86 protein-coding genes and 1 pseudogene (2 of these 87 running past the window's edge) are annotated in these 115343 nt (G+C 40.9%); 45 read left to right on the top strand and 42 right to left on the bottom strand.

The features are described from left to right. The 3 genes from IQ244_RS02375 to IQ244_RS02365 form a co-directional block, all read left to right on the top strand. Positions 1 to 667 carry the 3' portion of a Uma2 family endonuclease gene (locus tag IQ244_RS02375; protein WP_193889462.1) on the top strand. 23 nt of this gene lie to the left of the window's left edge, so 667 of the gene's 690 nt are visible here — the last part of the coding sequence; its start codon lies beyond the left edge, outside the window; its stop codon occupies positions 665 to 667. Positions 668 to 733: 66 nt separating this feature from the next. After that, positions 734 to 1846 (top strand): serine/threonine protein kinase, encoded by a 1113-nt coding sequence (locus IQ244_RS02370; RefSeq protein ID WP_228058687.1) that lies wholly within the window; start codon positions 734 to 736, stop codon positions 1844 to 1846. 773 nt (positions 1847 to 2619) lie between these two features. Next, positions 2620 to 2916 (top strand): hypothetical protein, encoded by a 297-nt coding sequence (locus tag IQ244_RS02365; RefSeq protein ID WP_193889461.1) that lies wholly within the window; start codon positions 2620 to 2622, stop codon positions 2914 to 2916. Between the two features lie 158 nt (positions 2917 to 3074). Here the strand turns inward: IQ244_RS02365 and IQ244_RS02360 are convergent, their stop codons facing one another. After that, positions 3075 to 5681, bottom strand: coding sequence for a M1 family metallopeptidase (locus IQ244_RS02360; protein WP_193889460.1), 2607 nt, complete (start codon positions 5679 to 5681; stop codon positions 3075 to 3077). Between the two features lie 442 nt (positions 5682 to 6123). On the opposite strand from IQ244_RS02360, the gene IQ244_RS02355 reads away from it, so the two are divergent. Beyond that, positions 6124 to 7812: a DUF3352 domain-containing protein gene (locus tag IQ244_RS02355; protein ID WP_193889459.1), complete on the top strand. Its 1689-nt coding sequence runs from the start codon at positions 6124 to 6126 to the stop codon at positions 7810 to 7812. Between the two features lie 70 nt (positions 7813 to 7882). Here IQ244_RS02355 and IQ244_RS02350 read toward each other — a convergent pair whose 3' ends face one another. Beyond that, entirely contained in the window at positions 7883 to 10060 is a 2178-nt protein-coding gene (locus tag IQ244_RS02350) for an ATP-binding protein (protein ID WP_193889458.1), read from the bottom strand. Positions 10061 to 10278: 218 nt separating this feature from the next. On the opposite strand from IQ244_RS02350, the gene IQ244_RS02345 reads away from it, so the two are divergent. The 6 genes from IQ244_RS02345 (at position 10279) to IQ244_RS02320 (ending at position 16340) form a co-directional block, all read left to right on the top strand. Further along, entirely contained in the window at positions 10279 to 10605 is a 327-nt protein-coding gene (locus IQ244_RS02345) for a YkvA family protein (RefSeq protein WP_193889457.1), read from the top strand. 242 nt (positions 10606 to 10847) lie between these two features. Next, positions 10848 to 11534 (top strand): two-component system response regulator RppA, encoded by a 687-nt coding sequence (gene rppA / locus IQ244_RS02340; protein ID WP_193889456.1) that lies wholly within the window; start codon positions 10848 to 10850, stop codon positions 11532 to 11534. Between the two features lie 11 nt (positions 11535 to 11545). Then, positions 11546 to 12823, top strand: coding sequence for a sensor histidine kinase (locus IQ244_RS02335; protein ID WP_193889455.1), 1278 nt, complete (start codon positions 11546 to 11548; stop codon positions 12821 to 12823). 115 nt (positions 12824 to 12938) lie between these two features. Next, a complete protein-coding gene (locus tag IQ244_RS02330) occupies positions 12939 to 14294 on the top strand; it encodes an APC family permease (protein WP_193889454.1) in 1356 nt (451 codons plus the stop codon). A 95-nt stretch (positions 14295 to 14389) separates the two neighbouring features. Continuing rightward, positions 14390 to 15028, top strand: coding sequence for an SAM-dependent methyltransferase (locus tag IQ244_RS02325; protein ID WP_193889453.1), 639 nt, complete (start codon positions 14390 to 14392; stop codon positions 15026 to 15028). A 205-nt stretch (positions 15029 to 15233) separates the two neighbouring features. After that, entirely contained in the window at positions 15234 to 16340 is a 1107-nt protein-coding gene (locus IQ244_RS02320; protein WP_193889452.1) for a methyltransferase domain-containing protein, read from the top strand. Between the two features lie 35 nt (positions 16341 to 16375). On the opposite strand, the gene IQ244_RS02315 is transcribed toward IQ244_RS02320, so the two are convergent. After that, positions 16376 to 17038 carry a glycosyltransferase family 2 protein gene (locus IQ244_RS02315; protein ID WP_193889451.1) on the bottom strand — a complete coding sequence of 221 codons (663 nt, stop codon included), beginning with the start codon at positions 17036 to 17038 and terminating at the stop codon, positions 16376 to 16378. Positions 17039 to 17217: 179 nt separating this feature from the next. Between IQ244_RS02315 and IQ244_RS02310 the strand changes: the two genes are divergently transcribed. Then, positions 17218 to 18513: a chloride channel protein gene (locus IQ244_RS02310; protein WP_322746017.1), complete on the top strand. Its 1296-nt coding sequence runs from the start codon at positions 17218 to 17220 to the stop codon at positions 18511 to 18513. 25 nt (positions 18514 to 18538) lie between these two features. Here the strand turns inward: IQ244_RS02310 and IQ244_RS02305 are convergent, their stop codons facing one another. Beyond that, entirely contained in the window at positions 18539 to 18751 is a 213-nt protein-coding gene (locus IQ244_RS02305; protein ID WP_193889450.1) for a hypothetical protein, read from the bottom strand. Between the two features lie 460 nt (positions 18752 to 19211). On the opposite strand from IQ244_RS02305, the gene gyrA reads away from it, so the two are divergent. Together gyrA and lnt are read left to right on the top strand one after the other, a co-directional pair. Continuing rightward, entirely contained in the window at positions 19212 to 21800 is a 2589-nt protein-coding gene (gene gyrA / locus IQ244_RS02300) for a DNA gyrase subunit A (RefSeq protein WP_193889449.1), read from the top strand. After that, positions 21781 to 23391: an apolipoprotein N-acyltransferase gene (gene lnt / locus IQ244_RS02295; RefSeq protein WP_193889518.1), complete on the top strand. Its 1611-nt coding sequence runs from the start codon at positions 21781 to 21783 to the stop codon at positions 23389 to 23391. Before gyrA ends, lnt begins: the two co-directional genes overlap by 20 nt. A 197-nt stretch (positions 23392 to 23588) precedes the next feature. On the opposite strand, the gene IQ244_RS02290 is transcribed toward lnt, so the two are convergent. From IQ244_RS02290 to IQ244_RS02270, 5 genes are all read right to left on the bottom strand, one after another. After that, positions 23589 to 24779 carry an MFS transporter gene (locus IQ244_RS02290; RefSeq protein ID WP_193889448.1) on the bottom strand — a complete coding sequence of 397 codons (1191 nt, stop codon included), beginning with the start codon at positions 24777 to 24779 and terminating at the stop codon, positions 23589 to 23591. A gap of 591 nt (positions 24780 to 25370) precedes the next feature. Further along, positions 25371 to 25727 carry a type II toxin-antitoxin system PemK/MazF family toxin gene (locus IQ244_RS02285; RefSeq protein WP_015113711.1) on the bottom strand — a complete coding sequence of 119 codons (357 nt, stop codon included), beginning with the start codon at positions 25725 to 25727 and terminating at the stop codon, positions 25371 to 25373. Beyond that, positions 25727 to 25999 carry a ribbon-helix-helix domain-containing protein gene (locus IQ244_RS02280; RefSeq protein ID WP_193889447.1) on the bottom strand — a complete coding sequence of 91 codons (273 nt, stop codon included), beginning with the start codon at positions 25997 to 25999 and terminating at the stop codon, positions 25727 to 25729. Before IQ244_RS02280 ends, IQ244_RS02285 begins: the two co-directional genes overlap by 1 nt. A 603-nt stretch (positions 26000 to 26602) precedes the next feature. Then, the gene (locus IQ244_RS02275) at positions 26603 to 27538 is read right to left on the bottom strand and encodes an SDR family NAD(P)-dependent oxidoreductase (protein ID WP_193889446.1); all 936 of its coding nucleotides are present in this window, start codon (positions 27536 to 27538) and stop codon (positions 26603 to 26605) included. 57 nt (positions 27539 to 27595) lie between these two features. Continuing rightward, a complete protein-coding gene (locus IQ244_RS02270) occupies positions 27596 to 28189 on the bottom strand; it encodes a TetR/AcrR family transcriptional regulator (RefSeq protein ID WP_228058686.1) in 594 nt (197 codons plus the stop codon). A gap of 237 nt (positions 28190 to 28426) precedes the next feature. Between IQ244_RS02270 and IQ244_RS02265 the strand changes: the two genes are divergently transcribed. Continuing rightward, the gene (locus IQ244_RS02265) at positions 28427 to 31645 is read left to right on the top strand and encodes a glycoside hydrolase family 15 protein (RefSeq protein WP_193889445.1); all 3219 of its coding nucleotides are present in this window, start codon (positions 28427 to 28429) and stop codon (positions 31643 to 31645) included. A 43-nt stretch (positions 31646 to 31688) separates the two neighbouring features. Here the strand turns inward: IQ244_RS02265 and IQ244_RS02260 are convergent, their stop codons facing one another. Both IQ244_RS02260 and IQ244_RS02255 read right to left on the bottom strand, forming a co-directional pair. Next, positions 31689 to 32432, bottom strand: coding sequence for a prolipoprotein diacylglyceryl transferase (locus IQ244_RS02260; protein WP_193889514.1), 744 nt, complete (start codon positions 32430 to 32432; stop codon positions 31689 to 31691). A gap of 128 nt (positions 32433 to 32560) precedes the next feature. Beyond that, positions 32561 to 33073, bottom strand: a complete 513-nt coding sequence (locus IQ244_RS02255) for a hypothetical protein (protein ID WP_193889444.1) — start codon at positions 33071 to 33073, stop codon at positions 32561 to 32563. An 804-nt stretch (positions 33074 to 33877) separates the two neighbouring features. Here IQ244_RS02255 and IQ244_RS02250 point away from each other — a divergent pair. After that, entirely contained in the window at positions 33878 to 35860 is a 1983-nt protein-coding gene (locus IQ244_RS02250) for an amylo-alpha-1,6-glucosidase (protein WP_193889443.1), read from the top strand. Between the two features lie 60 nt (positions 35861 to 35920). On the opposite strand, the gene IQ244_RS02245 is transcribed toward IQ244_RS02250, so the two are convergent. The 4 genes from IQ244_RS02245 to IQ244_RS02230 form a co-directional block, all read right to left on the bottom strand. Next, entirely contained in the window at positions 35921 to 38839 is a 2919-nt protein-coding gene (locus IQ244_RS02245) for a tetratricopeptide repeat protein (RefSeq protein WP_193889442.1), read from the bottom strand. A 300-nt stretch (positions 38840 to 39139) separates the two neighbouring features. Beyond that, entirely contained in the window at positions 39140 to 40447 is a 1308-nt protein-coding gene (locus tag IQ244_RS02240; protein WP_193889441.1) for a CHAT domain-containing protein, read from the bottom strand. A 1-nt stretch (position 40448) separates the two neighbouring features. After that, entirely contained in the window at positions 40449 to 40775 is a 327-nt protein-coding gene (locus IQ244_RS02235; protein ID WP_193889440.1) for a hypothetical protein, read from the bottom strand. Between the two features lie 211 nt (positions 40776 to 40986). Beyond that, entirely contained in the window at positions 40987 to 41520 is a 534-nt protein-coding gene (locus tag IQ244_RS02230) for a DUF2808 domain-containing protein (protein WP_228058685.1), read from the bottom strand. A 634-nt stretch (positions 41521 to 42154) separates the two neighbouring features. Between IQ244_RS02230 and IQ244_RS02225 the strand changes: the two genes are divergently transcribed. Further along, entirely contained in the window at positions 42155 to 43291 is a 1137-nt protein-coding gene (locus IQ244_RS02225; protein ID WP_193889439.1) for a sensor histidine kinase, read from the top strand. Between the two features lie 242 nt (positions 43292 to 43533). Beyond that, on the top strand, positions 43534 to 44211 hold the full coding sequence (gene msrA, locus IQ244_RS02220; protein WP_193889438.1) for a peptide-methionine (S)-S-oxide reductase MsrA: 678 nt from the start codon (positions 43534 to 43536) through the stop codon (positions 44209 to 44211). Positions 44212 to 44310: 99 nt separating this feature from the next. On the opposite strand, the gene IQ244_RS02215 is transcribed toward msrA, so the two are convergent. The 4 genes from IQ244_RS02215 to IQ244_RS02205 form a co-directional block, all read right to left on the bottom strand. Beyond that, entirely contained in the window at positions 44311 to 44796 is a 486-nt protein-coding gene (locus IQ244_RS02215) for a molybdenum cofactor biosynthesis protein MoaE (RefSeq protein WP_193889437.1), read from the bottom strand. Next, entirely contained in the window at positions 44789 to 44917 is a 129-nt protein-coding gene (locus IQ244_RS32895) for a hypothetical protein (protein WP_265578895.1), read from the bottom strand. The genes IQ244_RS02215 and IQ244_RS32895 overlap by 8 nt, the downstream gene beginning before the upstream one ends. A gap of 94 nt (positions 44918 to 45011) precedes the next feature. Continuing rightward, on the bottom strand, positions 45012 to 46793 hold the full coding sequence (locus IQ244_RS02210; protein ID WP_193889436.1) for an ABC transporter ATP-binding protein: 1782 nt from the start codon (positions 46791 to 46793) through the stop codon (positions 45012 to 45014). Positions 46794 to 47006: 213 nt separating this feature from the next. Beyond that, positions 47007 to 48476 (bottom strand): amidohydrolase family protein, encoded by a 1470-nt coding sequence (locus IQ244_RS02205; RefSeq protein ID WP_193889435.1) that lies wholly within the window; start codon positions 48474 to 48476, stop codon positions 47007 to 47009. A gap of 136 nt (positions 48477 to 48612) precedes the next feature. Between IQ244_RS02205 and IQ244_RS02200 the strand changes: the two genes are divergently transcribed. Further along, positions 48613 to 49407, top strand: coding sequence for an aspartyl/asparaginyl beta-hydroxylase domain-containing protein (locus IQ244_RS02200; protein WP_193889434.1), 795 nt, complete (start codon positions 48613 to 48615; stop codon positions 49405 to 49407). 209 nt (positions 49408 to 49616) lie between these two features. Here the strand turns inward: IQ244_RS02200 and IQ244_RS02195 are convergent, their stop codons facing one another. Both IQ244_RS02195 and IQ244_RS02190 read right to left on the bottom strand, forming a co-directional pair. Further along, entirely contained in the window at positions 49617 to 50606 is a 990-nt protein-coding gene (locus IQ244_RS02195) for a DUF4437 domain-containing protein (protein WP_193889433.1), read from the bottom strand. 57 nt (positions 50607 to 50663) lie between these two features. Then, the gene (locus IQ244_RS02190; RefSeq protein ID WP_193889432.1) at positions 50664 to 52004 is read right to left on the bottom strand and encodes a Rieske 2Fe-2S domain-containing protein; all 1341 of its coding nucleotides are present in this window, start codon (positions 52002 to 52004) and stop codon (positions 50664 to 50666) included. A 339-nt stretch (positions 52005 to 52343) separates the two neighbouring features. On the opposite strand from IQ244_RS02190, the gene IQ244_RS02185 reads away from it, so the two are divergent. Beyond that, positions 52344 to 52742: a nuclear transport factor 2 family protein gene (locus IQ244_RS02185; protein WP_193889510.1), complete on the top strand. Its 399-nt coding sequence runs from the start codon at positions 52344 to 52346 to the stop codon at positions 52740 to 52742. Positions 52743 to 52802: 60 nt separating this feature from the next. Here IQ244_RS02185 and IQ244_RS02180 read toward each other — a convergent pair whose 3' ends face one another. Beyond that, positions 52803 to 53279: a hypothetical protein gene (locus tag IQ244_RS02180; protein ID WP_193889431.1), complete on the bottom strand. Its 477-nt coding sequence runs from the start codon at positions 53277 to 53279 to the stop codon at positions 52803 to 52805. 196 nt (positions 53280 to 53475) lie between these two features. Between IQ244_RS02180 and IQ244_RS02175 the strand changes: the two genes are divergently transcribed. Further along, positions 53476 to 54504, top strand: coding sequence for a 1-acyl-sn-glycerol-3-phosphate acyltransferase (locus IQ244_RS02175; RefSeq protein WP_193889508.1), 1029 nt, complete (start codon positions 53476 to 53478; stop codon positions 54502 to 54504). Between the two features lie 557 nt (positions 54505 to 55061). Continuing rightward, positions 55062 to 56051, top strand: coding sequence for a PEP-CTERM sorting domain-containing protein (locus IQ244_RS32320; protein ID WP_228058682.1), 990 nt, complete (start codon positions 55062 to 55064; stop codon positions 56049 to 56051). Positions 56052 to 56164: 113 nt separating this feature from the next. Here the strand turns inward: IQ244_RS32320 and rppA (IQ244_RS02165) are convergent, their stop codons facing one another. Beyond that, positions 56165 to 56863 (bottom strand): two-component system response regulator RppA, encoded by a 699-nt coding sequence (rppA, locus tag IQ244_RS02165; RefSeq protein ID WP_193889430.1) that lies wholly within the window; start codon positions 56861 to 56863, stop codon positions 56165 to 56167. Between the two features lie 76 nt (positions 56864 to 56939). On the opposite strand from rppA (IQ244_RS02165), the gene hisG reads away from it, so the two are divergent. From hisG to IQ244_RS02145, 4 genes are all read left to right on the top strand, one after another. Continuing rightward, complete coding sequence (hisG, locus tag IQ244_RS02160; RefSeq protein WP_193889429.1) at positions 56940 to 57584, top strand: ATP phosphoribosyltransferase; 645 nt, start codon at positions 56940 to 56942, stop codon at positions 57582 to 57584. A 231-nt stretch (positions 57585 to 57815) separates the two neighbouring features. Beyond that, complete coding sequence (locus tag IQ244_RS02155) at positions 57816 to 60086, top strand: GAF domain-containing protein (RefSeq protein WP_193889428.1); 2271 nt, start codon at positions 57816 to 57818, stop codon at positions 60084 to 60086. Positions 60087 to 60109: 23 nt separating this feature from the next. After that, a complete protein-coding gene (locus tag IQ244_RS02150) occupies positions 60110 to 60535 on the top strand; it encodes a response regulator (RefSeq protein ID WP_193889504.1) in 426 nt (141 codons plus the stop codon). 5 nt (positions 60536 to 60540) lie between these two features. Next, positions 60541 to 62808, top strand: a complete 2268-nt coding sequence (locus tag IQ244_RS02145) for a response regulator (RefSeq protein ID WP_193889427.1) — start codon at positions 60541 to 60543, stop codon at positions 62806 to 62808. A gap of 3 nt (positions 62809 to 62811) precedes the next feature. Here the strand turns inward: IQ244_RS02145 and IQ244_RS02140 are convergent, their stop codons facing one another. The 3 genes from IQ244_RS02140 to IQ244_RS02130 form a co-directional block, all read right to left on the bottom strand. Continuing rightward, complete coding sequence (locus IQ244_RS02140; RefSeq protein ID WP_193889426.1) at positions 62812 to 63123, bottom strand: helix-turn-helix domain-containing protein; 312 nt, start codon at positions 63121 to 63123, stop codon at positions 62812 to 62814. Continuing rightward, complete coding sequence (locus IQ244_RS02135; protein WP_193889425.1) at positions 63116 to 63508, bottom strand: type II toxin-antitoxin system RelE/ParE family toxin; 393 nt, start codon at positions 63506 to 63508, stop codon at positions 63116 to 63118. Before IQ244_RS02135 ends, IQ244_RS02140 begins: the two co-directional genes overlap by 8 nt. A gap of 87 nt (positions 63509 to 63595) precedes the next feature. Further along, complete coding sequence (locus IQ244_RS02130; RefSeq protein WP_193889424.1) at positions 63596 to 64600, bottom strand: aspartate carbamoyltransferase catalytic subunit; 1005 nt, start codon at positions 64598 to 64600, stop codon at positions 63596 to 63598. A 353-nt stretch (positions 64601 to 64953) separates the two neighbouring features. On the opposite strand from IQ244_RS02130, the gene IQ244_RS02125 reads away from it, so the two are divergent. Beyond that, positions 64954 to 65118 carry a hypothetical protein gene (locus tag IQ244_RS02125; protein ID WP_193889423.1) on the top strand — a complete coding sequence of 55 codons (165 nt, stop codon included), beginning with the start codon at positions 64954 to 64956 and terminating at the stop codon, positions 65116 to 65118. 143 nt (positions 65119 to 65261) lie between these two features. Beyond that, the gene (locus IQ244_RS02120; RefSeq protein ID WP_193889422.1) at positions 65262 to 65789 is read left to right on the top strand and encodes a YdcF family protein; all 528 of its coding nucleotides are present in this window, start codon (positions 65262 to 65264) and stop codon (positions 65787 to 65789) included. A gap of 106 nt (positions 65790 to 65895) precedes the next feature. On the opposite strand, the gene IQ244_RS02115 is transcribed toward IQ244_RS02120, so the two are convergent. The 5 genes from IQ244_RS02115 to IQ244_RS02095 all read right to left on the bottom strand — a co-directional run bounded on the left by IQ244_RS02115 (position 65896) and on the right by IQ244_RS02095 (position 76496). Continuing rightward, positions 65896 to 68271, bottom strand: coding sequence for a di-heme oxidoredictase family protein (locus IQ244_RS02115; RefSeq protein WP_193889421.1), 2376 nt, complete (start codon positions 68269 to 68271; stop codon positions 65896 to 65898). 1785 nt (positions 68272 to 70056) lie between these two features. Continuing rightward, positions 70057 to 71409 carry a magnesium transporter gene (gene mgtE, locus IQ244_RS02110; RefSeq protein ID WP_193889420.1) on the bottom strand — a complete coding sequence of 451 codons (1353 nt, stop codon included), beginning with the start codon at positions 71407 to 71409 and terminating at the stop codon, positions 70057 to 70059. Positions 71410 to 72357: 948 nt separating this feature from the next. After that, positions 72358 to 73662, bottom strand: coding sequence for a methyl-accepting chemotaxis protein (locus tag IQ244_RS02105; protein WP_193889419.1), 1305 nt, complete (start codon positions 73660 to 73662; stop codon positions 72358 to 72360). 12 nt (positions 73663 to 73674) lie between these two features. Further along, complete coding sequence (locus IQ244_RS02100) at positions 73675 to 74124, bottom strand: chemotaxis protein CheW (RefSeq protein WP_193889418.1); 450 nt, start codon at positions 74122 to 74124, stop codon at positions 73675 to 73677. A gap of 173 nt (positions 74125 to 74297) precedes the next feature. Continuing rightward, on the bottom strand, positions 74298 to 76496 hold the full coding sequence (locus tag IQ244_RS02095; RefSeq protein ID WP_193889417.1) for a chemotaxis protein CheA: 2199 nt from the start codon (positions 76494 to 76496) through the stop codon (positions 74298 to 74300). 143 nt (positions 76497 to 76639) lie between these two features. Here IQ244_RS02095 and IQ244_RS02090 point away from each other — a divergent pair, with 143 nt between their 5' ends. From IQ244_RS02090 to IQ244_RS02075, 4 genes are all read left to right on the top strand, one after another. Beyond that, positions 76640 to 76921 (top strand): IS1 family transposase, encoded by a 282-nt coding sequence (locus IQ244_RS02090; protein ID WP_193889416.1) that lies wholly within the window; start codon positions 76640 to 76642, stop codon positions 76919 to 76921. Positions 76922 to 77124: 203 nt separating this feature from the next. Beyond that, positions 77125 to 77490: a response regulator gene (locus IQ244_RS02085; RefSeq protein ID WP_193889415.1), complete on the top strand. Its 366-nt coding sequence runs from the start codon at positions 77125 to 77127 to the stop codon at positions 77488 to 77490. Positions 77491 to 77497: 7 nt separating this feature from the next. Further along, positions 77498 to 78100, top strand: coding sequence for a chemotaxis protein CheC (locus tag IQ244_RS02080; protein WP_193889414.1), 603 nt, complete (start codon positions 77498 to 77500; stop codon positions 78098 to 78100). A gap of 189 nt (positions 78101 to 78289) precedes the next feature. Next, positions 78290 to 79900, top strand: coding sequence for an ATP-binding protein (locus tag IQ244_RS02075; RefSeq protein WP_193889413.1), 1611 nt, complete (start codon positions 78290 to 78292; stop codon positions 79898 to 79900). A 281-nt stretch (positions 79901 to 80181) separates the two neighbouring features. Here IQ244_RS02075 and IQ244_RS02070 read toward each other — a convergent pair whose 3' ends face one another. The 3 genes from IQ244_RS02070 to IQ244_RS02060 form a co-directional block, all read right to left on the bottom strand. Then, entirely contained in the window at positions 80182 to 80721 is a 540-nt protein-coding gene (locus tag IQ244_RS02070) for a DOMON-like domain-containing protein (RefSeq protein ID WP_193889412.1), read from the bottom strand. After that, positions 80718 to 81836, bottom strand: coding sequence for a phosphotransferase enzyme family protein (locus tag IQ244_RS02065; protein ID WP_193889411.1), 1119 nt, complete (start codon positions 81834 to 81836; stop codon positions 80718 to 80720). Before IQ244_RS02065 ends, IQ244_RS02070 begins: the two co-directional genes overlap by 4 nt. 812 nt (positions 81837 to 82648) lie before the next feature. After that, on the bottom strand, positions 82649 to 83959 hold the full coding sequence (locus IQ244_RS02060; protein WP_193889410.1) for a lactonase family protein: 1311 nt from the start codon (positions 83957 to 83959) through the stop codon (positions 82649 to 82651). 432 nt (positions 83960 to 84391) lie between these two features. Here IQ244_RS02060 and IQ244_RS02055 point away from each other — a divergent pair, with 432 nt between their 5' ends. The 5 genes from IQ244_RS02055 (at position 84392) to IQ244_RS02035 (ending at position 97933) form a co-directional block, all read left to right on the top strand. Then, on the top strand, positions 84392 to 85780 hold the full coding sequence (locus IQ244_RS02055; RefSeq protein ID WP_193889409.1) for a carotenoid oxygenase family protein: 1389 nt from the start codon (positions 84392 to 84394) through the stop codon (positions 85778 to 85780). A gap of 447 nt (positions 85781 to 86227) precedes the next feature. Further along, positions 86228 to 87337 (top strand): precorrin-8X methylmutase, encoded by a 1110-nt coding sequence (locus IQ244_RS02050; RefSeq protein ID WP_193889408.1) that lies wholly within the window; start codon positions 86228 to 86230, stop codon positions 87335 to 87337. 378 nt (positions 87338 to 87715) lie between these two features. After that, on the top strand, positions 87716 to 91051 hold the full coding sequence (locus IQ244_RS02045; RefSeq protein ID WP_193889407.1) for a DUF4912 domain-containing protein: 3336 nt from the start codon (positions 87716 to 87718) through the stop codon (positions 91049 to 91051). A gap of 1601 nt (positions 91052 to 92652) precedes the next feature. Continuing rightward, on the top strand, positions 92653 to 94818 hold the full coding sequence (locus IQ244_RS02040; protein ID WP_193889406.1) for a di-heme oxidoredictase family protein: 2166 nt from the start codon (positions 92653 to 92655) through the stop codon (positions 94816 to 94818). Between the two features lie 244 nt (positions 94819 to 95062). Continuing rightward, the gene (locus IQ244_RS02035; protein ID WP_193889405.1) at positions 95063 to 97933 is read left to right on the top strand and encodes a beta strand repeat-containing protein; all 2871 of its coding nucleotides are present in this window, start codon (positions 95063 to 95065) and stop codon (positions 97931 to 97933) included. Positions 97934 to 98070: 137 nt separating this feature from the next. Here the strand turns inward: IQ244_RS02035 and rppB are convergent, their stop codons facing one another. Together rppB and rppA (IQ244_RS02025) are read right to left on the bottom strand one after the other, a co-directional pair. After that, entirely contained in the window at positions 98071 to 99399 is a 1329-nt protein-coding gene (gene rppB, locus IQ244_RS02030; protein ID WP_193889404.1) for a two-component system sensor histidine kinase RppB, read from the bottom strand. Positions 99400 to 99404: 5 nt separating this feature from the next. Continuing rightward, the gene (gene rppA, locus IQ244_RS02025) at positions 99405 to 100139 is read right to left on the bottom strand and encodes a two-component system response regulator RppA (protein WP_193889403.1); all 735 of its coding nucleotides are present in this window, start codon (positions 100137 to 100139) and stop codon (positions 99405 to 99407) included. 135 nt (positions 100140 to 100274) lie between these two features. Between rppA (IQ244_RS02025) and IQ244_RS02020 the strand changes: the two genes are divergently transcribed. The 3 genes from IQ244_RS02020 to IQ244_RS02010 all read left to right on the top strand — a co-directional run bounded on the left by IQ244_RS02020 (position 100275) and on the right by IQ244_RS02010 (position 104005). Beyond that, positions 100275 to 101315 carry a TIGR00341 family protein gene (locus IQ244_RS02020; protein WP_193889402.1) on the top strand — a complete coding sequence of 347 codons (1041 nt, stop codon included), beginning with the start codon at positions 100275 to 100277 and terminating at the stop codon, positions 101313 to 101315. Between the two features lie 96 nt (positions 101316 to 101411). Beyond that, a complete protein-coding gene (locus IQ244_RS02015) occupies positions 101412 to 102404 on the top strand; it encodes a mechanosensitive ion channel family protein (RefSeq protein ID WP_193889401.1) in 993 nt (330 codons plus the stop codon). Between the two features lie 32 nt (positions 102405 to 102436). Next, complete coding sequence (locus IQ244_RS02010) at positions 102437 to 104005, top strand: Na+/H+ antiporter (RefSeq protein WP_193889400.1); 1569 nt, start codon at positions 102437 to 102439, stop codon at positions 104003 to 104005. On the opposite strand, the gene IQ244_RS02005 is transcribed toward IQ244_RS02010, so the two are convergent. The 3 genes from IQ244_RS02005 to IQ244_RS01995 all read right to left on the bottom strand — a co-directional run bounded on the left by IQ244_RS02005 (position 103993) and on the right by IQ244_RS01995 (position 106982). Then, positions 103993 to 104895 (bottom strand): ABC transporter ATP-binding protein, encoded by a 903-nt coding sequence (locus IQ244_RS02005; protein WP_193889399.1) that lies wholly within the window; start codon positions 104893 to 104895, stop codon positions 103993 to 103995. The two genes, IQ244_RS02010 and IQ244_RS02005, sit on opposite strands and share 13 nt — an antisense overlap. 73 nt (positions 104896 to 104968) lie before the next feature. Next, on the bottom strand, positions 104969 to 106165 hold the full coding sequence (locus tag IQ244_RS02000; protein WP_193889398.1) for a DUF1624 domain-containing protein: 1197 nt from the start codon (positions 106163 to 106165) through the stop codon (positions 104969 to 104971). 43 nt (positions 106166 to 106208) lie between these two features. Further along, complete coding sequence (locus tag IQ244_RS01995; protein ID WP_193889502.1) at positions 106209 to 106982, bottom strand: ABC transporter permease; 774 nt, start codon at positions 106980 to 106982, stop codon at positions 106209 to 106211. Between the two features lie 172 nt (positions 106983 to 107154). Between IQ244_RS01995 and IQ244_RS01990 the strand changes: the two genes are divergently transcribed. The 5 genes and pseudogenes from IQ244_RS01990 to IQ244_RS01965 all read left to right on the top strand — a co-directional run bounded on the left by IQ244_RS01990 (position 107155) and on the right by IQ244_RS01965 (position 111684). Then, a complete protein-coding gene (locus tag IQ244_RS01990) occupies positions 107155 to 109095 on the top strand; it encodes an FAD-dependent oxidoreductase (protein ID WP_193889397.1) in 1941 nt (646 codons plus the stop codon). 139 nt (positions 109096 to 109234) lie between these two features. Beyond that, entirely contained in the window at positions 109235 to 109465 is a 231-nt protein-coding gene (locus IQ244_RS01985; RefSeq protein ID WP_193889396.1) for a hypothetical protein, read from the top strand. A gap of 253 nt (positions 109466 to 109718) precedes the next feature. Further along, positions 109719 to 110006, top strand: a pseudogene (locus IQ244_RS01975) (type II toxin-antitoxin system VapC family toxin); the annotation flags it as partial. Between the two features lie 223 nt (positions 110007 to 110229). Continuing rightward, a complete protein-coding gene (locus IQ244_RS01970; protein WP_193889395.1) occupies positions 110230 to 110658 on the top strand; it encodes a hypothetical protein in 429 nt (142 codons plus the stop codon). Between the two features lie 87 nt (positions 110659 to 110745). Next, the gene (locus IQ244_RS01965; RefSeq protein ID WP_322746016.1) at positions 110746 to 111684 is read left to right on the top strand and encodes a glycosyltransferase family 2 protein; all 939 of its coding nucleotides are present in this window, start codon (positions 110746 to 110748) and stop codon (positions 111682 to 111684) included. A gap of 87 nt (positions 111685 to 111771) precedes the next feature. Here the strand turns inward: IQ244_RS01965 and IQ244_RS01960 are convergent, their stop codons facing one another. Then, positions 111772 to 112416: a transaldolase family protein gene (locus IQ244_RS01960; protein WP_193889393.1), complete on the bottom strand. Its 645-nt coding sequence runs from the start codon at positions 112414 to 112416 to the stop codon at positions 111772 to 111774. Between the two features lie 294 nt (positions 112417 to 112710). Further along, complete coding sequence (locus IQ244_RS01955; RefSeq protein WP_193889392.1) at positions 112711 to 113790, bottom strand: WD40 repeat domain-containing protein; 1080 nt, start codon at positions 113788 to 113790, stop codon at positions 112711 to 112713. A 97-nt stretch (positions 113791 to 113887) separates the two neighbouring features. Between IQ244_RS01955 and IQ244_RS01950 the strand changes: the two genes are divergently transcribed. Then, positions 113888 to 114298 (top strand): hypothetical protein, encoded by a 411-nt coding sequence (locus tag IQ244_RS01950; RefSeq protein ID WP_193889391.1) that lies wholly within the window; start codon positions 113888 to 113890, stop codon positions 114296 to 114298. A gap of 92 nt (positions 114299 to 114390) precedes the next feature. On the opposite strand, the gene IQ244_RS01945 is transcribed toward IQ244_RS01950, so the two are convergent. After that, a protein-coding gene (locus IQ244_RS01945) for a diflavin flavoprotein (RefSeq protein WP_193889390.1) crosses the window boundary here: on the bottom strand, positions 114391 to 115343 show its 3' portion. It continues 778 nt past the right edge of the window; the window shows 953 of its 1731 coding nt (coding positions 779–1731); the start codon falls outside the window, past its right edge — the gene reads right to left on this strand; it ends in the stop codon at positions 114391 to 114393.

The raw sequence follows: 115343 nt of genomic DNA, 5'->3' as shown, positions 1-115343 counted from the left end.
AACCCCAGAAGATGTTATATTTCCCCCAGGGGATTTATATAGCGACGAGCCACCTTTGGAAAGTGACTTACATCGACTGCAAATGACACTGCTAATTCAGTGTCTAGAATTGTGGTGGAGCAACCGCAATGATTTTTATGTCTCTGGCAACATTACAATTTACTACAGTCCGCGTCAACGCAAGTCAGAATATTTTCGTGGCTCTGATTTTTTTTTCGTGTTGGGGACAGAACGCCAACCGCGCAAAAGTTGGGTTGTTTGGCAAGAAGATGGTAAATATCCTAACGTGATTATTGAACTGCTCTCAGATTCTACCGCCGCAACAGATAGAGGCTTAAAAAAAGAAATTTATCAAAACACCTTTCGCACGCCGGAATACTTTTGGTTTGACCCCAATAATTTAGAATTTGCTGGGTTTGTTTTGGTAGGTGGTAAGTATCAACCATTAGAACCTAATGCTCAAGGTTGGTTATGGAGTCAGCAACTAGAGTTGTATTTAGGAATTGCTCAAGATAAATTACGCTTTTTTAAGGCTGAAGGTGAATTAGTTCCTACACCAGAAGAATTAGCATATCAACAGACACAACGCGCCGAACAAGAAAAACAACGAGGCGATCGCTTGGCGGCAAAACTGCAAGAATTAGGCATAGATCCCAATTCTATTTAGTGGATTAAACTTCTGGTTCAACACCGAGCGATCGCAACCTTTACAGGGTTAGTGGTTGTTTTTTAGTTGAGCAATCGAACGGAAAAAGAGGCGATCGCATTCTTCATCGAAGCTAACACAGCTTGTCAAGACTCTTATGTCAAAATTAATCCATGTATTTGGGGAGTTGCAAAGATGGCTTGGGTAGCAGGTGATCAATTGCAAGGTGGAAAATACACCATTGACAGGGAGTTAGGAAAGGGACGTTTTGGTATTACCTATTTGGTAAAAAACAGGAATAGCGATCGCTTAGTTATTAAAACCTTAAATGATGACTTGCTTCAATCCCTCAGTCAAGACGAACGCGCACGACTGGAGAATATGTTTTACGATGAAGCTTTAAAACTTCGAGGGTGTAAACATAACCATATTGTGCAGATTACGGAACTCTTTAGAGAAGGGGAGTATCCTTGTTTGGTAATGGAATATATCGGTGAAGATAGTTTAGCTAATCTCCGTCCATCAATACTTTCGGAACCAGACGCACTGCGCTACATTCAGCAAATTGGCGAAGCACTGATGGAGGTACATAACAAAGGGTTGATTCATCGGGATGTACATCCGGGAAATATCTTACTGCGAAAGCGAGATGGAAATTTAGAAGCAGTGTTGATTGATTTTGGTCTAGCTTTAAATTTTGACCACATCTTAACTACAAGCCGAACTCAAGAAACATCTGAAGGATTTACACCACCAGAACTTTATGCTAGAGGTAATACAACACACGCTTATAGCGATATTTATTCACTCGCAGCTACTCTGTATAAACTTCTGACAGGGAGAATACCTATTGGTGCGGTAAAGCGTAAAGTAGATGGTGAACATTTAGTATCTCCAAAAGAATATAATCCTCAGATTACCAAAAACACCAATGACGCAATCTTAGCAGGAATGCAACTAGATCCCAAGCAGCGGCAACAGTCTATGCAAGAATGGCTTAATTATTTGGGATTAACTGGGAGCAAGACAGAAACAACAAAACCACCTAAATCTCAAGTAACAATTGATTGGGTTGCTATTACTGCCATTGGAACTTTACTCGCAGGTATTGGAGCTATGGCTGCTTGGTATACAATTTTCAAACCTTCTCTGCCTCCTCCCTCAACATTGCCCAGTCCGCCATCTAGTAAAACTCCGTAGAATTAGCTAAACTTTCGTCATCATTCCAATCTCGCAGTAATTTTCCTTACCAAGAGGTATTCATGCCCTGGATAGCAGGACAAGGATTACAAAATGGCAAATAGGTCGGGTTTCACTTTGTTTCACCCAAGCTATATTCTAAATTCTTCTCTTCTCTACGATTCGCTTTGCAAACACTACAAATCAGTGCGATCGCTCATCAACAGCATTATCTATTAAACATTCTGTCCTTAGGACACAAAGTTGTGATGTTATTACTCAATTAAGTTTAGTCACATTTTGCACCCAGCGACTGAAGTCGCGGCTACACGGACAAAACCCGCCTACGCGGGTTCAAAACCCTTGATTTTAAGTTAGTCCGCGCAGGCGGACTACCCTGAGGGAAGCCGCTTGCGCGTCTACGTTTTTATAGCCGCGAATTCCATTCGTCGGGGCTAGGTGAAAGATATGTGTTTACCCAAAACACACTTTAACTGAATTTGGCAGTGGCGTAGATGAGATATTCATCAACATCACTACCTACCTGAAATTGCTGAATATGCTTTTCATTTTAATACACTCAATAAACCCTGAAAATTTTTCTCATCCTTGTTCCAATACCTTATATAAAATGCAATTTAACCAGATTTAATTAGTTGCAAGAATATTTAAACAAGTGGTTGACACGTATAAAATTATACTTTAACATAAAGAGCATGAGAAAGGCGATCGCCGTCCTGTCAAAGTCTGCAATCGCCTTTCTTCCAACACCTAAATAGGAGTCGATTATTATCATGGCACAAGAACATAAATTCGGTGATGATCAAAATTCTGCTCAAACATCACCAGAACAATATTTGAGAAGGGAAAATTTTGAAGCACCCACTCCCAAAGCATCTAATCAACAGCCATTACTCAACAGAGAACCCATTAAACATTTGTTGATTGGTTCGCCTAAAGCTGTCACCAGTACAATACATTATTTGCAGGCGATCAGTTATGCAGAGGTGGGAGATTGGAGTCCACTCATCCCAACCGAAAACCCTGATCAAGTAATGAGTATTTTAATCCGTCACATTTTAGTTGCATAACTAACTACAATCACCCCGACTTTTTTCCACAGTCGGGGTGATGTTGCAGCCGATCAAACTTCTGGTTCAACGCCGAGCGATCGCAATTGGGTAATTAATGTCTCCACTAGAGAATGTGCAAGTTGAATGCACATCAGCTGATCTTCGCTAAATAATTTCTACTTAGATTTTGCCTCCAAATTTTCTAAGCGACTTTTGAGTTCTTGGTTTTGTTTTTTGAGTTGGTCGAGTTCTTCGCGCAATTGACGCAATGCAGTTGCTGAACCTAAATGCTTCTGAACATTGGCAATTTCTTCGTCAGCATAGCGACGCACCCGTCCATCGGGGGTTTGTTCAGAAAGCGATCGCAAAACTCCAATCGCTTTCGGTGTTTCCATTTGTCCCAAGGCTGCAACTACCGCCATTTGGGTTAAGAAAAAGGTTTCTTTGGCGAGTTCGGCTAATTTGTCTAAAATCCGTTCCAGGTTTACTGGTGTTTGACCGACGGAAATTTTACCTAAAGCTCGAATTGCTGCTAAACGTAATGCTTGGGGAACTCCCTGTTTGGTGTATTCCAGCAACAAATTTACAGCAGCTTCGGAAGTTTTGAGTTCCGCTAAACCGCCAACTGCGCCACTGCGGACAACTTCATTCCAGCCTGCTTTCTCTTCTAAAACCGACTTCAGCAGCTTGATGACTTTTTCTTCCTTGGGCTTTTCATCCAGATTAGCAGCGGCGGAGGCGAAGCCCGTCGCAGATATCGCCCCAATGGCGCGGGCGGCGGCGGCTTCTACATAGTAACTGCGATCGCCTTCTTGTATAACCTTTTTCACAGCCTTATAGCTGTCATGAGTTTTAATTGTCGCCAGTGCATTCACTACAGCACGGCGCACATAAGGACTTTTATCTTTTAATCCCGTAACTAACCCATCAAAAGCTTGATCTAATTTGACTTCTACTAGTTGTTTCGCTACTTCTACCCGCACACCCCAAAATGCTTCCTTTTTCAATGAAGCTGATAGTGCTTTGGTCGCTTCCAAACCACCTTTTTTCGCTAAAGCCTCAGCTGCATAAATGCGGGAAAGGGGGTCAGGGTCAAATTCTAACTGTGCTTTTAACTCTGGAAGGGGATATTCTAAAGTTACAGTTTTCAAGAAATGATTGCCAACATCAAAGCTAATAAAATCTGGTTTGGCTGACAGTGGGAAGTAGAAGCTTTGTTCGTGTTCGTGGACTCGGACGGTGAAAGTGCTGAGTTTTTCTGTGGAATCTTTTTGAACGTAGCCGAAACCGATGGGGATTTTCAGGTCAAATAAATTTTTACTGCTATTGTTATCGGCTTGGGTTTGGGTAACTGTGACCTTGGCTAAATTTGCATCGCCATCCCAAGAGTAAGCCACTTTAAAATCGGGATGACCGCCACGATAAACGTACTGGTCGAAGAGGAAGGCTAAATTCCTTCCTGTTGCTTTGTCAATGGCGCGGAGTAAGTCTACTGTTTCCACAGTTTTATGGGCATTATCTTGCACAAATGTTTGAATGGCGTGCCAAAATAATTCTTCTCCTAATTCCGCCCGAATCATGTGATAAACACAAGACCCTTTTTCGTAGATGTGACGGTCATAGAGTTCAATGGCTTCGCGGTAAACATGAGTTACCATTGGGCGACGGTAGCGGCTGCTATCTTCGCTTAAATAACTCCGTGCTTCTAATAAACGATAATATGCTGCTTCTTCGGCACTATATTCCTGTTCTGTCCACATAACTTCGGAGTAAGAAGCCATACCTTCTTTGATCCAAGCATGAGACCAATGTTTAATTACCAGCAAATCACCAAACCACTGATGCGCTAGTTCGTGAACAACTAAACTTTCGGTGTTGCGGTTATCGTAAGCGGCGCGTTCATCTAATAGACAACGATCTGTTAATAAGGTGGTGGAAGTATTTTCCATTCCGCCAAAGATGAAGTCATCAACGCAAACTTGAGCATATTTGGGAAAAGGATATGGATAACCATATTTTTCACTCAAAAATTCGACCATGCGGGGAGTTTTACCCATACTGCGTTTAGCATCGGCTTCCCGGTCTTTTTCGACGTAGTAGGTAACTGGTTTACCTTTCCACTCATCTCGAATTTCGGCAAAGTCACCCACAGCCAGAGTCATCAAATAGGTGGGATGAACTTGCTGTTGTGACCAATGATAAATTTTTTCTGAGCCTTCCTCAGCGGTATCAATTAATTCACCGTTGGAAATGGCGACTAATGCTTTAGGGACACGTACCCGAATTTCCGATGTTGAGAGTTGTCCGGGATAGTCAAAGCAGGGAAACCAAAAGCGTGAATCTTCATCTTCCCCTTGAGTCCAGACTTGAGTGGGTTTGTGGGGATAGTGTTTGTCTGGTTGGATAAAGTAGATACCGCGTTGGGGTTTTTCGGCTGAATAGGCGATCGCAATCAAAATTCTTTTACCCAGTTCTGTGGGTTGGTCAAGCTTAATCGCCAGCTGTTCGCCATCATAGTCAAATTTTTGCGCCACCTCATCTACTTGCACAGACTGGATATTTAAATTGACTGCATCTAGTATCAAACGGTCAATTCCAGTGCGAATCGGTAACAGACGAATGCTACAACTACCGTGATAACTTTGCTTGGGGATATCTAAGTGCAAGTCGAGAAAAATATGCTCTACCTGTCCAGGGCGATCTGGATTATAGTGTGGTCTGGCTCCTGGTAACTCAAAAGATTTGTGTCCGTTATTTTCTGTATCAAAATAGGAATGTGTCATTGATGCTGACTGACCTTGTAATCCTAAAAAATCTAAGTAAGTTTACGAGAATAATGCTATCGGTTATGTTTGCTCATCCAAACAGCGGATAGAAAATATGCGATCGCTGCAATAGTTGGGGAGATTCTTATGAATCTTCTGCGGGGATATTGTTGATGGTTTTTCCTTGAGTACAAATACTCGGCAAATTTTCTTATTAGCTTAGGATAGCCTGCCTCTTTCCCACAAGCTATCTCTCAAGATGAATAACCTAGCATTTACGGATTTGCCTCTCATTTCTTTGAAGTATTTTTTTGGAGTTTTTTGCCAAATCTATGTGTAGATTCACTAATTTTATCAGTATAAACCGAATACTTAGTGAAATTTATCCATAATTCCGCGAACTCAACAATGACGTTTTTACTAACCTCAGTAAAAATCTGAGGAAAAGAGGACAGTAACAATGCCTGAACGTAAATCGAAGTTTTTAATTCCCGCTATTGGTGCAGTTGTCGCCGTGGTGGGAGGTGTAGCAGTTTACACTTATCTTTTTAAAGGGCCTGCTGGAGATATTTCCGGTGCTTTAGGTAGTGCTAAATTAGTTCCCGCATCAGCATTAATGGCTACATATATTTCTACTGATGCCCAAGCTTGGTCAAAATTACAGCAGTTCGGCACACCAGAAGCTCAAAAGCTGCTCACCAAAAGTCTAGAAGACTTGAACAAAGATATGTTTAAAGGCAGTGATATTTCTTATGAAAAAGATATCAAGCCTTGGGTTGGTGGTGTGATGTTTGCCGTCTTACCTCCCAGCAAAATTAAACCGGCTCAGTTCCCAATTCCCAGTAAGGAAGCCAATCCCTCAACGAAATTACAACAAGAAACAAACATTTTAATGGTGGTAGGGATCAAGGATAAACTTACTGCTTTGAATTTTGCCAATAAATTAAAAACTCAAAAAGGTGTAAAAAGTAAAGAATATGAATATAAAGGTGAAAAAATTACCGAAACTATAGAAAATGAAAGACCAACATATAACGTAGTTGTAAATAATAGTTATTTGCTATTAGCTCCCGAAAAACAATCTGTAGAAAAAGCAATTGATACTTTCAAAGGGCAACCTTCCTTTGCTAGTAAAGAAGGGGCGAATACTCTTCTCAGCAAGAGTGTAAATTTGCAAAATACCCTGGCGCAAATTTATGTGCCAGACTACGCAGGCATGGTAGAGCAATTGGCAGCAGCCAGCAATCAGGGTAAAGCACTACCGCCACAAACCTTGTCACAGTTGAAACAGGTAAAATCAATGGTGGCAGGTGTTGGTATAGATGATACGGGAGTGCGGGTGAAAGCGATCGCTAACTTAGATCCCCAACTAAACAAATTTCAGTATCAAAATACACCAGCTAAAATATTGGCGCAATTTCCTGGTGATACCTTTGCGCTCATCAGTGGTAATGGTATCAGTCGCGGTTGGCAAACACTCGTAGAACAGTCAAAAGACTATCCAGAAGTTCAACAAACCTTGCAACAAGTCCGCAGTCAATTAAAATTAGCCAATATTGACTTAGATAAAGAGATTTTTGGCTGGATGGATGGAGAATTTGGCGTTGGGGCGATTCCCTCTAATCAAGGCGTGTTAGCCAGTGTGGGTTTTGGCGGTGCGCTGGTGTTTGATACCAGCGATCGCAAAACCGCAGAAGCCACCTTTACAAAACTTGACGACCTAGCCAAAGCCCAAAGAATCAACATCGCCACCAGAAAAATTGGTGGTAAAGATGTCACAGAATGGCAAATACCCAAGCAAGGTGCATTGTTAGCACATGGTTGGTTGGATCAAGATACCGTGTTTTTGGCACTTGGCGGCCCTGTTGCTGACGCTTTAGCAGCGGCTAAAAGCCCATCTCTCGATCAAAGCAATACCTTTAAAACTGTCACAGGTTCATTGCAACAACCTAACGGCGGCTACTTCTACTTAGATATGGATAAAACTGTTACCTTAGTTAACCGTTTTGCAGCCCAAGGTAAGCCGATTCCACCTGATGCGAGTGCCATTCTGAATTCTATTCGGGGTTTGGCTGCAACCGCCACTAGCCCCGACAAATCCACCAGTCAACTAGAAGTCTTGTTAGCACTCAAACCAAGTAAGAATTAGGTTGTAGGGATTGGGAAAGAGTTTTCTCTGACTCAATCCTTAATTATTTACACTCAGCACTTTGTTAGCACTACTGCTTCACCGGAATTTGAATTCTAAACTCAGTTCCTTCACCGGGAGTAGAGAAACAATCTAACTTGCCATGATGCTTTTCGCTAATAATTTGATAACTAATCGCCATCCCCATACCTGTACCTTTCCCCACAGGTTTAGTCGTAAAGAAAGGGTCAAAGATGCGGTTTTTGACTTGTTCTGACATTCCAGGTCCATTATCAGCGATCGCAATTTCCACCCATCGACTATCACAAGCTGAAGTCCGAATAGTAATTTGTGGTTTCTGCACTGTTGAATTTTGACTATTGACACTTGACTCTTCCAAAGCATCAATTGCATTCACCAAAATATTCATCAAAACTTGATTTAATTGTCCTGGGTAGCATTCCACTTCGGGTAAATTGCCATAGTCACGAATAACTTCAATTCCAGGCGATTCTGGTTTGTCTTTGAGGCGATATTGCAAAATTAATAGTGTGCTTTCAATGCCTTCATGAATATTAACTGCTTTAAAATCCGCTTCATCCATCCGAGAAAAATTCCGCAAAGATAGCACAATATTACGAATTCGCTCAGTTCCCATTGTCATCGAAGGCAGAATCTTCTGTAAATCTTCAATCAAAAACTCTAAATCAATTTCTTCCGCTAATGCTTGGATCTCTGGGTCTTCAGTGGGATGGCGTTCTTGGTAAAGATTGAGGATGCTGACTAAATTTTGTGTGTATTCGCTCAGGTGAACAATATTACCGTGAATAAAATTGACTGGATTATTAATTTCGTGGGCAACTCCTGCTACTAGTTGACCAAGACTCGACATTTTTTCATTTTGAATTACTTGTGCCTGGGTGCGTTTTAATTCACTTAATGCTGTTTTTAGTTCGGCAGTACGTTCTTCCACTCGGTCTTCTAATTCGGCTTTACTATTTTCTAAAGCAGTAAAAGATTGACGTAGTTCTTCTGCCATGTAATTAAAAGATTGAGCTAATGTATTAAGTTCTTCAATTTGGCTAATTTTGACGGTTTGTTCTAAGTCACCCGATGCCATTGCTTGACTTGCCAGGTTTATTCTTAAAATCGGCTGTATTACCCAGCGAGATGTTAAATAACCAATAATAGTTGCTATTATTAATGCGCCGAGACAGAGCAATACCGTAATTTGAGTATTAGTGATAATCTTTGCCATAAAGGCTTTTTCTGGCACACTCACTACGACTAACCAATCCAGTCCATATTGATCATGCCAAGGGGTGACATAGACAAAATTTGTATCTTTCTCAAACTGTAATTGCAGTTTTTGTGGTTTGTGAATTGACTGAAATCCAGTGAATTTTGCTTCAATCTGTTTAGCAGTATTTTTAACTACTAAATCTGGGCTTTCTGTAGCTTTTATTCGCTTGATTTCATCCTTAACTAATACAAAAGTTTCTTGCTTGCTAGAGTTGGCAATTAATGTTCCATCTCGTTCGAGAATAAATACTTGTCCAAAATGGCTCACATCTAACTGACGCAAGAATTCACTCAACTTCAACAAATGGATATCTGCACCAACCATTCCTAACAGTCGCTGATTTGCGTCATAGATTGGACGGCCTGTCGCCGCAGTGATATAAGCACCATTAGGAGAATTCCAGGTGTAAATGCGCGACCAAATTGGTTTACCAGCTTTCATTGGTTCTGTATACCAATTTTCTTTGAAGTTATTGTATTCAAAAGTATTATTGATGCGGAGGCGATCGCCTTGCTGATTAGTCGTATAGTTGCGACCATTATTTGGTAATTTTGCACTCCAATCATCAATAGTGACAGTTTTGCCATCGTAGCGGGCGGCTCCTAATCCCTCACCTGTAGTCAATCCTAGACCAATGTAAGTGAGGTCATAGGCTTGCATTTGTTTCCAAAAATACTTAGCAATAGTTTGGCGATCGCGTACATTCAATAATCCCATTGCGATCGCATCGGCATTAATCTGATTTACCTTGTGGGGAATAGATAAATAAGCATCTAGATGTTGTTGTACTATTGTATTAGTACGATTCATTAACTGATCTGCTAAGTCATTGACTGCTTGTCGCCCATTTTTAAATGACAGATAGCCAACTAAACCAACGGCTCCAAATATTTGCACGGTAAAGGGAATAATCAGCACCAGCTGTAATGGAAAAGCTTTAACTTTGCGAGAGTCAGTTCTACTCATTTAATTTCTATCCTCCAACATTGGATAGATTAAAATTTACACTCCGTGAGTTAGTATTCCCACAGGTACTAGCGAACTCAACATTTAGAGAAAAAATTAATTTTTATTAATTACGGATGATCTGATGTAGCGTCTTCCAGACTAATTTAGGACGGTTATTCCCACCGGAAATTATCAACAGCATTTGTCAAAATAAAAGGTAACTTGAGGGCTAAAAAATGAAATTTTCAATTGAGGCTGTATACACTTGGTATCGCAATTTAATTCGTAACCCAAAATATCGCTGGTGGGTAATTTTAGGAACACTAGTTTATTTTGTCAGCCCTATTGATATTGTTCCTGATATTTTTCCCATCGTTGGTCAAATTGACGATGTTCTGCTAATGACACTGTTAGTTAGTGAAGTTTCTGGATTAGTACTTGAAGGTTGGAAAGCTCGTAAAGGTGTAGACACAACTGTGAATACTGCTAATACCGCCAATACTTCCGAGGATGCTACTTCTAGTGCAAAAACCGTTGATGTTGATGCTGTGTCAGTTAAATAGTTTTTTATAAAAAATATATTAATCCTCTGTTTGTCAAACCGAACAGGGGATATTTTTTTAACATAGAAAGGTGTAGTAAATTAGGCTGGGCGTTAATTGCAAATTTAGCGATCGCCACAAAGTTAACTACCCTACTATCCAGTGGCTGATGATCTAGTTTGGGAAAAATCTCACTGATGGCAGAAGTTTTACGGAGTCAATTTTTCTACAATCAAGCATGGAAAAACTGATACTAGCTAACAATGCGAATACTTCTGGTAGAAGATGATACAGCCCAATTAGAACCCTTACAAACAGCATTGTCTCAAGCTGGACATATTGTAGATGGTTTGGAAAATGGCGCGATCGCTCAATGGGCAATTACCCAGCGAGACTATGACTTATTGATATTAGACTGGATGCTACCGGAAATCAGTGGTTTAGATTTATGTCGGCAATATCGCCAAGCGGGGAAAACTGCACCTGTATTGATGTTGACGGCGAAAGATACCACAGGAGAAAAAATTACAGGTTTGGATGCTGGTGCAGATGATTATTTAGTCAAACCGACAGATTTATTTGAATTATTAGCCAGAGTGCGGGCGTTAGGTAGGCGATCGCCTGTTTGGCAAGGTGAAAAACTTCAACTTGCAGATCTACAATTGCACATTTCAACGCTGACAGTAGAACGAGGTCAAGCAACAGTAGAATTATCTACCCGCGAATTTCAGTTATTAGAATACTTCATGCGTCATCCATATCAAGTTTTAAGCCGCGATCAAATTGAACAAGCTTTATGGGAATGGGGTAGTGAACCAGAAAGTAACGCCACAACAACCTTAGTAAGGCGTTTGCGCCAGCGTTTACAGTTCCTAGATGCAGCAGACTGGCTAGAAACTATTTATGGGATGGGCTATCGTCTCAATCCTGATCAGAAAAATAACGCTTAACTTTTTGAGTCATGTTCAACCGTAGCCGTCGTAACTTGGCTAGTTGGTTCACTCTCTCAATGGGCAGTATTCTCATAATTTTTGCCGGGATTCTTTATTATCAAGAATCCATCCAACAGTTAGAAGTTATAGATTTAATTCTCTACAAAAAAGCTAGAGTTATTACATCCAGTGTGCGCTATAAAGAGTATCAAGGAGAGAAACGAGTATTTCTCAAAAATTTACCAGTTTTAGGCAATAATCCGCCACCCGAAGATAGTGAAATTATTTATGCTCGTTGGTATGACACCAAAGGTAATTTGAAGCGTTACTTTGGTCAGCTTCCTCACAAAAAAATCACCCCAATATTTGCATATCAGACAATAAAAGTTACTAATCTTTCAGGTATTTCCTCACAAGTTATTTGGCTACGCGAAATAACTTTACCAGTACAGTATCAAGGTGAGTTAATTGGCTATTTGCAAATGGCAATGCCGATGAATCGTATCCAAGAATTACTCCATAAATTTTTACTTTTACTAATATCAACGGTATTCATTGCTTTAGGAATAACCAGTTTAACTGGATGGTTTCTCAGCGGCATAGCAATGCAACCTATATATCTGAGTTATAAACAACTCGAACGATTTACAGCCCATGCTTCTCATGAATTACGTACCCCTTTAGCGGCAATTCTGAGTAATGCTCAAGTTGGCTTACTCGCACCAATGGAAGATAGTGCAAGTAAGCATCTGCGTCTAGAAAAAGTTGCAGAAGGAGCTAAATCGATGAATACATTGATTGGAAATCTGCTATTTCTAGCACGCCGAACAGGGCGTTTAACTCCAGAATCTTTAAAAGCAGTTGATGTGAGAGATTTACTCAAGGAAGTACTAAATTCATCATCTGTGAAGACTGCGGCTAAACATTTAAATCTCAAGAGTGATTTACCAAAATCTCCAATTATAGTGCGTGTAGATGCCGAGTTAATTTGTTTGGCTGTGATCAATTTGCTGAGTAACGCCTGTAAGTATACTCCGGCTGACGGATTGGTAGAGTTACGTTTGTTGACTAAATATAATCAGGCAGTAATTGAAGTAGAAGACAATGGTATGGGGATTGCCGCAACAGATTTACCCCATATCTTTGAGCAATTTTATCGAGTAGAACAACACCAGACAAATTCGACTAATAGCTTTGGATTAGGATTAGCGATCGCTCAACAAATCATTGAAGTACATAATGGCCATCTCAGTGTAAAAAGCAAACTAGGTCAGGGTTCCGTTTTTCAAATTAAATTGCCTATGTAGCTAATTAGGCAGATTTTGTCACTTTCCTGTCACATTTATCCTTAACCATAAAAAGTAATTGATATTTTCTTCCATAACATTGCTCGTTACATTCAATAACCGAGCAGGAGTCAATGTGAGTAGAAATGAAAAGTACAGATTACTTGAAGGTTTAGCAACTACAGAAGCAGCACCAAAGCCATCACTGACTTTATCAGATGCTGTCGCGTTGATTGTTGGTATTGTCATTGGTGCAGGAATTTTTGAAACTCCTGCTTTAGTAGCAACCCAAGCCGGAAGCAGTTTTGCTGTACTGCTATTTTGGTTCATCGGTGGTGTGGTTTCTTTAGTTGGCGCATTGTGCTACGCAGAGTTAGCCACAACATATCCCGATGTGGGTGGAGTTTACTATTATCTCAAACGTGCTTTTGGGCGAGAAGTTGCCTTTTTATTTGCTTGGGCGCGGATGACAGTTATCCAAACTGGCTCTATTGCTTTATTGGCATTTGTTTTTGGTGACTACGCTTCGCAAATTTGGCAGTTAGGAAACTTTTCAGCTTCGATTTATGCAGCAATGGCGATCGCTTTATTAACTGCTTTAAATATTATCGGCTTACAACAAGGTAAGTGGACGCAAAACTTACTCACTGCGGTAAAAGTCCTCGGTTTGTTGCTAGTGGTATTAATTGGCTTAACTATTACCCCCAATGCTGCCACATCTGTGGAATCTACTACCACAGGAACTTGGGGATTAGCAATGGTGTTTGTCTTGCTGTCTTATGGTGGTTGGAATGAAGCCGCTTATATTTCCGCCGAAATTCAAAATCGCCAACGGAATATTGTGCGATCGCTTCTTTGGAGCATTGGTACAATTACTGTAATTTACTTGCTAATTAATCTGGCTTATCTGCGGGGACTGGGGTTAGCAAATATGTCCAACTCCCAAGCCGTAGCCGCAGATTTAATGCGGGTGTTTTGGGGTGAACCAGGGGCTTGGTTTATCAGTTTATTGATTGCGGTTTCGACTTTGGGCGCACTGAACGCCACTTTATTCACCGGGGCGCGGACTAATTACGCTTTAGGCCAGGATTTTGCCATTTTCGGTTTTATGGGACACTGGCGGCAACGTCCTAGCACACCTAGTTATGCTTTATTGTTGCAAGCTGCGATCGCACTGGCGCTAGTTATGTTAGGTACGTTCACCCGCAAAGGCTTTGAAACAATGGTGGACTATACCGCCCCAATATTTTGGTTTTTCTTTTTACTTTCAGGGATATCGTTGCTAGTGCTACGCCACCAAGAACCGCAAATTACCAGGCCGTTCCGTGTGCCATTTTATCCTTTTACACCATTACTGTTTTGTGCAGTCTGCGGCTATTTACTTTATTCCAGTTTGGTTTATACCGGCGTGGGCGCAATTGTGGGTCTTCTAGTTGTGGCCGCAGGTATTCCCTTGCTGCTGTGGAATCGTTACCGCCAAGGTAGAACGTAATACAATTTTGGATTTTTGATAGAGAATTTCCCCTCATTTGTGAAATTGCTGTAACTCATTCAACATTCACCTATTTTTGCTTTAGGAGTAGATTCATGTTTAAAAAACTTTTGCTGTTATTCATTACAGGTGTTAGTGTCACCAGTCTAGGAATTGCTGGATGTACCAGCCAACAACAAGACTTAGAAGCACAAGTACAACCCCCTGTTTTAACTGGTCAAACTGAAGCACCCGCTACTACAACTCAACCCCAAGAACGCCCAGGTGATGTTCCCTATGTACCGACACCACAGCCTGTAGTCGATGCAATGTTGCAAGTAGCCAAGGTAGGTAAGAATGATGTGCTTTATGACCTTGGTAGTGGTGATGGCCGAATTGTCGTTACTGCGGCGCAAAAATATGGTACAAGAGGCGTGGGTATAGATATTAATCCCGAACGCATTCAAGAAGCTAATGCCAATGCTCAACAAGCGGGAGTAACAGACCTCGTACAGTTTCGTCAACAAGACTTATTCCAAACTGATTTGAGTGAAGCAACAGTCATCACACTGTACCTACTTCCCGAAGTTAACCAAAGACTTCGCCCCGAACTATTAAAACTCAAACCTGGCACAAGAATTGTCTCCCACGCTTTCGATATGGGCGATTGGAAACCACAACAGACACTACAGGTAGATGGAAAAACAGTTTACTATTGGGTGGTTCCAAAAGAAGTACCAGCTAATTTGCGATAGTACTCAGGACTTAAAGCATCAAGAGTTTTAGGGTGTAAGGGTGTTGGATATTAAGTCAGCCAAACCTTTACACCCTGACATTTTTTTGGACAGGGATTGGCGGTAGTCACCGGACAATGCCCATCCATTACTTAACTTTTTTCAACAATCAAATAGGACTGCTATATAATGCCTAAGTCATACTCAGTTATGAAAATTCAATTTGATGACTAAAAAATATATACCTAACGCTTTTTTGAAAATTGTAGATTCGCAATTATATGCAATTTTTGCTTGGAGTCAACGCACTGCGGAAGTTGTTCCTAAAAAATCCTGGCTCACTATACTTGAAATATTTGTGCATGAACATGATTTAAATAAAGCTTACCACATATTTCAAAAACATCATCTGACTGTTATTTCAGATGAAATTGTTCAAGAAATAAATCAATATGAATGCTTGATTGAAGATGCGATCGTATTTTTGGCAGATGGGAGTTTGACAATATTTGGTAAAGGCTTCCGCAGTTTTATTGAAAAAGAAATGCAATTTAAACTGGGTGAATTGAGCCGAAAAAACTACCAAATTCTCCAGCAATTATTTTGTCACATTAACTTGGAAGAAGATTTAGCAGATATTAAAAACATAGAAGATTTCCAGAAAATAGTATATCAACTAGAAAAGCTTGGTTTATTATCGCCTGAAACAAGTACTATTGACTGGGGAGATTTAAAAAGAACAGTTCCAATTTGTCAAGCATTTGGTTTAACTAGAGGTACACCAGTAGATAGGTATTATCTCAGCAAGTTTTTGCATGAAGTTCAACCACAAATTGGCGGTAACATCCTAGAAGTAGGAGGAACGCCAAAAGATAAAGATTTTTATGCAGTTAACTCAGGCACATCCTATAAAATTCTCAACATAGAACCAGGCCCAGGAGTAGATATAGTTGGAGATGTTCATAATGTATCCCTTGTAGAAGCCAACTCTTTAGATTCCGTGATCATCTTTAATGTTTTAGAGCATTGTTATGCACCTTGGATCGTAGTAGAAAATATATATAAGTGGTTAAAACCAGGTGGTAAATGTTTTGCAATGGTTCCCAGTTCTATCAGAATTCATGCTACCCCAATGGACTATTGGCGACCGCTTCCTGATGCTTTTGCTTGGATGTTTAAAAATTTTTCTCAGCATCAATTATATATTTATGGTAATCCTATTAGTGTCATAGCTAGTTATCATGGAATAGCCCAAGAAGAACTTACACCCGAAGAATTAGACGCATTTCATCCTGATTTCCCTGTTGCTACTTGTATCGTGGCGGAAAAATAAATTTTCCACATTTTTTACCTGATTTTATTCATTATTTAGCTAGATTGCGAAATTTCTTCTAAAACACTCTTAGTGATACTAGTTTCTGCTCTGGTGTAAACATAAGTTTGCAAGTGAGGTGTTTTTTGAGTTTTGAAGGCTTTCTCGGCTCTGTTCCAAAAGTCTGTATCTTCTCCATAAGCAATATTATTAAAGCCTTTCAATTCAAAAAATACTGCTCTCTTACCAAAAAATGTAGGGCCTAGTACGCATTCTCGGAGATTAATTGTTTTACCTTGTTGAAAATAATCTGCGACAAAAACCTCTTCGTCTGTGGCAAATCCACCTTCAATTAAATCAATTTCTGGATGCTCTTGCATATATTTAATGCGTGCAGCCAGATGTTCTGGTAAATAGGCATCATCGCTATCTAAAAATGTGATGTATCTGCCAAATGATGCTTGAATACCAGTATTTTTAGCGTGCCAAAGTTTCTTATTTTGGTGTTTTAAATAACGAATATTCGGGAAAATATGAATATATTGATTGACAATTTCAAAGGTGTTATCGGTACTGCCATCATCTACTATAATCAGTTCCCAATCTTGATAAATCTGAGCAATCACACTATTAATACAACGGTTTAAATATTTTTCTCGGTTGTAAGTACAAAGGATAATTGATATGTCAGGTATTACGTCAAAAATTACACTACTCATATTCAATAGCTCAAAAATAATTAATTGCTCATCAATAGTGAGCAGGTATAAAGCAATTATTGTACAGGATAGTAGATAGTATGCAAGGGAACATCCCGGTTTTTGCAAAGATAGTAAAAATCAGGCAGGATAATTAATGGTTATTCAATAACTTAGGTTTTATCAATAGGACATCAACAGTGCCATTAAATCAGCCACCCCCCAACAATCAAACCCAACGCTGGACATTTACTCAACTGTTTGGACTAGCAAGACGTAATCCTTTGATGATTTCTCGATGGGTACTGCGTTGGGTAGTGGTGGGGACAGTGAGTGGTTTATTTGCTGGTTTGTACTGGAATGTTTTAGAACTGTTAACTCACCAGTTGCAAAGGTTCCAAGGTTTAAGTTTATTAGTTGTAATGCCACTAGCAGGTTTAATTATTGGGCTAGTGATTCATTTTTTGGGAAATCCTGGTGAAATTGCCGTGATTGTGGATAATATTCATTTTCGTGGTGGGCGGTTGGATGGGCGAAAAAATCCGTCGATGATTCTGGCTTCCCTGGCGAGTATTGCTGCTGGTGGTAGTGCTGGCCCGGAAGCACCATTAGTACAGGTGACAGGTTCCTTTGGTACTTGGATAGGCGATCGCCTGAAACTCGAAGGTGAAGACTTGCGATCTATGAGTTTAGCGGCGATGGCGGCGGGTTTTACGGCTTTGTTTGGCGCACCTTTGGGTGGGGCGATGTTTGCCCTAGAAATCTTGCACCATCAGCATATTGTGGAGTATTACGAAGCTTTAATGCCAGCTATTGTTTCTAGTTGCGCTAGTTATCTGGTATTTGCGGCAATTACTCATTTAGGAATTGCTCCAACTTGGCATTTTCCTCAATATCGCCTGGAAAATATCGATGATTTTGCCTTCGCAATTCTGTTTGGGATCATTGGGGCGATCGCTGGATGGATTTTTATGTGGATTTTTCGCACCTGCGACAGCGCCTTTAATCGCATTCCTGTCCCGATTTATTTACGCACTACCATAGCCGGACTGGGAATTGGTAGTTTAGCAGTTTTCTTACCCCTGACCCGTTATTTTGGTCACGAAGAGTTAGAAACTGTTCTTTCAACTAACTTTTCTGGTGTTTTTTTGTTAACGCTGGCTTTGGGTAAAATGGCTGCCATTAGCATGACAGTTACAGGTGGGTGGCGCGGTGGATTTATTATCCCTTTATTTTTTACTGGTGCTTGTATTGGCAAAGCAGTGGTAGTTTTGATTCCTGGAATCAATCCTGCCTTAGCGATGATTTGTACAATGGCGGCAATTAACGCAGCTGTAACACGTACACCAATCAGTACAACTCTGCTACTATCGAAACTGACTAGCTTCAGTCCCTTTACACCAATTTTGTTTGCTAGTTTAGTCGGATTTTTCCTAGCGCCTAAAGTGCCTTTAATTGCGGCTCAACTAAAGTCTCAACCAGAAAATATTCATTAACTCAGAAAAACAGTCAATAAATTCTTTACTTCTGGAGCTTATTCTGGGATGCTTGTTTGGCCTCTAAATATTTAGCGATCGCGGCGGCATTCAGCGGGATCACTTTTGTTGTTGGACGTATTGTCTGTAATGATGCGTTTAGACTGCCATAAGAATGACTGGCCTTGCGATATACACAAGCATAACTGACACCAGGCAGACGGAAATAGCTACCTATGGCTAATTGTTGAAATGTCATCAGAGCCTCAGATGAATAACTACTGGGAAAATCAAGATTGATTCACGAACTTAACTATAATAAGCCGGATAAACTAAGAACCAAAGATTTGATCCAACTCCCTTTACATTGCCACTTTTTTTTGCTTACCGTGTCTATCTCAATCATTAACTAAATTCTATTTCCTACCTCTTGCTGATATCGGCTCAGTCATAACTTGTAATTGAGCAAATTAGCTTTATTTTAGGGAAAATTTAGGAAATTAATTTCTTTAGCTCAAATTATCTGCGTTAAATCTTATTTAGCACGTCTACAACAGCCGTTTGTCGAGCTACTGTAGGTTAGCTTTCCAGGCAAAAAAACACAATACATGCTAGAATTGTATCAAAATATGTCAATTATTCAAGAGTAATTTGGAATAATTTTACGCTTTGCCAACTGTAAAGGCTAAAAATATACGATTTTTGGAGTTTTTTAGGTTATGACAACCTCACAGGAGAGGATTATCCCCACAGATCTCCGGAACGAAATGTCCCGGTCTTATCTGGAATACGCCATGAGTGTGATAGTGGGTCGGGCGCTACCAGATGCCAGGGATGGTCTGAAACCTGTGCATCGCCGTATCCTCTACGCTATGCACGAACTAGGTTTACTGCACGATCGCCCATTTAGAAAATGCGCCCGTGTGGTTGGGGAAGTGTTGGGTAAATATCACCCCCACGGCGACACAGCCGTATACGATGCCTTGGTGCGGATGGCGCAGGATTTTTCCATGCGATCGCCTTTAATTAACGGGCATGGTAACTTCGGTTCTGTAGATAACGATCCCCCAGCGGCAATGCGATACACAGAATGTCGCTTGCAAGCTTTAACTAGCGCCGCTTTACTCCAAGACATCGAATCAGAAACTGTAGACTTTGCGGATAACTTCGACGGTTCCCAACAAGAACCCACAGTTCTACCCTCGCGGATTCCCCAACTGCTACTCAATGGTTCATCGGGTATTGCCGTGGGGATGGCAACAAATATTCCGCCCCACAACTTAGGCGAATTGATTGATGGATTAGTCGCCCTAATTCACAATCCCGAAATCACCGACCTCCAGTTGATGCAGTATATCCACGGGCCAGATTTCCCCACTGGGGCGCAAATTCTCGGCACAGCGGCAATTAAAGAAGCTTATACTACTGGGCGCGGTTCCATTACCATGCGTGGTGTCGCCAACATAGAAACCATCGAACAGCGTGGTCGTCCCGAACGGGAAGCAATTATCATCACCGAATTGCCTTATCAAACTAATAAGGCGGCATTAATTGAGAAAATCGCCGAATTGGTGAACGATAAGCGAATTGACGGGATAGCAGATATCCGGGATGAAAGCGATCGCGATGGGATGCGAATTGTCATCGAACTCAAGCGCGATGCTTATCCCCGCGTAGTGTTGAACAACCTTTACAAGCAAACCCCACTGCAAGCCAACTTTGGGGCAAATATGCTGGCGTTGGTCAACGGGGAACCGCAAATCCTCACCCTGCGGCAATTTTTAGAAGTCTTCCTCGATTTCCGCATCATATCCATTACCAGACGCACCCAGTACGAACTGCGAAAAGCGGAAGAACGCGACCATCTTTTACAAGGGTTATTGATTGCTTTATCCCATTTAGATACAATCATTAACTTGATTCGTCATGCCCCGGACGCACCCACCGCTAAAGGTGAGTTAATTACAAATTACGGACTGTCAGAAGTCCAAGCTGACGCAATTTTGCAAATGCAACTGCGCCGCTTGACTGCCTTAGAAGCAGATAAAATTCGCCTAGAACATGAAGAATTACAAGAGCGCATCGGCGATTTACGCGATATTCTGGCACGGCGAGAAAGAATTTTAGAAATTATTGAAGCTGAAATTTCGCACATCAAAACCAGCTTCGCCACACCTCGACGCACAATCATTACTCATGCCGAAGGGGAAATTGATGAACGTGACCTAATTGCCAACGAAAAAGCAATTATTCTGTTAACACAGCAAGGTTACATCAAACGGATGCCCGTCAACACCTTTGAAGCGCAAAGCCGCGCCACTAGAGGTAAAGCCGCCGCCAAGGTGAAAGACGATGACACCGTAGAACATTTCTTAACTTGCTGCGATCACGATAGTGTTTTATTCTTTAGCGATCGCGGCGTAGTTTACTGCCTCAAAGCTTATCAAATCCCAGTGGGTTCCCGCACCAGTCGGGGTACACCCATTGTCCAGATGTTACCCATTCCCAAGGAAGAAAAAATCACCTCCATCGTCCCCGTTGACGAGTTCAGCGACAATGAATATTTAGTCATGCTCACCAAAGGCGGCAATATTAAGAAAACTGCCTTGGCAGCTTTTAGCCATATTCGGGCAAATGGTTTGATTGCCATTTCCTTAGAAGAAGGGGATCAACTGCGCTGGGTACGCCGCGCTAGAGTTGAAGACAGCATTATCGTTGGTTCTCGTCTGGGGATGGCAATTCACTTTCGATGTACCCACGAACAACTGCGTCCTCTCGGTAGGGCGACCCGTGGTGTGAAATCGATGAAACTCAAAAAGGGTGATGAACTGGTGGGGATGGATATTATTCCCGCAGCTATTCTGGATACACTCGACACGGGAACGGAAGAGTCAGAAATCGAAGAAATCGAAACCGAAGATATCGAAAATGTGGAAGAAACCACAGAAGTAGAAGTAACAGGTAATGTTGGCCCTTGGGTACTAGTTATTACAATGGGCGGCTACGGTAAACGCGTACCCGTTGCCCAATTCCGTTTGCAAAACCGTGCTGGTCAAGGTTTAATGGCTACCAAATTCAAAAACCGGAAAACCAAAGACAAATTAGCCACCTTGCAAATTGTCAACAGCGACGATGAAATTATGATGGTGACAAATCGCGGTATCATTATCCGTCAGGCTACCAATGCAATTTCCATCCAATCGCGATCGGCTACTGGCGTAAGAGTCCAACGCTTAGACGAAGATGACGCAATTACCGGAGTTGCGATCGTTCCGCCTGATACTGGTGATGAAGAAGAAACAGAATGAAGGCAAGAGTAAAAAGGAAAAAGGAAAAGGCGAGAATTCATTTTTTACTTTTGCCTTTTACCTTTTACTTTCGCTAATTAGCGGTGTTTTGATGGGGCTAACCGTCGCCCCTGTGGGTGCATGGTTTTTGGCTTGGATAGCGTTAGCACCGCTTTGGGTATTAGTTGTTCAAAAAAGTAACTCTTATTTAGAAGCTAAAAAGCAAAAACCCTGGCTTTTACCTTTTACTTTTTACCTTTTACCTTTACTCTGGGGTGTTGGTTATCACAGCGTCGCCTTATTTTGGATTACCGGGATTCACCCAATGGATTGGTTGGGTGTACCTTGGTGGCCGAGTTTAGCTATTACTATATTTTGTTGGGGCTTTATTAGCCTCTGGGGTGGGTTATTTGTCACCCTTTGGGCGGCGGGAATGGTATGGCTGAATCAAGGAAAACCTTGGTTGCGGGTTTTGATTGGTACAGCCCTGTGGTGCGGTTTAGAAAGTTTGTGGAGTTCCGGTTCTTTGTGGTGGAGTGCTTTAGCTTATACGCAATCACCACATAACTTAGTAATTTTACATCTTGGGCAACTGTCTGGCCCTAATACTGTAACAGCTGCGATCGCCGCCTTCAATGGACTAATCGCCGAAGCCTACCTATCTTCTACACCTCGGCGGTTCGTCAATAAATATTTAGCATTAGCCACAGGGTTATTCATCACCTTACATCTAATCGGCTGGTTTTTATATAGCCAACCCATCGCCCAACCACCAGCAGCAGCCTTAAAAATTGGCGTTGTGCAAGGTAACATCCCCAACAAAATTAAAGTCCAACCCGAAGGTTATCGCCGTGCCATTACAGGCTATACCAGTGGTTATTTAACTTTAGCCGAACAAGGTGTAAATGCTGTCCTCACACCCGAAGGTGCTTTACCGATTTTTCAGCGCAATTTTAGAGACACGCCCCTATTTGCAGCAGTGCAGGAAAAAGGTGTAGTAGTTTGGGTAGGTGCTTTTGGGGAAAAGGGACGCAGCTATACAAACAGTTTGTTTACTGTCAATAGCCAGGGTGAAACTACCAGTCGCTACGATAAATCCAAACTCGTACCCTTGGGTGAATATATCCCCTTTGAGGAAATTTTAGGTAAATTAATCAGCCGTTTGTCACCGCTAGATGAACACCAAGTTCACGGTGCAGCTAACCAGATATTTGATACACCTTTTGGACAGGCAATTGTCGGTATTTGCTACGAATCGGCATTTCCTGAAGTATTTCGCCGTCAAGCTGCGGTGGGTGGGCAATTTATCCTCAGTTCTTCTAACGATGCCCATTACAGTTCAGCTATGCCATTCCAGCATCATGCTCAAGATATCATGCGGGCAATTGAAACTGATAGATGGTCAGCACGGGCTACTAATACTGGGTATTCGGCTTTTGTCGACCCCCACGGCAGAACTTTGTGGATATCTGGCTATAATACCTACCAAACTCACGCAGAGACTATATATCGTCGTCAAACGCAGACTTTATATGTGCGTTGGGGCGATTGGTTAACACCGTTGTTGTTGGGTTTGGGTTTTGTGGGTTGGTTTGTGGGGAAGGTATTTTAAACGCAAAGGTATACAAAGTCCGCGCAGAGTTACGCAGAGGAAGAGGAGTTGAGTTGAGAAAATCAGGAGGAAGTGGAACCAATGGTACAACAATTATGAATGTTAACACCAGAAGGACAAGTGCAAAAAGTTGAACAATGCGCTCAAATCTTAGCAGAAAGATTAAGAACCCTGGGTGTAGACCCAGATTCTTTGATTTAAACAGGTTTATCTGTTAACTCTGGTTGGGATTTATTAGCTTGTAATTGCACCCAAACAAATAAGGGAATGGCGAGTAGTTGAGTGGCGGCGGAAAATATTACTAATAGGGTAATGGAGCGATCGTACAAAACACCCATTAAAGTGCTGCCTAAAAACCAAGCAAAACCATAGCCTGTGCTGAAGATACCATAAGCTGTGGCGCGTTTGTGTTTGGGGACGAGTCCGGCGATCGCAGCTTTTAAAATCGACTCTTGCGCCCCCATACCTATACCCCAAAACGCTATACCTAACAGTGCTAGTTGGGTATTACCTAAGAATACCAATGGTGCGAAAAAGGAGGAAATAAAAGCCGCAACCATCAAAATAGAAATACCAGCGCGGTCAAACAGATAGCCAAATATCAGTGCAGCTACAGCATCAATTCCCATTGCGAAGGCATAAAATAAAGGGATTGTTTGACCGGAAGCAACATTTCCCTTTTGAAAATGAAAGGCAATTAAGGGAAAATCAGCATAACCAGCGGCAATAATCGCCACTGCACCCAGATAAATCCAAAATGCCCGCGGGATGCTATCTTTTTCGTTAATTTCAGGTTCAATTTCTAAATCGCTGGGGTTGGGGTAGAGAAATTGCAAAACCAATAACACAATCAAGCCCAACACCGCCGGTACAATTAAAATTGTAAAGGCGTTGCGATACTCTCCTTGGAAATAAACCATTGCTGCTACTGCTAAAGGCCCCATGACAGCGCCGGTTTGATCCATTGCTTCATGCAAACCAAAGCCGAAGCCTCGGCCAATTTGACTCACACCATGAGACAGAAGTGCATCTCGCGGGGGAGTCCGTACGGCTTTTCCTGTGCGTTCTGCCATCATCAAACCTGCGGCTACTTCCCATCTCCCGGCAAAAGCCAATAGTGGGACAACGGCAGTGTTCAAAATAAATCCTAAAGTTGTAATCCCCCAATATTTGCGTGTCTGGTCGCTGAGATAACCAATGATGAGGCGCAAACCATAACCAATTAGTTCCCCAAAACCTGCTACAAGACCTACCACAGTGCCGCTTGCGCCTAAAACCTGCAAATAAGCCCCCGTAATACTACGCGCCCCTTCATAAGTGGCATCGGCACAGAGGCTAACAAAACCAAGTAAAATCACAAACTTCAAGGCGGCTGATTTCTGTGCCATACTTTTGTCTCTATTCAAGTTACTACTTCAAAAAGCTCTGTCTTGACTCTGTGTTTGCAACCAGAAAAAACCTCCCTGTTCCGGAGAAATGATTTTGTGTAGCAGCTAAGATAGAATTTCGGTTATATCATAAAGTTCTTGAATAGTTGGCAAAGTCCGCTGTAAACATTTAAATTGAGCCGGAAAGTAGCAAAATTACGCAAGTATTTATCGTAGTTCCTAATTGCCTGAAGTACGCCCTAACTAGGCTCTAAGCTCAATGAGGTGTACCTCACGAAAACGACAAACGCTATAGCGATATTTTCTACTGCCAATTTTTTACTAGATTAAATTCACCAACAGGATGATTTTGACATTGATGGTGTAGAGCGATCGCCATCTCCTGTTAGTGAACCCCAACAAATGATTCTCGACAAATCTCCTGATTTGGTATTGGGTGACGGCGCGAATATAGATTCACTATGTTTACTGTCAATATCTCTTGTGCGCCTCCAACGTCACTGGCCATAATCAGAAAAACCAGACGATAGTAGCTTCTCTTAATCTGAGATGTTACGCGAACCACAGCCCTGGCTCCCCAGTTTACTTGTTTTATTCTTCTTCTGGCATTGGTAAATCTAAGGCTATCAATAAAGCCTGAGATAAATGAGCCATTACCAATTGCGAAACTGCGCCTCTTAAACGTAAAAAGCGGGTTTTCGATAACACCCGCACTTGATCTGCCATTGCGATCGAATCTCTCTTGAGTCCACCATCAGGTGCTAAAATTAACACCTGGGTTGGGTAAACTCGCTTTCCCGATTGATAAGTAGTGCAGGGAACTGCTAAAACGACCGGACTCGACGAATTAATTGCATCACGACTGACAATAATCACTGGGCGAGTCCCTCCTTGCTCTGAACCTTCATTGGACTCTAGTCGAGCATCATAGACCTCACCCCTTCTCATTACAGAGATTCCTCTAACAGAAAAGCCTCCCACTGAGCAGCGGCGAATTCAGTTTCTAGTTTGAGTACCTCTGCCTGATAATCAGTATCGCTGGCCATTTCTGCCAAAGCAGCATCAATTGCGGCTCTTTTCTGTGCTGCTAATTCTCGACGTATTGCTTGCACCATAAAATCATTACGACTTCTTGCTTTGCCTTCTAAAACTGCCTGGTCAGTTGCTTCTAAAAGTTCCCGTGGTATTGCTAGTGTAGTGCGAACGGATTCGGCTTTCATGTAGTGATGATTATTTTGATGTCTTCAGTGACGACTTCTATGATATCACTCTTAATCGCACTCCGACCCTTGGAGTTCTACCGAAGACCTTGTAGCAACTAAAATTTTCACCCTACAGTAGTACCGAATCAGTAATAGAAAAGACTTTCGCTCTCAGTAAGGATATGTTCACATTACATATTGAGTTACAAAAATTAGCCATAGTTAAAAGTCCAGCTTCCATCAATATCTTGGGAATCTGGACTAACTCTTGCTACTATTTTCTACTTAAGTAGCAAGAGTTAGTTTGCGGTTAATCGTCAGTAATTAGGCAGAAAATAAATTTTTTTTGTGACTTTGCCTGAACCAATGGCTTTTTTGAGTGAACCATCTGCGCCAAATTCAAGCTTGACCATCGAAATTGCCCGAAATCGGACAGATAGAGTTGCCGGACAAAATCAGGCATAATCCTTAAACAGCAAGGGATAGAGGAAAACATATATCAAGGCAGTAAATAGAAAAACCCTAGCTCACCATTAGCAGGGTTTTCTTTTTTAGTTCGATAGAATTTTGACTGCTTAAGAGAAAGCGCGTATGGTTTGACAAACTTTACCGAATATTTTCTTATTTGCCCGTGTTTTGCGCCTTTTTATTAAATTCAAATTTCATATCGGTTAGTTTTTCCGATACTTCCCATAGTTTTTTAGCGATCGCTTGGTCTTTGGATAACTCGTTTGATTCGACTTTTATTGGATAGCCGCGGATCTCCATAAACCCATTGGGGCCGAAATATTCTGCGCCTTTTAAGCCTGCTTCAGTTGCCGCCCGCAGGGTTGGTAATGCGCCCATCGTGATGTCTTGAGCAAGGATGCCGTTGAGATATTCCACAATGCCGCCCGCAGTTCTCTGCAATTCGGTTGCTGTCCAGCCCGGATGCGAGGCGGTTACAAGTGTGTCGATACTGTGATCTTTTAGTTTGCGGTCGAGTTCGTAGGTGAAATAAAGGTTGGCAAGTTTGCTGTCGCCGTAGGCTTTCCATTTAGCATAACTTCTCTTTTCCCAATTCAAATCATCGAAATCTATTTTGCCTATATTATGTGCGCCGCTCGAAACATTGACAATTCGTGAGCCTTCGGTGCTGATCAAAAGTTCCAAAAGCTGTCCCGTCAAAGCAAAATGTCCGAGATGATTAGTGCCGAACTGCAATTCAAAACCGTCCGTCGTTTTGGCATACGGCGGAATCATCACACCCGCATTATTAATCAGTAAATCGAGATGCAAATAATTTTTCTTAAAGTTTTCAGCGAAATTTTTAACTGATGCTAAATTCGCCAAATCAAGTTCCATCACCTTTACGTCGGCATCTTGATTCTGTTGCAGAATTTTTGCCAATGCCTTGTTTCCTTTGTCCAAATTGCGAACCGCAATGATTACAGACGCTTGTTTATTAGCTAAAACTCGTGCCGTTTCATAACCGATGCCGCTGCTAGAACCCGTGACAATTGCTACTCTCCCTTTTTGACTCGGAATATTTTCCGCGTTCCATTTTTCATTTTTCATTTTATTTACTCTCCTAAATTAATCGAATGTTCGTTTAATTAACTCTTAAAAAAAGAATTAATTCGTTACTGCATCCCAGGCAATTTTATAGGTGGTCTCTAACATTCCTTCGTCCAAAATCAAAGCACCACTAAAATGCTCTTTTATCAATCCAGTCAGAGGCGCAAAGGTAAAAGCAGTAAAAATTTCCAGGGAAATATCCTTAAAAACCTTCTCCTCTTTACCGCGATTGAATAAATCTAGCATTGGCTGGAAATAGCTCAAACTTTCATCTTTGCAAATGCGGTCAACCATCGGGGAATTAGCAAATTGCTCCGTAAAAGCAAATCTGACTGGATTTTTAATCGCGTATTGATAATAATTATTCCAGACCATTTTAAAGGCTTTCTCCACCGATAGGTTCTGGTTGACACCTTTCAAAATTTCTGCACTCATTTCTTGCTTCACGGATAAATAGATTTTATTGAGAAGGTTCTCTTTGTTTTCAAAATAGACATATATTGTCGCGGGCGAAACATTCGCGGTTTTGGCAATTTTCGACATCGAAGTATCAGCAAAACCATTGGCAGTAATCAGTTCGATTGCTGCATCACAGATGGCTTGATTTTTTTTATCGTCCTTGTGCCTCATAATCCTATAATAAACGAGCATTCGTTTATTGGCAAGTAAAAAACTTTGATGCTACAAAGCCGAGATCCCTGCAATATATAAGAATTTCCACAAATTTCTATTTTCAGTGAGGATTCTTTAACAACTGTGTAACTAAATGGCTACTAACACGAGATAATAAGTAGTCTCTACTACCCTTAGCTGTCATCTCATTACCCATTACAGAACAATTCTCTGCACAGCCACAGGGTGAAATATTGCCAGCTTTCTTGAATGAGTATGAAAACAGCTACTGAATTACAAACTCGACTGGAGCATTACTACCAGCAAATCAAAACCATTATCCTCACGCGGCAAAATCCGATTACTGGTTTGCTACCTGCGAGTACAGCTATTACGGCTCACGGGGATTATACAGATGCTTGGGTCAGAGACAATGTTTACAGTATTTTGGCTGTTTGGGGTTTGGCGCTGGCGTATCGCAAAGTTGATGAAGATAAGGGACGCACTTACGAACTAGAACACAGCGTGATTAAGCTGATGCGTGGGTTGCTATTTGCGATGATGCGACAGGCGCATAAAGTTGAGCAGTTTAAACATACTCAGTCACCTTTAGATGGCTTACACGCCAAATATAATACGGCGACGGGCGATATTGTCGTTGGTGATGATGAGTGGGGACATTTACAACTTGATGCCACATCTATATTTATCCTGATGTTGGCGCAAATGACCGCTTCAGGATTGCCGATTATTTATACGATTGATGAAGTAAACTTTGTGCAGAACTTGGTTTACTATATTGGACGAGCTTACCGCACACCAGATTATGGTATTTGGGAACGGGGTAATAAAATTAATCATGGTAGTGCAGAGTTGAATGCTAGTTCTGTAGGGATGGCGAAAGCAGCACTAGAAGCCATCAATGAACTAGATTTATTTGGGGTGCGTGGAAGTCAAGCATCGGTAATTCATGTGCTACCTGATGAAATTGCCCGCGCTCGGAGTACCTTAGAATCGTTATTACCGAGAGAATCTGCATCGAAAGAAATTGATGCGGCACTGTTGAGTATTATTAGTTATCCAGCTTTCGCGGTGGAGAATGTAGATCTGCGCGATCGCACCTTTAACGATATCATCAACAAACTCCAAGGCAAATATGGCTGTAAACGCTTCTTACGTGACGGACATCAAACTGTTTTAGAAGATAACCAGCGCTTACACTACGAACCTTGGGAATTAAAGCAATTTGAGCATATCGAATGCGAATGGCCGTTATTTTTTACTTATTTACTGCTTGATGGCTTATTCCGTAACGATCAAAAGCAAGTTCAAAAATATCAAGAACTATTAGCATCACTGTTAGTAGAACATGACGGTTATGATTTATTGCCAGAACTGTATTATGTACCAGCAGAAAACATAGAAGCAGAAAAATTAGCGCCCCAAAGTCAACTGCGATTACCTAATGAAAATATTCCCTTAGTCTGGGCGCAAAGTTTATATTTCCTCGGACAACTGTTAAGTGAAGGTTTATTGGCTGTGGGTGATATTGACCCATTAGGCAGACATTTATCTATGGGAAAAAACCGCGAAGCCCTAGTACAAATTGCCTTGTTAGCCGAAGATGATGACTTGCAAGCCAAACTAGCAGTTCAAGGAATTGAAACCCAAACCCCCAAGCAAGTAGACCCAATTCAAGTCAGACAAGCTGGGGAACTATCAACTATTTATACCCAAATTGGCCGCAATGATAAACTAGGTTTGACTGGACGACCAGTGCGAAGATTGCGGAGTTTAACTACATCCCGTATCTTTCGGATTTGTGGTGAAACAGTAGTATTTTTGCCTTCTTTTTTAGATGCTCAACAGTTTTATTTAACTCTTGATTACCATTTTTTAGTCGATCAAATTAGAAGCGAACTGGCTTATATTCAACAATATTGGAGTGATTTAGGTCGTCCGATATTAACTTTAATGTTGACCCACACCATGTTAGAAATTGGGTCTGAGGCATTATTAGAATTGATGCAAGAACTCAAAGATGGTGTTTGCAACGGTGCGCGTGTCAAACTAGGTAGACTGAATCAGTTAATGCTGACAGGTGCGATTCAAAGAATAGATTTTCTGCAAGATGCCGAATTTTATCACTCAGCAATGCAAGACGCTGCACCACATTGCTATTATTTGGCTTATCATCCCGGCAAAAGTTGGCGCTTAGGGCATACCCAAGAATTTCAAATGGAGTGCCAAACTAACTTAAAATTTTTGCTGTCTGCTTTGCGGGCTTCAGAAAATCTTTATGAGCAAATCGAGTTATTGCAGGCTTTGACTCGCTTGCAAGGATTAGAATTTGATACGGGATTTGGTAGCCCTAATACTTTTGTTACAGTCGCTAATTTGCTGGATGAAGTCTACACCAAAGCTGGCGATTTGGGTCTTTGGGCGGTAGTCCGTCGGGCGGCGGGGTTACTACAGATGGTGGATATTGGCTTATCCGATGCTGTTACTAGTATTTTGGTGCGTGGTAAACAAATAGCCGTAGGGAGAGCGTATAGCGAAGCATCATTGATTACTGTACCGATGCCTCATAACGAAATTGCTGAAAAAATCAAGCATTTTTGTCGTGAGGATATCCGCGATCGCGTTCTTACACAAGAAATTTTACTGTATCTGGGGACTCTGATTCGTTCGGAAACAGAATTATTTCAAGGATTGTTAACTTTAAGAGTCGGCTATCTCATCTTATTAATTACCAGCGAACTAGCACAAGAATTACGCGTTACCCAAGATGAAGCCTACGAACAGTTAATGGAACTTTCGCCTTTTGAAATCAAAATGCGCTTGCGTCAGGTATTAACTGGTTATACAGGAGTGAGTAATTTGTTGCGCCAACAGGAATCATTGCACGTCAAGCAAAAAGAAAGCGATATTGAATGGATAGTGCTACCAACAATTGCTGAAGAAATCGAAGTTCCTGCGGGTGGTTGGCGACGCTTTCGCCAAGCCGGAGGAGCTATAAACCGTGTACCGAAAAACTTTTTTCAGCAAGTTTGGCTATTGATGAAACATTGCAAAGGCTTAGTTATTGGGGATAAATTAGAACGTCGCAATCGTTTAGATAGCGAGTTGATGTTATCGGAAATGACTGCTGGCGAAAAGAACTTTGCTTTGCGAGTTGAGCATTTATTAAATAAAATCGAAGCGCCAGAATATCGCCAAGTTAATATTGAAGCATTAATAGAATTAGGAGCGATCGCAGCTAAAAACCCTAGCTTGCAAATTGAAGAATATATCGTGTTAGATGTGTTAATTGGTCATGCGGTGCGCTTGGCGTGGTTAGATGCACATCCAGAACGCGGTGATCGCTATGATGAAGATAAAGCAAACGCGTGGCGATCGTTTTATAATACTTCTCCTCAAGATTGCGCGACTTATATTCTCAAAGCCTTCCGCTTCTTGACACAGTTTGCTGAATCTAGCAGTTTAAGAGAATGAAGATTAGCCCTAACGTACCATATCTCTTGGTAGCTTTACTTGATCAAGTATCTCTCATTTGAAAAACTTGGGGAATACTAGGCAAGTAATAAATGATGGTGCATAAACAAGCAATTTGAATGGCACTTAAACCAAGTAAGGGATGAAAATCTGGTTTGATGAAATCAATGAAAAACCGAAAACTTAAGTAAGAAATTAAATAAAATTTAAATAAATCGCCATTGCGATATTGATAACGGCGGCGAAAATTTAATAAGAAGATTAAACAAATAAAAAATAATATTTCATACAATTGTGTGGGATGACGGGAAATGCCATCACCAAAATCAACACTCCAGGGTAAAGTAGTAGCAATCCCATAAGTGCGATCGCTCAACCCAGTGAGAAAACAACCTATCCTGCCAATTGCTGTCCCAATAATCAAAGGATAAACAAAAACATCGCCTGTTGATTGACGAACGCCAATAATTTTTTTGGTGATTTCTACACCGATTAAACCACCTAAAAGTGCGCCAATTACTGTTTTGCCTTGTAAAAGCAGTAAAGCTAATTCCTGGAGATTTTGCCCAACTAAATCTAAATGTTGTAAAGCGACTAATACCTTAGCGCCAATTAAAGCTCCCAGCATCCCACCAACCATCACAGAACTACGTTGCCGGGGAGCGATCGCATCCTTGCGGATATTGCACAATAATAAACGGAAAGCGATCGCATAAGCTAAAGATTCAAATAAAATATGCGGATGAATCCGTAATGAACCTAACCAAAAATATACGGGGAAAGTCAGCAATTGCGATACTTGTATCATCGATCATTTGTTATTTGTTCTGGATGTTAAATTTTGCTAAAAAGTGATAAATATTATGCCTTTCCCAATTAAAGTTTGGGAAAGGCAAGATAGAAAAGATTGAATTCTCAGTGTTTAATTTCTAAATTGAGGATATAACATCCCAGTTGGACTTTTTCTGCCCACAATTCATATTCTAGACGTAAGTGTTCAGGAAATTGTTTGCCAGTGAGGGTTAATGTTTTCGTAAAATTGCGTAAGCGAATCGGATTATGGGGTTGTAATGATTCCGTTGGCAACCAATAACGGCTAACACCGTATACGCCTTGTTCCCAGAAATGGCGGTAACTTACTTGACCATTACCTTGCATAGTCATAATTACCCGATATGGAGAAATTTCCAGCCATAAAATTCTCGGACTACTGGGAACGTAGGCATTATTTGTTTTGTGGGGCAAAATTGCCTCTGTACTGGGAGAAGTTTCCACTTCACAGGTAATCAGAGGCGGTGCAGTTAACAGTAAATGAAATCGTTCCGTATCTTTTTGATACAGTGTTCCGGCAGTTTCTACCACTGACCAGAATGGCAGGTCAGTGGAAATTAGTGATAAGCAAACAGGCTTGCGATGATAGGTCAGCATGGGAGCGATATGGGCTAACAGCTATTGAATAACAAGATGAAATTAATCCAGGGAGTCTAGCAGTCCAGAACCAGCAACTAAATAGTAAAACATGCTTAATCTTAACTGAATATGCCGATTTGGTAAGCTAAATATCTAAACTTAAAAATAAGTTAAATTTAAATGGAAATGTTGAAAACAACATTTTTTTTCAAGGAAGGTAACTTTAACTACCGTGACTAAATACTTATAGTTTTGTGAATTTTAGATTTTGCAGTGAACAATGGAAATCACACAGTCATTCTCATCACAGCAGATTAACTGTTTTGGGCAGATTATAGTTACGTGGAAACTACCTGCTCTGGGTAAGAAAGGATTCGCCGAATAGATAACAGATAAATATCAATTGCCGAATGATGAAAATAGATAGATGACATAAATAAACGGGGAAATTGATGATGCAAGAGTCTCAGTAAATTTAATATGACAAAATAACGCTAGGATACTAGAGGAATCATATTTGATTTGGAGAAAAGACTCAGTACACCTCTGTTACTTCTTTCCCTGTTCCTTGTTCCCCACCCACACAAGTAATTTCAATCATCAAGTCGGATTCCTCTAGAGAAGAAATACTTAGTTGCGACAAGCTCGGTCGCAGAAGAACTTCCAGTATATTTAAAAGCCAGTTTATTTCATGTCGGCTTCCGTTATCACCCTAAAAACTCCAAAAAACATATCTGATTTTGGTAGTGGCGGCGCGATACTACAACAAATTTGTAGTGAGTAGATTTTGGTGATAACCTAAAAAATCACTCAATTTGCCTTATGTATATGGAATTTGGGCGGGAAATCTGTGGCAATCTCGACACCGCAGAGACACGAGAATGGTTAGTCACCAATGGTATAGGTGGTTACGCTTCTGGGACTGTAGCAGGTTTGCTAACCCGTCGCTATCACGGCTTACTTGTAGCCGCCTTACACCCACCTTTAGGCCGCACTTTACTGCTGGCAAAACTAGATGAAACCGTTTTGTATGGCGATCGCTATTATCCCCTACACACGAATCGCTGGGCAGATCAAATCGTTAGTCCCCAAGGTTATCGACATATCGAACATTTTGCTTTGGCAGGTAAAATTCCCCTCTGGCGTTATGCTGTAGCTGACGCTTTGCTAGAAAAGCGCATTTGGATGCAGCAAGGCGCAAACACAACATATATCCAATATGTTCTGCGCCGTGCGACCCAACCTTTGCACCTGACACTCAAAGCAATGGTCAACTACCGTGATTATCACGGTGACACCAAAAGCAACGACTGGCAAATGTCTGTTGAGCAAGTAGAACAGGGAATTTGTATAACGGCTAACCCGACTGCTACACCATTTTATTTGTTGAGTGACAAAGGCATCGCTTCACCCGTTCACAATTGGTACTATAACTTTGACTTAGCCGTTGAACGTTATCGGGGCTTGAAGGATACAGAAGATCATCTCCACGCTGGCACCTTTGCCGTTACACTCAATCCTGGAGAAACACTAACCTTTGTCGCCAGCATAGAAAAACTCGCAGATTTGCATAGTGAAACTGCACTCAAAGCACACCACACTCAAGACCATAAGCTAATAGAACTTTGGCAGAGTAATCGACCCATCAACGCCCAGGAATCCCCTAATTGGATTAACCATCTGGTATTAGCCGCTGACCAGTTTATTGTTGACCGCCCAGTACCAGAGGAATCTCACGGCAAAACCATCATTGCTGGTTATCCCTGGTTTAGTGATTGGGGACGAGACACAATGATTAGTTTACCTGGGTTGACAATTGCCACTGGTCGCCCAGAAGTCGCCCGCTCAATTCTCCGCACCTTTGCTAAGTATATAGACCAGGGAATGCTGCCTAATCGTTTTCCCGATGTCGGGGAGCAACCAGAATACAATACAGTCGATGCTACACTTTGGTACTTTGAAGCAATTCGCGCTTATGACGTTGCCACAGACGATGATGATTTGCTGAGTGAATTGTTTCCCGTGCTTGTAGATATCATCTATTGGCACTGTCGTGGCACACGCTATAATATCCACCTTGATCCCATTGATGGGTTACTTTATGCTGGCGTTGCCGATGTTCAACTAACTTGGATGGATGCCAAAGTGGGAGATTGGGTAGTGACCCCGCGAATTGGCAAACCGATTGAAGTTAATGCCCTTTGGTATAATGCCTTACGCACAATGGCTAAGTTTGCCCGTCAATTAGGTAAACCACATCAAGAGTATGAGGCAATGGCAGACCGCGCTTTAGCGAGATTTTCGCGCTTTTGGAATGAGGAGCGAGGTTACTGCTATGACGTGATTGATAGTCCTGATGGTGATGATACCGCCTTGCGTCCTAACCAAATTTTTACTGTATCGTTACCAGAAAGCCCCCTCACACCAGCCCAACAAAAGAGTGTGGTAGAAGTTTGTGGCAGAATGCTGCTGACTTCTCACGGATTGCGATCGCTCTCTCCCAATCATCCTCAATACCAGGGAATCTACGGTGGTAATCAGTATCAACGTGACGGAGCTTATCATCAGGGAACCGTTTGGGGTTGGTTGTTGGGGCCATTTGTTCTGGCACATCTACGCGTCTACAAAAATCCTGAACAAGCGCGGCAATTTTTAGAACCAATGGCTAATCATCTCACAGGATATGGTATTGGCAGTCTCAGCGAAATTTTTGACGGGGATGCGCCGATGACTCCGCGAGGATGTATTGCCCAAGCCTGGACAGTAGCAGAGGTTTTACGCGCTTGGTTGGCGACGGAGAATTGATAAAGAGAATAACTCAGGAATTCAGATGCGCTTTAGTGGTAGTGCTGCAATCGCATAGAATCAAGACTCCTCCTCATCAATATCTTGGTATTCCGCCCCAATGGGATATAGAGAAATCATCTCTTGAAGCTGATTTATAAGTTCTTGTGCTTTTAATTCTTGGGCAATATTTAATGCTTGCTGTAGTTGCTTCAATCCCTCGTCAGACTGATTTTGAGCTAACAGCAGTTGTCCTAACATTCCTAAAGTAATAGGTTGGATCTTTTTATAATTAATACTGCACTGAAATTCATAAGCTTTTCGAGCAATTTCAATTGCTTCCACTAAATTTTTTTCCTGTGCAGCAGAATTAGCTTTTTCATGTAAGCGAACTGCCTGATTATGATTTATTGCCAGAATTATCTTCTGTAATTCCTCCACTCCATCAAGTTGATTTTCTTGAGCTAAAGAAACCGCTTTTTTCAAATCTTTTATGCCATCTTTATAATTGCCCAAATGTGCCTTGATTTGCCCAAGCATTGAGTAAACTTCCGAAGCCCAGTAAACATCCTCTAATAGTTCTGAAAGTTCTAAACATTGGTAGCCCAAATTCAATACTTCGTCAAATTGTTGGCTTTTGCATTTTTCTTGAACCGAATTAAAAATATTTTTCAGTGTTCCGTACTGTACTGCAACGGAAATATTTTCTATGTTTTCCCTTTCAGGAAGATTATGCAGCTTTGCAATCTCCATTGCTTGAGATGCTTTTTTAACACCCTCTTTGAAATTCCCTTCACCTATCAAAATGTTTCCCATTGATAGCAAAATGCGTGCTTTGATTTCTTCATCACCCAGTTCTTCTATCATAGGAAGAGCTTGCTCAAATAAATCAAGTGCTATTCTCGCATTACCTTTTTCGGCTTCGGTAATTGCTGCTTGATACAATTGTGCTGGCTTTTTTAGTTGAGCATTCTTAATTAGCCCTCTAACTTCTTCAATATCTTTCGGGAAATTTAGTTTTTGATAGAGATTAAGGGATTCTGTTAAATGCTCAATTGCTACATCTACTTCACCTACAAAAGAGACCACTTCTCCTAGAAGTTTGAGAATAGTAGCTCGAAGAACAACATCAACAACTAAATTACATTTTTCTAAAGCTTGACTTAAAAAATTTGCTCCTGTTTCATAATTTCCCTGTATTATTTTAAGCCTCCCCATCTCTCTAAGAACAAGTGCATGGTGTTTTGGAATATTAACTTTATTGAGTATTTCTAAAGCTATATTTAATTTCTCTTCAGCCTCATCTAAACTATTTTGATCAATGAGTATTGATGCAATTCTTGGCAAAATATGGGCTTGAGTATCTTTATTTCCAATCTTCAAAGACAACTGGTAAGCATCTTTAAGAAATTTCAAAGCTTCAATGATATTATTTTGACGTTCATAAAGAATACCTATTTCTTGAAGTGTCATTGCTTCACGCGGTTGATCCCCATTTTTTCTGTGCAGTTCGAGAGCTTGATTGTAAAGCTTTAAAGCAACCTCACGCTCACCACATTCCGAGCGGAAAGTGGCTAGGTTATGTAAAAGCATTGCCTTGAGCCAAGAGTTATCAATTTGGGGCAGTAATTTATTCAAATGCTCTAGAATCTCTCTTGCTTCTTCTATTTCACCTTGTTTAAGCCTCAACGATGCTGTATTACTTAGGAGTGGAATTTTATCCTCAAGGTTTTCGGACTGCGTTCTATGTGAAACTAAACTTGGTAATAGGTTATCCCAAGCATCAGTTTGACCAAGCTCCACTTGAAGAGTAGCAATGTTATTTTGTAGAGTATATAGAAAATTTTTATCGCCTGTTTCTTGAGTAAGTTCTATTACTTCCAGATACAATTTGAGGGCTTCTTCAGGCTCACCTAATTCTCTCTTGATATCTGCCATTTGGCTAAGAGATTTAGCTTTGCCGAGCTTATTCTTATCCTTTTCATCGATTTTTACAACTTGCTGACATATATTCAGCGCTTGCTGATATTTACCTTGCTTAACGTATAAATCTGCTAAATCATGAAGGATTGAAGCTCTTTCGTTTTCATATTCATCTGCACAAAATTTTAATGCTTCTTGATAGTTATGTAAAGCTTCTTCCACTTCACCAATATGTTCTTGTGCTTTTGCTAAATAATAAAGAAGTCTAAAGGAAATAATCTCAATTCCCAAGTAACCATAGGCACCATCACGGACAAACTTACATAGTGTTGCTACTTCCCTGTACCTTCGTTGGCGGTCAAGACGCATTACTAAAAACCAATTGGCTCTAGTTAATAAATCTGGGTTCAAAGCTACAGTCGCGAGTCGATACAACTCAAACAACCTATAACTTGGCATAGATTGCTCAAAAGGATCATTAAGAAGAGAGCTTTCTGATAGTCTTTCCTCTGCCTCCACAATCTTTTTAAAGCCCTTGAAAAACCATATTTTATCTAAATGTTCCGCAGCAGTTTTGTATAACTCCAGAGAATCTTTAGGAAAATTAAGAAGCGGCTCTAAAATTCGTGGTACATAGTACAAAGTTTCTTCTTGAGAATATACACACTCAAGCAAACCTAATGCAACTGCTCTAGTAATATAGCTATTGACATCAAAAGTTTTTGGACAAATAACTTGTATTGCAGACTGAGGTACTGGTAATTGATAAACCAAACAAAATGCAAGCATTCGTTGCAAATTGATTGATTGTCGATTAAGTAGTTCCTCTGCCAAAATGCTTTCACGAAACTCTTGGCTGGTTTTTTCTACCTGTTCCAAGATTTCTTTCTTACCAACTTGTTGCACTTGTAAAACTTTGTCTAACCACTCCAACAAGCGAGGATTACCCGCTGAAGTTGCCAAAGCTTTTAGTTGTAACTCTCGCTCAATTTCAGAACCAGGTGCAAAAGATACTAAACGATTACATTTTTTCTGTAAATCAGCACCTGATAAAGCACATAACTGTTCTCGATGCAATCGCTGATTTAGCTCTGGCAGCAGAAAATTATATCTAGATGTAATGATAATTCGGTGTGGAAGACGGGATTGAGTGATTGCCTTTAGCAGAGATATCAAGACGGATACAGTTTCTGGCTTTAAGACTGCATCACCATCTGTTCTTAATTCTAGGTTTGCTTCAAAGTCATCAAGAACAAAGATCAGTCTTTGCGCTTGCTCATTTAGTCCTTCTCGTAAGAATTTGGTTAACTTTTGCGTGAGTGGCAGATTACTTTGTATAACCTTCTGTCCTGTTTCTGAGAGACATTGTTCAGCAAGTTACTTGAGCAATTTGTCCTCATCTAATTGCCTATAAATAAAAATTTTGTCATAGCCTTGTAACCGTTCTAAAAGCCTTGCAGCAACAGTGCTTTTGCCAACTCCACCTAAACCATATAAAATTACACCGCACTTATCTGTTGCTCGTAATGCTCTCAAGCTACGTTGCAGTATTCTGCGTCTTCCTACAAAATCTTGTGGTGTAGCAACCCGAACAATTCCCTGTGAATCCAGAAACTGCTCATAAATTGGTTCTTCAGGCAACCAGACTTGATCGCCTAATGGTTCAACCAATGCTTTTGGACACTGACCTCTAATATAAAGTCTCAGCAGATGCCAATCCTCTACTTTTTCCTCTCGTAGATATTGATAAGTACTGGCAAGTGCCTCCGAAACTTCATACCCGGCAGCCAGTTTGCTGTAGAGATATGCTGCTGCTTGTGTTGCTACGACATCTGCGACCGTTCGTCCCCATCCTAAAACGGCTCGACAACCTTGCTCAATTAATGATTCGGCTAAAGAAGATACTGCACCATCACCCGCCGCTTCACCTGTTCGGCAGCCTGATAAAAACACTAACTGTGGTATACGAAATCTTAAAGCTGAAGCAATCTCTGATGGGTAAGCAGCATGGAAGCCCCCAGTTTCAGTTTCTGTAATAAAAAACGGTTGCTCATTCTTAATAGATGCATGTCCTGTCAGGTGAAAAACGTCGAATGGTTCCCGATAACGTCCCCAGAGTTTGCTTAGTTCTGCAATACAACCACTTTCTTCTACTCTTAAATCAAGAGGCATATCTCTTGTTGCCGTCAAAATTTGAGCCTCTTCCCGCTCAAAATCAAGTGTTGGTGCTACATTCTCTGGCGATGTTGCCATGAATAAAATCCGTAAAGGACGTTGCTGGGTATCCTCTGAATCTTGAACAGAACGATCAACCCAACGTATTGGTACAACAACTGGATTAACACGTTCTATTAAAAATTGCTCTCCATTATGCAACGTCTCCCAAGGCAGATGCCCTAATCTTTCACGCACATCTAGCGCCAGAATTAACCCTTCCTCTGTACAATTATTAATTGCTCGGCTTAACCACCTGCCAGTTCCATCCAACCAACAAAATAATTGATACCCAATTCCTTTTAAATCAGGCATCAGCATATAGTAGCTACCTTTTGCCTTCTGAATTAAGTTTTCAATTGATGATACATCAAGGTGTTGTGTTTCATATTTTGCTGGATGTCCCAGTGCATAACGCAATTCTACAAACTGCTTTTCAAGCGGTACTAACTTGATGTAAAGCGTCTGCACATTAACTCTCCAATTCTTCTAACACTGCACAGATGTCTTCAATTGTGGCATTTTCTAAAACGACTCGCACATCATCAGCTACAAGTATTACATCAAACTTCTTATTTGCTTGTTTGTATTCCTGATACCACTTACGAATTTGTTCTGCGACTGCAATTGTACCCCCTAAAATACCTACAACAGTTCCTATAACTGCTAATGTACCTTCTTTAGTAAGCAGTGAATTTTGTGCTACTTCCCAACTACCCTTTAGACCAGTGGTTTCAAAAAGCTTTTCAGCGGCAATACCCGCTTCTTCACCTTCAAGTGAGAGCTTTACTTCTGCCATATGTCCACCAAGTAACTATAAATACAAGTATACTATCCTAGTTGTTGGAGAAGACACCAGCAGCGTCAAAATCAAGCTTTAAATTAGGGTATTTTAACTATAACTAGACCCAATAGCATAGATAGAGAAAATGTTTCTGCGATCTCCAGTGGGTAAAAGTGCGCGAAGCATTCTCGCGCTTACCACTGGAATGGAAGTCTTTGGACAATGATCAATTGGAGTTTTTGAAAGGTAGATCAATTCTCGCTGTACCTACGGGAATTTCTCCTGCTAAACCAGATCTTCTAGCAGTCACTCCATAGAGCAATACTCTTCCATCTAAAATTTTTGTTTGCACACCCGTCAACTGCACCTCTAAAGAACTACCAGAAGCTACTGGTTGATCAAAGGTAATTGATAAGCGTTCTTTAGTAATTTCTGTCTTAGCCCCAATTTCTTTCCCCGATCCATCTACAACCCGCACATTAGTAAAACGTTCCATTTGATTGGGTAGAGAAATCATGATGTCTTCTACAGACATCCCCAGTACTGACACTTTAATAAAGTGCGTATCATTTCTCACGCCGGAGTTAGTGATACTGGGAACGTTAATTGTATATGCGATTTGAGATGATAATGATGAATCTAACTGCTGAGAATTGATTGGTGTAGCTATAGCTGTAGAGGCTGTAGTAAGTATTAAAGCAGACAAACTACTATAAATTAAACCTTGCATAATTAAAGCCTCGCTTTTGGGTGAAATCATCCCTGGATGTTGCTGAATCTGTCTAACATAATACATTAATTTATTAATATGAAAAAAAGCTGAGTAAGGCATTAAAAGTTTATAAAATTGCCTATATAATACTCTCGTAAAATAATAAGCTTTGTTCGAGCAAACCCATTCAGGGTAAGGAAAACATCTAAAATATTTTTCCAGTCTATGGAAACATCCTACACATATTAAATCACACTCACGAAAGGGGTGTTTTAGATTTTAAATCCCTCATAGTGAAGGGGTAATAAAAATATAAGTAAAGACGTTGTATACATCATCTCTACAGAATTGATAGAGTGCAGCTTCTCAGAGAATTGGTATAAGTAGTAATTCTGACTCCTATATTCTGATTTCTGAATTCTGCTTCAAGAATAATAATTTCCACACTTTTTCAGCAAAAGCTTTAACTCCCTTCAGGAAAAACTCATTTTTCTCAAGCGTTATGCGATTAAATTTAAATTATGTAAAGGATTGATTCGATGTTGTTTTGAACATCAACTCAAGTAAGGAAATTTATGGAATGTGGTTACTATCTGATCTCTAAATTATCTAGCTTCTAGGTAGTGTGCGATTTTAACTATTAGGCTGACAATCATCAAATCTATATATATGAGAGATCCCCATGAATTTTGCCGAAAATTTGCCCAGAAAATTAGTTGATTTTTTTGTAGCCAGAATTGACCCAGCTTCACTTCATTTCCGCCTGACAGTTGGCATCATTATGATTGTGACTGCTGGACTAAGTAGCTTTACAATCTGGGCAGGTTGGGAAATCAAAAATTATCTCATGATTGCTCATGAAAATTACGGTATGACTGATGATTCTCAACTATTGACAGTTATTCAAAGTTTGGGCATAATGAGCATTTTTTCACTTACTACTACAACCGTTTTCATAGCTTTGTTCATTAAGCGATCGCTGTTACCATTACAACAGATGAATCAATGGGCAGAAACCTGTACATCTGAATTGATTCCCCACCAGCTAGGGTTAAATCAAACACCAAGCGAAATTCAGGAGTTAGCCCAGACATGGATGGAATTTTTAACCAGACTTTCCGAAGCCAAAGAACAGCAGCGCCAGTTGTTTAGCGATTTAGCCCATGAATTACGCACACCCCTCAGCATGGTTTATGGATATCTGCAAAGAAGTTTACAACGCAGTCATAATTTAGCCGCTTTCCAGAAAGAAACTTTGGAAATGGCTGTTTCTGATGCGGAAAGAATGAATCACATCTTACAAGACTTACTAGATTTAGCACGGGTAGATAACAGCGCAATTCCCTGCCCCTGCCAAACTGAACCACTATTACTCAATGATTTGGTTATAGCTATAGCGGAGATGACAGAAAAGTTTCATCATCGGTTAATTCAGCTAGAAATCCCATCCTTACCTATTGAAGTCAAGGCGGAACGCCAACAGCTAATGCAGATATTAAGCCATTTGATTGGTAATGCAGTCAAATATTCCGATGCAAATGAGCCAATTACATTGCAGTTAACTCAGACTGATAGTTGGGCAATAATTCAAGTCAGTGACAAGGGATGTGGTATTCCTTTATTAGAACAGTCGCGCATTTTTGAGCCATTTTATCGCATAGATCAATCTCGTACCCGTTCCACTGGCGGCACTGGTATGGGTTTATGTATTGTCAAACGCCTTGTGGAGTGCATTGGTGGTACAGTCGAACTTAGTTCAGAACTGGGGAATGGCAGCACTTTTATTTTGAAATTACCTGCATTAGAAGTAAAAGTATGACGAGATGCTTTTATTAATAAAATATATATTAATCCAGATCACCAAGGTTAAGGCATTGGACTGCAAACAATGAGTTGTTTAGAGGAGGTCTGCATTTTTCGGAATATTTAAGCATTATATTTGAAAGTTACCAGGGAAAATAGATCTGCCCAAAAACTTTATCATCGAGTTGGGTTTAAAGATGGCGATCGCTATCTTATGACCAAAAGGCTAAATCAATCATCAAAGGAGTTCACACAATCATGTCAAATAGCGACTTTGCACTCTCTCGCAACCTAGTACGCAACTTATCCATAATTTCGTTGAGTTTTCTGCTTCTGTATGGTGCATCTCGTGTCATATTTCCCACCCCCGCCAGTGATATCTCCACTACTGCACCTCAGAGTAAACAGGTAGCCGTTTTCGGTGGTGGTTGCTTTTGGGGAATGGAAGCAGTTTTCGAGCATCTTAATGGTGTTTCTGAGGTTGTTTCTGGCTTTTCTGGTGGCGATGCAATCACCGCAGACTACTCACTTGTTAGTTCTGGATTCACTAATCACGCCGAATCAGTGAAAATAACTTATGATCCAGCAAAAATTTCTTATGATGAACTACTAAAAGTTTACTTTTTAGTAGCCCATGACCCAACACAATTAAATCGCCAAGGGCCTGATTCTGGTAAGCAATATCGGTCAGTTATATTTTTTGCTAATAATGAGCAGAAACAAGAAGCACAAAAATATATTGATAAACTCAATCAACAAAGAATCTTCGATAAGCCAATTGTCACCGCAATAAATCCCTTAAAAGGTTTTTACCAGGCTGAAGAATACCATCAAAACTATATTGCCCGTAATCCAGATAGTCGCTATGTAATAGCACATGACTTACCAAAGCTGGCTAAACTTCAAGCTAAGTTTCCAGAAATATATACTAAATAAAACGGCGTTGCATAAATGCGGGATTCTGCAACTTTAGAGGCGATCGCTGATTGTTTAAGCAAACAACCAAATCGAGGAGTTATTGTGACTTCGGGAATTTTAGCAATTTTGTCCTGATTGTTCACAAGCACCAATACTTACCCAAGTGCTAGAACCATTTTGCCAGTGTTCTTTTTTCCAAATAGGTGCATTGTGTTTCAGGGTATCAATAGCATACCGACAAGCTTCAAACGCCTCACCCCGATGGGGACAACCAACAGCGACTAAAACGCTGATTTCTCCAACTTGTAACCGTCCAATACGGTGATGAATTACGACTTGATTGATATTAGGCCAAAACGTGCGAATCTCAGCCGCAATTTGATAAAACACCTGCATGGCCATTGGTTCATAAGCTTGATATTCTAAAGCAACTACAGGTTGCCCATCAGTATTATTCCGTACCATACCACTCATCACCACTACCGCACCATTAGCCGGTGCATCAGCCTTGGCATAGATTTCTTCGAGTGATAATGGGGCAAAGGTAATCGCAAAACTATCTTCGATTCTCGGCTTAACTGGTGCAGTAAATGTATTAGTCATAAATAAGTTGATAATAATTTGTATAAGTCAGCACTAAGCCAGTAGGGTGGGCAATTTCCACAACGTAAAAATGAGGTTTTGTCCGACTTTTCAGCATTGCCCACCTAAGTTTAATTGCCATAAATTAGTTGGTGCAGAATGTAAGCACCCAAAAGGCAACATTACACGCCAACAATGAATGAAGGAAAGACTTTTTCTTCCCTTACACTACTGTACTAGGTGTTATTTGCCCCCAACTGAAGACTATAAAGATTGGCATAAACTCCTTGTTGATCAATAAGTTCTGTATGAGTGCCTTGTTCGACAATTTGTCCTTGTTGAATTACTAACACCTGATCAGCCTGAGTCACGGTGCTGAGACGGTGAGCAATGACAAAGCTGGTGCGCCCTTGTAATAAACGAGCGATCGCACTTTGCACTAGTGCTTCTGTACGGGTATCAATACTGCTGGTTGCTTCATCTAAAATCAAAATTCGTGGATTAATTAACACCGCACGGGCAATACTAATCAGCTGTCGCTGTCCTTGACTTAGGGGCGCACCTCGTTCACCTAACTGGGTTGCGTAACCTTGGGGTAGTGAGGTGATAAACTCATGCACATTCGCCAATTGGGCAGCGTTTTCAATATCGGCTTGGCTGGCGTAAGGAGCGCCAAAAGCAATGTTTTCAGCTACCGTCCCACTAAACAAAATATTATCTTGCAAGACGATGCCAATCTGATGGCGCAAACTAGCTTGGGTGACACTACGTACATCAATATTATCAATTTTGACTGCACCACCAGAGACATCGTAAAAACGCAATATCAAGTTAATAATTGTCGTTTTACCGGAACCTGTCGGCCCAACTAAGGCAATCATTTGTCCAGGGCGGGCGTGTAAATTCACACCTTTGAGAACGAGTTGTTCTAGACTATAGCCAAAGGTAACATTCTCAAATCTCACCTCACCTTGAATAGGGCGCATTTCTTCAGCATCAGGTGCATCTTGAAGTTGGGCTGGTTCATCTAACAACAGGAAAATTCGCTCTAGTCCAGCAAAGGCTGATTGAGCTTGGGTGTAAAACTGGCTAAGAATTTGAATCGGGCGGAAAAATTGCTGGACGTAAAGTAAAAATGATGTCACAACACCAACTGTTGCGGCTCCGGTGACTGCGAGATAACCACCAAATGCCAGTACTCCTGCGGTTGCAAGGGTGTTGAGAAAATCAATTGATGGTAAAAAGGCCGCAGTAATCGCCACCGCCTCGACATTCGCATCCCGATTAGCGGCGTTGAGAATGTCGAATTCTTGAATATTAGTTTGTACACGATTAAATGCTTGGGCTTCGCGCACACTACTAATATCTTCTTCTAACTTGGCTGAAAGATCGCCTATTGTTTGGCGTGTGACGCGAAACCTAGCTCTTGCCCAACGAGCAAATAAGCTAGTAGTAAAAATCATCAGTGGTACAACTAGGTTGCTTAACAAGCCAAGTTGCAGATTAATCGCCAGCATTGCAATAACGATACCAACCAAGCTGAAAACGTTACCCAACATTTGAGCAACTGTTTGACCAAATGCCTGATTGACTGTATTTACGTCATTCAGTAAGCGACTCATCAAATCGCCTGCTTCACTGCGGTCAAAAAAGCTAAGTGGTAAACTCTGAATTTTCAGAAAGATATCTTGCCGCAGTTGCGCCAGCAATCGCTGCATAATCCAGCCGACACGCACAATTTGACCACGGGTTGCTGAAATACCTAAGCTATAGATGATTGCTAGTAACCCTAACAGCAACAACAAACCGGACAAATTTCCTTTGGCAATGAGATGGTCAATTGACCAACCAAGTAAGAAAGGCCCGATCGCCTGAGTTGATGCACCAATTAGTACTAATGTCAAGGCAATGGGAATTTCTTTGCGATATGGTCGCAGATATTGTAAAAAGCGACTTAAGGTTGAGAGTTGCTGAGTTGCCAGTTGCTCGGATGCAACAATTGGGCCTGTACCTCTCATAAGAATTTGGGATTTTAGATTATGGGTTTGGGATGGGGAATTGTTGTCTGCGGCTGGCTGAAAGTAAATTTTAGCTTGGTATAAGTTTTGTTCTGGATTGACAAAACTTATAAAATTATCTCACAGATACGCAAGTTCTCCAATCAAGGTGCATTAACAGATAAGCGCCCAAAATAAATGAAATTTGGCGATCGCACCCATAACTCAACTACTCTAAAATCTTTTGATATACTTCCCTGTCGGTGAACCCAAAACCTTTCCGTTGTTGTAAATTAAATTTCCTCGCAAAAACGTACTCTTCACCCGTCCGGTTAACTCCATCCCCTCAAAGGGTGTGTAACCTTGTTGTGACTCCGACTCAGCCGCACGCACCACAAAACTTTCATTCGGGTCTACCAACACCAAATCAGCATCATAGCCAATAGCAATATCGCCTTTTTCTAACAACCCAAACCGCCGCGATGGGTTCCACGATAACAATTTAGCTATGTGGTTGTAAGACATCCCCCGCTTGCTACCTTCACTAATTACACCAGCTAGTAAATATTCCGTACCACCAAAGCCCGACTTGGCTAACCAAATATTATTCGGGTCTTTTGCACTGCGTTTTTGTTCAGCAGAACAGCAAGCATGGTCACTTACTATCCAATCAACTTGATGATTAAGTACCGCTTGCCATAAGTATTCCACATCAGCGCGGGGACGAATAGGCGGGTTAACCTTTGCCCAAGTACCATTAGGCGTATCAACATCCAATAGTAAATGTCCTACAGTTACTTCTCTCCGAAAATTAATTTGGGGAAAAGCCGTTTGCATCGTTAAAGCTGCTTCCATTGCTTTGCGCGAACTGAGATGTAACAAATTGATATTTGCACAGTTAGTTTCATTCGCTAAATAAGTTGCAATGCAAATTGCTAACCCTTCCGAATGGGGTGGACGTGCTGCACTATAAGCTTTTAGTCCAGTCAGGCTTGAATCGTTTTCTACTATTTTGGTATATGCGTTGAGAATTTCAGCCACTTCACAGTGCAAACTCAAGCTAATAGTATCTCGCGCGGCTGGATATTGTTCCATCAAGCGTGTGATACCGCGCATGATAAATTCAAAATGAGCAAAGTCGTAGCGTTCTTCTTTATTAATCATCAAAAATAGGTTTTGCTGGTCTGACAAACCATGCAACCCATAACCGCCATAAAACATGAAGATTTTAAATGAAGTTACGCCATGTTCGGCAAACAATAGCGGTATTTCGTCGATATGTTGACTAGCTATAGGTGCAACGTGATAGCTGTAATCAACAAAAAAATTACCTGCGGATAACGCCAATACTTCAGGAAAAAAATCGCCGTAGGAACCGCCTTTATTTAAATAATATTGTCCTGTGCGAATGTAATTAAGACTAGTTGTGACTCCCCCCATTGCGGCGGCTTTACTTTCTGTCACCGCATCTTTATCGAGTGGTTGATAAATCCCAATGTGCATGTGAGCATCCACAACCCCAGGAAAGCCTAGCAGATTTTTGGCATCGCATACTTCTCTGGCTAGGTTTGCGCTAATATTAGGGGCAATTTCCGTAAATTTGCCATCTTTAATGCCTAAATCAAGTACTTCGACAGCATGATTATGAGGACGAACAACCCGCACATTTTTGATAATTTTATCGAATAAAGGAGGTTCAGACACAGTAGACCTCACACTAAAATGAGTATATAAGCTCAAGTTCTGGTTTAACCAGGAATTTCAACATAGTACCGGAACCCAAGCTAAAATTCATGATTATGTAACAGTTTTTTATTCAATCATCTTCAGGATAAAAACAATGGAAAGTTTTAATGAGTATCATCTCAATCCAGAGCAATTTCCTTTTCTCAATCCTCTGCAAGATAACTGGCAAATAATTAGAGATGAGTTTACTAGCTTTAGACAGCAAGCATCTCCTGATGAGTTAAAGTTTGCTCATGATGTTTTAGGGCCTAAAAGTAAAACTATTAAAACCAAAGGGACTTCTAAATATAGTGCCTTTGGTATTTTATTTCAAGGTTTATTTATTGAAGAATATATCCAATTACATCAAATCCAATATCCAGAATATGGAACCAATGAAGCCTCAGCAAAAGCACTTGCCCTAAGAAAGAAATATTTCACAAATCTAGCTGGTGCTGTAGATAAAGTAAACTTTGCCAATGACAACATTCTCAGAAACGTGTATTTTGGGACATTCCATCCAGGCTTAGATATTAAGCTCCATGTTAATTATAATCCTCATACAAATCGCGGCTATTTAGGCTTAATTGTGCCAGAGGGTGATATAGCTATGAAAATATGCCATGAACAGCTTTATTGGCATGAAGGAAAATTTTTGATTTTAGATCATAGTTATCCCCACTGCCCGCATAATTACACTAGTTACGATAGAACTGTTTTGGTTGTAGACTTTTTTAAACCAGATAAGCCGAGAGAAGAAGTAATCGGATTTGAACAAGCACAAGTCTCAGAACGGATGCAGGATAATCCTTACAGTTTAGGTGTGTTTGGTAAGAGTGATAAAGCGAAGGAAGAAGATTTTATTAAATATGGTTTAGCTCATCAATTAGAGTGGGAGAAAGCTTTATAAGTAAGAATTCAGCACCCAAGAGTCAGAAGCCAGAATTTAGAAATATCTAGAGGATTAGCAAATTAATTCATCAAATATTTCTCCTGATTCTTTAAACCTTCTGACTCCTTAATTCTGACTCCTGAATACTTACCTTTATAAGTTGAATTTCTCATTTGTTAAAGGCAATAGACAAAGGTCAAGTAGTGCCTTTTGCCTTTTGCCTGATTTTACTTGTCTTGATTCAGTGCAGCTTGGAGACGTATCTCGTCTTGTTGGGTAATATCGGGGTTATGTAATATCCAATAACAGTCTAAGCGATCGCTAGTCCGAAACAAAAGTAGTGCGCCACTTTCTGTCCAGAAGGGGCCGTGGGGTACGTGTGCTGGTCGCCAATAATAACCATCTTTGCACATTGCCGCATAGCGTCTATTGAAAGGATCATCGCTCATTGACCAATGTCCTAGCACATCGCCACTGATGACATAGGCTTCTTCTGTTGTTGGATGACCTGCATAAAAGTTACCTTCAATCCACATAGGTACTAAGCCAAGTACCCAGGTAGCACGTCCAGTTTTTTTATTGGTATACAAGCTTTTCCTTGCTGAACCAGGGGGTAAAAATGTTGTGCTTTCCCACTTCATCGCGTGGAGTTCTTGTAATGGGATATACTCAGCCATCCGTGGATGAGTTTGCATATCTGCGTGATATAAAGAAGTTGCGGGGATTTGTGCCAGGTTGGCATATTCTTCGGTAATGTAATTAGGGGTAGCATCTGGCATCCATAAGAAAATCGTGTCTTCTTCGGTTTGCCAAGGGCCTGTAGGTATACCGGCGGGAATGAATGAGTAACTGAGATTACGTAGTTTAAACCCACCTTGGCAAAGTTTACCCGTGAGTACAAAAATCTCTACATCAGTGGTGAAATGACCTATAGGTGCGTTCCAACCTTTTTTGAGGATGACTCGCTGTGTCGATTCTCCTGTACTTTCGTTGATAGAGAGAATCTGAGCAGTACCATGTTCACTAGTAACAAAGTTTTGCACCTCAAAAGGCATTTGGGCAAAGTTGCGAACTGAATTGAGTGACTCTTCAGTTTCCACATGGTTGCGTCCTGTTGAGGTTTGATTATTTATTTGTATATTTGTGTCTGTTTGTGAAGGGTTCACATTGTGAGGACGGGAATATGAGCTTTTATTATCTTCCGGTGCTTGAACCATATTGATTACTTGCATCCACTAATTTATTCATAACAAATGTTTTATTTAGTTTAAACACTAATGCCGAGTATAAGCACGTTCAAACTTAGTTTTTAATTTTTGTGCGGCGAAGGCTAAAGCTACTGCGAGTAATGCAGCTGTAACAGCCACAGGCGAAACCCAAGAGTTATCTGTAAGTATAGCTAAAGCCGTGAGGGCGATCGCTCCCCCAAGGGAAATTTGTTTGACTAGCTGTGTCACCTGATAAGCTTGATTGCAAGAACTACATATTTGGGTATGTTGTGACAGTCTATCTAAGGTCAAGGAATTTTCTGGTAACTCATCTGGATGAAAGTTTTTAGCCGAAGAATAACCTTGATAAAATGGTAAACCCTCACCAAATCTGTCTAACCATTTGCGGTATTCAATTACTAAGGTATCAGAAGTTTTAAGTGGTAAATAAACGTCTTTGAGGCTTTTACCCAAGCGCTGAAGTTGTCTTTTTTGTTCGACAACAACCTGTAAATCACCTTCTAAAATTAAATTTCGTATCAAGATATGGTCTAGCCATTTCGGCATTAGCTTCATTTGCCAGGTAAACATATTTCCATAATTTCTCAGGAAAATTCGGCATCTTTCTTTACTCAAAGGAAGTGAATATAAAACTGTTCCACCAAATCTACCTTTTTCTTGATTACCAAACTTATAAATAATTAAATTTGGCGCAATAAAATCTATAGAAATCCAAGGCTGATTTGGCTGCCGTATTCCCCGCCAGCGGCTACGAATTCCCTGAATTGAACTATCAATAACTTCTATTTCTAGTGGTTGGGCATTTTCTCGCTTGCCGAGGATACCATCATGGCTAATAAAAACGTGGGCTGGATCAATGATATTTTCAATAAAATATGTCTGGTCATAAGGTAAATCTCTAATGTAATCTGTACAGAACAAACCTGGCTGATCTAACTCTGGTATTGTGGGAATTAATTCCTCAGCAGGTTTTTCTTCTCCAGCCCACATCCAAACAATACCTTGACGTTCTACAATTGGAAAAGATTTCACACAGGCGTTTGCGGGAATTTTGGCATCTTCAGGTAATTGCGGAATATGCAGACATTGACCATCAGTCCCAAATTGCCAGCCATGATATAAGCACTCAATTTTGCCATCAATAATTTGCCCATCAGAAAGTCTAGCACCACGATGGGAGCAACGATCTGTTAAACATCCTAATTTTCCCTCTTGATTTGTAAACAAAACCAAAGGTTCATCATAGAGAGAAAATCTGTAAGGATATTCTTTTGGTAAGTCTTGGATAAAAGCGATAGGATACCAGCAATTTTTCCAATCAAATGCTTGATTGTTATCTGGTGTTGCTAAAGCATCAGTTCTTGGTTGATGAGGCATGGTTGTCATATCTTTTTCCGCAGGTTTTAGCTAGAGAAATACTAAAAAATAGTAAATTGTATTAGTTGGATTTGTGGTTTATGATAAATTACAAATTTTGCGTTAGGAAATATTTATTTGTTGTATAGATATCCATCATAAACAATTTTATATAATTCATATTTGATTTTAGAAACAACTTAGATATTTATCAGGTAAGCATTAACTACTATATTTTAGATTAATTGAGATTTTTATTGAAAATGCCTACCTTACGGGATAATGTACCTTGTGATGTGCTGGTGCTTTAGGCTACTTAATATTTACGAAAACGAGAAACGCTATAACTGCTATAACTAATTGAGTATGATGACCCAAGACCCTGCAAACACTTTAAAAGTTGCTCATCAAGCATTTGATTATTTTACATCTGGTCTAGCTACGGGAGAATGGCAAGCATTTCTCGATATGCTTACAGAAGATTTTACCTTTTGGTTTCCGATGGGAAAGTTCCACGGGTTGAATGAGGGGAAAGAACGCGCCCAAGAGTTTTTGCAATATGTTTCTGAATCATTCAGTTCGGGAATTACCTTAACTTCTGTTGACCGCGTTACTAGTAATGAGACAACTGTTGTGTTTGAGTTTCGTGATGAAGGGTTGTTATTAGGACAACCTTACAAAAACCGTGTTGCAGTTTCTTTTGATGTGTGTGGAAATAAAATTTGTAGCTATCGAGAATACTTTGGTAGCGATGGGAAATCTTATTAGTCAATTGTCAATAGAATTAGCCTTGGGGAAATTGAGAAAGTTGGTAATTATGAGTTAATTTTAATTAAGTTCTTTTAACTCTTTGCATTTAGCTTCGGCGGCTTGATAAGCTGCTAAATATTCTTTACCACCTAACATGACATCACCATAATATTCGTAAGGTGTTGTGCCATAAATTGGTAGGGGGTCATCTTCGGGATAATCTTCTTTTGATTCTTCGATGATGGCTTTTAGCTTTTTAGCACTCAAACTTTGTGCTGGAAAATACCAAAGTTCTTCGTTGGTTTTACGGATGTGGGGTAGGTTGGGGTCAATGATGCGTGTAATGGAGTCTTCAGCAGAGGTATCCTTTAATTCAATCCAACCGTGTTCAACAGGTCGATAGGGTTTACCTGAATAAACTAAAAACCCTTGAACATAAATTGCTCCCTCTGTGGATAATGCTGCTTTGTAAGCATTATCAAAAGTTTGATTGGCCTTACTTTTGATGCGTTTAGCAATTTCAAGCGAAAGGGTTTCATCCAATACTTTATTCATTTACAGAGGAAATTTAAGTGCGGACTCATATTATTCTATCACTGACACAGTGTTGATTTGGTGGACTTATAATATGGGGCGATCGCTCTTGTCTATCAACCAACACTACATATAATCCATAGTCCCAGATAGATGCTAAAAATGACCATCTAAGATATACACTTAAGTGTACTGTTGCCTAATCTGCATGACCGTTGTGATTAATCAACATTCGGAAAACATTCCTAACCAACCGCGAGAAACATTATCAGACAAAGGCTATCAATTTTGCTGGTTTGATTGGTTTTGCCTTTGGTATCCACCAGGGTGGTTAGTTTTGTTTAACCGTCACTGGCAACATTATCATAGTGACCCCGATGGTTGGAATTGGTGGGAATATATATTATTTTTGATACCTTGTGGGTTTTATTTAGCACTGTTGATGCGATGGTTGCGCTTAGGTTGTCGTTTACCGAGAAAAGAAGTCGGAGAATTTAATCCCAACTATCAACAAGCTTTTCGCCAAGAAATTTTAGCGCCCATCGTTAAATATTATTTTCGGGGAGAACTGCAACAAATTGCTAACTTACCACAAACAGGGTCAATGATTGTGGCTATGAATCATGCCGGGATGTGTTTTCCGTGGGATTTTTTGACTTTGGGCTATTTATTAAGTGAAGCACGGGGATGGGTGGTGCAACCATTAGCCAGCGTATCTTTATTTGAACATCCTTGGATAATTTGGTGGCTACCGGCGCAATGGTCACAGGTTTTAGGTGGAGTACGGGCGGAGATTGGTGATTTTGAGACAGCGATCGCCCAAGGTAAAATTTTACTATATGCACCCGAAGGTATCCGCGGGCCGGGTAAAGGTTGGCAAAAACGCCATCAACTACAAAAATTCGATGTCAGCTTTATGCAGTTAAGCGATCGCTATCATATCCCGATTTTGCCAGTAGTTTGCATCGGTAGCGAGTTTTTACATCCTTGGGCTATTAATAGTAAAAAATTACAACGAATCATCAAGCTACCATTCTTACCCATATCTCCGTTAATGTTGATTTTGCTTTTATTTCCCTCAATGGGAGTTTGGGCGATGAAAACTAGGTTGCAATATTTTATTCAGCCTTTAGAACAGCAGATAAATTCGGGTAAAGACCGTGCATTTACTTATCAACAGGCGCAAAATTTTCGGGATAAACTACAAACTCAACTCAATCAAATGTTGAGTAGTTTCAACCTATAGATCTGAAATATTTACCTTCTCTATATTCAGAATAGCTTCTAATCCTCTCTCCTGCTGTTCCTAGCTTGGTTTATCTAACTTATTTCTAAATCTTCTAACTGTATCTACAGAAGTGAGGACATTTTAAAATAGTGAATGTCATAAATAATAAAGAAAATCTTTTGTATTAATTCTGGATTTAGCTTTAAGTATAAACCCTGGGAACAGCTAATAAATATATAAAAAAGTTTCTTTATATAGTTGAAATTAAAGCTCTGATGAATAAATCGATAAACTATAGACTACTGACAATTGTTGTGCCAAATTATATCTATTAACCACTGAAAAGCAAAAATTCAGAGATTGATATTCAGTGCATCTTCCATTGAACTCACTAGCAAGTAAAGATTGCTGGTATACAAACTAAATGAGCTAACAGAGAATTAAATACTCATTTACAAGAATAGATTAGCTTTTTAAAAGCAATTTATAGGCTCAGTTTGTCATAGCTTCAAAATCTAATTTTGAAAGTGAGTTTACTATGAAATTTTTCACAAGTAAAAAGAGATTTTGAAAAAATGGCTCAAATTAATTCACAAAAACTAATCGGTTATATCACTTGTGGTTTGTCGTCTTTAGCCGTGGTTATGGCCGGGCAAATGTCTCAAGCAGATGCTGCATCCATGAGTTTTACTTCCACTAACTTTACAGGCGATCCACTACAAGTTAGATATACATTGGATGATTCCATCGCGGGTGCTGGAAAAGTTCAGTTTAAAGTAGAATTTTTGACTGACGCAACCTATAAAAATATTGGCGACATCCGCGGAGTTTTCTTCAATATTAAAGATAACTCGCTTCTATCTGGTCTCCAAGTCGCAGGTCTGGGTGGCACACCTATAACAACAACAGACTTTAGTGATAAGGGGAAGCTTGAGAAAGTTGGTCAAGCTAATCTAAATGGTGATGGAAATACTCATACATTTGAATTTGGCGTAGAAATTGGTGAGCAAGGTTTAAAAGGCGGAACAGATGACTTTCAAACAGCCACCTTTGTTTTATCCCACAAGACAGCAGCCTTAACTCTCGATCAATTTCTCAATCAAGACTTCGGCTTACGTGTAATGAGTGTTGGGCTTCCCGACTCTAGTCGTGATGGAAGTAGCAAACTCGCAGGTATAGCTATACCAACACCAGTACCCGCGCCTGCACCAGCACCAGTACCAGCGCCCGCACCTGAGCCTGCACCCGCACCAGAACCAGCACCCGCACCAGCACCCGCACCAGAACCAGCACCAGCACCAGCGCCCGCACCAGCACCAGCACCAGCACCAGAACCAGAACCAGCACCAGCGCCTGCACCAGAACCAGCACCAGCGCCTGCACCTGAACCCGCACCAGCGCCAGAACCCGCACCAGCACCAGCACCAGCACCTCCAATTAATATTGAACCACCTACTCAGACTGAACTTAAATCAGTACCTGAACCTAGCACAATGGCAGCTTTAGGCTTGTTTGGTCTAAGTGCTTTAAGACTGAAGAAGAAAAACAAAAAAGATGATGTGTAAGCTTAGGTAATACTGTTAAGTTCTCATAATTGAGTTAGATATTGGGTTAAGAAGTGGCCACACACTTCTTGCCCAATTTTTTTATCATCAAAATACACTTAGTTTTGTTACTCTCACATTGACTCTACAAAAGCAGTACCAAAGCGATAGCCCTTTCCGTAAACTGTGTGAATTAAAGTAGCTTCTTTCCCTACTTCAATTTTTCGACGCAATAGGCGAATTAATGCAGCTATGACATTGCTACTTGGTTGTTCTTCATCTTGCCAGAGATGTTCCATAATTTGGGCATGAGTTAGCAACTGTCCTGTGTGTTCCATGAAGTATTGCAGCAGTTGGCTTTCTTTTTGCGATAGTTCAATAATGCGTCCTTGACGGTAAGCAACTTGGTTATCACAATCAAGTTCTAAATCAGCAACAACCAGCCTTCCTGGAGTAGTTTCATAGGTTTGCAAACCACCACGACGTAATAAAGCCCGGACTCGTGCTAATAACTCTCGTAATTCAAAGGGTTTGACTAAATAATCATCTGCACCAGCGTCTAAACCTTGCACGCGATCGTCTAAAGTATCTTTGGCAGTGAGAAACAGCACAGGCGTATTTTTGCCTTGTCGTCGCACTTCGTAGCAAATCTCTAACCCGGTTTTTCCTGGTAACATCCAATCTAAAATTAGTAAGTCATAATTACTGGCTGTTGCCAGTTGACTACCATTCGTCCCATCATAAGCTGCATCCACAGTGTAACCTTCACGAGTTAATACGCGACTTAAAGGGTCTGTTAACTCTACTTCATCGTCAACTAATAAAATTCTCATGCTGCTTATGGTAAGCAATCGAGATATTCTCAATAATAAATGAACTGCCAACACACTAAGGATATCAAGAAAAAGAATGTTGACTGTTGCACTACCGAAAGGGGAACTACTGAAAAATAGCATCCGCCTATTACAATCTGTGGGATTAGATTTTAGTGCTTTTTTAGATTCTGGAAATCGCCAACTCCAGATTCTTGATGCTAGTGGACAAGCTAAGGGTTTGTTGGTACGCGCCCAGGATGTACCTGTCTATGTAGAATATGGTCAGGCACAGTTGGGTATTGTTGGTTACGATGTGTTGCGCGAGAAACAGCCACAAGTTGCACATTTAGTTGATTTGCAGTTTGGCTATTGTCGTATGTCGGTAGCAGTTAAAGCATCAAGTCCTTATAAATCACCTTTAGATTTCCCGCCGCATTGTCGAATTGCTTCTAAGTATGTGAATTGTGCTAGGGAATATTTCCAAAGTTTAGATTTACCTGTAGAAATAGTGCCATTATCCGGTTCAGTGGAACTTGGCCCCATTACAGGAATGTCAGAAGCAATTGTAGATTTGGTTTCTACGGGGCGGACTCTGCGGGAAAATGGCTTAATTGAGCTTGAAACTCTCTATCACAGCACAGCGCGATTGATTGGCCATCCTTTAAGTTACCGAATCAATACAGGTAATCTGTGCGAATTGAGTGCTAAGTTGCGAGAGGTGGCTTTGGTAGGGGTATAGGGGTGTCAGGGTGTAGGTTTTCTTCACTACTCCCTATTGCCCATTGCCCACTCTATTTTGCCTACACTAGAATTATCCCTAATGTTAGAATGCGGGGCGATCGCTTTCTTGTTTACAACCCAAAAATCTCAACCAACTCTGCTGAAAAGTCAGAGTTAGTTAACTGATTATAAAAAAGCACATTTTTCAAAACTTTTAATCAAACCTTTTTTAAGCTTTTCCCAAAAATTAATGCAAGCTGAATTGTATAATCATGAACAGGCGAGAATAGAAGCTCTGCGCCGATATCAGATTCTTGATACTGAACCAGAGCAAGCCTACGATAATCTTGCCCAATTAGCGGCTTTTATTTGTGGTACTTCTATCGCTTTGGTAAATTTCATTGATCAAGACCGTCAATGGTTCAAAGCCAAGCTTGGTATTGATGTGCCAGAAATGCCCCGGAATGTTGGACTATCGTATCTTTGCTTAGAACGTAAAGATGTTGTAGTTATTAAAGATACATTAGAAGACGCAAGGTATGCGGCAAATCCGGCAGTGACGGGCTATCCTTATGTGCGGTTTTATGCAGGTGTTCCTTTGATTTCACCTGACGGACAGATATTAGGAACTCTCTGTGCAATTGACCCAACACCACGGGAACTGAGCCAACAACAAGTAGAGGCGCTGTCGGCTTTAGGTCGTCAGGTAATTAGTCAGTTAGAACTAAGGCGGAATTTAGCCGAAAGACAGCAAACGGAGACATTTTTGCGAGAAAGTGACCAAAGACTGAAGTTAGCATTACAGGCGGCTAAACTTGGTTCTTGGCAACTTGACCTGAAAACATGGGAATTATCTGCTTCTAGTCAGTGCTATATCAACTTTGGTCTGTCTTCAGAAACCGAGTTTACCTATAGTAAGCTGTTGGAATGTATTCATCCTGACGATCGCTCGAATATGCAAGAGTGTGTCAGACAAGCTATAGAAAATCACGGCGATTATGAAGCAGAATATCGCTGTATTTGGCCGGATGATAACAGTATTCATTGGATATTAACACGGGGTACTGTCATCTACGATGCTGATAATCAGCCAATGCGGATGATTGGTGTCACCCTGGATGTAACTGACCGCAAGCAAGCAGAAGAAGAACTTAAACGGCAGAATTTGCGATCGCAATTATTTGCCGAAATCACCATCAAAATTCGAGAATCCTTACAATTAGAAGAAATTCTGCAAACGACAGTTCAAGAAGTTCAAAAACTGCTGCACGCTGACCGAGTATTGATTTTTCAGCTTTGGCCTGATGGTTCAGGTACAGTAGTCAAAGAAGCCGCTCTACCAGGCTGGCCTGTGGTTTTAGGCCAAAACATTCTTGACCCTTGTTTTCAACAAGACTACGTAGAAAAATATCGACAAGGACGCATCAGTGCCATTGTTGATGTTGAAAAAGCTAACATTCGAGAATGTCATCGGCAATTTCTTCAGCAGCTTGCTGTCAAAGCTAACCTCGTAGTACCAATTTTGATTCGAGATGGGATTTGGGGGTTATTAATTGCTCATCAGTGCGCTCACCCCCGCCACTGGAACAACGTTGAAACGCAATTATTACTCCAGTTAGCTAATCAAATTGGTATAGCCTTATCCCAAGCGCAACTTTTAGAACAAGAAACCCGCCATGTTCAAGAATTAGCACGTTCTAATTCAGAGTTAGAGCAGTTCGCCTATGTAGCTTCTCATGATTTGCAAGAACCGTTGCGGATGGTGACAAGTTATTTACAGCTACTAGAGAGGAAATACAGCAACCAACTTGATGCAACTGCCGATCAGTTTATCAACTATGCCGTAGATGGAGCGCGGCGAATGCAAAACCTGATCAACGACTTGTTGAATTATTCACGAGTGACTACCCGTGGACAACCCTTTGTGCAAGTTGATTGTGCAGAAATTTTACAGCAGGCGATCGCTAATCTAAAATTTGCTATAGAAGATAGTGGCGCAGAAATTACATATAATCATCTACCAATAATCACAGCCGATCCCACACAACTAACACAAGTATTGCAAAACCTCATCGCTAACGCCATCAAATTCCGCCGAGAAATACCACCACGGATTCATATTGAGGCTGTTATGACAGATGAAGTAGGGGAACAAGCAAGCAAGGGAGAATATACTACTCAAAACTCAATTACTCCCCACGGGCTGAACGCCCCGCTACCGCTAACAGCACTCAGCATTCAGCACTCAGCATTCAGCACTCAGCATTCAGCACTCAGCACTCAAAATGGATGGCTATTCTCTGTAAAAGATAATGGAATTGGCTTAGAAGCACAGTACGCTGAACGTATTTTTGTCATTTTTCAGCGCTTACATGGTAGAAGTAAGTATCCAGGTACTGGTATTGGTTTAGCAATATGTAAGAAAATCATAGAACGCCACGGCGGACGTATCTGGGTTGAGTCAGAACCGGGTCAAGGCTCGAACTTCTATTTCACAATTCCAGATCAATCAGGTCAATAATCGTGAATAATAAACCAATAATTATGCCAATTGAGGTTTTGTTAGTCGAAGATAATCCTGGTGATGCTGAACTTACACGCATTGCTCTACAAGATAGCAAAATCTCAATTAACCTGAATATTGTAGAAGATGGCGTAGAGGCAATGGCATTTTTACGTAAGCAGGATAGCTATGCCAGAAAACCCCATCCTGATATTGTATTGTTAGATTTAAACTTACCGAGAAAAGATGGACGGGAAGTACTGGCAGAAATTAAATCTGACGACCATCTTAAACGGATTCCTGTGGTTGTGCTGACAACTTCCCAGTCAGAAGAAGATATACTTAAAGCCTATAACTTAGCTGCCAATTGCTATATCACCAAGCCGGTCGATTTTGATCAATTCGTTAAAATTGTACAATCCATAGAAAATTTCTGGTTTGCGATCGTAAAACTGCCGCCGGAGTAATGGATATGGCAGGAGAATTAATCAAAGTTTTATTAGTAGAAGATAACCCTGGGGATGTTTTTCTATTACAGGAGTTATTAAAGGAAGTCAAGACCGTAAAGGTAGAGTTACGTCCTGTTGAGCAATTGTCGGAAGCACTCAACTTGTTAGCCGATGATAGTTTTGATTTGATGCTTTTAGACCTTTCTCTACCTGATAGTCAAGGTATTAGCACTTTTTTGAGTGCCAACAGCCAAGCAAAAGCTACACCAATTATTGTCCTCACAGGCTTAGATGATGAAACTTTAGCACTCCGCGCTATGCAGGAAGGAGCGCAAGATTATTTAGTTAAGGGGCAAGTAACTGGTGATTTGCTAGTGCGTTCTATGCGCTATGCGATTGAGCGTCAACGCATTGAAGATGCCCTACGTCAAAGCGAAGAACGATTTCGCGTAGCCCTGAAAAATTCACCAATTTTTGTGTTCAATCAAGATAAAGATTTACGCTACACCTGGGTTTATAACTCTATTTCTGGGTGGACAACACAAGATATGCTGGGCAAACACGACTCAGAACTTATCTCATTGGAAGATGCTGAAAATCTTACCGCGATTAAAAATAGTGTCCTAACTACAGGCATAGGTACGCGAGAGGAAGTATCGCTAACTACTGATAAAGGCGATCGCTATTATGACTTGACTGTTGAGCCATTGCGAAATGAGTCGCAAGATATCGTGGGGATAACTTGCGCTAGTATCGATATCAGTGAAACCAAACAAGCAGAAGCAAAAATCCGTGAACAAGCCGCATTATTAGACATCACCACCGATGCTATTTGTGTCCGCGATTTAGAAAATAAAATTCTGTTTTGGAATAAAGGTGCTGAAAATCTTTATGGCTGGCAAGCATCAGAGGCTTGGGGCAAAAATGCCAGTGAATTATTGTTTGATGAATCTTCTCCCGAATTTGAAGCCGCTTGGTTAAACGTCGTCCGCAAAGGTAAGTGGCAAGGTGAATTAACAAAACGGACTAAAACTCATAAACAAGTATTAGTTGCTAGTCGTTGGAGTTTAGTACGTGATTCCCAGGGAAGACCCCAATCTATTTTAACCGTTGATACAGATATTACTGAGAAAAAACACTTAGAAGCGCAGTTATTTCGCGCCCAACGGATGGAAAGCATCGGGACTTTAGCCAGTGGTATTGCCCATGATCTCAACAATATCCTCACACCGATTTTAGCGGGGGCGCAACTATTACCGCTAAAATTTCCCGATGCTGATGAGCGAACGCAACATTTGTTAGAAATTTTAGAAATCAATGCCAAACGAGGTGCAGATTTAGTTAAACAGGTGCTATCGTTTGCGCGGGGTGTCGAAGGTCATCGCATCAATTTACAACCTAGACACTTAATTGTGGAAGTTTCCAAGATTTTAAAAGAGACGCTACCCAAATCTATTGAGGTTCGCCTTGACTTATCACCTGAATTGTGGGTAGTTTCGGGAGATAGTACCCAACTCCATCAAGTCCTGATGAATCTCTGCGTCAACGCCCGTGATGCGATGCCTGATGGTGGTACTTTAACTATTACGGCGGAAAATTTATTAATTGACGAAAATTACGCCCGGATGAATTTAGATGCCAAAGTCGGCCCCTATATAGTGATTAGTGTCTGCGATACGGGTATTGGCATTCCCGAAGAAATTTTAGATAGAATCTTTGAGCCATTTTTCACGACTAAAGCGGTAGGACAAGGCACAGGTTTAGGACTTTCCACGGTTCTAGGAATTCTCAAAAGTCACGGTGGCTTTGTGAGTGTAGAAAGCCAAATAGCAAATGGTACTTGCTTTAGGGTTTATTTACCAGCAGTGGGGGAACAGGAAACCTTTAGCCAAGAAGAAATAACCCTGCAAATAGGTCATGGAGAATTAATTCTGGTGGTGGATGATGAACCCTCGATTCAGGAAATTACAACAACATCCCTAGAAACTCATAACTACAAAACTTTAATTGCTGGTGATGGCATTGAGGCGATCGCTCAATATGCCAAAAATGCCGATAAAATTAATGTTGTCCTCATGGATATTATGTTGCCCTCATTGGATGGGGTTACGGCAATCCGTACTTTACAAAAAATCAACCCCCAAGTCAAAGTTATTGCCACCAGCGGACTCATGCCTAAAGATAAATTGGCGGAAATTATGAAAATAGGTGTCAAGAAATTCCTCTCTAAACCCTATACTGTGAATGAATTATTGCTGAGTTTGCAAGAGATTCTCAACGACAATGTTTGATGGTCAAGCATTTTGTTCATGTTCGATTGGCGTAAGCTGAATCACTACCCGTTGCTTAAGAACATGAGCGATTTTTTGCAGCATTGACAGAGAATGTCCTTCGTAATCAGCATCCTCCAATCTGGCAATTACAGGCTGTTTTGTACCAACCAGTTCCGCCAGTTGCTTCTGTGTTAATCCTGCTTTTGTTCTGGCTTCATAAATCAGCTGTGCAACTTCTGCATTAATGGAGGCTTCTTCTACTAATGCTTGAAGTTCAGAATCACTGTTGGTTATTTTGTCAATAATTTTGATTGCATCGCTAGTCTTAGCCATCTTTTTGTTCTTCTACGTAGGTGTGAACTTCGGGGTTTTGTTCAAATATCAGCTTGCGGGCGATCGCCCGTTCGATATCAATTGGCGGTACAGCTGTGCCTTCTTTTATGATTGCATGTGCCAGAATTGCCACATTTTGACCATGAAAAAAGTAAAGAATGCGGTACTGAACATGAATATGTTTTGCCCTAAGCTCATATATACCATCGCGCAAGTAATCAACAGCCGGACGACGAAGTTCGTATCCTGATGCTGCAAGTTGTTTGATTCGAGCCGCACAATTTGCATAACCTTTGCGGTCTTCGTGCAAAAGTTTTGTCAGCCAATCCAGCACAGGAACTTCCCCTTTGTCTTCTTGGTAGAAAACAACACGGGTTTCAGGCACAACTTACATTTAAATTATATTAATATTGTTATATTAATGTATAGGAAACAAAACAAACAAACTAAACAAAGTTTCCTAAAATCAAAATTAAGTCTTTCCACTACCAATCAAATACAACAACGCCATTCTGACAGCTACACCACTGGTAACTTGTGACTGAATCAAGCTAAATTCTGCGTCATCCATTAAATCAGAGCTAATTTCTACACCGCGATTAACGGGGCCGGGGTGTAAAACTTTCACATTTGGTTGACACAGTTGCAATTTTTGTCGGGTAATGCCAAATAACTGATGATATTCTCGCAAACTGGGGAGTAAATGGGCTGTCATTCGTTCTTTTTGCAAGCGTAAAGTCATGATAAAATCAGCATCTTCCAAGGCTGGTTCTAATTGCCAGTGTAAAAACAATTGCCCATTCAGTGTATCTGTTTTCTCACTATATATATACTCAGCAAATAATTTGGGTAAAAGCGTCGGTGGTGCAGCCAGATGGACTTGTGCGCCACTGGCAATTAAACTCCAAATATTCGATCGCGCTACACGAGAATGTAAAATATCCCCTACGATCGCAATTTTTTTTCCCGCCAACATTTCGATATTCGGGCGATCGCGGTCAATTAAAGTACAAATTGTAAATAAATCAAGTAATGCTTGGGAAGGATGTTCATGTTGACCGTCACCCGCATTCAGCACGCTAACTCGCACACCCAAACGATCCATTTCTTGGGCGATCGCATTAGGGACTCCTGCTTCTTTATGACGGATGACCATAATATCAGTACCCATCGCTAAATAAGTCTTGGCTGTATCGAGAATTGTCTCGCCCTTGGTCATGGAAGAAGTTGAAGCCGCAAAATTTAAGGTATCTGCACTTAAACGTTTCGCCGCGAGTTCAAAACTACTGCGAGTGCGGGTAGAAGGTTCAAAAAATAAATTCGCCACCACCTGTCCTTGCAAGGTTGGTACTTTCTTTGTCCGCCGTGATAGCACTTCTTGAAAACTGGCAGCAGTTTGTAAAACAGTATTGTATTCAGCGTTAGTAAAATCAGCTAGGGAAATTACGTGATGACGGTTCCAGGTGGTAGTAGGCATAAGTAACTGTGCGTTGCGGTGTAAAGATGCAATTGCTTCTCTACCAATATTTACTTTAAGTATGCAGAGGTAATAATAGCACTTGATTCCAACATAAAGACCAATATCGCATTGCACTAAGTTGAGCAGAAACCTCGCATTTGGCTCTTGGTTGGGTATATTTCTATTGAAATAACGGCCGCCTTGTGCAACTTTCTTTCAAACCTAACCCCCAACCCTTTCCCTACAAGGGAAAGGGAGCAAGAATCAAAGCCTCTCTCCGTTGCGGCTATAGTGTACACATAAATGTTCGTTGAGTGCATCTGTCCCGCCTCGGAATGAATTCCGAGTCTCATAGCGCAAGTCATCTGAAGATGACTCAACCAAAAATGTCTTCCAGTCCACGTTTTGTGGACTTTGGCTATGAGCCTAGAACTAAAGTTCCAGGCGGGATGTGGTTGAACACGAAAATTTTTGACTTGTGTGTACACCGTAGCTCCGTTGCGGGGAGAGGAATGGAAGTGGGGTTGCAAAAATAAGCTGCACATCGTGTGAAATAGGATTAATCGATGTTGAATTTTAGGGCTGCAAATTGCAATTAGTATAAGACAAAACCTCTCAAACTTAATCAGACAGACCAGGCGTTATGAAATTGCCAATATACCGACTGAGAAGAAAATTGATGTGGTTACTAGTGGGTTTGATTCTCGCTTTACTACTGACTATTCCTGTCAGACTAGCAATTGCTTACTACCAAAGTCCTCAACCCCAAGCTATCTTAACCCTCGGTGGTGGCGCAAACCGACAAGAGTTCACTGCCTTGTTTGCTCAATTTTATCCAGGTATAAAAATTTGGGTTTCTTCTGGTCTTCCTCCCCGCGAAGCACGAGCAATTTTTCATGCCGAGGGTATTACTGATGATCGATATTACCTTGACTATCGTGCTAAAGATACAGTCACTAACTTTACGACTTTAGTAGAAGTTTTCCAGCAACAGCGCATACAACATATATTCCTGATTACTTCTAAATTTCATATGCCCAGAGCTATGGCGATCGCTACATTAGTCCTTGGTAGTCGAGGTATTGCTTTTACTCCTGTCTCAGTACCATCGGAAGCAAGTGAATTAGAATCTACTGACCGCATTCTTCGGGATCTTGCTCGTTCCCTCGTCTGGATAATTACTGGTTATACAGGAGTCGAATTTTAACCTTTTTTACTTATAGACTGTCGAGATCGGACGAAAAAATAAGGGACGTTTTTTAGAACGTCCCCATAATTCAATGATTAAAAAATCAATGTCAGATCAAGACCCTTTACAACTCTCTCAAGAAAGCGATAATTGCTCTTTGATCATCGCGTGTGAGAGAACGGAAACGAGCCATAGCTTCCCGTGCTTCACTTCGATTAGTAGTTGAAAGAGGACTGTTATATGGTGGGCAAATGACATTCTGAGGCGATGGGCCGTAATCTACAACAATCTTGTCACTGCTGGTAAGACTACCGTCATAGCCAAGCTTGTTGACGACTTTACCACCTGGAGGTACAGGGCATCCACCACCTGGCAGAGTAGAAGTCTTAGAGTCATCAGGCGCTGGTAGGTCATGTAACTCAATCGCTGCTAGAAGCGCTTCGTCTACATTGCGAACAACCAAAGGTTCATTTGTTGCATCCCTATTGGTAGTTACAGTACCCGCAGGTGTGGTGTCACGGGTGAGGATACTTAAGAAAACACGCGCATCGTGCATGAATGGAGGGCCAACTCTACCAATCCCCATCAAAGGTGGTGTGCGGAAGCGATCGCCTGTAGCAGTTCCACGTACGTTTGTGAAGGAATCACTAGCAAAGTTACGCATTAGGTCATAGGTCATGAAGGTAGCGACATTATTACCACTTGGCCTTTGACCAAACGCATCTGCGCGGCTGACAAGAAATGGATCGCGGGGAATTGGCGCATTTCTCTCAACATCAATGACTGGGCCTCTATGGATATTAATATCCGAGAAAATAGGCGCCCAACGGTAGCTAAGAGCATCTATCAGTGCTTGTGAATCAGGCCCCAAGGATGGGTCGCCAACAGCTGGAGACTGACCAGTTCTTTGAACGGGAATATGACAGCTAACGCAACCAACCATGCGATCGCTCTGGTTAATAGCATTGGGATCTAGACCATCGCCGCCTCTTGGCATCTTACCGGGAATCATCCGGTTAGAAAAGGCAACCAAGTCAACACCAAACAACTGCGCTCCTCGTTGAACTCTAGCAGCTGGATTGTTACCAGGTAGAGGTCTAGAAGGATCTTTAGCTCTGAGGACAGCTAAGAGATTTCTGCCGAATTCTGGGGGAGCCAACGAGCGGATGAAGTTGCGCTCACTAAATGGTCTGCTGACAGGCAGTTCTGGGTCAGGTATTTCGTTTCGGCAACCGGCATTATAAGGAGCAATGGCGGGGTTAGCAATATTTTGCTCAAAAGGAGAGATGCGGTTAGTCATACTCAGACTACCAAACATACCTCCAACAATAAACTGCATCATTTCCGTACCATTGGCACGTAGACCAAACCGTCCTAACCCTTGGGCGAGAAGATCCTCTCGGCCAGAAGGCACATTCTGAGGAATTGTATTGGTTACACCGGTGACGCAATCACCAGTACATTGAAAGAAAGTAGTTCTGAGGGAAGAATTGTCACCTCTGATATCGTTGGGGTCAGAAACGTTCTCAATATCCTGGTTGGGAATCGCTTCTATCAACCCACGACCAATATATGGAGGGCCAGCCAGTTCAGTAATAGCACGTCTAAATCCACTAGCACTCTTGCCTGTAGCCTTATCAAAGCCAATGAGGTTTCTATCTTCCGCAACGCTGGGGATAGCATCTGGTTTGCAATCTAGACCAAACCGCGCTCTAAGTTCTTCACTTGGAGGGCGTACGTGCTGTAAGAAACCACCAAAATCCTGACCACTAGGACTAGAAGCATTCAAGGCATCAAAAATGACTGGTGATGCTGAAGCGTTAAAGTCGCCAAATACGGTAAATGCGGCGGTTCTTCCTGTGCTATTAATCGCATCTAGTTCACGCAGTTCAGGATTGGTGGCTAGACTACGACGATTTAAGTCAGCCGTACCATCAGGATTGACTGGATCTAAGCGCCTACCAGGCGCTCTACCACCATTAACTTGAGTATCACCAGATACAAAACTGAAGTTAGTAGTAGTTGACCTGTTAGCTCTACTAACAGTAGAAGTACCTGTGAGCAGTCCTTCGTTGGGGACTGACTCCAGGTTATTTAAGTGACAACCCGCACATCGAGTTTGCATGGCCATCGACCCGAAACCGTCTTCAATTCTGTTTGGAGTTGTAAAGAAGGTAGAACCTTCTAGTTCTCTTTCCTTCACAGAGTTTGGCAGAGAAGGAAAAACTAATTTATCCAACTGAGCGACAGTACTAACGGGTGTAATGCCAACATCGCCAAACGTATCACGGCGCACACGCTCTACCGGACGCAGAGGGCGAGTCGGAGGTTGAACCACGAAGTTGGTGGCAACTTCGGCTCGTCTGCGGGCAAATAAGGTTTCTTCGTCAGGAAGGGCAATCTGACCAAAAACCTTTTGTGGGTTTATATAGCCAATGAGTACTGAAAGGCCTAATGATAAACCCACTATCAATAAGAGAAATCTTTGTTGTTTTCGCATTAACTAAGTTCCAAGCTTATTTAATATTTGAGTAATACAAACTCAAGGCTACTGATTCCGTATTAGGAGTAATACAAACTTAAAGCTACCTATTCCGCATTGGATTTGTAGCTTTTTCGTAACTGAGTACGAAGAAAACAAGCAAAGCATTGATCCCAATACTTTAGAACTTAAGTTCGCAAATACCTGGGTAACTAATTACACTGTATATTACTACAATATCAGAGTAAAAGGAAATTTTTATTAAGTATATACTGTTAAATATTTCTACATAAACTATCGAGAATACATCAAGATACTATGAAGTTAATGTCCCGCTAAAGTTCAGTTTATGTAATCTTTAAATTCAAGTTATTTCCCTCACAAAGTTAAAAAAATCTTTAAAGAAAGACTCATCAGGAAAGAATATGCTGCTACAAAATAAATGCTTGCAGGCTTGATATATACCGCTAAAAATTGGGTTATTTTGCCCAAAACTAGAGGCTTTACTATGGTATGGTTAAGCTTTACATTTTTACATTACTTAATTAAGCCAAGCATATTGCTTGCCCTGTAATAGTTTTCTCAACTTTAAATGAATTAGCTTGGTGCTTGATATAGCAGAGCGAAAGATACTCTACCTCTAAGTTTATTGATGAATTTGCTAGTCAAATACTAGACACACAGCGCGAGGCTTTTATATCCAGTCTCAACATTGAATCTTTGTATCTATTAAGGTTGACTTTCAATCAATACTATGTGTTAAGAACCTTGGTAGATTTTGCCCATCCATAATCTATTTTTTAAAAAGCATATAGCTTTCAAACAGTAAATAGATTTAACAAAATTTCACTCACAATAATTAATCAATACTGAGAGTTGAGAAAAATTCTCAAGAATTAGTTTGAGGAAAAACTAAACTCTAAATCTAATCAAATTGCAGGTATTCCTAAACTATTGCATAAAGATCCATGCTTCGCGTCTTAGCTCGAAACAAAATTCATTGCACTAATTAGCAACACCTAAACTTGAATGATAGTATTGACGCAATAGTTTTGAGGCTTTGAACATTTACTGTTCATCTCAAACATGGATGTCTTCGTCACTAATATACTTAAACTCAGGACTTACACACAGGACACGGAACACAGAACCACAGAGGAAAAACGTAGGGAATAGAGTTTTAGCTGTTTTTGCGTAAGTCTTAGTATTAATTTAGCATACCAGACATCATCCGCTATCAAACTGAATTTCACATTAAGTTAAGATGCGTTTGCATTGTAATATTGTGTCTGGTGAAATACTTATCATTAAGGTCGTTTCTCTTTATAGATGATATGGCAGGTGACAGAGTTAAAAGTCTTATATTATCTAGGTTTTATCCTTTACCAATGTCCTAAATAATCTGGCTACGGCTATACAAATACAGGTTTTATTCCCCTTCCCTTGTAGGCTAAGGTGTACACACAAATATTCGTGTGTTGCATCTATCCCGCCTCGGAATGAATTCCGAGTCTCATAGCGCAAGTCATCTCAAGATGACTCAACCAAAAATGTCTTCTAGTCCAAGCTTTGTGGACTTTGGCTATAAGCCTGTAACTTTAGTTCTAGGCGGGATGTGATTGAACATAAAAATTTTTGACTGGTGTGTACACAGTAGCCTTCCCTACAAGGGAAAGGGTTAGGGGTTAGGTCTGTATTCCACTCAACTGCAAACCGCTATAATCGCAGAGTCTAGGCGATTGAATAGCGGCGGACACACAAGTAACTTGCCGGATATGATATGAATCTTGGATTTTGCGGTAATTATTGAGGAAAATGAAAAACCTGTAAAGCTACAGAAATTAAAGTCAGGAAGGTTAAAAAGCCAATAGTATCTAGCATAGTGGTGACTAACGGCCCACTTACCAAGGCTGGATCAAGCTTCAGGCGTTTTAAACCCATTGGTAGTAGTGTACCGAGAGTCACAGCCACCATTGTATTAGTAGCCATGACTGTGCCTGCAACTAAACCCACCCATCTTTCTTGAGGTTTCGCCCAAATCATCGACAGCGCCATCATAGTTAAGGCTAAAACTACCGCTGTACCTAAGCCAGCGAGAATTTCTTTGCGGAGAATTTTGAAAGTATCTCTGGGTGTGACTTCACCTACACCTAAACCTCTAATTGTCACAGTTAAGGCTTGAATTCCCACAGTCCCGCCGGTGTTAGAAAAAATTGGCATGATCACGGCTAAAACTGGGACAGCCGCAATCACTGATTGAAAAGGAGCGATCGCACTTGCCGCTCCTATATACAATGCCATAATTGCCAACAACCACGGTAAGCGCTTCCGCATGGTGACTAAGGGAGGAGACAAAGCCTCTTCATCACCACTTACCCCGGCTAATTTTTGAATATCTTCGGTGGCTTCTTCTTCTAAAATATCAATTACATCATCAATGGTGATGATGCCGACTAATCGATCTTCCCTGTCAACTACGGGGATAGCGATTAAGTCGTAACGCTTCATGATTTGGGCAACTTCTTCTTGCGGTGTTTCTGTTTTTACCTTAAGAACGCGATCGCTGGCAATATCCCGAATATAAACATCGGGGAAGGTAAACAATAACTGACGCAAGGAAACTACTCTGACAAGTTTGCGGTTATTGTCTGTAACATAGGCATAGTAAATTGTCTCTTTGTCTTCGTCTTGGCGGCGAATTTTGCTTAAAGCTTCACCGACAGTTAAGCCTTCTTGCAACCGCACATATTCTGTAGTCATTACTCGGCCAGCCGTACCTTCGGGATAACCGAGAATTGTGGCTGTAGCTTGCCTTTGTTCAGGGCTTAACTGTTGTAATAACCGTTTAACTACCCCAGCCGGTAACTCATCAAATAATTCTGCCCGTTCATCGGGACTCATCGCTTCAACAATCTGCACTACCTGAACATCATGCAGTGAATTAATTAGTTCTTCCTGCAAATCAGTGGGTAGATATTCAAAAACGTCAATTGCTTGGGCTTTATTGAGGAGACGAAAAGCGATCGCCCGTTGTTTTTCGGGTAATTGAGCAATATATTCTCCGACATCCACGGGTTGTAGTCGATTTAAATCACATTTGAGTTGATTTAAATCGGTGACATCAAGCAGTGAATCACGAATGTCCTGTGTGAGCATACATAATACCTCCTATGTGCCTCCCCCACGCCGAGAGACACGCTCACTAGCTTAGAGGAGGTTCGTACTGCCGTCTTGTGGACTTTTGTCCATAAAATCTCAACAACTCAATATCGATTGCCCATCAAGGCATCGCTAACTGATTATCGTAACCCGGAATCGTACGATCTGATCAATTTTCAGTATCTATGTACTAATTCTGTGATATTCCGTACAAGTACAGCATGAATAACCTTGATTTTCTGTTAGCTAGTGTCGATTTTACTATTGCTAAAATTTGTGTCAAGTAAATATAGATATTTACTGGCAAAATTCACAAATTCAAAATATTTACAGGCACTAATTAGTATTTATTTGAAGACTATGGATATAGTGATGGGTTCTGACTAAAATTCTCAACTCTAGAACTGTTGGCAAACACAAATTTTCAGAAATATCGGGGTAGAAGGATACAAAGGTGTAGAGGTTTCAGGCAAGAAACAGTGTTTCTTTCATTTATTATAGGTGGTTAATGATAACTTGTGTGTGCTTACGTCTTGCACCAGCTAGTTTAGGGAAATTACAGTTAAGTATTCAATATTGAAAGGTCAAATAAAATGTCATTTTACATTGTGTGTGGATTTTTCTAATTTGCCCGGATATATTTTTTTGAAATTAGAAAATAGTGGGGGTATAATTTATGTACTTGTTAACGACGATAGACATATATATTCTGTTTTAATAGATCACCATTTTTTAGCTAGTTAAACTTACACACCAAACTCTTTTCTACCGCTTTCAATCTACTCTTCAATAAATTCGATCTTTGGGAAATAAATTATACCTCTAGGTAAGATATTGATTCTCATTAGTCACTTGTATTGACAAAGAACAAGGGACTAATGACTAATGACAAACCTGCACTCACTCCTTTGTCAAAAACCTATACTTGTGAGCTATTCCATCTGGTTAATACTTAAACTGCGTCACAACTTTTTGCATATCTACCGCCATCCGGGCTAATTCGGCGGCGGCGGCTGAGGTATTACTGGCTCCAATGGTGGTAGTTTGAGCGTTCAGCGCCACAATGCCGATGCTTTTGGCAATATCTGTTGTGCCTTGGGCGGCTTCGGCTATATTGCGGGCAATTTCATTAGTGGTTGCAGTTTGTTCTTCCACAGCGCTGGCGATAGTGCTTTGCAGGTCGTTAATTTGGTTGATAATGTCAGTAATTTGACCAATTGCAGCCATTGCACCTTGAGTATCGGTTTGAATTGCTTCAATGCGTTGACTAATATCTTCGGTTGCTTTGGCTGTTTGTTTGGCTAATTCCTTGACTTCGTTGGCAACGACAGCAAACCCTCGCCCAGCATCACCGGCTCTAGCGGCTTCGATTGTGGCGTTGAGTGCGAGTAAGTTTGTTTGTTGGGCAATGGATGTAATAACTTTAATTACTTTGCCAATTTCCGAACTACTTTGACCGAGTTTATTTATTGTCTCATTGGTGCGATCGGCAGTTTTGACGGCCTGATTGGCAACTTTTGCCCCTTCGGCGACAGTTTTGGCAATTTCTCGAATGCTGGCATTCATCTCTTCTACTGCCGTTACAACTGTGATGCTATTTTGATTCACTTGTTCTGCTGAAGCAGAGGCGGAATTTGCTTGTTCTGAGGTTTGTTTGGCATTTTCAGTCATTTCTTTGCTGACTGCGGTGAGTTCTTCCGCAGAAGATGCAACGGCTGTGGCGACATCTGCCATTTGTCTGATAGAAGACCTCAGACGGCTAATCATCTGATTGGCATTATCGGTCAGCTGCTTAAATTCTCCGGCGTTGTCGGCTTCGATATGCTGGGATAAATTTCCTTGAGCAACCACAAGGGTAACTTCTCTAATACTTTTAATCTGCTCGGAGATATTTGCAGACATTTGATTGACGTTGTTGAGTAATTCTTGCCAAGAACCTTTAGCACCTTTGACCACAGCTTGAGAATCTAAATTTCCCTCTGTACCAATCTCTGAGGCTAAACGCGCCACTTCGTTGTTGACATTTTGGTTCAAAGTTACCCATTCATTAAAAACTGTGGCAATTTCAGCTAAACCATTGTCCTCAATGGCTAAACGGACGGTAAAATCGCCATTTTTGGCGGTTTTAAGTGCTGCTAATAAAGGTTGCAGTTGGATATCTGTTGTATTTTGATGAGTTTGTACTGGTTCTGCACCATTTGCAGCAGGAGATTTAGAGTTGACTGTTTTGCCAGCCCGGTTTGTAGCCATTGCCAATAGCTCCTAAATTACTTTAACGTTGAGAATTTTTTCTGTGTCAACAACTAACAAAAACCCTTCTGCAAGTGGATAAGCTCCCGTCAGTATCTGACGCATTCTACCTTGTAGGGTTGCTGGTGGAGCTTGAAAGGTGTTTTCGGGAAATTCTAAAACATCTCCAACATCATCGACAAGTAAACTGACTACTTCACTATCAGAACATACAACGATATTAAACCCCTGGGGTTCTTCTAGCTGAATGTTCTGCCTAGCTGATTTACCCATATCTAATCGCTGCTGCAAGTCGATGACCGGAATAATTTGTCCGCGCAAGTTAATTAATCCACAAATATCTGGTGGTGTTAAAGGTACACGAGTTATCACTTGGGGACGAATTACTTCTTGAACTTGCCGCACATCAATGCCAAAGTAAATTTTATTTAACCAAAAAGTGCAGAGTTGTTGTTCAGCCACGATCGCTCTCTAAACAAGGCAAAAAAAATAAAAATCAAAATGCTTTGTAGCCCCTAAGTTTATTTAGGGAACGAAGTAAAAACATTTGTTTCGAGATGGTACAGCGTGAAAAACAATATATCATTCATTATCAAATTCCCTGAATTTATTTATGGGGATGATCTTTTGAATTTTTACTGAGTTAATTGCCATAAATAGGGGTTAGCCATCTTAATCACAGCTTCAACATCCAATATTTCTGTGATTTGCCCTTGAATTACAGCACAACACAAAACCCCCGGTCTACTAGGGATACCTTTAATTGTCAGTGGTTCTTCTACAATATCCACAATGCGCTCAACTACTAAGCCAACACTTAGTTCAGGGTTGGGAGAGACAATCACTAATTGCAGTGTCTCAGTTTCATGACTAGGCGTTGGCTGATCACTAGGAAATATGTTTTTCAGGTCAATTAAAGGTAAAATTCTGCCAGAAGAGCGCACCACAGCTTGATTACCCACTTTTTCGACAGCAGCACGCTTAATTTCTTCTAGCCGAAAGGCGATCGCCACGGGAATCCCCATCGGTGCGCCTGGAGTCCCTTGAAACAGTAAAATTAATTGGCGTTCCTCTAATTCTGGGGAAATAGTTGTCCCGGTAATACTAGATAATAGCTGTTGTTTTTCGTGCAGTTTAACTTGTGTTGCCAAATTTGCTGCATCAATAATTAATGCTACTTGGCCATCGCCCATAATTGTGGCTCCCGTAAACAAAGATAGGGCTTTTAATTGCTTTCCTAAAGGTTTGACAACGATATCTTGAATATCTTCCACTGCATCGACAACCAGTCCAAATTGATAGTTATCTGCTTGGATAACTATGAGGTTGAGTGGGGAGGGTTCGATGGGTGCTGAATGGGGAGAATTTGATGGGTGTAGGACTTGATTGAGATAAACTAAGGGGATGAGATGACCACGCAGGTGGTAGACTGGTACGTCGTAAAATATTTCAATTTGTTGAAGTGCTTGTTCTGGTTCTAAGCGCACCAACTCTTGGAGGCTGGCTTGGGGGATAGCATAGCGATCGCCATTACTCCTGATAATTAATGCAGGAATAATTGTCAATGTCAGGGGAATTTTGAGTTTAAATCTAGTACCTTTTCCTGGCTGACTATCAATTTCAATACTGCCGTTAATTTTATCAATATTACTTTTGACAATATCCATCCCTACGCCACGCCCAGAAAGGTTTGTTACCTGTTCTGAGGTGGAAAAACCCGGTAAAAAAATTAAATTTATCGCGTCTGCATCGTTCATGATTTCCGCCTGTGCAGAACTAACGAAGCTGAGTTGCTGCGCCCGTCTTTTGAGTTGGGTTATGGATAAACCGCGTCCATCGTCGCCTATTTCAATATTGACTTTGCTATTTTCATAAAAGGCTTTCAGAAATAGCTTTCCCGTGATTGGCTTCCCAACAGTAGTTCGCTCGGTTGGTGATTCAATGCCATGATCAATACAGTTACGGACTAAATGAGTTAAGGGGTCTTTAATCGCTTCAATAATACTTTTATCAACTTCTGTATCTGCGCCTTGGATTTCTACTGCAACTTGTTTACCATGTGCGATCGCTAAATCTCGAATTACTCGCGGGAATTTCTGCCAAATCGTACTGATTGGTTGCAGTCGAGTTTTCATCACGCCTGTCTGTAACTGGGCTGTAATCAAGTTGAGATGCTGATAAATCGCCGCAAAACTACCATCTTGATATTTATCAGCAAATCCCATCATTTGGTTCCGGGTTAGAACCAATTCACCCACTAAGTTCATCATCTGATCTAGTAAACTCACATTTACGCGGATATGCGCCGATTCTGCACCTGTGATGGTGGTTTCTGCTAGTTCGCTAGGCTGGAGCGCTGGAGATAATGAGGATACAGTGACGACCTGTTGAGTTTCTGCTAATTCCGCTAAAGCACGGATAAGTGTAGAATAATCGTCATTACCCTCAGACTTTGTGGTTGTTATTTGGGATAGCAGTTGACGAATGCTATCTACTGTTTGCAGTAAGGTGCTGATGATTTGTGGTGTGACTGTAAATTGGCGATCGCTTTTACCAAGATTTAATTCTTGACTCTCTAGCGATTGTGTAAAGCGATCGCGCAAACATGAGATTAAACTTTCTCCCGCATGGGCTAGTGACTCCAGCTTAGGAAAAGGCAAAAAGCCACAGTTTCCTTTGAGCGTGTGGAGTGAGCGATAAATCCGATCTAAAGCTTCTCTATTAACAGAGTTTTTCTCTAGCTCTATGATGTCCCTTTCAATTTGAGACAACCCTTCATTGCTTTCCACGAGAAATGCTTCTAGATCATCGTTGTCAATTTCTGTTAACTCCATTAGTTTGATAAACGATAAATTTATATCTTTTGTCTTAATCTTAATATTTTTAAAATCATTAGAGATATTTCGGAAGAAAGATGTTCGCAGTAGTTAATGCTGAAAAGATAATGTTGTCCCCAATAATTAAGTCTGAGATAGATATGCAATGTCCTCGTTGCCATTCAACTCAAGCTGCTAAGAATGGTCGTCGCCAAAACAGACAATGCTACAAATGTAAACAGTGTGGTCGTCAGTTTCTCGAATCATACAAACCTTGGTGTTATTCAAATGATATCAAGCAACTTTGCTTAAAAATGCATCTCAATGGGATGAGCCTCCGGGAAATTGAACGAGTCACAGAGATTCACCACACAACTGTTCTACATTGGTTACGTCAAGCCCAGTCAACAATCAATAATATTTCCCAATCCCCAAAAAATTGACAAGACTCTCCAGAAAGTAGCATTATGGTTTCAGCACAGTTTCTTTATCCACACATATTAATTATGTTAAATTTTCATAAAAATAAGTTATATTTAAATTAAAATGAATTTCGCTATTCTGCGTTTTATTTAACCAAATTGCTCAGGAAAATTATCAATCTAAAATAAATAAGTATGAACAATAAAATTGCAGGGTAAAGCTGATGAGTTTAGTATTGATTATTGATGATGCTGCCTTTTCTCGAAGAATGATTCGCAAGTTTTTGCAAGTAGATGGTTATGAAATATTGGAAGCAACAAATGGGCGTGAAGGATTAGAAATAGTCCACAAACGTCAACCTAATTGCGTGTTAGCTGATTTACTTATGCCAGATATGAACGGCTTTGAGTTTCTCCAAGCTTTACAAGATGAAGGGTTAAAAGTTCCCACAATTATCATTTCAGCAGATATTCAAGAGGGCGCACGGAATCAAAGCTATAACTTAGGGGCAGTTAACTTTATCAATAAACCGCCAAAAGAACAAGAATTACGCCAAGTGGTTCAGCAAGCTATAACTACAAAGGAATAAATCTCCTATGAATGTGACAGTAGATCAACTAGATGCTTTACAAGAATTAATTAATATTGGAGTTGGTCGAGCCGCCAGTCTACTGAATGAGATGGTAGATTCACACATTCATTTGGAAATTCCCTTTGTCAAAGTCTTAACAGCCTCCCAAGCTTATCAAGAATTAACAGCCCGGTTTGATGATGCTAGTTTATCATCTGTCAAACTAAATTTTACAGGCTCTTTTTATGGTACGGCTGGGTTAATTTTTCCGACAGAAAGTGCATCCACATTGGTGGCAGTTCTCACGGGAGAAGAAGCAGGTTCTGCTGATTTAGATGCGGTTAAAATTGGTACACTAAGCGAAATTGGTAATATTGTAATTAATGGAGTCATGGGTTCAATTAGTAATGTGTTGAAGCAGCACATGAATTACACAATACCTGTTTATTTGGAAGACAAAATTGATAATTTATTATCTACAAATGCCAACGATGCTACTAAAATTTTACTAGCACAAGCACGTTTCGCTATTGAAAAATTAGAACTAATTGGTGATATTATTTTGATTTTTGAAGTAGGAACATTTGATGCGTTAATCAAGGCGATTAACAAAGAAATGGCAATGTGAAAATTTTAATTAGTTTGTAAGAATTCAGCACCCAGGAGTCAGAAGCCAGAATTTAGAAATATCTAGAGGATTAGCAAATTAATTCATCAAATATTTCTCCTGATTCTTTAAACCTTATGACTCCTGAATTCTGACTCCTGAATACTTACATTAATTTGATAGGCAAAGAATTAAAAATAGTGTGAGAAGATGAACAAAATTGAGCAAGCCCAGGAAAAATTTAGCCTGTTAGATCAAATTCCCTTGGGGGCTTTTGTTTTACATACAGATCACACTGTTTTATTTTGGAACTGTTGTTTGGAAGAATGGACAAAAATCTTGAGAAATAAGATTTTAGGAAGTTCCATTGATGACTATTTTCCCCATCTGAATCAACCCCGTTATGCTATCCGGTTAAAGCAAATTTTTGAAGGCGGGCCGCCAACCATTTTTTCTTCGCAGTTGCATAAATATGTTATTCCTGTACCGCTACCGCAAGATAAATACCGCATTCAACACACCACAGTTACTGGTGTACCGGCATTAGATGGAGAGGGATTCTATGCACTGTTTTCCATTCAAGATGTGACAGATTTAACCTTTAGAGTGCAAGAGTACAAGAATTTACGAGATCAAGCTTTAGCTGTCGCTGAAGAACGCCAGCAAGCCAAAGAAGAAGCAGAAGCCGCCAACCGCATTAAAGATGAATTTCTGGCGATAGTGTCTCATGAACTGCGATCGCCCCTGAATCCGATTTTAGGTTGGGCCAAGCTATTGCGGAAACGCACCTTAAACGCCGCCGCCACCGATCGCGCCTTGGAGACTATTGAACGTAATGCCGAATTACAAGTGCAATTAATTGATGATTTACTAGATATCTCGCGGATTTTGCGCGGGAAGTTATCACTGAATTTAGAAAACGTTAATCTCGTTTCTACAATTGAATCTGCCTTAGAAACAGTGCAATTGGCAGCAGAAGCCAAATCAATTCAAATTAAACTGCATCTAGATCCCACCATCGGTAAGGTAAAAGGTGATAGCGGTCGCTTGCAACAAGTAATTTGGAATTTACTATCCAATGCCGTCAAATTTACCCCAGAGGGTGGACTAGTTACCGTTGACTTAAAACAGATTGATTCTCAAGCCCAAATCCAAGTTCAGGATACAGGTAAGGGTATTAGTCCTGAGTTTTTACCATTCGTTTTTGAGTATTTCCGTCAAGCAGATAGTAGCATCACCCGCAGATCTGGGGGATTAGGGTTGGGTTTGGCCATTGTTCGTCAGCTAGTTGAATTACATGGTGGCAGAGTTTGGGCGGAAAGTCTTGGAGAAGAACAAGGCGCAACATTTACAGTTTGTTTACCAGCCCAGCCACAAAATCGAGAGTTAGTCAAAGAACAAACAAAAGTTGCTGGTAATTCCTATCCATTTGCCATGCTTTCTCTACCCCTAGAAGGCATCAAGGTGTTAGTAGTGGATGATGATGTTGACACAAGAGAGTTTCTCGCCTTTTTCTTAGAACAGCAAGGGGCAATTGTCACCACAGCACATTCCGCCCATGCAGCCCTAGAATCCATCGCCCAATCTTTGCCAGATTTATTGTTAAGTGATTTAGGTATGCCTGATGTTGATGGCTACGCTTTAATACGCAAACTGCGATCGCTTCCAGTTGATCAAGGTGGGCAAATTCCCGCCATCGCCCTGACAGCTTACGCCGCCGAGACAACACAACAACTAGTTTTCGCCGCAGGATTTCAACTGCATATTGCCAAACCCGCCGATCCGATAAAATTAATTGCTGCCATTGCTGGACTTATTTAAAAATAAAAAGCGATCGCCGTTCCGTGGTAACGATCGCTTTAATTTATAGCCTATAAAACCCTGAACAAAGTAATCGATTACTAAAATTGTATTTTTGCTAGTTTCATTTTGACTGCGGGGTTAACCCCCTGATGGGTTAGACCCCTCATAGGATTTGAGATTTGCTTTCTGTATCTATAGCTGTAGCCAAGGTAGTTAGGACATCGGTAAGCGATAAAACTTAGACAATAAAAGACTTTTAACTCTGTCACCTGTCACCTCTAACCTGTCCCCTGCTTAATTCACAACCGAATTAAAAAACTATCCCGCAAATGAAAGTCAGCTTCAGCACCTGTATTAGCTAATGCCCAGTAAGACATTTGATGGTTTTTTTGTTTTATCACAGTCGTAATTGCGACATCAATAGCTTGCTCTGAAAGCACAATTTTAGCCAAATCCACATCTAAATTCAGGGTGAAAATCTCGTCTTGATGTTCCACTGAGAATGGCAGAACAGTAAAAGCTGTTTCTGCTTGCATTCCTTGACGATAGCCAGCAAAACGATAGAGATTCCAGTGTCCGGCGGGAGAGAGGTTAAATTCCCAATACTGTTGAGAGTCCTTCATCCCCACAAAAAACTCAAAGCAGGTATCTTGCCACAGTTCATCTTTGCGGGTTGGTGTATCAGATGGTGACGCAATGATAATTTCTGTTAAATCACCGCAGAGGTTGTAAGTAATCGTCAGTTGATGATCATTTCGGGCGATATTACCAGTAATTTGTACATTTGGGAGCAAATTATTTGATGGAAAGGGTTGCAAACTGAATTTTTGCTCGTTCATTGCATATCCTGAATAATCTTGCGAATCTGGCTTTCTTGAGATTCGATACTTTCGGTGAGCTTAAACTGAACGATCGCCCTTGCTAAATTGTGTTCTGGGTGCTTGACTTTAAAATAGATGTTTCCGGCTAAGTAATCGGTAAAAAATCGCAGCCCTAATTCAAAAGCAATCAAACGAATCCCAGCGTACATATAGGCATAATCATTCTCCGTCAAAAACGCCTTAGCCACCGCCAGATAACCTTGTAAAATTCCCTGACATAAATCCGTATCAAAATAAACACTATCCCACTGCTCAGTTTCTTCCCCAGCCGGATTGCAACCAGAGCGCAAACAGTCGCCAATGTCGTAATGTACTAATCCTGGCTTCACCGTATCCAGGTCAATCACGCTGACAGCCTTTTGAGTGGACGTATCAAACAGTACATTGTTAATTTTGGGATCACCGTGCATCAAGCGTAACGGTAATTGACCTTGAGCTTTGGCGTTTTCCAGGATATGTGCAAAAGTGGTGCGATCGCTGACAAACTGCAAGCAATAATTAACTTCAGGCGATAATGACGGACGAGAGTTTGCTAAAACTTCTTGATACTGACCCAAGTAAAGCGGTGTAATGTGGAAACCTGCAAGGGTATCGGCAAATTTTTCTGGTGGTAAATCGCTGATCAAATTGTGAAACATCCCCAAGGCATAGCCAATTTCTGTGGCATAGCCAATATTTGGCATCGTATCAAAAGACTGTGAATTTTGAATAAAACTAATTGCCCGCCAAAAAGAGCCATCAGCATCAATGCAATAATCTTGAGCATCCTGAGTTGACAGTACCCGTGGTAATTCCCAGCGACGATTGAGGGGTGTATGTTGTAAACGCTGATAAACATGATCGCTAAAAATCCGCATATTCTGCATAATCAGTTGCGGCTGGCGAAATACTTGAGTATTGATGCGTTGCAAGACAAAATGCTGTAATGGCGCAAAATCAAGGGTGACGAGAAAAGTGTCATTAATATTACCACTGCCAAACGCAGCCACACTCTTAACCTTACCCTGAATGACAAATTGCTCGGCAGTGACAACTAGATGCTCCAAGCTCTGCTTACTGATAACTGTGGCCATATTTATGTTTGACTACTCCCCACGCAAAATCCACAAAAGCAATAGCAGAAATGGTAACTCAAGTGTTGGCTTTAGGGTGTAAATAGTTGGAGAAACCTAAATATTTGGGAAGTTTTTGTTACTATTCTTTTCCTAAAGGGCATTATATGAGCAACGAACTCAGTACAAATGCTAAAGATGGCAGTCACAACCACGCAGTATTCAGCTTTAGGAACTTTGAGCATCGTCTTGAGTCTAACGAACTGGACAGAAAACTTTACGTAAAATTCCGCAATTGTCACCAGGACAACTGAATAGTTATCATGTCATCTTTAACTAGAAAATCAGTAAGTGGCAGTTTCTAGTAAAAATTTCCACTACTGCTATAACGCGATCGCTTATATATATTTCATTTGTTCCTCATACTATGGCAGAAAAACACACCAAAATTAAATTTCCCTTTTGGCAGTATCTTAACCAACCCTTGTTTAGCCGTGATTCTAAATTAGAATTAAACCCCAATCGATTCGCCCATAGCTGGCGGATTGGATTGCTCAAAAGGTGTTGGCATAAAGAATGCGATGCCAAGGGGCATCAACAATCATAAATTTAAATAATAAGTATATATTCGCAGCGTAGCTATTTACTCAAAGTATCAACGCTGGGGAAATTATCAATATTTCATAGGTTTGCATCGGTAGGTTTTATTTAAAAATATCTACTTTTGTAAAAAATCTATTAATTCTTGTAGGGTGCGCTAACGTTGTTAACGCACCCTACTGGCGTTGTAAGGTTTATCCGAAGCTGATGAAGCAGCGAGTTATCTCTTGATCTTAATTAGCAACAATTCCTTGTGGAAAGCTGTTATTTGCTGAGGGTATTAACTTGGGTGAGGAAGGCACTTCAGTTAAAGTCCCGTTATATTGGTTGACCTTTAGTACCGAGATGCCATTATTCGCAGATGGAGGATTCGTAATTGGTTGAGCAACAACGTGCAGAAATGATTCTGTAGAGTCTAAAGTTAGTTGAGCGCTACCATTACCAATCGGGCCTTTGAGTGTAACCTTCTGAATTTCTACTGGTGTGCTTGGATCTTTTGCAATATCATAAACACTCACACTATTGTCCCCAGGGTTAGTGGTGTACAGACGGGTTCCAGCCCGGTTAATAGCAATCCAGCAGATAAATGCACCCGAATTAGGTACGGTTTTAAGCAGATGCAGATCCCCTTCTGGCCCGTAAGAGTAAACCCCCAATTGCTGGCTGAGTGTGAAGGCAACATACAAGATTGGCTGTCGGGGATTAACTTGGAGTCCTAGCGTGAGACCTATTGGATTTGGAGGGAATGCTGATGTAGGTAGCGGTTGTGGTGAGGTCGGGCTTTGTTGCAGACGACCGTTGGGAAGAATTTTAAAAGAGCGCAGTAAGCCAGTCCCACCGTCCACACCAAATAGCAACCGTTTATTTGGCGAAATGAGGGCTTGGGTAGGCAGAGAACCTTTGGGAACTGAAACGGTAGAATTTGGGATAGGTATCAGTTTGCCATTGGGATTCACACGGAAGGTAGTATAGTTCGGTTGAGAATCGCTGGCTTCTTGAGATGGAATCTGAGGTAACAAGTTCTGATTAACTACAGACAAAATATCACCTGCTAGACCTAGGCTAACCGGCTCCACTCCACCACTGGGGAACGGAGACCCCTGCACAGGGGAAAGACTACCATCTTTATGGATGTCAAAGACAGCAATGGTATTTGATCCCGAATTCACAGCAAAAAGCAATGTTTTTTCGGGGTTAACAATCACTTGTTGATCGGACGCTAAGTCAGTAACAGCAACAGGCCCACCTCCAACGATGGGAGCAAAAGGAATACCTGCACCTCCTGTGGGAAAAGAGGGAGTGGGTAATGGTGTGAGCGTACCCAAGGCATCGCGTCGGAACCCAAGAATAGAGTTGCCATTTGGAGTTGGAATATTGCTTTGGGTGTAAACAACACCAGTGGAACGATACCATTGGTACCAATTGGCATCAGCACCTTTAACTGCGAATCCGCCAGTTAACAGAACCGCACTCAAGCCACTGATTGTCAGCCAAATTTTAGAAGGCTGACGATTAGCCTTGCTAGTTTTAGAGGTAATATTCATCAATCTATCCTGCATAAATGACAGACTTGGTGGCAATTGCCAGTTTTATGAACAAAGTTTTAGAATTTATTTCTGACCTTGCATTGCAAGTGATCTAAATTTGCCTTGTTTGCAAGTATAAAAAAAACTTATGATAAGTCCAGCAATTGTAACAAAGCCTTCTGTAAAGATATCGGAGTTGATCCGAAAATTTATGCAAATTGCTCAGTCCCAAATTTTCTGTTTGTGGATCATACTGAATTTGAATGGCAATTCGATTTTGTTTATGCTGAGTTCTACAGGACACGCAAACAATTAGGTGTAGATATAGCGTAGATACAAGTTTTTGCAATTTAACTTTCAGTTTCTGTCTCAACACTGAAGTATTGCTTTGATATTGTCATCATTAAATTAAGTACTCTGGCAAATTTACAGAATTTCATAGACGACATTATGAGCAAAACATTGGTGAATCCATATCTTGATGGCAACTTTGCACCCATTCAAGAAGAAATTACGGCGGACAACCTGCAAGTAATTGGTGAACTACCGCCTGAACTATCAGGGATGTTTGTGCGGAATGGCCCTAACCCTCAATACTCGCCCATTGGTGAGTATCACTGGTTTGATGGAGATGGGATGCTCCACGGTGTGAGAATTAGCGAGGGTAAAGCAGTTTATCGCAACCGCTATGTGCAGACGCAAAAATGGCAAGCAGAACATGACGCAGGTAAGGCAATTTTCACTGGGCTGCTAGAACCACCACAGGCTGATCATCCTCAGATATCGAGAAATGCTGCCAATACAGCCTTAGTTTGGCATGGCGGGCAGTTATTAGCCGTGTGGGAAGCTGGTGCGCCTCATGCAATTCAGGTTCCTGAGTTAAAGACAATTGGTGAGTACACATATAATGGCAAACTAACGTCTGCTTTCACCGCCCATCCCAAAGTAGACCCAATTACTGGAGAAATGGTATTCTTTGGCTATTCGTTTATGCCGCCATATTTGCAATACGGCATAGTTTCCGCCGCTGGTGAGTTGTTATCGACTGTACCCATTGAAATTCCCGCACCTGTGATGATGCACGATTTCGCCATCACAGAAAATTACACCATTTTCATGGATTTACCCGTAACTATCCGCCCAGAACGGATGCAGCAGGGAAAACCAATGATCATGTTTGAGAGCGATCGCCCCAGTCTTTTTGGCATTCTCCCACGTCATGGCGATAACAGCAATATTCGCTGGTTTGAGAGTCCGGCTTGCTACGTGTTTCATACCTTGAACGCCTACGAACAAGGTGATGAAGTTGTACTTATCGCTTGTCGGATGAGTTCAACTTCGGTGTTGGGTTTTAGTGGTATTGAAGATCCAGATGCCAATATTCCCCGACTACATCAATGGCGGTTTAACCTGAATACTGGGGCTGTGTCTGAGTCTAGGTTAGATGATCACGCCGGGGAATTTCCTCGCGTTAACGAGAATTTCTTAGGGCGACAAACTCGCTATGGCTACGTTAATAAAAGCGCAGCTACTCCCGTACCGTTGTTTGAAGGCGTAATGAAATACGATTTTCAGAGTGGTACATCCCAAATTAATCTATTTGGGCAAGGACGTTATGGCGGTGAGTCTGTATTTGTCCCACGTTCCAACGCCACGGCTGAAGATGATGGTTGGTTGATGACCTTTGTTCACGATGAGACAGTCAATACTTCCGAATTGTTAGTGTTGAATGCTCAAGATATTACTGCTGAACCTGTGGCGCGGGTGCTAATTCCCCAACGTGTCCCTTATGGGTTTCATGCTGCGTGGGTGACTGAAAAACAGTTACAAGGATTTTAGTTAATTGGGCGGGGCTACCCGCCCTTAATTTTGCCCATCATTGCCTAAGTTAATGTGAGTTCGACAAGTCTTCTTTGACCTCTCCCCCAACCCCTCTCCGCGTCGGAGAGGGGTGTATAGAGTATAGAGCATGAGATATCAACGAGAAATTAAGGTTTTATAGCAGAAGGCAGGCTACGGTGTACACACAAATGTTCGTTGAGTGCATCTGTCGCGCCTCGGAATGAATTCCGAGTCTCATAGCGCAAGTCATCTGAAGATAACTTAACCAGAAATATATTCCAGTCCACGCTTTGTGGACTTGGGCTATGAGCCTGGAACTTTAGTTCTAGGCGGGATGTGGTTGAACATGAAAATTTTTGACTTGTGTAGTTTTACACGGCGTGAAGTTCTCTTGGGATGAACTAGAAAGTTTATCCTACAAGAGAAAGGTTGTATTGCACATACATGAAAACTTGTGACTTAACAATTAAAGAACTCACAGAAGCGGTGGGGGGTGGGATAACTCCCCGGATGGTGAGACATTATCATCAATTGGGGCTGTTGCCGCAACCAGTGCGATCGCCCAGTAACTATCGTCTCTACACTGAACAAGATGTGATTCGGCTGCAAAGAATTGTGGCGCTGAAGCAGCAAGGGTTCCAACTCAACCACATCCGCAATATTTTGGAGATGGAACCAGAAACCGAAAATCTCACCGCCCAATTACAACAACAGTATTGGGCGATTATGCAGCAAATTGCCCAACTGCGACAAACAGCCTCAGCCTTAGAAGGATTATTAGGACGCGATCGCCATTGTCAAATTATGCAGGCGGAAGTGTTAGCTCAACTGAAATTGTTAGAAGTCGAAACCCAAGTTGGCTTAGGTGGACTGGAAAAACTTTGGAGTGGTTTAGATGCAGAGGTACATACCCACTCAGAAGCATTTGCCGAATCGCTAAAGCTGTTGTTACCTGATTTATCTCACCGTTCGGAAATTGAACAACACCTAATATCTCAGTTGGTTTTAGCTTGCGGTGATGTGAGTTTAGCATCTTTTGTCAGAGTGCGTGGCGGGGCGATCGCGGCTAGTCGTCAAGCCTTATCTGCCAGCTGTGAGATTTTTGTTGATATTCCTACTGTTGCGGCAGCTTTAGATCAAACCAGATTAGCTCATTTAGGCTGTCGCGTTACTACTTTAATTAACAATCCCCACATCACCACCGCCACAGAGGCCGAACAGGAATTTTGGCAACATCAAGAATGGCAAGAAAAATTACAGCAAGTTGCCAATGGCTGCATTTTAGTGATTGGTTATGCACCTTCGGTTCTCCTCGCCGCCTGCAACGCCATCAAACAGCAGAAAATTCAACCCGCCCTAGTGATTGGAATGCCTATCGGCTTTAGTCACTCTCCCGCAGCCAAACGCCAACTTCTGCAACAAAAAATTCCGGCGATTACCGTAGAAGGGACTTTAGGCGGTGGTTTGCTGGCTGCAACTACCCTCAATGCCTTGGTTGAGTCTTTAATTGAAAAGCCAGATTGCCATTGTTATTTATCGGGGAGTGGGGAGTAGGTACTGAGTACTGAGTAATTAACGGTAATAATATTTAATTTTTTCCCTCGCCTATTTTCTCATTGGCGTGTATATTTTTGTGAAATAATCCTGGGCTAATTGGTAATAAATGTGTTAACTACATCGACATCGACAATAAGAAATAACTTAGATTTTAAAGTATGTCAGCTATTAAATGGTTTAAAGAAACTAAACAGACCATGAATAATGGCAAAAGTCAAGATAAAGTAAAACACAGTATAGATTCGGATACGTAGATTACCCAATTTTCAAAGAAACTTGACACCAGATGTATAATTAGCGCGTCTCCTCCTGGATAACAAAATCACATTGAGGACTGGCCGGTTAGCTGTTTTCTGTACCTTGGATTAGGAGCATATGGGGCAACAACAAAAAAAAGATAGTGCGATCGTCAACCTGGTATTAACATTAGCTTTAGCTACCTCCCCAATGGCAGCTACTCTGTTTGTGTCGGCACCAGTCTTGGCACAATCTGCCACTGACACTCCCTCTTTCTCACTGCCACAAACAGTGGAGAATGGATCTACGGTGCGTGTTGATGGTTCCAGTAGTTTGGCGCTGATCAACCAAAACCTCAAAGCAGGTTTTGAGAAACAGTTTGCTGGCACAAAAGTAGAAGTGGCTAATAACGGTACAGATGCGGCAATTAAAGCTGTACTTGAGGGAAAAACGGATATAGCGGCCATTGGGCGTGGTTTAACTCCCGAAGAAAAAGCCCAAGGTTTAGAACAAGTCCGCTTACACCGAGAGAAAATTGCCATCATTGTTGGTGAAGAAAATCCTTTTAAAGGCAGCTTGACTGATAAACAATTTGCCAGAATTTTCCGCGGTAAAAGTGTGACTGATTGGTCACAGTTGGGAGGGCCAGCAGGCAAAATTCGGGTAATCGATCGCCCAGATACTAGCGATACCCGCCAAGCTCTCAACAACTACCCAGTATTTAAGGCAGCAAAATTTGCTACAGGTGATACGGCTACTAAATTAACAGAAGATAACACTGCCGAAATTGTCAAACAACTCGGCAAAGATGGCATTAGTTACGCCAGAGTCAATCAAATCAGCAAATTACCTGGGGTGCGGGTACTGCAATTACATCAAGCCTTGCCCAATGATCCGAAATATCCTTTCTCTCAACCTTTAGTTTACGTTTATAAAAAAAATCCTAGCCCCGCTGTCGCAGGTTTTCTCGGCTTTGCTTTAGCAAAACCAGGAAAACAAGCTATAGAAACAGCTAGAACAGAAGAAGCAGAGGCGATCGCTAAAGGTGAATCTCCTACCCTACTGTTAGCTGTCAATCCCCCATCTTCTCCCGAAGCCACACCCCAAGCTAGTGTTTCTCCCTTTACGACAACTGTACCAGTAGCAACTACCGCCCCGACAGCATCAGCAGTACAGCAAACACCTGCTTCCACCGTCCCAGATGCAACATCAGGCGGACAGCAAGCCCCTGCTTCCATCGCCCCAGCTACAACAGGCGAACAGCAAGCACTACCTCCTGCGGCGAATAATCCCATTGCTCAAGGACAAATACCCCTGTGGTGGTTGCTATTACCTGTAGGTGTGATCGCTGGATTGTTGTTGTGGATGATTAGAACTAGTCCATCGAGTTCCCCCATCGCAGAAGATACACCACCTGCAAATCCTCAGCCACCGGCACCAGAAATAGCCCCAGCAATGGAAACCACGGCAATTAGTGAACCGATAGCGGAAGTTTCTCCGGCTAATTGGGCTAATGGCAATGGTTCTTACAATGGTGCTAATGTGCTGGAAGGTACTATCCCAGCTTCAGCAGCCGATGCAGCTTTAGCTGTTGGGGCAGGAACCGTGATCGGTTCAATCATTGTCGGCAAAGAATCAGAAAACCATCAAACTGAAGACAATGGCTACGATCTTGGCATATCGCCGTGGGATATGGAAGCACCAGCCTCAGTGGTCAACACGGCTTATCCGCCCATTATAGATAGGTCGAAAACCACCGCGAATTCAGAATCATCAACAATATCTGACCAGCCAGAAGAAACAGCCGCGACAGTCGAAGTTCCCCCAGAACCAATTACCCCAGTAGCAGAAGTTAATCATCCGGAAACAGAGATAAACGCAACTCTCGACTTGCCAGAAATTCCCGAAAACTCAATGGATGAGGATGATTGGGGCTTTGAACTGACTGAAGATGTCACAGCAGAAAACTCGCAATTAGACCCAGAAATCGAGAAATTGAATTTCGTCGCAGATGCAGCAGAACCTGAGCTAGAACCAACAGAGGAGTTGATTGTGAATAATTCAGAAAGTTTACCAGGTGCAGGGGTGGGAGACTGGTCGGGAGTTAATCCACCAGAGTCAACAGAGCAAATACCAACTACTACCACAACCGAAATTTTAGCGATCGCTGACCCTCACAGCAGTGTCACTCTCACACCAAAAACTCATGATCTATCTGATGTGACTTGGGAAATTTCCGCAACTGGTCAGCAAATACTTCACAATGCTGGGTTATCCCAATTTATTTTGCGGCTTTATGATGTCACCAATATTGACATGAGTTATCAGCAGCCCCACTTGGTGCAGCAGTATGAATGTGAAATCACTACATCTGGCGGCTCGGTGGCGATTCCTCAAACTGAACGCGATTACGTTGCCGCAATTGGTTACGAAACCGCAGATAACGGCTGGGTAACGCTGGCTCATTCCCAGATTGCGCGTGTCTTTGGGAGTGCTTATATAAGTCCTAAAGCAGCAAATTTAGTGTTAGTTGATGAGACAAGCACTGTAACTTTGACACCTAGCACCCATCAATTAGCTGATATCTCTTGGCATATTTCCGACACAAGCAAGCAAATGCTGCAAAATGCGGGAATCTTCCAATTAGCTTTGCGGCTTTATGATGTCACCAACATTGATATGAGTTATCAGCAGCCGCAATTCGTCCAGCAATACGAATTTGATTTCGCCACATCTGCAAGCTCTGTGGGTATTCCCATAGCTGATCATGATTACATTGTAGAAATTGGCTACCTGATTGTTGGCGATCGCTGGGTCAGCATAGCCCGTTCTCCAATTGTCCGTGTCTTCAGCCCTCTCTATACAGAAGATGAGCATCTACCAACATTAGATCAGCCATCACCCTCACCAATAGACAATAGCAGTATTACCTTGACACCACGCACACCTAAATGGGCTTATGCTGCTTGGGAACTTTCCGACACCCGCAAACAAATGCTGCAAAATGCCGGAATCCTGCAATTAGCATTGCGGCTGTATGATGCGACTGATATCGACATGAGTTATCAGCCACCGCAATTGATTCAGCAGTATGAATGCGAAGAAATCACCCACGACCGCTATGTGGCAATTCCTACGAGCGATCGCGATTATATGATTGAACTCGGCTATGGGACAGAAGGTGATGCTTGGGTGACAATTGCCCGTTCTACAGCGGTTCGCATCTTCAGCCGTCCCCAACGCGATTTCTGGTTTGTCGCCGATGCAGAGTTAATCATCCACGGTGCAACCGAACCCAATGCAACGGTGAATATTGCGGGTAATCCCATCGCCCTCAAACCAGATGGCACATTCCACCTACGCGTTCCCTTCTCAGAAAACTTGATTGACTATCTGATGACTGCGGTTGCAGCTGATGGTGAAAAATCCAAAATAATTCATAAAAAGTTCTCCCAAGAATTGCCAGAAGCATAGTTGTTAAAAACAGAGAACAGGAAATCAAGTCTGTCCCTGATTCCTCATAACACCACTTCAGTCATGCTCGAATAACCTCTCCTCCAGCCCCCTTCCGCATTGGAAAGGGGCTGGATTTTTTCATAAAAACATCTAAAACTTTAGGGCTTATGCAGACTCTCTGCGTTCTTCTCTACGAGACGCTGCGCGAAGGCGTTCTTGGCGGTTCGTAAAAAAATTAACTGCTATCTTCCTGGAGAATTGGTATAAGAGGACTTCAAGCAGAGAACTATACCTCTAACTAACATATTCCCAGCAATCACTTGTATAAGTGAAAATATGTAAATTCGTTTAAGAAAATGAAAAATAAGTGAAATCCTCATCCAGCCAAAGATATATATCAAGTCGCATTGTCCAAAAATGAAAATTAAATGAAATATTTATCTCCCTAAAGACATAAAATGAAATTATTGATTACTTTGTTAATAGCTGTTAATTTATTTTTCGACAAAAATGAAAATTAGATGAAATCCTTATCTCCCTAAAGATGGATTATTAAAATGCAGGATATTGCAAATAGTATTTTTTATAAAAATGAAAATTAAATGAAATTGCTCTCTTTTTAAAGCCAAGATAAAATATTAAAATATATTCTGAATACTAAACTGGCTAATTAACTAATTTATAGTAACAATCAAAGCCAATAAAGTATGTAATTTCTCCGAATTAATCGTTGTTCAAACCTGAAATATTGTTGCATCATCATACCAGAAAATAGCCAGTATTGTCATAAAATATACATTGGCTATCACCGAAAATATGAATATTATAAGCAGTTAATCTAGGCTTCAAAATATATCTGTTTTTTAGTCAGAATCCTTATTCGGCAATATTTTTAGGCGTTCGCGCATTTTTTTTAACAAGCCTCATAAATGGCAAATACTCATTACCATTGACGTTATCCTCAATTCCCAATATTGCGGATGAAACAGAATACTATTGCCAGTTAAGGTAAAAAAAAAGGTGATTGCTTTTTCCCAGCCACCACCTTTTACTTAGTTAATGCGAGCCTTCATTATGGCATAAAATACAAAAAATAATCCAGCCTATAAAGTTCGTTTAAATAAAATATACAGATAAGAAAAACGATATTCACTTAAGATTATAAATTGCTTACCGTCAACAGCAATAGCTAGAAGATGGTTGCAGACTGTAAGTTAATGTTCGGTTAATAAGCGCATATTTATGTAAAATCTTAACCTGATTGCTGTATGTAAATCTTGGACTATTTGTTTAGTAAGGTCTCCGTAAAATTTTCAAGTGCTAATCAAGCAATTATTAAATTATTAGTAAAGAGATGGAGAATTTACGGGTTATGTATTGTATCTTTTATTTATGTTGAAATAGTGTATGTTTCTGATAGCGCAGCAGTACAAATCATCACGTAGGTGATGATTGACAGCCTTGTAGAAAGCAACTTTCCTATACAAACCTCGAAACTTATGAGAGAGCGAAACATCTTGAGGTTTACGCGTAAGCGTAAGCTTCCAACTTTGTTATTGATAGTATGTTGTTCATTTGCCCTTGCCATATTTTCGGCGGCTCTCTTCCCAGAGATCGGCTTGGCAAGTATCTTTTCCTCTGCTCCTATTGGTTCCAATGTGCCTGATGATGCTACATTACTGGCTCAACGGCAAACAGAGGTGACAGCCAATGTATTTGATGTCGCAGAGCCAGGCCCCGGAACCGTATTTACCCCAGCGGAGCGAGTCCCCCGTCAGAAATTTGGTGTTGTCGGAACTTTCCCTCTAGGTTTGAAAGATCTGGATGCGTTGGTATATCCTTCTGCAACCAAAACACAACGTGAGGCTTTGGTAGAAGGGATAGCCTTCTTTACAACACCCCACCTCGCAATAGAAGGCGCTGGGCCAATTGCCAACCAACAGATGTGCTTGGGTTGTCACTTGAGTTCGGCGGAAGCAACCCCCAACAGCAGAGTAGTCCGAGACGTTTCCAACGTATCTCGCGCTGCACGTTCGACACCAACTAATTTCAAGTTCACAGCCCTTGACCCTGCCACCGGTGGTGGACGAGCTGCCGATAACCTTGATGCCATCAATAACACTGGGCTAACAGCTGCCTTTACAACCTTCGGTGACTATAATCCCGCACAGAACATATTTGACCCTCTTGATGGGGTTGCCAGAGGTGGAGCCTCACCTCGTCTTGGTGGCTTTGTGCAACACACTCGTTTTTCCATCCCAGAGTGTCTGCCTGAGCGCATCCCGACAATTGCTGAAGACCCGAATCTACCTAATATTGATCCGGTAACAAAACTTAGCTCCCTTGGTTTCCGAAGAGGTGTGGTAGAGTTTGCCGGGCCTCCATATATTGGTCGTGGTTTGATGGAGGCTATTCCGACAAACGACATCCGACGCTTTGAAGATGAAGGTTCTGATACCCAAAGCATCCCCTCATCCCTCAACAATGCAACCATATTCGCTTGTACAGGCGATTGTATTACTGGTAAAACCAACACTATCCCAACCCCTGCTGCGGCTAATATCACTGCTGGTTCAGCCTTTGCTGGTGGTGTAGGACGCTTCGGATTGCGGGCTAATGGTGTAGAAATCCTTCAGTTTGTGGCAGGTGGTCTTCAAGGTGAAGTTGGTTTTACAAGCATTCTCAACCGTAATGAACCAACTGAATCTCCTACTAACCGCGGTCGTCCAGGGTGCAATGATCCATACCCTGACACACTAGAATCACACCTCAGCGTGCCATTGAGCGAAAGAAACTTCCTGCGGATGACAGCTCCCCCAGAATTTGGGGACACACTATTGGCGGTGTTGAATAATCCCACACGCTCTCGTCCTGCACAAAGCTCTGAAGGTCAAGTTAAGCGTGGAGCAGAGCTTTTTGGGATTGACTTAGTAGCCTTTTCCAATCGTATGATTCCAGGCCGCTTCCCCGGCGGTGGTGATGGTCGCGATCCTAATGCTATTAATCGAAACGATTCTATGGTGAGTTGTGCCAGCTGCCATATCCCAGTTCAAAGAACAGGACAATCACCAGCAACCACAACCAGAGACGGTGCAATTGTTGCACAACATCTTAGCTATAAGTGGGCACCAATTTTCTCCGACCTACTTCTGCACAACGTACCGCAAATCGATGCAGAACGTTGGGCTTCCTTACCTCGTGATCCACTGGTTGTTAACAGACAATATCAACCAACTCTTTCCAAAGAGCAAGGCGCTATTAATGCTGTAGGTCGCTCCTTTGCTACTTTTGATATGCCCCGCAACTTAGCTGGTGACGTATTTGCGAACGGTCAAGCCGCTGCTTTTGGTGATGAGTTCCGCACACCACCTCTGATGGGCTTGGGTAGAATGGGCCCTCCATTCTTACATGACGCTCGTGTGTACTTGAGCCGACTGACAGTTAACACCAACCCCGCAGGTACTGTATTCACCAACAGTCAAGTTACTAACGCGCCATTAGTAGTTCGCACCTTGGATGATGCTATTCGTGCGGCTATTGAATTGCACGATTTACCAGCCCCTGACGACAGTCGCACACCCGCCGGAGGAGGATGCCCAGTACCACCAGGCGGAGCTGTAGGCAATATATCTTATGGCCCTTCACCCAGCAGTGTGATTTGTCCTCCTTACAATAGTGACGTTTCTAGAACCCACCGCAGTGATGCGAAGGAAGTCATTCGTCGCTATCGTTCTTTAAGTCCTGCTGATCAACAATCCATCATTGAATTCCTCAAAGAGTTATAAAATTGACGATTACCTAAATATTCCTAACTCTAACGGAATTTCATCGTTGTTCATTTTGATAATCAGAGGAGAGATGAGCAATGCTCACCTCTCCTTTCTCGTATTACACAGACACAGAATTGTCAGGTAAATCTGCATCTGTAAATGATCCAGTTCCTAAAAAACAAAAAGGCTGAAAACACCACAGACTGCCATTTGAAAGCTTTCAATTTACTGAAACAATCGATTTATTTAGGTAAAAATTATGGCAAATATCAATGGTACAAATGGCAATGATAACCTCATTGGCACAACTGGCAATGATATTATTAGAGGCTTTGATGGGAATGATACCCTATCTGGTAATGGTGGCAACGACATTCTAGATGGTGGTGCTGGAAATGATAGCCTCAATGCTGCTACTGCTGTTGCTAATTCCACAGGGAACAGTATCCTCAGAGGTGGAGCAGGAGATGATTTTTTAAATATTACGCGTTCTTCTGGAAATAACCTTTTAGAGGGTGGTGATGATAATGACACTCTACTAGCGATCTTTACCACAGGGAATAACGTTCTAAGTGGGGGTGAAGGTGACGATATCATCGATATCAGTTTCTCCGCAGGAGACAATCTGGTTGAAGGCGGTAATGGGAATGATGAGATTTATGCCGAGCGAGTCGAAGGAAATAATAGCCTATATGGTGGTGCAGGTAATGACTCCTTCTACATCAGCAACCCTGTACCACAAGAGCCAAGTTCCACAACAGTCACTCAAATAGTCGATGGAGAAGACGGGGAAGACTATCTTTCAGTTGATTATAGCGATGCTGATGCAGCAATCTCCTCAACGTTCAATAGTACAAGAAACATCGGCACAATCACAGCCGGCACAAATGAGGTTAGCTACAGCAACATCGAGCGCTTGAATATCATTGGTACACAGTTCGATGATTTCATCACAATCAGCAATGCGCGTTTAGATGACAGTATTGATGTGAGTGATGGGGACAATAATATTGCAGGTGAAGATGGCAATGACACAATACTAGCTTCCTTTACCACAGGAAATAACGTTCTAAGTGGGGGTGAAGGTGACGATATCATCGATATCAGTTTCTCCGCAGGAGACAATCTGGTTGAAGGCGGTAATGGGAATGATGAGATTTATGCAGAACGAGTCGAAGGAAATAATAGCCTATATGGTGGTGCAGGTAATGACTCCTTCTACATCAGCAACCCTGTACCACAAGAGCCAAGTTCCACAACAGTCACTCAAATAGTCGATGGAGAAGACGGGGAAGACTATCTTTCAGTTGATTATAGCGATGCTGATGCAGCAATCTCCTCAACGTTCAATAGTGCAAGAAACATCGGCACAATCACAGCCGGCACAAATGAGGTTAGCTACAGCAACATCGAGCGCTTGAATATCATTGGTACACAGTTCGATGATTTCATCACAATCAGCAATGCGCGTTTAGATGACAGTATTGATGTGAGTGATGGGGACAATAATATTGCAGGTGAAGATGGCAATGACACAATACTAGCTTCCTTTACCACAGGAAATAACGTTCTAAGTGGGGGTGAAGGTGACGATATCATCGATATCAGTTTCTCCGCAGGAGACAATCTGGTTGAAGGCGGTAATGGGAATGATGAGATTTATGCAGAACGAGTCGAAGGAAATAATAGCCTATATGGTGGTGCAGGTAATGACTCCTTCTACATCAGCAACACCGTAGCCGAATTGAGTAGCACCGCAGTGCAAACAGTTGATGGAGAAGATGGCGAAGACTATCTGTCTATTGATTATAGCGATGCTGATGCAGCCATCTCCTCAACCTATAATGCTTCAACTAACAGTGGCAGAATTACCGCAGGTACAAATCGGGTTAGCTACAGCAACATCGAACGCCTGAATATTATTGGTACAAACTACAGTGATAACATCGTCGGCAGCAATGGTGATGATACACTTTCTGGTGGTAGCGGTGGAAATGATCGGATTAATGGCGGTGCAGGTAATGATACATTAACTGTTGACTATTCCACAGGTAATAACCAGCTGAATGGTGGCGCTGGAAATGATCTGCTTTCCGCTATTGGTGCTTCTGGTGATAACACCCTGGATGGTGGAGTGGGTGATGATAGAATAATTGCGGATGATTCCAGTGGCACTAATGTACTAAATGGTTACAACGGTAATGATGAGCTTTATACTGTTGGTTCGTCGGGGAATAATACCCTCATTGGTGGTGCAGGTGACGATATTTTAAATGTTGACTATTCCACAGGTGATAACCTGCTAAATGGCGGAACTGGGGATGACTCTCTTTATGCTGTTGGTTCATCTGGGAATAACACTCTCAATGGTGGTGCTGGGAGAAACGCCTTAATTGTGGACGATTCCACAGGTGATAACCTGCTGAATGGTGATAATGCTGATGATTTTCTCTCTGCTGACGGTTCACTTGGGAATAACACTCTTAACGGTAGATCTGGTAATGACATATTAATTGTGAATGGTTCCACTGGCACTAATGTACTAAATGGTGACAATGGTAATGATTATCTGTCCGCTGAGGGTTCATTTGGGAATAACATCCTTAATGGCGGTAATGGTAGCGACATATTAATCGTCAATAGTTCTAGTGGGAATAACTTACTCAATGGTGGTAGTGGTAATGATTATCTTTCGGCTGCTGGTGCTTTAGGTAATAACACCCTTGATGGTGGTAGTGGCAATGATATTCTCACTGGCGGTAATGGTAATGATATTTTGATAGGTGGCCAAGGCAATGATCTCATCACCGGGGGTGGTGGTGCAAATACCTTTGTCTTTAATGGGTTCAATGAAGGTACTGATACTATTACTAACTTCAGCATCAGTAATGACATCATTCAGATATCAGCTGCTGGTTTTGGTGGTGGTTTATTAGCAGGTTCACTCTCGATTAGTCAGTTTACTTTAGGAACATCTGCAACCAGCAGTGATCAGCGACTTATCTATAACAACACAACTGGTGCGCTTTATTTTGACCAAGATGGTAATGCTGGTGGATTTAGACAGGTGCAACTGGCTCAATTATCTGGTGCGCCTGCATTGAATGTTAGCAATTTTGTGATTGTTTAAATAATTTTGGGAAATAAATTATTTGCTAGTCATTCAGCAAATTTGAAATAGTTCAGCAACCCAAGGTTACGCTATTAGCGTAACCTTTTTTTAGATCGTGTTCGGTAAAAGACGGCTCATTCAACCCGCCGAGAGAGTTATAGAGGGAGCCGGATTGTAAATGTACTACCCAAACCAGATTGACTTTGAACGTGAATATTGCCTTTGTGTGCTTGGGCGATCGCTAAAGCAATGGCTAAACCCAAACCAGAACCACCAGAACTACGAGAGCGATCGCGATCTACTCGATAGAACCGATCAAAAATTCGCTGTTGATGTTCAAGCGCAATCCCAATTCCGGTATCTTGAATTTTAATAAGAGCGTAAAGCTCACTATCTTCTAAAAAAATGATTACTTTTCCCCCACTAGGTGTTGCTTGAATTGCATTGATAATTAAGTTAGAAATTAACCGATAAAGCTGTTCTTCATTTCCTTGAACATAAACCTTTTTTGTTACCTGCATTTCCCCAGAGAGATTGACTTGATTCTCTACGGCTAAAAATGCTAACTCCTCAATTAAATCGCTAATTAAGTCATTCAAACAGCAAGGCTGATATTCGCTAGTTATTTGTTTTTGATCTATTCTTGTTAATAGCAATAAATCGCCAACTAATTGTGATAAGCGATGATTTTGGCGCTTGAGAACATCTAAAGTTCCATTATTAGATTTTGGTTCTGGCTGCAACTTAATAGCAGCCTCAATAGTAGAGTACATGGCCGCTAAAGGTGTGCGAAATTCATGGGCTGCATCAGCAGTAAATTGTTGCATCTGTTGATAGGAAGAATACACAGGTTGCATTGCTCTTTCTGCTAACCACCAACTAGACAAAGCCACAAATATCAGGGAAAAGGGCAATCCCAAAATCAAAGTTAATCTCAAATAAGCAAGATGTTGATCCAAATCGGTGATGCTACGTGCTACTTGTAAATAACCAGAAATTTGATTTTGAGTATATAAAGGTAAAGTGATTTGGCGGTATCTAACACCAAAAGAATCAGTAACTATTTGCCAACGTTGCGATGATAAGGTAATTTGTAAATTATCAAGTTGTATACCTGTACTTGCAAAAATTTTTTCTGAACTATCTAATAAGCGGATATAGTAATTAACCTGATTACCTGCCTCTTCTATAGGTTTTTGAATAATAGTTGTTTTAGGCAAACAGTTTGTCGGATTTATACATAATTCTAAGGAAAGTTCTTTAGCTAGTTCCTGTAAATGTCCAGGTTGTTGCCAAGCAGGTTCAATACTTTTATGGAGGGCCTTGGCTACTGATTGTAATCCTTGGTCTATCGTTTCATAATAAGTATGGGCAACTACTGTATAAACGCCTAAACCAGATAGCCCTAAAATACTACTCATAACTAGGGTATACCAAGCCGCTAATCTCCATCGAGTCTCGGAGAAAATAGGGTTGCGTTTCATATTAATTAACTGCCTATTCTTGCTACCGGAATATTGAGACGATAGCCCACACCATAAATAGTTTCTATTAAAGCTTCGCTGTCTTCTTCTCCTAATTTCCGTCTCAATAAGCGAATTTGCGCCGCTACGACATTGCTGACTGGTGCTGCACCAATTTCCCACAGTTGATTAATAATCTGATCGCGGTTGATAATTTGATTAGGATGTCGCATAAAATATTCTAACAATTGAAATTCTTTGATAGTTAAAGTTAATATTTGCTGTTCACCGTTAGGATACTGGCGAGTTAGTTCATGAGTGTTGTAATTAAGTGTCAGACCACCTATTTGTAAACGGCGGGTTTGAACTTGGGGTATAACTGATATTCCTGTGTAAGCAGACCGCCTTTGCAAAGATCGCAATCTTGCCAACAGTTCTGCCATATCAAAAGGTTTAACTATATAATCATCTGCACCGCTATCTAGACCCATAATTTTTTCTTCCATCCGGTCTTTAGCAGTTAGCATCAACACAGGTAAAGTTAATTGGCGCGATCGCAATCGTTTACACAAGTCTAACCCAGAAACCCCAGGCAGCATCCAATCAAAAATCCCTAGGGTGTACTCAGTCGAGCCAGCTTCTAAATATTGCCATGCATGAGTCCCATCAAGAAACCAATCCACGACATACGCCTCATGACTCAGAACTTGTTTAATTGCTGCACCTAAATCTGCTTCATCCTCAACTAATATTAGCCGCATAATCAACCAATGCTAAAAACCTGCTTTAATTTATTCTAAATTTTTGTAGGGCAAATTTTTATCTTAAGATAGATATGTTTATGAAAAATTTTGTTTAAAATTTTTTATCAAAATTATTTAATTGTAGGAATTACTTTGGTTAATAATCTTCGTAACCGCTTCCGAGAGTTCAAAAAGAAAAGGGTTGAACCTTTGCAACTCCAACAGCTTGTAGGGGAGTTTTTTGAAGAATCTACGCCTAATAATACATATTTAATTTTAATTGTTGGTTCTTGTGCGATCGCTACATTTGGGCTACTCTCAAATAGCACGGCTGTAATTATTGGGGCGATGATTATTGCCCCTTTAATGTTGCCAATTCGAGCTTTAGCTTTTGGTGCATTAGTAGGAAATGTCAACTTATTTCGTCGAGGTACAATTGCAGTTTTAGTTGGCACCTTATTAGCACTTTTAATTTCTTATAGTATAGGTTGGCTAGTTAATTTACCTAGTTTTGGTAGTGAAGTTTTATCTCGTTCTAAACCCACCTTACTGGATTTGGGAATTGCCGTTGCCGCAGGTGGTATTAGTGGTTACGCAAAGGTAAATTCAAAAATCTCTGCTAGTGTCGCAGGTACAGCAATAGCGGTTGCCTTAATGCCACCAATTTGTGTTATTGGTTTAGGTTTAGCAAAATCTGATTGGTCGCTAAGTTTAGGTGCAACTTTGCTCTACTTAACGAACTTATTAGGTATTAGTCTTGCTTGTATGTTGACATTTTTAGTTACTGGCTATTCGCCTTTTCGTCGCGCACGTAAGGTGCTGTTATGGGCATTAGCTTTGACGGGGGTTTTATTGATACCTTTAACGGTCAGCTTCACTCAATTATTTAGACAAGCACAACTAGAAAACTCTTTAAAAAGAGCTTTGTTGAATCGAACTGTAACTTTTCAGCGTTTAGAACTACTAAAAACTGATACTAATTGGCTGACTAATCCGCCCCACGTTCGCTTAAGTGTCCGCGCCCAGAAACCTGTAACATCAACGCAAGTAGGTCTTTTAGAAGCATTTATTAAAAAGGAAATGGGTCAAGCCTTCACCTTAATTTTTGAAGTGAGTCAAGTTGAAGAAGTGAGGCGAGAAAACTCTATTGCTCCTTACCAAAAACCAAAAAAAAGTAATCCTGCAAAATTTTAATCATCCTATTTATAGACTACAAAAACTAACTAGAGATGGAATTAAATAATAGGAGTTTTTCTTATTATCAGCAATGCTGATCATTAAGCAATTATCATGAATGCAGATATATCCGCACTCTGGAATAAAATCCAGGGAATGATTAACGGATTGATTGTTTTGCTACCGAATATTGTGCTGGCATTGATTGTATTTGCCATTTTCTTTTTTGTTGCTAGAGAAATTAAGAGATTGGTGAAACGCTTGACACGCGATCGCCACCAAGCGAGAAACTTAGGATTAGTACTAGGGCGCTTGGCGCAAGGTACGATACTATTACTAGGACTATTTGTTGCTTTGTCGATTGTAATTCCCACATTCCGTGCTGGTGATTTAGTACAACTATTGGGGATTAGTGGTGTAGCGATTGGTTTTGCTTTTCGAGATATCCTGCAAAACTTCTTGGCGGGGATTCTAATTTTATTAACAGAGCCATTCCGCATTAATGATCAAATAGTTTTTAAAGATTTTGAAGGAACTGTAGAAAATATTGAGACACGCGCGACAACAATTAGAACTTATGATGGTCGCCGCATTGTAATTCCCAATTCAGAATTGTTCACTAATTCAGTGACTGTAAACACAGCTTTTGAAAATCGGCGACTCCAGTATGATGTCGGTATTGGCTACGGTGACGATATTGATCGAGCCAAGGAATTAATGCTACAAGCATTGCATAGTGTCCCGGAAGTATTGCCAGAACCAGCACCCGATGTTCTCGTTATGGAACTTGCAGAAAGTACTGTCAATATCCGCGTTCGCTGGTGGATAAAACCGCCGCGACGTGCAGATGACCTCACCTCACGAGACAAGGTGCTGACTGCAATTAAGAAAACCTTGGTCGCCAACGGCATTGATTTACCCTTTCCCACACAGCAAATTTTATTTCACGACCAAACAGAAGAAACCGATGGAAATCGCTCTCGTCAGCGAGAAGGCTGGCCTGCTGGTAGAGGTGAAGTACCCAAACCTCGCCCTATGAGTGATTCATATCAGATGCTTGCCCAAATGCAAACACAGAAAAATGATCACAATAATGGCAAGATTTGATAGTAAATATTCTGTTTAACTGGAATACTTTTATGACATTAGAATCTGCTGCGGGTGAAGTTGTAATTGCAGAACAACTTAAGCAATTTCTGTTAGTACTTTCTGTCTCTTTAGGTGTAGCAACACTACCACAAATTTTTAGTTGGTTGCGCCGCATTCCTTATACACTGCTACTAGTCATAGTTGGATTAGGGTTGGCATTCGTAAATGTACGATTGGTAAATCTCTCTCCTGCATTGATTCTCGTAATTTTCCTGCCACCTTTACTATTTGAAGCTGCTTGGAATTTGAAATGGTCAGACTTAAAGCGGGATTTATTACCTATTTGTTTGTATGCAGTGATTGGGGTAATAATTTCGATTGCTGGGGTGGCATTTGGTCTGCATCAATTAGCTGGGATTGAACTAAATATTGCGCTTTTAATTGGAGCTAGTCTATCAGCAACCGATCCAGTTTCAGTAACTGCTTTGTTTCGGGAACTAGGAGCAAGCAAACGTCTGACAACACTGATGGAAGGGGAAAGTTTATTTAATGATGGGATGGCGGTTGTGGCTTTTGGTTTATTAGTTGCCTTGCCTTTAGGCACTGCCAAATTAGATTTACAATCTGCTGTATTAGAATTTTTTCAGGTGGTAGGTATTGGTATCGGCGTTGGCGGATTAACGGGATTTGGTATTTCTTACCTCACACAACGTTTCGATTTACCATTAGTAGAACAGTCACTCACCTTAGTTTCAGCCTACAGTACTTATTTAATTACAGAACATTTGGGTGGTTCGGGAGTCATTGGTGTAGTTACGACGGCTTTAATTTTAGGTAACTTTGGTTCGCGCATTGGTATGAACCCGCGTACACGCATTATTGTGACTGAGTTTTGGGAATTTTTAGCTTTTTTTGTGAATTCGATTGTGTTTTTGTTAATTGGTGATCAGATTCACTTTGCTGTATTAGGAAATAACCTCAAAACTATTGCACTCACAATTGCTGCGATGACTTTGGCAAGGGCGATATCTATTTATGCTTTAAGTAGTATTAGCAATTGGTTAGCTAAATCCGAAATTCCCTTAGCTGAACAAGCTGTATTGACTTGGGGTGGATTACGTGGCTCTGTTTCTATAGCTTTGGCTTTGAGTGTACCAGCTATATTTACGCAAAGAGAAGAAATTATTGCCACAGTATTTGGAGTAGTTTTATTTACATTGTTAGTGCAAGGTTTAAGCACCCAAACATTATTAGAAAAATTACATCTTTTAGGTTCGCAACCATTACGTCAACAATATATGGAAGCAATTGCGCGTCAAGTTGCTCTCCAGCGATCGCTAGAATATTTAGAGACAGCACAAAAGCGCCCAGGAATTAACCTAGAGTTTTATAAATATCAAAAAACTTTGATTACGGGAGAAATCAATTTATTGCAAGAAACAATTGACAAATTACTGGATGAATACCCAAATTTGCAAGAGTTTACCACCGAAGAATTACGCGGGGAACTATTGGCTATCGAAGCTGATACATACGCTGAGTTTGTACGTGCAGGGAAGTTAAATAAAGAACTGTCACCTTTTTTGCAAACAAATCATGATAGTAATCATCCAGAATAAAGATTTTGTGTGACCTCTAGATAAATATGTTCTAAACGCACAGGTTGACGCGCGATCGCCTCAATATTTAGCCCCTCAAATCTGGCAATAATTTCTTTTAATTCTAATGGTTCTGGCAGCCAAAAAGCCAACTCATGACCATAATATTTAGGTGTAAAACCATATTCTTGAGCGCGGGCGATCGCTTGTTCTTTTTGTGCAGTTTGTACTACTAAAATTTCTGCGGCTGGAATTAATTTACGTAACTGAGCTAAACTACCTTCAGCCAAAATATGCCCATTTTTGAGAATACCAATTTTGTTACACAGACGTTCGGCTTCATCTAATAAATGCGTTGTTAATAAAATGGTAATTCCTTGATTGCTCAATTGCCGAATTAACTCCCAAACTTCGTAGCGAGATTCAATATCTAAGCCGGTAGTTGGTTCATCTAAAATAACTAATTTTGGTTGATGCACTAAAGCCACTGCAATATTTAACCGCCGCTGCATTCCACCGCTGAGAGTTTCCACAGGACTTTTCGCCCTATCTAATAAATTTACCGCCGCCAGAGTTGTTTCTATTTGTTGCTGACGAATTTTTCTATCTAATCCATAAATATCAGCAAAAAATTTTAAATTCTCTTCGCAAGTCAGAGTTTTATACAATAAATTTTCTTGTGGTGCAATGCCAATAATTTTTTTGGCTGCATCTGAACTTGGCTGGTGGTTAATTGTCACATCACCACTATCAGCTTTGAGTAAGTTGCAGATAATATTAATTGTGGTTGTCTTACCAGCGCCATTGGCACCAAGTAAGCCATAAATTTCTCCTGGTTCTATATGTAAGCTTAAATCTTGTAATACTTGTCTTTTAGAGTAAGACTTATTGAGATTTTTAATTGTCAGCATATTTTTCTATGATGTGTTGAGCCTATTTAATTAATAGGCACATTAAATTTTCAATAATGGACAATTAAAATATTTACAAGTACTTTAACCACTTGCTAGGATGCTTTGCCTTGTAACCCTTAAACCAACTACAAATAGGATATAGCAGAACTATCATGATTATCCAAAAATTGTAGAGCATTGGTAAATCATATCCATAATCAGCAGGCATTAGGGAAGAAGCGATAAAGGGCATAATAATTGCCTTTAACCCATATTTAGGTAAAGCCAGCAAAATAGCCATCAAGTGGATTAACCAAATATGAACTATATAAAAAAATAGAGGCACCTGACCAAATAAAACTAGCGGTTGAAAAATCCTGAATCTGTGCTTTTCAAACAGGTAAAGCAAGAGCATTGCTATGCCAAGTGTGATTAACAAATATAGTAATGAAGGCGGATATTTCTGACAGTTAATAAACGATAGCATGGTAAACGAGAAATTATCCTGTACAGTCCAAGGTGAAGGATCGCCATATATATTTAAAGCGCGGAGAACTACAAAACCAGCAATTAAACCCAGTCCTAACCTGAGCAAAAATCGCTCCCGATAACTTTTTTCCTGCTTTAGTACAGTCCCAAAAGCATAACCTGTTGCCATCACTCCAATCCAAGGAATCAGGGGATAGCTAATGATCAAATTTTTATTAGCAAAAGGCATAAGCATTTTGGGTTCATGAAGTATTACCCAAAACCAACCCCATCTTCCTAATTGTTCAGCATGGATATGATCAAATAAATTATGTCCACATATCAGCACAATTCCAACAGTAGCTATCAGAGGAATTGGCATTCTAATTAATGCAGCTAAAACAACCATTGACCAACCAATTGCCCAAAGTACACCCGCAGCCGAAAAAGAGTAAGTAGGTTCAAATATCCAGCCAAAACGTACCACTGTTAATTCTAGAAATACTAACCATAGTCCTCGAATAATCAGATAGCGTGATAATTCTGGCTTTGTTTGAGGTCGATTTTCAAAATAAAGATATACTCCTACCCCTGCTAAAAATATAAATGTGGGAGCGCACAAATGAGTTACCCAGCGGGTAAAAAATAAAGGTATATTTGTCTGTGTTAAGTCTGTAGGACGGAAGCGAACATTAGTGAAAAAAATTCGCACATGATCTAACACCATTAGCACCATTACTAGCCCACGCAACATATCAATTGAGATGATTCGCTTGCTTGTCAACTGATCAGAATTAGAATTTGTAATTGAAGAATCCATAGTTTATTCAATGGTTGTTAAAATAATTATGATTTTCCCCTATTTATAATCTTCTCTCTACTAACAACATATGGCGATAAGATAACCATCCACCAATAATCATTACTAGCGTAAATATAAATAAAAACCAAAAATGTGGTGTAATATCATTAATTTGTTTACCCTTAGTTGATACTCCCACAAAGGCTTCATTCATGTGATAAATTGGGTCATATTTAGCAATATTAATTAAATTTTTGGGAAATAATGAACTAGGTAAAAATGCCCCGCCTAAAATCAATAAAGGTACACCAAATGCAGCAACTAAAGCATTCACATCTTCAATTCGCCTGGCCAATTGTGTGCCTAAAATAAAACCTAAGCCGACATAAGCCGCAATACTCATCAAAATAATGATTAATCCTAAAAAAATAGAACCTTGAAATGTAGCGCCCCAAAAAGCAGCAACAGTATAAACTAGTAAAGTTTGTCCTAAGCCAATGCAACTATGAGCTAAAAAAATTCCTAAAAAATAGGATATACCACTCAAAGGCGAAAGAAACAGGCGTTTGAGGGTTTGCTGTTCTCGTTCGGCAACGACGGTGGCGACGCTACCACCCAAACAGCTAAAAAATAGTGCAGCACCAACTAATGTGGAAGGTGCAGTATATTCAAAAGCTGTATTAATTGGGATTTTTGCGCGTTCCGCCAAAATAAACGCACCGAGAATTAATACGGAAATTGGAAAAATACTCCAAAAAATTAGGCTGCGGCGGCGACGGAATAATTCAATTAAGATGCGCTGCGTGACAGCTATGGTTTCGCGCCAATATTTCATCTGAGGAAGTCTCCAGTATTGTGTACTCTTGACAATTTCTGCCATTCTGGCAAAATAATTCAGTCCGGGACTTAGCACGGTGATCACAGAAATATTCTTAACAATACAATCTGCGAACTCACAGTCATCATTTCATGACTGTGTTGTGTGTGAAAAGTTAATTTTGTAACCAATGCGCCAAATACCTAATTTGCTGGAATCATCTACTATCTCCCGTCGTACACTACTGAAGTTGTTCGGTGTCGGTACAGTTGCAGGAGTTACAGGATACTCGCGGTTTACTAAGCCAAAACCAACGGTATTTCAAAAAGATACTCTCGACTTACCGCAAATATTAAATCAACCTAAAACTGTGGTTGTGATTGGGGGTGGTTTAGCAGGTTTAGCTTGTGCTTACGAATTGAGTCAGCGAGGATTTATTGTCACACTATTAGAAAAATCTCCACAGTTAGGTGGCAAAATCGCTAGTTGGCAAGTAGAAGCGGCTGGGGAAACTTTTATGATGGAACATGGGTTTCATGGCTTTTTTCCCCAGTACTATAATCTGAATAGTTTAGTAGCAGAATTGGAGATAACGAATAATTTTCAATCGCTGAACTTCTATTCTGTTGTTTATCAAGATTCTCAATACAAACCAGAGGTATTTCGCCCCAGTAGTTCGGCTTTTCCTTGGAATATTATAGATTTAGCGATCGCATCTCCAAACCGTCTGCGTTGGGGAATTAATTTGACGAAAATTAAGCATCTCCAAGTTTTTCAAGCGATTACAGGTTTTCAAAGAGAAAAAAACTATCAGCGATTTGATAATATCTCCGTTGCTGATTGGGTAGAAACGGAATTTCCTCAAGGTTTATACGATTTATATTTTCTGCCTTTTGCGAAATCTAGCTTGAATGCACCAGATTTAATGAGTGTGGGAGAACTAATGCAGTTCTTCCATTTTTACTTTTTCGGCAACCCTGAAGGACTAGCTTTTAATGGGACAAAAGACGATATGGGGACAAGTTTAGTCCAACCCATCGCTAGAGCTATTAAACAACAAGGTGGTAAAATTATCACCGATGCAACTGTAACTGAAGTTGTGGCTGTCGATGGGAAAATTAATGGTGTAAAATATAGCGCTGGTGATCATCAGACTGCGGCACCATTTACAGTTAAACAAAACGCTGCGATCGCCGATGACAAGATAGAATATTTTGGTGCAGCTGATGAAGTATTTGCTTTACCATTAGGCTCTAAAGAAGCAATTTCTCTTACCTGCACTCATCAAGGTTGCACTGTCCAAAAAGCTGAGGATGGTAAATTTCAATGTCCTTGTCACGGAGCGATGTTTGCTGCTAATGGGAAAGTTATCAAAGGGCCAGCGAAACGAGATTTAGCTAAATTCCAAGTAGTAGAACGAAATGGTGATGAGGTAAAACTAATAGCTGCAAATCAAGAATTAGCATTGCCAGAAAAAACTCAAGCTGATTATTATGTTTTTGCTACTGATGTTCCGGGAGTGCAGAAATTATTTCAGCGAGTGAATGGTGATGTTGATGACACAGTGAAAAGTCAAGTAGAAAATTTGAGTATTGCCGATCCCTTTGCCGTCTGTCGCTTTTGGTTTGATCGTGATTTTGCCTGGCAACAAAGTAATTTTACTTCTTTATCTGGCTACCAATTAACTGATAGTATCACTCTTTATCATCGTATTCAACAACAGTTTATTGATTGGTCACAACGTACTGGCGGTAGTGTGGTTGAACTCCACGCATACTGTTATAAAGAAAAAGACTTTTCCACCCAAGCAGCTTTGATGAATACTTTTGAGCAAGAACTTTATGCAATTGTTCCAGAGTTAAAACAAGCAAAAATATTACATCGAGAATTAGTTAATCAACATAACTTTTCAGGATATCCACCTAATAGTTATGCCGCACGTCCAGAAACAAAGACGAATATATCTAACTTAGTATTTGCAGGTGATTGGGTGAAGATGCCTTTTCCTTGTGGCTTAATGGAACGCGCTGTCAGTAGTGGTTTATTAGCTGCTAACGAGATTTTACACCAGGAAGGTTTGCAAAGGCGATCGCTATTTTCTGTCAATCCTGAAGGGTTATTGCAAATATAAATTTGTGGTGTAGTGCTTGGCAATTTCAAGATTCTCTATGAGTAATAATGTAATGTATTACATTATTAATTTTATATTTACTTACTAAGTCACATGATTACACTAATTGTAGTGAAGATTGAAAATCTAGCTTTGAAATATGAATGCTCATAAAATAGAAGTCATTTTAACTGAAGATGGCACTCTGACACTACAGGGTTTACCGTTTCATGCTGGGGATGCGGTAGAAGTGATTATTCTAGAGACTAAAACTCTACAGCATCAAGCATTACACAAACCAGATCCTTATCCTTTACATAACACACAACCATACCGTTATGATGATCCGACAGAACCAGTCGCTTTAGAGGACTGGGAAGTTTTACAATGATCATACTTGATACTCATATTTGGGTTTGGTGGGTGCAGAATGATTCACGGTTAACCCAACAACAGCGACAATGGTTACAAGATTATCGGTCTGACGGTTTAGAGGATGTCTGAAAACTTTTTGGTGTTGTATTTGAGACTTGTAGATCCCCCTAAATCCCCCTTAAAAAGGGGGACTTTGATTTATTTCCCCCCTTTTTTAAGGGGGGCTAGGGGGGATCAAGCACAAGATTTAATACTTCTCAGACATCCTCTTAGGAATCAGTATTCTTTCTTGTTGGGAAGTACCAAAATTGGTAGAGAAGAAGAGATTAGTTTTACCTTTAGCTATTGATAAATGGCTAGAAGCAGCCTTAGCTTATCCAGGTAGACAACTATTAAATTTGTCTCTGCCAATAGTTATTGATTCTACTCAACTCAGCGGCTTCCATAGCGATCCGTTTGATCAACTTATTGTAGCTACAGCAAGATTTTATGATTGTAATTTGTTAACGGCAGATGCAAAAATTCTTAATTTTTTTGATGTGAAAACTCTAAAATAGAGGAATTTTATAAAATACTTTTATCTATAGGAATCCGACTTGATTATTGAAATTACTTGTGTAGGTAGGGAATAGGGAACAAGAAAATAAGTAACAAAGGTGTACTGAGTTTTTTTCTCCAAATCAAATATTATTCCTATATAGTTAAGTGTCGTTAGAACTCAACTAGTAATTTTATACCTGCTATATTGGATGAAGTAAATTTTCCAGTGGAACAAAATAAATGAACAAAATAGCATTAGTACTTGCAGCAGTTCTTACTATGTCACCATTGACTTTAGGACTAGAAAAAGATGTGCAAGCTGCTGTGAAGGAGCAAGTAAAATCAACGCCAGTTAGCCAACCGGAACAATCTGTCCAAAAAACTTTTACAAGTCTTATAAATGCCATTGAAGAAAACAATTACAATAAGTTTATCTCTCAAGGGAATGCAGCATTTAAAGAAGGCATAACACAACAAACCTTTACACAAGTTAGTGGACAATTAGCACCTCGCCTGAAAAAAGGCTATTCAGCAGTGTTTGTCACGAAACTGAATCAGCAAGGCTATCAAGTTTACTTATGGAAATTAACTTTTAAAGATGGCAGTGATGATATCTTAGCCAGACTTAGCCTCAAAGCTGGAAAAGTTGGGGGATTTTGGCTGAATTGAGGAACTTCCAGCACAGAAAATCCAACTAAATATTAGTGCTTTACCGTTTTATGCTGAAGATGGATAATTTCTGTTGTGGGTGAGAATGTGTTTTTCAGTGTTGTGATACCAACTTATAATCGCCTGCCGATTTTAGAAAAGTGCCTCCGAGCCTTGGAAATGCAGGAATTGAGTGCATCAACTGTAATTACTGACTACGAAATTGTTTTAGTAGATGATGGTTCTACAGATGGAACCTTAGAATGGTTGGCAGTACACAAACAAGAGTTTCCCCATGTGCGATGCTTTGAGCAAGACCATGCTGGCCCCGCTGCGGCGCGGAATTTGGGGGTAGAAAAGGCGCGAGGGGATACAATTATATTTATCGATAGCGATTTAGTTGTGCTGAAAAACTTTCTGCAAGCTCACGCTGACGCATTATTGCAGGGAAAAGAGAGAATAGGTAGCGATCGCTTTTTTACTTATGGTGCAGTAATTAATACTTGTAATTTCGAGAATCCAACTGCTGAACCTTATAAAATTACAGATTTTTCGGCAGCTTTTTTTGCCACAGGTAATGTGGCTATTCCTAAATCTTGGCTAGAAAAAGCTGGATTATTTGATATTGGTTTTCAACTGTATGGTTGGGAAGATTTGGAGTTAGGGGTGCGGCTAAAAAACCTCGGTTTGCAATTGATTAAATGTCCAGAAGCAGTTGGCTATCACTGGCATCCACCATTTAATTTAGAACAAATTCCTAACTTAATTGAAAAAGAAATTCAACGCGGACGAATGGGAGTTTTGTTTTATCAAAAGCATCCTACTTGGGAGGTGCGAATGATGATTCAAATGACATGGCTACATCGGTTATTGTGGGGTATTCTCTCACTTAATGGGCTGTTGAATGAACGCACAATGGCTCCGTTTTTGAGATGGCTGATTAAATTAGGTAGACCCCAATTAGCTTTAGAAGTAGCCAGAATTTTTCTCAACTGGTACAACGTCAAAGGCGTGTATGAAGCCTATGGGAAGGGAATTGGGGAGTAAATTGTGATTGGGTGTATGGGTGTGAAAAACACCACACCTCTACATTTTTGAAAAAACTACGACTTCTACTCAGCACTCAGCACTCCCTTATGTGGACTGTAAAATCCCGCGGCCATTTTCGGCAAATTCATCAATGGTTTGCGCTGAAAGCTCATGATTAGTCATAGACTGTAGCATTGCTAAAGGTAAAGTGAGATGATGAGCGCCAGCTTGTAGGGATGCGACTGCTTCTTCGGGAGATTTGATGCTGGCGGCCATAATTTCGGTGTTGCTTCCGGCTACAACACTTGCCATTTCGCGGACTAATGCTACTCCATCACCTAATAGTCTAGTAGCTCGATTGACGTAAGCGATCGCATATTTTGCCCCAGCTTCTTGAGCGACTGCTGCTTGTGCTGCACTATATATAGCTGTGACTGCACAGGGAATTTCTGGCGCTAGTTCAGCCACTACCTGAAAGCCAACTAAGGACGCAGGAATTTTTAAGACTGTTTGGTGTCCAATTAATTCAAAGGCTGTTCTGCCTTCTGCTACCATTTCTTCAAATTCAGCCGCCATCAACTGATAGAATAATGGCCCCGGAGTTAATTGTGCCAGTTGTTTTAATGTAGTCTCGACTGGTAACGGACTTTTGGCTAACAATGTTGGGTTAGTAGTGATACCTTTTACCCAACCTAATTTTTTAGCAGCTTCCGCTTCCGCTGCGATCGCTGAGTCCAAAAATAAGGTCACTGAATTTATTTTCCTTAAAGTCCCATCGCTGGCATCATACCAATTTTAGCTTTATAATTTCAGTCTTTTTTTCGAGACACTCAGACTGTGAAAAATACATCCGTCTCAAATCCCCTAATTTTAATTGTGGGTTTTTCCCTGTGATGCACGCAGCTTCTCACAGTGTTACTGCTGCCTTTTCATGATTTATGATTGTTAAGAATGGGTGTAAGGTTTTGAACACCTACACCATTCGGCTGATGCTCACTTGTCGCCCCTTAAACCCCTATACCCTACAAGAGAAAAATTGATAGATCAAGGTTTGATTTGCCAAACTTTAATAGATTTATCACCACTACCACTATATAAAGTCTGACCATCACTACTCAAGGCAAGTCCATAAATTCCACCTCCATGTCCGATCAACTCCAAGACTGATTTTCCAGTGATGATGTCACGCACTATAATTGATCTACCTAAACCGCCAGTAATAAATGTCTTGCTATCGGGACTGATAATTAACGCATCAATACTGGAACCCAATGAAAAATTATGAATGAGCTTTCCTGTATTCAAGTTCCAAGCTTTGAAACTTTTACCATCTGTAGTCCTAACTCCAGCAGATTGAAAGCTATCATCATAGCCACCACTTAGCAGCATTTTCCCATCATTACTAACAGCAAGGGTAATTGGAGATGATGCTTTTTCCGAACCGCTAATTAGGTCTGCTTTATTAGGTAGTGGTGGGGTAAAACTGCGTAATTGTTTACCTGTTAGCATACTCCAAACTCGAATTTTACCACCATTTTCACCGCCACTATACAGAGTTTTACCATCACGACTAATTGCCAGTGCTGTTGTGTCTACTTTCAAGATGCGATCAATTTTTCGAGTTTTGAGATTCCGAAATTTGATGGTTGTATCACCACTACCACTAATTAAAGTTTGTCCATCTGGGGTCAATAATATTGCTCTCACCCCTGTTTTTTCGCCAATCGTGCGAATTTGCTCGCCTGTTTGCGTATTCCAAAATTTGATAGTGTTATCGAAACTAGTACTAATCAAAGTTTGAGCGTCTGGAGTAATCACTATTGATTTAATCTGCTCTTTATGTCCAGTTAAAGTCCGCAGCAATGCACCTGTATTCGGATTCCAAAGCTTGATTGTTTTATCATCGCTACCACTAGCAAGAAGTTGACTATTGGGCGCAATAGCTAATGCACGAACAGGTTCAGTATGCCCTGATAAAGTTAATTTCAAACCCTGCGGTTTATCAGCCTTTGTCGCAACATGAAGTGTATCTGCTACAACTGGAAAGCTTGTAAACATACTCAAGGGTATAAGTAAGTAAAAACCAAGTAATGTTAAGGTTTTAATGATGAAAGGTAGTTGCATAGTGATACAGTAACCCTATTCGATTATTACTTCAATATTTAAAGTATAGGAAAATACCTGTATTTGCCTAACTCATTCCATATTTATGATCAATACTATGAAAAACGCTCAATGGCAGACACTCAAACAAAAACTGACTGATGAAGCAGACTTATCCAATATCTGGTTATTTTATATGGATAATTTTGCAGACCATCCAGAATTTACTGACTTGGGTGAACCTGCTTATAATCAATACCTTGATAATGTTATCCGCAAAACTTGTCAGCAAATGTTTAGCAAAGAAATCAAGATTCGTGACCTTTTCTTAATTTATATTGCCAAACATCATTTATTTCATGGGGCTTTCTTTGTGGAACGGCGGATTGGAAGTGTGATTTATTTCGATGATATCAAAGTTGGGTTAATTGCAGTGTCGGCAGATTATCCGCCTACTGATTTGGTTAAGTATTCACGTTTTTCTGAGGTACTTCAATTGCCAAAAACTAATCTTAATGATCTCAATTAAATAAACCCCTTAGACTGTAAGTCTGGGGCTATATAAAGCTTGCATAGCCTATTGACAACCGCAAAGTCGAAAGCAGGCTAATTAGGTTTTGATTAATAAAAACTACCTGATTTACGATGTTCAACAGCGGTTATGCCGTCATTAGTTAACATTTCGCCTTTATCAACAATTGCATAAATCAACCATCTGTCTCCAGATTCAATTTGATTTTGCACTGTGCATTCTAAATAGGCTAATGCGTCATCTAGAATCAGACAACCATTAGCCGCAGTTTGGGTAGAAAGATTGGCAAATGGGTTGTCTCCTGAAGTGCTATGACGGGAAAAATAGCGCCGTACATTTCTACCTTCTTTGAGAATATTCAATACAAATTTATCGCCAGGATGACGCATAAAATCAGCGTTTTGCTCTTGCGAAATCGCAATCATAATTCCCGGTGGATTAAAAGTTGCCTGTGATACCCAAGAAGTTAAAATGCCTTTGTGGCTATTTTGATCACGAGTTGTCACAACACACAAGGAACCAACTATGCGTCCTACAGCTTGTTCGGTACGGTCTACGTGTGCTTCTGTAACGACTTGACGCGGAACACGTATTTTCTTATTTTTCTTCAAAGTTTGGGCAAAGGTTGCACCCGCCGTTGCACATTGTTGCAGAGTCTCAGTAGTCGGACTAAAGCGCACCCGGATTGTTTCAAACCCTAAACGATAATTGGCATCTATGAGTTTATTTTCTAATAAATCAATGGCCTCGCCACTCCAACCATAGGAACCAAAGACACCGGCTAATTTAGTTTTAGTAGCGGTTGACAGCACTATTCCCAAGGCTGTTTGAATTTGTGTTGGCGCATGACCACCTAAAGTGGGGGAACCAATAATAAATCCGTCGCAGGCTTCTATCAGGCGAGTAATTTCTGCTGTGTCTGCTAGTTCGCAGTTAATTGACTCTACATTAATGCCATTTTGAATCAATCCTTGAGCGATCGCATTCGCTAAAATTGCTGTATTCCCATAAGCTGAAGCATACAACAAAGCTACGCTAAATT

This window comes from Nostoc sp. LEGE 06077 (assembly GCF_015207705.1).
GTDB lineage: Bacteria > Cyanobacteriota > Cyanobacteriia > Cyanobacteriales > Nostocaceae > Nostoc_B.
The sequence above is the reverse complement of the archived record's forward strand: the minus strand, read 5'-3'. Positions and strand labels throughout refer to the sequence as shown.

Excerpts from the sequence above, each read along its gene's own strand:
- IQ244_RS02365 (WP_193889461.1), top strand. The coding sequence starts at position 2,620 with ATGGCACAAGAACATAAATTCGGTGATGATCAAAATTCTGCTCAAACA.
- IQ244_RS02360 (WP_193889460.1), bottom strand. The coding sequence starts at position 5,681 with ATGACACATTCCTATTTTGATACAGAAAATAACGGACACAAATCTTTT.
- IQ244_RS02355 (WP_193889459.1), top strand. The coding sequence starts at position 6,124 with ATGCCTGAACGTAAATCGAAGTTTTTAATTCCCGCTATTGGTGCAGTT.
- IQ244_RS02350 (WP_193889458.1), bottom strand. The coding sequence starts at position 10,060 with ATGAGTAGAACTGACTCTCGCAAAGTTAAAGCTTTTCCATTACAGCTG.
- IQ244_RS02345 (WP_193889457.1), top strand. The coding sequence starts at position 10,279 with ATGAAATTTTCAATTGAGGCTGTATACACTTGGTATCGCAATTTAATT.
- rppA (WP_193889456.1), top strand. The coding sequence starts at position 10,848 with ATGCGAATACTTCTGGTAGAAGATGATACAGCCCAATTAGAACCCTTA.
- IQ244_RS02335 (WP_193889455.1), top strand. The coding sequence starts at position 11,546 with ATGTTCAACCGTAGCCGTCGTAACTTGGCTAGTTGGTTCACTCTCTCA.
- IQ244_RS02325 (WP_193889453.1), top strand. The coding sequence starts at position 14,390 with ATGTTTAAAAAACTTTTGCTGTTATTCATTACAGGTGTTAGTGTCACC.
- IQ244_RS02320 (WP_193889452.1), top strand. The coding sequence starts at position 15,234 with ATGACTAAAAAATATATACCTAACGCTTTTTTGAAAATTGTAGATTCG.
- IQ244_RS02315 (WP_193889451.1), bottom strand. The coding sequence starts at position 17,038 with ATGAGTAGTGTAATTTTTGACGTAATACCTGACATATCAATTATCCTT.
- IQ244_RS02305 (WP_193889450.1), bottom strand. The coding sequence starts at position 18,751 with ATGACATTTCAACAATTAGCCATAGGTAGCTATTTCCGTCTGCCTGGT.
- gyrA (WP_193889449.1), top strand. The coding sequence starts at position 19,212 with ATGACAACCTCACAGGAGAGGATTATCCCCACAGATCTCCGGAACGAA.
- lnt (WP_193889518.1), top strand. The coding sequence starts at position 21,781 with ATGAAGAAGAAACAGAATGAAGGCAAGAGTAAAAAGGAAAAAGGAAAA.
- IQ244_RS02290 (WP_193889448.1), bottom strand. The coding sequence starts at position 24,779 with ATGGCACAGAAATCAGCCGCCTTGAAGTTTGTGATTTTACTTGGTTTT.
- IQ244_RS02285 (WP_015113711.1), bottom strand. The coding sequence starts at position 25,727 with ATGAGAAGGGGTGAGGTCTATGATGCTCGACTAGAGTCCAATGAAGGT.
- IQ244_RS02280 (WP_193889447.1), bottom strand. The coding sequence starts at position 25,999 with ATGAAAGCCGAATCCGTTCGCACTACACTAGCAATACCACGGGAACTT.
- IQ244_RS02275 (WP_193889446.1), bottom strand. The coding sequence starts at position 27,538 with ATGAAAAATGAAAAATGGAACGCGGAAAATATTCCGAGTCAAAAAGGG.
- IQ244_RS02270 (WP_228058686.1), bottom strand. The coding sequence starts at position 28,189 with ATGCTCGTTTATTATAGGATTATGAGGCACAAGGACGATAAAAAAAAT.
- IQ244_RS02265 (WP_193889445.1), top strand. The coding sequence starts at position 28,427 with ATGAAAACAGCTACTGAATTACAAACTCGACTGGAGCATTACTACCAG.
- IQ244_RS02255 (WP_193889444.1), bottom strand. The coding sequence starts at position 33,073 with ATGCTGACCTATCATCGCAAGCCTGTTTGCTTATCACTAATTTCCACT.
- IQ244_RS02250 (WP_193889443.1), top strand. The coding sequence starts at position 33,878 with ATGTATATGGAATTTGGGCGGGAAATCTGTGGCAATCTCGACACCGCA.
- IQ244_RS02235 (WP_193889440.1), bottom strand. The coding sequence starts at position 40,775 with ATGGCAGAAGTAAAGCTCTCACTTGAAGGTGAAGAAGCGGGTATTGCC.
- IQ244_RS02230 (WP_228058685.1), bottom strand. The coding sequence starts at position 41,520 with ATGATTTCACCCAAAAGCGAGGCTTTAATTATGCAAGGTTTAATTTAT.
- IQ244_RS02225 (WP_193889439.1), top strand. The coding sequence starts at position 42,155 with ATGAATTTTGCCGAAAATTTGCCCAGAAAATTAGTTGATTTTTTTGTA.
- msrA (WP_193889438.1), top strand. The coding sequence starts at position 43,534 with ATGTCAAATAGCGACTTTGCACTCTCTCGCAACCTAGTACGCAACTTA.
- IQ244_RS02215 (WP_193889437.1), bottom strand. The coding sequence starts at position 44,796 with ATGACTAATACATTTACTGCACCAGTTAAGCCGAGAATCGAAGATAGT.
- IQ244_RS32895 (WP_265578895.1), bottom strand. The coding sequence starts at position 44,917 with ATGGCAATTAAACTTAGGTGGGCAATGCTGAAAAGTCGGACAAAACCT.
- IQ244_RS02210 (WP_193889436.1), bottom strand. The coding sequence starts at position 46,793 with ATGAGAGGTACAGGCCCAATTGTTGCATCCGAGCAACTGGCAACTCAG.
- IQ244_RS02200 (WP_193889434.1), top strand. The coding sequence starts at position 48,613 with ATGGAAAGTTTTAATGAGTATCATCTCAATCCAGAGCAATTTCCTTTT.
- IQ244_RS02195 (WP_193889433.1), bottom strand. The coding sequence starts at position 50,606 with ATGGTTCAAGCACCGGAAGATAATAAAAGCTCATATTCCCGTCCTCAC.
- IQ244_RS02190 (WP_193889432.1), bottom strand. The coding sequence starts at position 52,004 with ATGACAACCATGCCTCATCAACCAAGAACTGATGCTTTAGCAACACCA.
- IQ244_RS02185 (WP_193889510.1), top strand. The coding sequence starts at position 52,344 with ATGACCCAAGACCCTGCAAACACTTTAAAAGTTGCTCATCAAGCATTT.
- IQ244_RS02180 (WP_193889431.1), bottom strand. The coding sequence starts at position 53,279 with ATGAATAAAGTATTGGATGAAACCCTTTCGCTTGAAATTGCTAAACGC.
- IQ244_RS32320 (WP_228058682.1), top strand. The coding sequence starts at position 55,062 with ATGGCTCAAATTAATTCACAAAAACTAATCGGTTATATCACTTGTGGT.
- rppA (WP_193889430.1), bottom strand. The coding sequence starts at position 56,863 with ATGAGAATTTTATTAGTTGACGATGAAGTAGAGTTAACAGACCCTTTA.
- hisG (WP_193889429.1), top strand. The coding sequence starts at position 56,940 with ATGTTGACTGTTGCACTACCGAAAGGGGAACTACTGAAAAATAGCATC.
- IQ244_RS02155 (WP_193889428.1), top strand. The coding sequence starts at position 57,816 with ATGCAAGCTGAATTGTATAATCATGAACAGGCGAGAATAGAAGCTCTG.
- IQ244_RS02150 (WP_193889504.1), top strand. The coding sequence starts at position 60,110 with ATGCCAATTGAGGTTTTGTTAGTCGAAGATAATCCTGGTGATGCTGAA.
- IQ244_RS02145 (WP_193889427.1), top strand. The coding sequence starts at position 60,541 with ATGGCAGGAGAATTAATCAAAGTTTTATTAGTAGAAGATAACCCTGGG.
- IQ244_RS02140 (WP_193889426.1), bottom strand. The coding sequence starts at position 63,123 with ATGGCTAAGACTAGCGATGCAATCAAAATTATTGACAAAATAACCAAC.
- IQ244_RS02130 (WP_193889424.1), bottom strand. The coding sequence starts at position 64,600 with ATGCCTACTACCACCTGGAACCGTCATCACGTAATTTCCCTAGCTGAT.
- IQ244_RS02125 (WP_193889423.1), top strand. The coding sequence starts at position 64,954 with ATGACTCAACCAAAAATGTCTTCCAGTCCACGTTTTGTGGACTTTGGC.
- IQ244_RS02120 (WP_193889422.1), top strand. The coding sequence starts at position 65,262 with ATGTGGTTACTAGTGGGTTTGATTCTCGCTTTACTACTGACTATTCCT.
- IQ244_RS02115 (WP_193889421.1), bottom strand. The coding sequence starts at position 68,271 with ATGCGAAAACAACAAAGATTTCTCTTATTGATAGTGGGTTTATCATTA.
- mgtE (WP_193889420.1), bottom strand. The coding sequence starts at position 71,409 with ATGCTCACACAGGACATTCGTGATTCACTGCTTGATGTCACCGATTTA.
- IQ244_RS02105 (WP_193889419.1), bottom strand. The coding sequence starts at position 73,662 with ATGGCTACAAACCGGGCTGGCAAAACAGTCAACTCTAAATCTCCTGCT.
- IQ244_RS02095 (WP_193889417.1), bottom strand. The coding sequence starts at position 76,496 with ATGGAGTTAACAGAAATTGACAACGATGATCTAGAAGCATTTCTCGTG.
- IQ244_RS02090 (WP_193889416.1), top strand. The coding sequence starts at position 76,640 with ATGCAATGTCCTCGTTGCCATTCAACTCAAGCTGCTAAGAATGGTCGT.
- IQ244_RS02085 (WP_193889415.1), top strand. The coding sequence starts at position 77,125 with ATGAGTTTAGTATTGATTATTGATGATGCTGCCTTTTCTCGAAGAATG.
- IQ244_RS02080 (WP_193889414.1), top strand. The coding sequence starts at position 77,498 with ATGAATGTGACAGTAGATCAACTAGATGCTTTACAAGAATTAATTAAT.
- IQ244_RS02075 (WP_193889413.1), top strand. The coding sequence starts at position 78,290 with ATGAACAAAATTGAGCAAGCCCAGGAAAAATTTAGCCTGTTAGATCAA.
- IQ244_RS02070 (WP_193889412.1), bottom strand. The coding sequence starts at position 80,721 with ATGAACGAGCAAAAATTCAGTTTGCAACCCTTTCCATCAAATAATTTG.
- IQ244_RS02065 (WP_193889411.1), bottom strand. The coding sequence starts at position 81,836 with ATGGCCACAGTTATCAGTAAGCAGAGCTTGGAGCATCTAGTTGTCACT.
- IQ244_RS02060 (WP_193889410.1), bottom strand. The coding sequence starts at position 83,959 with ATGAATATTACCTCTAAAACTAGCAAGGCTAATCGTCAGCCTTCTAAA.
- IQ244_RS02055 (WP_193889409.1), top strand. The coding sequence starts at position 84,392 with ATGAGCAAAACATTGGTGAATCCATATCTTGATGGCAACTTTGCACCC.
- IQ244_RS02050 (WP_193889408.1), top strand. The coding sequence starts at position 86,228 with ATGAAAACTTGTGACTTAACAATTAAAGAACTCACAGAAGCGGTGGGG.
- IQ244_RS02045 (WP_193889407.1), top strand. The coding sequence starts at position 87,716 with ATGGGGCAACAACAAAAAAAAGATAGTGCGATCGTCAACCTGGTATTA.
- IQ244_RS02035 (WP_193889405.1), top strand. The coding sequence starts at position 95,063 with ATGGCAAATATCAATGGTACAAATGGCAATGATAACCTCATTGGCACA.
- rppB (WP_193889404.1), bottom strand. The coding sequence starts at position 99,399 with ATGAAACGCAACCCTATTTTCTCCGAGACTCGATGGAGATTAGCGGCT.
- rppA (WP_193889403.1), bottom strand. The coding sequence starts at position 100,139 with ATGCGGCTAATATTAGTTGAGGATGAAGCAGATTTAGGTGCAGCAATT.
- IQ244_RS02015 (WP_193889401.1), top strand. The coding sequence starts at position 101,412 with ATGAATGCAGATATATCCGCACTCTGGAATAAAATCCAGGGAATGATT.
- IQ244_RS02010 (WP_193889400.1), top strand. The coding sequence starts at position 102,437 with ATGACATTAGAATCTGCTGCGGGTGAAGTTGTAATTGCAGAACAACTT.
- IQ244_RS02005 (WP_193889399.1), bottom strand. The coding sequence starts at position 104,895 with ATGCTGACAATTAAAAATCTCAATAAGTCTTACTCTAAAAGACAAGTA.
- IQ244_RS02000 (WP_193889398.1), bottom strand. The coding sequence starts at position 106,165 with ATGGATTCTTCAATTACAAATTCTAATTCTGATCAGTTGACAAGCAAG.
- IQ244_RS01995 (WP_193889502.1), bottom strand. The coding sequence starts at position 106,982 with ATGAAATATTGGCGCGAAACCATAGCTGTCACGCAGCGCATCTTAATT.
- IQ244_RS01990 (WP_193889397.1), top strand. The coding sequence starts at position 107,155 with ATGCGCCAAATACCTAATTTGCTGGAATCATCTACTATCTCCCGTCGT.
- IQ244_RS01985 (WP_193889396.1), top strand. The coding sequence starts at position 109,235 with ATGAATGCTCATAAAATAGAAGTCATTTTAACTGAAGATGGCACTCTG.
- IQ244_RS01970 (WP_193889395.1), top strand. The coding sequence starts at position 110,230 with ATGAACAAAATAGCATTAGTACTTGCAGCAGTTCTTACTATGTCACCA.
- IQ244_RS01955 (WP_193889392.1), bottom strand. The coding sequence starts at position 113,790 with ATGCAACTACCTTTCATCATTAAAACCTTAACATTACTTGGTTTTTAC.
- IQ244_RS01950 (WP_193889391.1), top strand. The coding sequence starts at position 113,888 with ATGAAAAACGCTCAATGGCAGACACTCAAACAAAAACTGACTGATGAA.